Origin of the sequence: Hymenobacter terricola (assembly GCF_017921975.2) — a bacterium.
In the GTDB taxonomy this organism is placed as follows: domain Bacteria; phylum Bacteroidota; class Bacteroidia; order Cytophagales; family Hymenobacteraceae; genus Hymenobacter; species Hymenobacter terricola.
In genome coordinates, this window is record NZ_JAGEMO020000015.1 from 57,672 (window position 1) to 172,181 (window position 114,510).

The 114,510-nt window shown below is 60.7% G+C and carries 101 protein-coding genes, 1 tRNA gene and 1 pseudogene (2 of these 103 running past the window's edge); 70 read left to right on the forward strand and 33 right to left on the reverse strand.

The genetic code is table 11. From position 1 onward, the window contains the following. From J4G38_RS12050 to J4G38_RS12060, 3 genes are all read left to right on the forward strand, one after another. Positions 1-248 carry the end of an aldo/keto reductase gene (locus J4G38_RS12050; RefSeq protein ID WP_210521054.1) on the forward strand. The gene continues 736 nt to the left of window position 1, outside the view, so 248 of the gene's 984 nt are visible here — the last part of the coding sequence; its start codon lies beyond the left edge, outside the window; it ends in the stop codon at positions 246-248. A gap of 178 nt (positions 249-426) precedes the next feature. Then, a complete protein-coding gene (locus J4G38_RS12055; protein WP_210521055.1) occupies positions 427-1,359 on the forward strand; it encodes a helix-turn-helix domain-containing protein in 933 nt (310 codons plus the stop codon). Between the two features lie 34 nt (positions 1,360-1,393). Further along, a complete protein-coding gene (locus J4G38_RS12060) occupies positions 1,394-2,476 on the forward strand; it encodes an adenylate/guanylate cyclase domain-containing protein (protein ID WP_210521056.1) in 1,083 nt (360 codons plus the stop codon). An 81-nt stretch (positions 2,477-2,557) separates the two neighbouring features. On the opposite strand, the gene J4G38_RS12065 is transcribed toward J4G38_RS12060, so the two are convergent. After that, complete coding sequence (locus J4G38_RS12065) at positions 2,558-4,621, reverse strand: S9 family peptidase (protein ID WP_210521057.1); 2,064 nt, start codon at positions 4,619-4,621, stop codon at positions 2,558-2,560. A gap of 115 nt (positions 4,622-4,736) precedes the next feature. Between J4G38_RS12065 and J4G38_RS12070 the strand changes: the two genes are divergently transcribed. Next, positions 4,737-5,528 (forward strand): class I SAM-dependent methyltransferase, encoded by a 792-nt coding sequence (locus tag J4G38_RS12070; protein ID WP_210521058.1) that lies wholly within the window; start codon positions 4,737-4,739, stop codon positions 5,526-5,528. A 137-nt stretch (positions 5,529-5,665) separates the two neighbouring features. Here the strand turns inward: J4G38_RS12070 and J4G38_RS12075 are convergent, their stop codons facing one another. Further along, a complete protein-coding gene (locus J4G38_RS12075) occupies positions 5,666-5,854 on the reverse strand; it encodes a hypothetical protein (RefSeq protein WP_210521059.1) in 189 nt (62 codons plus the stop codon). A 137-nt stretch (positions 5,855-5,991) separates the two neighbouring features. On the opposite strand from J4G38_RS12075, the gene J4G38_RS12080 reads away from it, so the two are divergent. From J4G38_RS12080 to J4G38_RS12095, 4 genes are all read left to right on the forward strand, one after another. Continuing rightward, positions 5,992-6,246 carry a hypothetical protein gene (locus J4G38_RS12080; protein WP_168672096.1) on the forward strand — a complete coding sequence of 85 codons (255 nt, stop codon included), beginning with the start codon at positions 5,992-5,994 and terminating at the stop codon, positions 6,244-6,246. 35 nt (positions 6,247-6,281) lie between these two features. After that, positions 6,282-7,010: a hypothetical protein gene (locus J4G38_RS12085; protein WP_210521060.1), complete on the forward strand. Its 729-nt coding sequence runs from the start codon at positions 6,282-6,284 to the stop codon at positions 7,008-7,010. A gap of 25 nt (positions 7,011-7,035) precedes the next feature. Next, positions 7,036-7,764, forward strand: a complete 729-nt coding sequence (locus J4G38_RS12090; RefSeq protein WP_210521061.1) for an SHOCT domain-containing protein — start codon at positions 7,036-7,038, stop codon at positions 7,762-7,764. A gap of 130 nt (positions 7,765-7,894) precedes the next feature. Then, entirely contained in the window at positions 7,895-9,085 is a 1,191-nt protein-coding gene (locus tag J4G38_RS12095; protein WP_210521062.1) for an SMP-30/gluconolactonase/LRE family protein, read from the forward strand. 100 nt (positions 9,086-9,185) lie between these two features. Here the strand turns inward: J4G38_RS12095 and J4G38_RS12100 are convergent, their stop codons facing one another. Next, positions 9,186-9,698 (reverse strand): RlpA-like double-psi beta-barrel domain-containing protein, encoded by a 513-nt coding sequence (locus J4G38_RS12100; protein WP_210521063.1) that lies wholly within the window; start codon positions 9,696-9,698, stop codon positions 9,186-9,188. Positions 9,699-10,144: 446 nt separating this feature from the next. Here J4G38_RS12100 and J4G38_RS12105 point away from each other — a divergent pair, with 446 nt between their 5' ends. The 4 genes from J4G38_RS12105 (at position 10,145) to J4G38_RS12120 (ending at position 17,371) form a co-directional block, all read left to right on the forward strand. Next, positions 10,145-13,078 carry a 2-oxoglutarate dehydrogenase E1 component gene (locus J4G38_RS12105; protein WP_210521064.1) on the forward strand — a complete coding sequence of 978 codons (2,934 nt, stop codon included), beginning with the start codon at positions 10,145-10,147 and terminating at the stop codon, positions 13,076-13,078. A gap of 118 nt (positions 13,079-13,196) precedes the next feature. After that, on the forward strand, positions 13,197-14,858 hold the full coding sequence (gene odhB / locus J4G38_RS12110) for a 2-oxoglutarate dehydrogenase complex dihydrolipoyllysine-residue succinyltransferase (RefSeq protein WP_210521065.1): 1,662 nt from the start codon (positions 13,197-13,199) through the stop codon (positions 14,856-14,858). A gap of 185 nt (positions 14,859-15,043) precedes the next feature. Beyond that, complete coding sequence (locus J4G38_RS12115) at positions 15,044-15,571, forward strand: DUF4126 family protein (protein ID WP_210521066.1); 528 nt, start codon at positions 15,044-15,046, stop codon at positions 15,569-15,571. 90 nt (positions 15,572-15,661) lie between these two features. Further along, the gene (locus J4G38_RS12120; protein ID WP_210521067.1) at positions 15,662-17,371 is read left to right on the forward strand and encodes a carbamoyltransferase family protein; all 1,710 of its coding nucleotides are present in this window, start codon (positions 15,662-15,664) and stop codon (positions 17,369-17,371) included. Here J4G38_RS12120 and J4G38_RS12125 read toward each other — a convergent pair. Next, positions 17,320-18,321: an EamA family transporter gene (locus J4G38_RS12125; protein WP_210521068.1), complete on the reverse strand. Its 1,002-nt coding sequence runs from the start codon at positions 18,319-18,321 to the stop codon at positions 17,320-17,322. The genes J4G38_RS12120 and J4G38_RS12125 overlap by 52 nt on opposite strands. Before the next feature lie 547 nt (positions 18,322-18,868). Here J4G38_RS12125 and J4G38_RS12130 point away from each other — a divergent pair. The 10 genes from J4G38_RS12130 (at position 18,869) to J4G38_RS12175 (ending at position 28,966) form a co-directional block, all read left to right on the forward strand. After that, positions 18,869-20,074, forward strand: a complete 1,206-nt coding sequence (locus tag J4G38_RS12130; RefSeq protein ID WP_210521069.1) for an outer membrane beta-barrel protein — start codon at positions 18,869-18,871, stop codon at positions 20,072-20,074. A gap of 74 nt (positions 20,075-20,148) precedes the next feature. Further along, a complete protein-coding gene (locus tag J4G38_RS12135; protein ID WP_210521070.1) occupies positions 20,149-20,727 on the forward strand; it encodes a DUF4468 domain-containing protein in 579 nt (192 codons plus the stop codon). 54 nt (positions 20,728-20,781) lie between these two features. After that, positions 20,782-22,110, forward strand: a complete 1,329-nt coding sequence (locus J4G38_RS12140; protein ID WP_210521071.1) for an ammonium transporter — start codon at positions 20,782-20,784, stop codon at positions 22,108-22,110. Between the two features lie 120 nt (positions 22,111-22,230). After that, positions 22,231-23,904: a M1 family metallopeptidase gene (locus J4G38_RS12145; RefSeq protein ID WP_226163374.1), complete on the forward strand. Its 1,674-nt coding sequence runs from the start codon at positions 22,231-22,233 to the stop codon at positions 23,902-23,904. A gap of 19 nt (positions 23,905-23,923) precedes the next feature. After that, positions 23,924-24,793 carry an AraC family transcriptional regulator gene (locus tag J4G38_RS12150; RefSeq protein WP_210521072.1) on the forward strand — a complete coding sequence of 290 codons (870 nt, stop codon included), beginning with the start codon at positions 23,924-23,926 and terminating at the stop codon, positions 24,791-24,793. Positions 24,794-24,964: 171 nt separating this feature from the next. Beyond that, positions 24,965-25,825: an SDR family oxidoreductase gene (locus J4G38_RS12155; protein WP_210521073.1), complete on the forward strand. Its 861-nt coding sequence runs from the start codon at positions 24,965-24,967 to the stop codon at positions 25,823-25,825. Between the two features lie 431 nt (positions 25,826-26,256). Beyond that, a complete protein-coding gene (gene lpdA / locus J4G38_RS12160; RefSeq protein ID WP_210521262.1) occupies positions 26,257-27,663 on the forward strand; it encodes a dihydrolipoyl dehydrogenase in 1,407 nt (468 codons plus the stop codon). 74 nt (positions 27,664-27,737) lie between these two features. After that, positions 27,738-28,130 carry a HEPN domain-containing protein gene (locus J4G38_RS12165; protein WP_210521263.1) on the forward strand — a complete coding sequence of 131 codons (393 nt, stop codon included), beginning with the start codon at positions 27,738-27,740 and terminating at the stop codon, positions 28,128-28,130. Further along, positions 28,106-28,459 carry a nucleotidyltransferase domain-containing protein gene (locus J4G38_RS12170; protein ID WP_210521264.1) on the forward strand — a complete coding sequence of 118 codons (354 nt, stop codon included), beginning with the start codon at positions 28,106-28,108 and terminating at the stop codon, positions 28,457-28,459. The genes J4G38_RS12165 and J4G38_RS12170 overlap by 25 nt, the downstream gene beginning before the upstream one ends. Before the next feature lie 105 nt (positions 28,460-28,564). After that, positions 28,565-28,966, forward strand: coding sequence for a hypothetical protein (locus tag J4G38_RS12175; protein ID WP_210521265.1), 402 nt, complete (start codon positions 28,565-28,567; stop codon positions 28,964-28,966). Positions 28,967-29,274: 308 nt separating this feature from the next. Here J4G38_RS12175 and J4G38_RS12180 read toward each other — a convergent pair whose 3' ends face one another. Continuing rightward, positions 29,275-29,796 (reverse strand): nuclear transport factor 2 family protein, encoded by a 522-nt coding sequence (locus J4G38_RS12180; protein ID WP_210521266.1) that lies wholly within the window; start codon positions 29,794-29,796, stop codon positions 29,275-29,277. 158 nt (positions 29,797-29,954) lie between these two features. Here J4G38_RS12180 and J4G38_RS12185 point away from each other — a divergent pair, with 158 nt between their 5' ends. Further along, positions 29,955-30,542, forward strand: a complete 588-nt coding sequence (locus J4G38_RS12185; RefSeq protein WP_210521267.1) for a YdeI/OmpD-associated family protein — start codon at positions 29,955-29,957, stop codon at positions 30,540-30,542. Positions 30,543-30,605: 63 nt separating this feature from the next. On the opposite strand, the gene J4G38_RS12190 is transcribed toward J4G38_RS12185, so the two are convergent. Continuing rightward, positions 30,606-31,439: a hypothetical protein gene (locus tag J4G38_RS12190; protein ID WP_210521268.1), complete on the reverse strand. Its 834-nt coding sequence runs from the start codon at positions 31,437-31,439 to the stop codon at positions 30,606-30,608. Between the two features lie 377 nt (positions 31,440-31,816). On the opposite strand from J4G38_RS12190, the gene J4G38_RS12195 reads away from it, so the two are divergent. After that, positions 31,817-32,140, forward strand: a complete 324-nt coding sequence (locus J4G38_RS12195) for a hypothetical protein (RefSeq protein ID WP_210521269.1) — start codon at positions 31,817-31,819, stop codon at positions 32,138-32,140. Between the two features lie 65 nt (positions 32,141-32,205). After that, positions 32,206-32,484, forward strand: a complete 279-nt coding sequence (locus J4G38_RS12200) for a hypothetical protein (protein ID WP_210521270.1) — start codon at positions 32,206-32,208, stop codon at positions 32,482-32,484. A 123-nt stretch (positions 32,485-32,607) separates the two neighbouring features. On the opposite strand, the gene J4G38_RS12205 is transcribed toward J4G38_RS12200, so the two are convergent. From J4G38_RS12205 to rluF, 4 genes are all read right to left on the reverse strand, one after another. Then, positions 32,608-33,099 carry a cold-shock protein gene (locus J4G38_RS12205; RefSeq protein WP_210521271.1) on the reverse strand — a complete coding sequence of 164 codons (492 nt, stop codon included), beginning with the start codon at positions 33,097-33,099 and terminating at the stop codon, positions 32,608-32,610. 187 nt (positions 33,100-33,286) lie between these two features. After that, positions 33,287-34,120 carry an FkbM family methyltransferase gene (locus J4G38_RS12210; RefSeq protein WP_210521272.1) on the reverse strand — a complete coding sequence of 278 codons (834 nt, stop codon included), beginning with the start codon at positions 34,118-34,120 and terminating at the stop codon, positions 33,287-33,289. A gap of 158 nt (positions 34,121-34,278) precedes the next feature. After that, positions 34,279-35,250, reverse strand: a complete 972-nt coding sequence (gene rlmF / locus J4G38_RS12215; protein WP_210521273.1) for a 23S rRNA (adenine(1618)-N(6))-methyltransferase RlmF — start codon at positions 35,248-35,250, stop codon at positions 34,279-34,281. An 89-nt stretch (positions 35,251-35,339) separates the two neighbouring features. Then, entirely contained in the window at positions 35,340-36,371 is a 1,032-nt protein-coding gene (gene rluF / locus J4G38_RS12220; RefSeq protein ID WP_210521274.1) for a 23S rRNA pseudouridine(2604) synthase RluF, read from the reverse strand. Positions 36,372-36,549: 178 nt separating this feature from the next. Here rluF and J4G38_RS12225 point away from each other — a divergent pair, with 178 nt between their 5' ends. Both J4G38_RS12225 and J4G38_RS12230 read left to right on the forward strand, forming a co-directional pair. Continuing rightward, positions 36,550-37,419 carry an SDR family oxidoreductase gene (locus J4G38_RS12225; RefSeq protein ID WP_210521275.1) on the forward strand — a complete coding sequence of 290 codons (870 nt, stop codon included), beginning with the start codon at positions 36,550-36,552 and terminating at the stop codon, positions 37,417-37,419. 97 nt (positions 37,420-37,516) lie between these two features. After that, positions 37,517-38,167, forward strand: coding sequence for a hypothetical protein (locus J4G38_RS12230; RefSeq protein ID WP_210521276.1), 651 nt, complete (start codon positions 37,517-37,519; stop codon positions 38,165-38,167). Positions 38,168-38,243: 76 nt separating this feature from the next. Here J4G38_RS12230 and J4G38_RS12235 read toward each other — a convergent pair whose 3' ends face one another. Beyond that, entirely contained in the window at positions 38,244-38,675 is a 432-nt protein-coding gene (locus tag J4G38_RS12235; RefSeq protein ID WP_210521277.1) for a DinB family protein, read from the reverse strand. Positions 38,676-38,747: 72 nt separating this feature from the next. Next, entirely contained in the window at positions 38,748-39,812 is a 1,065-nt protein-coding gene (locus tag J4G38_RS12240; RefSeq protein ID WP_210521278.1) for a phosphatase PAP2 family protein, read from the reverse strand. 430 nt (positions 39,813-40,242) lie between these two features. On the opposite strand from J4G38_RS12240, the gene J4G38_RS12245 reads away from it, so the two are divergent. Together J4G38_RS12245 and J4G38_RS12250 are read left to right on the forward strand one after the other, a co-directional pair. Beyond that, complete coding sequence (locus J4G38_RS12245) at positions 40,243-41,709, forward strand: aldehyde dehydrogenase family protein (RefSeq protein ID WP_210521279.1); 1,467 nt, start codon at positions 40,243-40,245, stop codon at positions 41,707-41,709. 54 nt (positions 41,710-41,763) lie between these two features. Continuing rightward, positions 41,764-42,450: a hypothetical protein gene (locus tag J4G38_RS12250; protein ID WP_210521280.1), complete on the forward strand. Its 687-nt coding sequence runs from the start codon at positions 41,764-41,766 to the stop codon at positions 42,448-42,450. An 18-nt stretch (positions 42,451-42,468) separates the two neighbouring features. Here J4G38_RS12250 and J4G38_RS12255 read toward each other — a convergent pair whose 3' ends face one another. From J4G38_RS12255 to J4G38_RS12265, 3 genes are all read right to left on the reverse strand, one after another. After that, on the reverse strand, positions 42,469-42,879 hold the full coding sequence (locus J4G38_RS12255; protein WP_210521281.1) for a hypothetical protein: 411 nt from the start codon (positions 42,877-42,879) through the stop codon (positions 42,469-42,471). 81 nt (positions 42,880-42,960) lie between these two features. Continuing rightward, positions 42,961-43,320, reverse strand: a complete 360-nt coding sequence (locus J4G38_RS12260; protein ID WP_210521282.1) for a hypothetical protein — start codon at positions 43,318-43,320, stop codon at positions 42,961-42,963. Positions 43,321-43,388: 68 nt separating this feature from the next. Then, positions 43,389-45,407: an FAD-dependent oxidoreductase gene (locus J4G38_RS12265; RefSeq protein ID WP_210521283.1), complete on the reverse strand. Its 2,019-nt coding sequence runs from the start codon at positions 45,405-45,407 to the stop codon at positions 43,389-43,391. 192 nt (positions 45,408-45,599) lie between these two features. Here J4G38_RS12265 and J4G38_RS12270 point away from each other — a divergent pair, with 192 nt between their 5' ends. Further along, entirely contained in the window at positions 45,600-46,124 is a 525-nt protein-coding gene (locus tag J4G38_RS12270; RefSeq protein ID WP_210521284.1) for an acyl-CoA thioesterase, read from the forward strand. A gap of 54 nt (positions 46,125-46,178) precedes the next feature. On the opposite strand, the gene J4G38_RS12275 is transcribed toward J4G38_RS12270, so the two are convergent. Then, positions 46,179-48,041 carry a M1 family metallopeptidase gene (locus tag J4G38_RS12275; protein WP_210521285.1) on the reverse strand — a complete coding sequence of 621 codons (1,863 nt, stop codon included), beginning with the start codon at positions 48,039-48,041 and terminating at the stop codon, positions 46,179-46,181. A gap of 405 nt (positions 48,042-48,446) precedes the next feature. On the opposite strand from J4G38_RS12275, the gene J4G38_RS12280 reads away from it, so the two are divergent. The 5 genes from J4G38_RS12280 to J4G38_RS12300 all read left to right on the forward strand — a co-directional run bounded on the left by J4G38_RS12280 (position 48,447) and on the right by J4G38_RS12300 (position 54,308). Beyond that, the gene (locus tag J4G38_RS12280; RefSeq protein WP_210521286.1) at positions 48,447-50,798 is read left to right on the forward strand and encodes a mechanosensitive ion channel family protein; all 2,352 of its coding nucleotides are present in this window, start codon (positions 48,447-48,449) and stop codon (positions 50,796-50,798) included. A 508-nt stretch (positions 50,799-51,306) separates the two neighbouring features. Then, positions 51,307-52,248 carry a carboxypeptidase-like regulatory domain-containing protein gene (locus J4G38_RS12285; RefSeq protein WP_210521287.1) on the forward strand — a complete coding sequence of 314 codons (942 nt, stop codon included), beginning with the start codon at positions 51,307-51,309 and terminating at the stop codon, positions 52,246-52,248. A 26-nt stretch (positions 52,249-52,274) separates the two neighbouring features. After that, positions 52,275-52,964 (forward strand): hypothetical protein, encoded by a 690-nt coding sequence (locus J4G38_RS12290; protein WP_210521288.1) that lies wholly within the window; start codon positions 52,275-52,277, stop codon positions 52,962-52,964. Further along, a complete protein-coding gene (locus J4G38_RS12295; RefSeq protein WP_210521289.1) occupies positions 52,939-53,709 on the forward strand; it encodes a PIN domain-containing protein in 771 nt (256 codons plus the stop codon). Before J4G38_RS12290 ends, J4G38_RS12295 begins: the two co-directional genes overlap by 26 nt. Further along, positions 53,706-54,308 (forward strand): hypothetical protein, encoded by a 603-nt coding sequence (locus J4G38_RS12300; protein WP_210521290.1) that lies wholly within the window; start codon positions 53,706-53,708, stop codon positions 54,306-54,308. Before J4G38_RS12295 ends, J4G38_RS12300 begins: the two co-directional genes overlap by 4 nt. Positions 54,309-54,356: 48 nt before the next feature. On the opposite strand, the gene J4G38_RS12305 is transcribed toward J4G38_RS12300, so the two are convergent. Beyond that, on the reverse strand, positions 54,357-54,785 hold the full coding sequence (locus J4G38_RS12305) for a hypothetical protein (protein ID WP_210521291.1): 429 nt from the start codon (positions 54,783-54,785) through the stop codon (positions 54,357-54,359). 370 nt (positions 54,786-55,155) lie between these two features. On the opposite strand from J4G38_RS12305, the gene J4G38_RS12310 reads away from it, so the two are divergent. Then, positions 55,156-55,734, forward strand: a complete 579-nt coding sequence (locus tag J4G38_RS12310; RefSeq protein ID WP_210521292.1) for a type 1 glutamine amidotransferase domain-containing protein — start codon at positions 55,156-55,158, stop codon at positions 55,732-55,734. 78 nt (positions 55,735-55,812) lie between these two features. On the opposite strand, the gene J4G38_RS12315 is transcribed toward J4G38_RS12310, so the two are convergent. From J4G38_RS12315 to J4G38_RS12325, 3 genes are all read right to left on the reverse strand, one after another. Next, complete coding sequence (locus J4G38_RS12315) at positions 55,813-56,004, reverse strand: hypothetical protein (protein WP_210521293.1); 192 nt, start codon at positions 56,002-56,004, stop codon at positions 55,813-55,815. An 18-nt stretch (positions 56,005-56,022) separates the two neighbouring features. Next, complete coding sequence (locus tag J4G38_RS12320) at positions 56,023-56,532, reverse strand: DUF6992 family protein (protein WP_210521294.1); 510 nt, start codon at positions 56,530-56,532, stop codon at positions 56,023-56,025. Between the two features lie 84 nt (positions 56,533-56,616). Continuing rightward, entirely contained in the window at positions 56,617-57,297 is a 681-nt protein-coding gene (locus tag J4G38_RS12325) for an outer membrane beta-barrel protein (protein WP_210521295.1), read from the reverse strand. A gap of 192 nt (positions 57,298-57,489) precedes the next feature. Between J4G38_RS12325 and J4G38_RS12330 the strand changes: the two genes are divergently transcribed. From J4G38_RS12330 to J4G38_RS12340, 3 genes are all read left to right on the forward strand, one after another. Next, positions 57,490-57,564: transfer RNA gene (locus J4G38_RS12330), tRNA-Val, on the forward strand. Between the two features lie 569 nt (positions 57,565-58,133). Continuing rightward, complete coding sequence (locus tag J4G38_RS12335; RefSeq protein ID WP_210521296.1) at positions 58,134-58,973, forward strand: alpha/beta fold hydrolase; 840 nt, start codon at positions 58,134-58,136, stop codon at positions 58,971-58,973. A gap of 321 nt (positions 58,974-59,294) precedes the next feature. After that, positions 59,295-59,588 (forward strand): nuclear transport factor 2-like protein, encoded by a 294-nt coding sequence (locus tag J4G38_RS12340; RefSeq protein WP_210521297.1) that lies wholly within the window; start codon positions 59,295-59,297, stop codon positions 59,586-59,588. Between the two features lie 161 nt (positions 59,589-59,749). Here the strand turns inward: J4G38_RS12340 and J4G38_RS12345 are convergent, their stop codons facing one another. Together J4G38_RS12345 and J4G38_RS12350 are read right to left on the reverse strand one after the other, a co-directional pair. Beyond that, the gene (locus J4G38_RS12345) at positions 59,750-59,893 is read right to left on the reverse strand and encodes a hypothetical protein (RefSeq protein WP_210521298.1); all 144 of its coding nucleotides are present in this window, start codon (positions 59,891-59,893) and stop codon (positions 59,750-59,752) included. A 34-nt stretch (positions 59,894-59,927) separates the two neighbouring features. Beyond that, positions 59,928-62,225, reverse strand: a complete 2,298-nt coding sequence (locus J4G38_RS12350; RefSeq protein ID WP_210521299.1) for a tetratricopeptide repeat-containing sensor histidine kinase — start codon at positions 62,223-62,225, stop codon at positions 59,928-59,930. 171 nt (positions 62,226-62,396) lie between these two features. Here J4G38_RS12350 and J4G38_RS12355 point away from each other — a divergent pair, with 171 nt between their 5' ends. The 20 genes and pseudogenes from J4G38_RS12355 (at position 62,397) to J4G38_RS12455 (ending at position 90,750) form a co-directional block, all read left to right on the forward strand. Next, positions 62,397-62,993 carry a TetR/AcrR family transcriptional regulator gene (locus tag J4G38_RS12355; protein ID WP_210521300.1) on the forward strand — a complete coding sequence of 199 codons (597 nt, stop codon included), beginning with the start codon at positions 62,397-62,399 and terminating at the stop codon, positions 62,991-62,993. A 166-nt stretch (positions 62,994-63,159) separates the two neighbouring features. Then, positions 63,160-63,906 (forward strand): SDR family oxidoreductase, encoded by a 747-nt coding sequence (locus tag J4G38_RS12360; protein ID WP_210521301.1) that lies wholly within the window; start codon positions 63,160-63,162, stop codon positions 63,904-63,906. Positions 63,907-64,301: 395 nt separating this feature from the next. Next, on the forward strand, positions 64,302-65,471 hold the full coding sequence (locus tag J4G38_RS12365; protein ID WP_210521302.1) for an alkene reductase: 1,170 nt from the start codon (positions 64,302-64,304) through the stop codon (positions 65,469-65,471). A 115-nt stretch (positions 65,472-65,586) separates the two neighbouring features. Continuing rightward, positions 65,587-66,324, forward strand: coding sequence for an alpha/beta fold hydrolase (locus J4G38_RS12370; protein WP_210521303.1), 738 nt, complete (start codon positions 65,587-65,589; stop codon positions 66,322-66,324). Between the two features lie 203 nt (positions 66,325-66,527). Beyond that, on the forward strand, positions 66,528-70,001 hold the full coding sequence (locus J4G38_RS12375) for a BamA/TamA family outer membrane protein (protein ID WP_210521304.1): 3,474 nt from the start codon (positions 66,528-66,530) through the stop codon (positions 69,999-70,001). 239 nt (positions 70,002-70,240) lie between these two features. After that, the gene (locus tag J4G38_RS12380) at positions 70,241-72,754 is read left to right on the forward strand and encodes a sigma 54-interacting transcriptional regulator (protein WP_317198196.1); all 2,514 of its coding nucleotides are present in this window, start codon (positions 70,241-70,243) and stop codon (positions 72,752-72,754) included. Positions 72,755-73,357: 603 nt separating this feature from the next. Next, a complete protein-coding gene (locus J4G38_RS12385; RefSeq protein WP_210521306.1) occupies positions 73,358-74,206 on the forward strand; it encodes an SDR family NAD(P)-dependent oxidoreductase in 849 nt (282 codons plus the stop codon). A gap of 36 nt (positions 74,207-74,242) precedes the next feature. Continuing rightward, complete coding sequence (locus J4G38_RS12390; RefSeq protein ID WP_210521307.1) at positions 74,243-74,566, forward strand: nuclear transport factor 2 family protein; 324 nt, start codon at positions 74,243-74,245, stop codon at positions 74,564-74,566. Positions 74,567-74,660: 94 nt separating this feature from the next. Then, on the forward strand, positions 74,661-75,857 hold the full coding sequence (locus J4G38_RS12395) for a Gfo/Idh/MocA family protein (protein WP_210521308.1): 1,197 nt from the start codon (positions 74,661-74,663) through the stop codon (positions 75,855-75,857). 230 nt (positions 75,858-76,087) lie between these two features. Then, positions 76,088-77,263, forward strand: coding sequence for an alkene reductase (locus tag J4G38_RS12400; protein WP_210521309.1), 1,176 nt, complete (start codon positions 76,088-76,090; stop codon positions 77,261-77,263). Positions 77,264-77,479: 216 nt separating this feature from the next. Continuing rightward, a complete protein-coding gene (locus J4G38_RS12405) occupies positions 77,480-78,628 on the forward strand; it encodes an efflux RND transporter periplasmic adaptor subunit (protein WP_210521310.1) in 1,149 nt (382 codons plus the stop codon). 6 nt (positions 78,629-78,634) lie between these two features. Beyond that, positions 78,635-81,817: an efflux RND transporter permease subunit gene (locus J4G38_RS12410; protein ID WP_210521311.1), complete on the forward strand. Its 3,183-nt coding sequence runs from the start codon at positions 78,635-78,637 to the stop codon at positions 81,815-81,817. Beyond that, the gene (locus J4G38_RS12415) at positions 81,814-83,229 is read left to right on the forward strand and encodes an efflux transporter outer membrane subunit (RefSeq protein WP_210521312.1); all 1,416 of its coding nucleotides are present in this window, start codon (positions 81,814-81,816) and stop codon (positions 83,227-83,229) included. Before J4G38_RS12410 ends, J4G38_RS12415 begins: the two co-directional genes overlap by 4 nt. 161 nt (positions 83,230-83,390) lie before the next feature. Beyond that, positions 83,391-84,026 (forward strand): HlyD family efflux transporter periplasmic adaptor subunit, encoded by a 636-nt coding sequence (locus tag J4G38_RS12420; protein WP_210521313.1) that lies wholly within the window; start codon positions 83,391-83,393, stop codon positions 84,024-84,026. Between the two features lie 534 nt (positions 84,027-84,560). Continuing rightward, positions 84,561-85,364 (forward strand): alpha/beta fold hydrolase, encoded by an 804-nt coding sequence (locus tag J4G38_RS12425; protein WP_210521314.1) that lies wholly within the window; start codon positions 84,561-84,563, stop codon positions 85,362-85,364. A gap of 88 nt (positions 85,365-85,452) precedes the next feature. Beyond that, complete coding sequence (locus tag J4G38_RS12430) at positions 85,453-86,169, forward strand: hypothetical protein (protein WP_210521315.1); 717 nt, start codon at positions 85,453-85,455, stop codon at positions 86,167-86,169. Positions 86,170-86,231: 62 nt separating this feature from the next. Further along, complete coding sequence (locus J4G38_RS12435) at positions 86,232-86,657, forward strand: lipocalin-like domain-containing protein (RefSeq protein WP_210521316.1); 426 nt, start codon at positions 86,232-86,234, stop codon at positions 86,655-86,657. Positions 86,658-86,780: 123 nt separating this feature from the next. Then, positions 86,781-87,236 carry a hypothetical protein gene (locus J4G38_RS12440; protein WP_210521317.1) on the forward strand — a complete coding sequence of 152 codons (456 nt, stop codon included), beginning with the start codon at positions 86,781-86,783 and terminating at the stop codon, positions 87,234-87,236. Between the two features lie 48 nt (positions 87,237-87,284). Then, a complete protein-coding gene (locus J4G38_RS12445; RefSeq protein WP_210521318.1) occupies positions 87,285-89,792 on the forward strand; it encodes a tetratricopeptide repeat-containing sensor histidine kinase in 2,508 nt (835 codons plus the stop codon). A 125-nt stretch (positions 89,793-89,917) separates the two neighbouring features. Next, positions 89,918-90,750: pseudogene (locus tag J4G38_RS12455) on the forward strand (IS982 family transposase). Positions 90,751-91,219: 469 nt separating this feature from the next. Here J4G38_RS12455 and J4G38_RS12460 read toward each other — a convergent pair. Beyond that, positions 91,220-91,726, reverse strand: coding sequence for a Dps family protein (locus J4G38_RS12460; protein WP_210521321.1), 507 nt, complete (start codon positions 91,724-91,726; stop codon positions 91,220-91,222). Between the two features lie 355 nt (positions 91,727-92,081). On the opposite strand from J4G38_RS12460, the gene J4G38_RS12465 reads away from it, so the two are divergent. Further along, positions 92,082-92,705 (forward strand): alpha/beta hydrolase, encoded by a 624-nt coding sequence (locus J4G38_RS12465; RefSeq protein WP_226163375.1) that lies wholly within the window; start codon positions 92,082-92,084, stop codon positions 92,703-92,705. An 84-nt stretch (positions 92,706-92,789) separates the two neighbouring features. Beyond that, on the forward strand, positions 92,790-93,665 hold the full coding sequence (locus J4G38_RS12470; RefSeq protein WP_226163376.1) for a hypothetical protein: 876 nt from the start codon (positions 92,790-92,792) through the stop codon (positions 93,663-93,665). Positions 93,666-93,901: 236 nt separating this feature from the next. Here the strand turns inward: J4G38_RS12470 and J4G38_RS12475 are convergent, their stop codons facing one another. After that, complete coding sequence (locus J4G38_RS12475) at positions 93,902-94,147, reverse strand: transposase (protein WP_210520273.1); 246 nt, start codon at positions 94,145-94,147, stop codon at positions 93,902-93,904. A gap of 833 nt (positions 94,148-94,980) precedes the next feature. Here J4G38_RS12475 and J4G38_RS28650 point away from each other — a divergent pair. Continuing rightward, positions 94,981-95,103 (forward strand): hypothetical protein, encoded by a 123-nt coding sequence (locus J4G38_RS28650; protein WP_262906021.1) that lies wholly within the window; start codon positions 94,981-94,983, stop codon positions 95,101-95,103. A gap of 108 nt (positions 95,104-95,211) precedes the next feature. Here J4G38_RS28650 and J4G38_RS12480 read toward each other — a convergent pair whose 3' ends face one another. Further along, complete coding sequence (locus J4G38_RS12480) at positions 95,212-96,060, reverse strand: AraC family transcriptional regulator (protein ID WP_210520271.1); 849 nt, start codon at positions 96,058-96,060, stop codon at positions 95,212-95,214. A 135-nt stretch (positions 96,061-96,195) separates the two neighbouring features. Between J4G38_RS12480 and J4G38_RS12485 the strand changes: the two genes are divergently transcribed. Next, entirely contained in the window at positions 96,196-97,104 is a 909-nt protein-coding gene (locus tag J4G38_RS12485; RefSeq protein ID WP_210520270.1) for a histone deacetylase family protein, read from the forward strand. A 41-nt stretch (positions 97,105-97,145) separates the two neighbouring features. Here the strand turns inward: J4G38_RS12485 and J4G38_RS12490 are convergent, their stop codons facing one another. The 3 genes from J4G38_RS12490 to J4G38_RS12500 form a co-directional block, all read right to left on the reverse strand. Beyond that, a complete protein-coding gene (locus J4G38_RS12490) occupies positions 97,146-97,844 on the reverse strand; it encodes a methyltransferase domain-containing protein (RefSeq protein ID WP_210520268.1) in 699 nt (232 codons plus the stop codon). A 16-nt stretch (positions 97,845-97,860) separates the two neighbouring features. Beyond that, positions 97,861-99,051, reverse strand: a complete 1,191-nt coding sequence (locus J4G38_RS12495; RefSeq protein WP_210520266.1) for a type III polyketide synthase — start codon at positions 99,049-99,051, stop codon at positions 97,861-97,863. A 162-nt stretch (positions 99,052-99,213) separates the two neighbouring features. After that, positions 99,214-100,332, reverse strand: a complete 1,119-nt coding sequence (locus J4G38_RS12500) for an NAD(P)/FAD-dependent oxidoreductase (protein ID WP_210520265.1) — start codon at positions 100,330-100,332, stop codon at positions 99,214-99,216. Positions 100,333-100,568: 236 nt separating this feature from the next. On the opposite strand from J4G38_RS12500, the gene J4G38_RS12505 reads away from it, so the two are divergent. Next, entirely contained in the window at positions 100,569-100,892 is a 324-nt protein-coding gene (locus J4G38_RS12505) for a T9SS type A sorting domain-containing protein (RefSeq protein WP_210520263.1), read from the forward strand. A gap of 292 nt (positions 100,893-101,184) precedes the next feature. On the opposite strand, the gene J4G38_RS12510 is transcribed toward J4G38_RS12505, so the two are convergent. From J4G38_RS12510 to J4G38_RS12520, 3 genes are all read right to left on the reverse strand, one after another. Further along, positions 101,185-102,234: a flavin-containing monooxygenase gene (locus J4G38_RS12510; RefSeq protein ID WP_210520262.1), complete on the reverse strand. Its 1,050-nt coding sequence runs from the start codon at positions 102,232-102,234 to the stop codon at positions 101,185-101,187. A 47-nt stretch (positions 102,235-102,281) separates the two neighbouring features. Next, positions 102,282-105,179, reverse strand: coding sequence for a PAS domain-containing hybrid sensor histidine kinase/response regulator (locus J4G38_RS12515; protein WP_210520260.1), 2,898 nt, complete (start codon positions 105,177-105,179; stop codon positions 102,282-102,284). A gap of 71 nt (positions 105,180-105,250) precedes the next feature. Next, entirely contained in the window at positions 105,251-106,609 is a 1,359-nt protein-coding gene (locus J4G38_RS12520) for a sigma-54-dependent transcriptional regulator (RefSeq protein ID WP_210520257.1), read from the reverse strand. Between the two features lie 369 nt (positions 106,610-106,978). Here J4G38_RS12520 and J4G38_RS12525 point away from each other — a divergent pair, with 369 nt between their 5' ends. Next, positions 106,979-108,154, forward strand: a complete 1,176-nt coding sequence (locus J4G38_RS12525; protein WP_210520255.1) for a hypothetical protein — start codon at positions 106,979-106,981, stop codon at positions 108,152-108,154. Between the two features lie 10 nt (positions 108,155-108,164). After that, positions 108,165-109,253 (forward strand): T9SS type A sorting domain-containing protein, encoded by a 1,089-nt coding sequence (locus J4G38_RS12530; RefSeq protein WP_210520252.1) that lies wholly within the window; start codon positions 108,165-108,167, stop codon positions 109,251-109,253. 108 nt (positions 109,254-109,361) lie between these two features. On the opposite strand, the gene J4G38_RS12535 is transcribed toward J4G38_RS12530, so the two are convergent. Further along, positions 109,362-110,984, reverse strand: coding sequence for a T9SS type A sorting domain-containing protein (locus J4G38_RS12535; protein ID WP_210520249.1), 1,623 nt, complete (start codon positions 110,982-110,984; stop codon positions 109,362-109,364). Between the two features lie 316 nt (positions 110,985-111,300). Between J4G38_RS12535 and J4G38_RS12540 the strand changes: the two genes are divergently transcribed. Further along, on the forward strand, positions 111,301-112,185 hold the full coding sequence (locus J4G38_RS12540; RefSeq protein ID WP_210520247.1) for a DNA/RNA non-specific endonuclease: 885 nt from the start codon (positions 111,301-111,303) through the stop codon (positions 112,183-112,185). Positions 112,186-112,224: 39 nt separating this feature from the next. Here the strand turns inward: J4G38_RS12540 and J4G38_RS12545 are convergent, their stop codons facing one another. After that, a complete protein-coding gene (locus J4G38_RS12545; protein WP_210520245.1) occupies positions 112,225-112,374 on the reverse strand; it encodes a hypothetical protein in 150 nt (49 codons plus the stop codon). Positions 112,375-112,550: 176 nt separating this feature from the next. Here J4G38_RS12545 and J4G38_RS12550 point away from each other — a divergent pair, with 176 nt between their 5' ends. The 3 genes from J4G38_RS12550 to J4G38_RS12560 form a co-directional block, all read left to right on the forward strand. Then, entirely contained in the window at positions 112,551-112,751 is a 201-nt protein-coding gene (locus J4G38_RS12550; protein WP_210520243.1) for a hypothetical protein, read from the forward strand. Between the two features lie 26 nt (positions 112,752-112,777). Further along, entirely contained in the window at positions 112,778-113,815 is a 1,038-nt protein-coding gene (locus tag J4G38_RS12555; protein WP_210520241.1) for an amino acid--tRNA ligase-related protein, read from the forward strand. Positions 113,816-113,911: 96 nt separating this feature from the next. After that, positions 113,912-114,510, forward strand: the 5' portion of a protein-coding gene (locus J4G38_RS12560; protein ID WP_210520238.1) for a dihydroorotate dehydrogenase. Its footprint extends 250 nt past the window's final position; only the first 599 of its 849 coding nucleotides appear in the window; the start codon lies at positions 113,912-113,914; the stop codon falls past the right edge of the window.

The following is a 114,510-nucleotide window of genomic DNA, read 5'->3' on the forward strand; positions in this document are numbered from 1 at the left end:
ACTTCACCAAAAACCTGGCTTTGGTGGAGAAAGTAAAAGCCCTGGCCACGGCCAAAGGCGTCTCGGCCTCGCAGCTGGCGCTGGCCTGGGTGCTGGCGCAGGGCGTGGTGGCCATTCCCGGCACCAAGCGCCGCAAGTACCTGGAAGAAAACGTGGCCGCTGCCAGCTTCCAGCTAAGCCCGGCCGAGCTGGCCGAATTGGAAGCCATGATGCCCGTGGGCAGCACCGCCGGCGCGGCGTACGTGTAGGATTTTTGACTCCGAAAAGAATAACAGAACGTCAGTCTGCGTAAAAGAACGTCATGCTGAGCGCAGCCGAAGCATCTCTACCGCGCAAGTAATTCAATCGTTGCAACGAAGGCGGTAGAGATGCTTCGACTCCACTCTGCATGACGTTCCATATTATCCGTGTAATGTCACCATACTCATGAAAAACACCTCCAGGGATTTTCGCGTGCTGAATACCGTGACGGACTACACGCGGTTTTTCGGGCTGCCCGCGCCCGCGCATCCCCTGCTCACGATTATCGACCTGGCCGAGGCCTGCGGCTGGGCCCGCGACCAGAACCTGCCCCCGGTGACGACCCCCGTGGTGCAGCAATTCTACACCGTGGCCCTGAAACGGGGCCTGAAAGGGCCCCTCTACTATGGGCACCAGTCTTATGATTTCAGCGATGGGGTGCTGTTTTTTCTGGCGCCGGGCCAGGTCTTTGCCGTCGATGAAGCGCTGGATACTTCCGAGGTGAGCGGCTGGCTGCTGGTGTTTCACCCGGACCTGCTGCGCAAGTACCCGCTGGGCCAGAAAATCGCCACCTATGGATTCTTCTCCTACGAAGTGCACGAAGCCCTGCACCTGTCCGACCGCGAAGAAAGCGTGCTCAATGGCCTCATGCAGAGCATCCAGGGCGAGTACGAGCGGCCCATCGACGCCTTCAGCCAGGACGTGCTGATTTCGCAGCTCGAAGTGCTGCTCAACTACGCCAACCGCTTCTACCACCGCCAGTTCCTCACCCGCCGCACCGCCGAGCACGACCTGCTGAGCCGCTTCGAAACCCTGCTCACCGCCTACTTCACCCAAGAAGCAGAAAAGCCGCTGCCCACCGTGCAGTACTTCGCCGATGCCCTGCACGTTTCGCCCGCCTACCTCAGCGACATGCTGCGCACCCTCACCGGCCAAAACACGCAGCAGCACATCCACCACGCCCTCATCGAACGCGCCAAGGGCTTGCTGCTCAGTACCTCGCTCACCATCAACGAAACGGCGTTTCAGCTGGGGTTTGAGTATCCGCAGTATTTCACCCGGCTCTTCAAAAGCAAGACCGGCCTGACGCCGGCTGCCTTCCGGTTTTCGGCACACTAGCGCCCGGCCTTACCTTGCGGGTAAAAAAAACGCCATGCACGCCCTTCCCGCGCCGCGGCGGCAGCTCCAGTATCGCACGGTGTTTCGTTCGGCCATCACGGGCCTGACCACCGGCGTCGGCTACGCCGTCCTGCAAAACCTGCTTTCGGGCCACGATGCCCGCCAAAGGGTGCTCAACGGCCTGGTGGCGGGCTTTTGCATTGGCGCGTCGGTGGGCGTGGGGGAGGCTTTTTTCTTTCCTGCGCGGTTTCGCCGCCTGCCGTTTTTTCGGCTCTGGCTGGCCCGTAACCTGCTTTATACCAGCACAAGTGCCTTTTGGCTGCTGGCCGTGGTGGTGGCTTCGCGCATGTATTTTCAGGGCCTGGCGCCGGCGGCCGCCTTCCGCGGCTACCTCACGGCGGGCCATTTTCAGGTCGATTTTATTTTCGCCGTTTTCTTCAGCTTTCTCTTCGTGGCGGTGCAGCAAATCACCACCCTCCACGGCCCCGGCCAGCTTTTTAAGTTCGTGAATGGCACCTACCACCAGCCCCGCGAGGTAGACCGCATTTTCATGTTCGTCGACATGAAATCATCGACCACCATCGCCGAAACGCTCGGCAACCTCACCTACAGCCGCTTCATCCAGGACTTTTTCTACGACCTCACCGACGCCATTCTGGTCACCAAAGCCGAGGTATACCAGTACGTGGGCGATGAAATAGTGCTGGCCTGGCCCCTGGCCGTGGGCCTGGACAACGCCAATTGCGTGCGCTGCTTCTACCTGATGCAGGACGCCATTGCGGCCCGCCGCGATGCCTATTGCGAGCAGTACGGCTACTTTCCCACCTTCAAAGCCGGCCTGCACGGCGGCAACGTGGTGGTGACGTGGGTGGGCGAGGTGAAGAAGGAAATCGTGTACCACGGCGACGTGCTGAACACCACGGCCCGCATCCAGGCCCTCTGCAACGAGCTGCACCAGGACCTGCTCATCTCCGAAACCCTGCTCAACCAGCTCGGCCCCATTCCCTACGTGAGCGCCACCCGCCTCACCACCTTATTGCTACGCGGCAAGAAGCAGGAAGTGACCTTGTACGGGCTAAACCGGGTGGAACAGGAGGAAGTGGTAGAACAGGAGTAGCGCGGACAGAAAAAGCACGTCATGCTGAGCGGAGCCGAAGCATGACGTGCTTTTTCTGTCCGTCCGTTTACTACCCGTCAATTATTTCGCCGCCCTACTATCAGGCTTGAGCGTGCGGCCCAGCCACTCAAAAAACACCCGCTGCCAGAGCACGGCGTTTTGCGGCTTCAGTACCCAGTGCCCTTCGTTAGGCAAATACAGAAACCGGCTCGGAATGCCGCGCAGCTGTGCTGTGCCGAAAGCTTCAATCCCCTGCCCATCGGGCACCCGGAAATCTTTGCCGCCCTGGATGACGAGGATGGGCGTGTCCCAGTTTTTGGCAAACATCTGGGGGTTGAATTCCTGGTAGGATTTGTTCGGCGTGGCATCCCAGGGCGCGCCGCCCATGTCGTGCTTGGCGAAGAACATTTCCTCGGTGCTGGGGTACCAGCTGGTGAGGTTGTAGAGGCCGTCGTGGGCGATGAAGGTCTTGAAGCGGCCCTCGTGGTGGCCGGCCAGGTAGTACACCGAGTAGCCGCCGTAGCTGGCGCCCACGCAGCCGCGCCGGTCCTTGTCCACGAACGGCTCTTCGCTGATTTTGTCAATCGCCGAGAGGTAATCCCGAATCGGCTGGCCGCCCCAGTCGCCCGAAATGGCATCGTTCCACGCGCGGCCGAAGCCGGGCAGGCCGCGCCGGTTGGGCGCCACCACAATGTAGCCGTTGGCCGCCATCAGCTGGAAATTCCAGCGGTAGCTCTGGCTCTGGGTGATGGGCGATTGCGGGCCGCCCTGGCAGTAGAGCAGCGTGGGGTACTTCTTGGCGGGGTCGAAATCGGGCGGGTAAATCACGTACACCTGCATTTGCTTGCCGTCGGTGGTGGTCACGCGGCGGTCCTCCACCTTGCCCAGCCTGATGCCGGCCAGCTCCTGCTGGTTGATGGTGGTGAGCGGCGTTTCCTTGCCGGTTTTCAGGTCGAGGCGCACCACATCGGCGAAGGCCGAAAGGGTGGTACGGTTAGCCACGGCCTGGTCCTTGCCCACCAGCTCAAACGAGTTGTAATTCTGCGCTCCGGTCGTAATCTGGCGGATTTTGCCGCCCTTGCCCGGCACCGAAAACAGCTGCTCCGCGCCCATCACCACGGCCATGAAGTAGATGGTTTTGCCATCGGCGCTCCAGCGCACGTTGTTGGCGCTCAGCTCCGAGCCTTTGGTGATGTCCTGCCGTTTTTTGGTGGCGAAATCAACCACCACGATGCCGTTGCGGTCCGATTCGAAGCCGGGCGTGGCCATGCTCAGCCAGGCCACTTGCCGGCCGTCGGGCGCGAAGCTGGGCTCGGTGTCGTAGCCGCCCAGGCCCTCGCTCAGGTTCACGGTTTGGGCGTTGTGAATGTCGTAGAGGTAGATGTCGGCGTTGGTGCTTTCGGCCTCGGCGCGGCCCGTGAGCTTGCGGCTGGTGTAGGCAATTTTGTAGCCGTCGGGCGAGAAAGCCAGCTGCTCGGCGCCGCCATCCGGCAGCAGCGGCGAGTCGAATTTTTCGCCGGCCATCAGGTCCTTGCCGTAGCCTTCGGGCTTGCCGTCGGCGGCAATCGGCTGAAAGAAAACGTGGCTGGCGAGGTGGTCGTCCCACACGTTCCAGTGGCGGTAGTTCAGGTCGTCGATGATTTTGGCGTCGGCCTTGGGCAGGTCCGGGAACATATCCAGCGTGCTCGGACTCGATTTCACGTCCTGGGTGTATAGGATGAAATTGGCCTTCGGCGCGTATTTCAGGTTGCTCAAGCCTTGGTCGGGAAACTCGCTCAGCTTGGTTTTGCCGCTGCCGTCGGCGCTCATCACGTAAAGCTGGTCGGTGCCGCTCTCGCCCGAGACGAAGGTCAGCTTGCCATCGGGCCGCCAATTGAGAGTGGTTTCCGAGCCGGGCGTATCAGTGAGGCGTTTGGCCGTGCCACCGGCCACGGGCACGGTCCAGATGTCGGCGTTGCCTTTGTTTTCGGCCAGGTTGTACCGGGTCACGGTGTAGGCCACGGTCTTGCCATCGGGCGACACCTGCATTTCGCCCAGGCGGCCTAGCTGCCAGAGCTTTTCGGGCGTGAGGACGCTGGGGCTGGGATTTTGGGCGGCGGCCGCCAGCGGCAGCAGCGCCAGCGCCGTGAGGAGGAGCTTGTTCATGGGCGAAAATTACGCCTCAGCGCGAGATGCCTGGCCCGTTGGCTTTCTGTTGAGAACAAATTCAAATTATTAATTATTTATACATTTGGCCTTGTATCATTTTATTTCGCTCGTTATGAAGATGCTAGGTCGGATTGCCACGATTGCCGCATTGTGGAGCTTGCTTGGGCTGCTAGTAGCCGCACCGGTGCTGGCGCAAACGCCCGCCACCCCAAAAAGAAGCCTGCCGCCCATCCCCGGCCTGGGCCCCGACCCAGTGCTGCCCGTCAACGCCACGCCCGCCCAACAAGCCGAGTTCAAAAGCCTGATGGCCGAGCGCACCCGCCAGCGCTGGAACTATATCCTCACCGATTCCGTGGCCCGCGCCAGGGTGCTCAACGAAAAGCCAAACGCCCTGCTGGTCGAAACCGCGAAGGGCCGCAAACCCGGCACCGCCCTCGACGCCGACATGGGCGAGGGCCGCAACGCCATTTACCTGGCCCAGCAGGGCTGGCAGGTGACGGGCGTCGACGTGGCCGAAAAAGCGCTGGCCTACGCCCAGGCCCGGGCCAAAAAACTGGGCGTGAAAATCACCACCGAAGTGGCCGATATGGCCAAATACGACTGGGGAACCAACAAATGGGACCTGATTGTGCTGAGCTATGCCGGCGGCCGCGAATACGCCGACCGCGTGATGAAGGCCCTGAAACCCGGTGGTATTGTGGTGCTGGAAGCCTTTCACATGGATGCCACCAACCGGCTGCAAGTCGTGGGCGGCGACTACCGGGTGTTCTTCAAAACCGACGAATTGCCCAAGCTCTACACCGCCGCCGGCCTGAAAATTGTGCGCTACGAAGAGCCCATCGGCACGGCTGACTTTACCAAAGAAAACCTGCGCCTGGTGAAAATGGTGGCTCAAAAACCGTAGCCAACCGCAAGTGCGCGGGTCCCGGCAGGTAGACCAAGCCGCTCAAAAGAAAGCCCTGCCAACACAATTGGCGGGGCTTTCTCTTTGCGGGGGTGACAGCCACTGTTGGCGCTAGCGCGCAACAAGCAGCCAAAGTACTAAGAATTGGCCTTCTTCCGGCCCGAGCCACCGGTTTTTTTTCCGCCGCCGTCGTTTTTATTCACCGTGGCCCAGGCGCGGGCTTCGGCTTCGTCCTTCGGCACGCCCCGGTTCTCGTAGCCTTCTTCAATGTGCTCGGCCTGGCTTTTCTGCTTGTCGGTGTACTTTGATTTATCTCCCTGAGGCATGGCTGGGGGTGAGTTTAAAAAAGTGGAAGGAAAACGGCCCGTTGTACCGGACCACGGGCTTTTTACGCGGCCGGCAGGGCCGGAGTTAGGCCGGGCATCCTATCTTCGCCCCGGTTCTGGCCATTTCAACCTCCCTCATGCGCCACGTCGCCGACATCCCCCATCCCGCCGTCAAAATCACGCTCCTGGCCTGGAATGGCAAGTTTCTGCTGAAACTGGAGCAGGGCAACCTGGAACAGACCTATAAAGTGGCCGAGCTGGACTTGCTCACCGGCACCGACGCCGAGGCGCGCGAGCTGCTGGACGACGAATTTCTCGCCGCCGCCATTGCCCGTTTTCAAGCCATGCGTGCCGATTTGCAGGCCGCTTTCGACCGCCACGAGTTGCGCTGAAACAGTTCGCATTTCCGCTAAATACCCACGCTCCCATGTCTAAAATCTGCACCCTGCTGCTGGCCCTGCTGGGCGTGCTGGCTGCCAATTCGGTTTCGGCCCAGCTCTACGACGTGCGCCCCGGCGACGTGAACTACAACAAAGGCGCCCGCGCCGCCCTCAAAGTGCAGGTCGATGGCAAAGCCTCCGACGTGCGCGATTTCTTCCAAAGCTGGATGAAGAGCAGCTACAACGTCAAGTTTAAGAACGGCGGCGTGCTGGGCCTGGGCAAAAGCGACGTGCTCGCGGCTCGCCAAACGCCCGCCAGCACCATCTCCGGCAAGCTCGTCGACCTCTACGCCACCATCGTGGCCCCCTCCGATTCGGTGACCGAAGTGGCCGTGTTCGGTGGGTTCGACGACAACACGTTCTTCGACCCCGACAAGACGGCCACCGAATACAACGCCCTGCGCGGCATCGTCCAGAACTTCGCCGGGGCTGCCCGCCTCAAGGCCTACCGCGACATGATTGCCGAAGCCGAGAAGAAGCTGAAAGCCACGGAAAAGGAAAAAGAACGGCTCGAAAAAGAGCGGATTTCGCTGCAGAATAATACCGCATCGAACCTGGCCCGCATCGAGGAACTGAAGAAGAAGAATATCGAAAACCGGCGGCAAGTTACTGCCGATTCGGTTTCGCTCCTCAAAAATGCCCAGCTGCTGGACGAAAGCCGCCAGCGCCTGCAGCGTCGACGCGACCGTCTTTCCGCTCTCGACCGCAAAAACTAGCCCCCGCACGGGCCGTACTCAGGTCATGGACAACCCCAATTCGCCCCTCGATACCCTGCGCCAGCTCAAGGAAATGCTGGACGCCGGCGCCCTCACGCCCGCCGAGTTTGAGGCCCTGAAACAACAGCTGGTGTTCAGCCGCACCGGCACCGCCGGTCCTCCCGCCGGTGCCGGGCCGGTCCCTCCAGCGCCCGCGTCGCCCGCGGTTTCGTCACTTCCACCAGTGGCGGAATCATCTTCGCTTGCCGCTGAAACCGTTGGGGCCACTGAGCCGCCGGCCGATGCCGCGACCAGCAGCGACGAGCCCGACCTCGCAGCAATAATTCCGCCCGCGCCGTTTTTGTACTCGCCCACAATGGAGCCGATGCCGTTGGCGGAGCCGGTTCCAGGCTGGTCAGAAACGGCGGAATTGCCGGAGTCGGAATCATTGCCAGCCCGCAATCCGCTGGCCCTCATTTTGTCCATTGGCGGCGTGTTGGTGTTTTTGCTGGTGGTGCTGTACCTCTCGTTCAACCGGCCGCCGTCCGAGCATATTTCCAGCACCAGCCAGACTGCCGCCGATTCGCTGGCCGCGCCCATCGAAACCGGCCCGCAGGTAGAGCAACTGCCCCAGCCCGAAGCCGTGCCCGAGACTGTGCGCGTTGCCCCGGCCCACCCCGCGCCGCGCGTGCAGCCCCAGCCGGCGCCTGCCGCCCGCGACTCTGCCGCGGCTCCGTCGCCCGCCGCTACTTCCGATTCAGCTGCTAGCCAGTAATTGCCATTTTGCCACCGATGAGGTTGTTTCGATGTAGGTCAACGTATTGGATAATAAGGCCGTATGCAAGCTCCCTGCCCCGCCGGCTGGGAGCTTCTTTGTTTCCAGTACGTCCTTCTATTTTCCCTGCATGTCGTTTCCCCGCTTGTTCTCATCCGGCTTGCCGACCTTCGCGGCTGCTACGGGCCTGCTGCTAAGCGCCTGCTCGTCACCGTCTGGCAAGACCGAAAGCGCTACGGCCACGGCCATCGCGCCCGACTCTGCCACGGCCGGTACCAGCGTGGCTCCGGCCAATTCGCCGCTGCAAGTGGTGGCCGAATTCAACGACCCGCAGATGGTGGGCGTGGCCGTGGCCCCCGGCGGCCAGGTATTTGCCTGCTTTCCGCGCTGGGATTGGAATCCCTCGTTTCCGATTGCCAAAGTTGGCCCCAACAGCACCCTCACGCCCTATCCCAACGCGGGCTGGTGCACCTGGAACGACTCCGTAAAATCCGAACCCCTCAAGCATTGGATTTGCCCGCAAAGCGTATTTGCCGATAAATCGGGCATGGTTTGGATTCTCGACCCCGCCGCGCCCGGCCTGAAATTTACCGTGCCCGGTGGCCCCAAACTGGTCAAAACCGACCCCAAAACCGGCCAGGTCCTGCTCACCATTCCCTTCTCGGAAAGCGTAGCCCCGCGCAAATCCTACCTCAACGACGTGCGGATTGACCTCCAGAACAACTACGCCTACATGACCGAGTCCGGCATGGGCGCGCTAGTGGTCACCGACTTAAAAACCCTGAAATCCCGTCGCTTGCTTGCCAGTCATCCGTCCACTAAAGCCGTGAAAGGGCTGGTTATCAAAGCAGCTGGCCATGCCATGCTCGACCTGCAAGGCAAACCTGCCCAGTTCAACGCCGACGGTATCGCCCTGAGCGCCGACAACGCCTACCTCTACTACTGCCCACTCACCGGCCATACCCTCTACCGCATCAAAACCGCCGCCCTGCGCGACCCTGCCCTGAGCGAGGCCCAACTCGGCCAGCAGGTGGAAACTGTGGGCGAAATTCCCGCCAGCGATGGCCTCGAAATCGACGCCGCTAACAACGTCTACCTCACCTCCTTCGAGCAGAGTGCCTTACTGCGCCGCACGCCCGCCGGCAAAATCGAAACCGTAGTGCAGGATGACCGCCTGCAGTGGCCTGACACCTACAGCTTTACCGCCGATGGTAACCTGTACGTCACCAACTCCGCCATTCACAAAACGCCCAGCTGGAACAAGGGCGTCGGCCAGCCCCGTCCGCCGTTCCGCATCTTCAAAATGGCCCTACCGAAATAGCATCTGCCGATTCTGAATTGTCGTTTTACAAACGCAGAAAAGCCGCCTCCTTATCGGAGGCGGCTTTTTTAATGAGTCTCGGGCGTAATCGGGCCACGGCTTACCGCGCGGCTATCGGCTGAATTTTGACGCCCTTCTGAAAAATATCGAACTTCTCATTGCGGTGGGTTAGCACATCCATGCAATGGTGATGGCGGCGGTTCATGGTATCGTGCACCGTGTAAACGCCATCGAGCTTGGGCGAAAGGCCGCGTACGTGCACTTTTTCGCCAAATTTAAAGGGGCCGCCCCAGGGCTTCAGCAAGTCGCGCGACAGAGCCATCCAGCGCTTTTTGCTCCCGTAGTGCGGTTTGATGCGAGAATTATCGGCCGTGACAAACGGCTCGCTATCCGTTTGGCCCGGTATGGCTTGGTAACAGGTGGCAGTCACGGTGTACGTGAGGTTGCGCGCCACCAGCGCTTTGGTTTTGGATACGTGCCGCGTAATAGTTCGCCGGTGAGCTAGAAAGCCTTCCATTCCCAACGCATTAGCCGTGGGCGTGGCATGAAAAAACGGCGTTGTGAGGGCCGTGGCGGCAATGAGTAGGTCTGCTAGTAGCTTGGCATTATTCATTCATATAGGGTTCGTAAGGCCACCATGTTGCCCGGTGGAATAGGCCCGGCCCGGTATTGCGAAGCGAGCAGAAAGGGGTTAACGGTTTGATACATAGATAAGTTCTCGGAAAAATAAATATCCAATTCGGATGCTGCTTTACAGGTTATTAGGCAATAGCATGGTGAAAAGTTTATATAAATTCCGCCTCGGGAAATCGCTGTATGGAGCGCAGGCCGTTGTGGAGTAGCGGCCAGAAAGCAGTTCGCCGCCATGCGGGTCAGATAAGAGTAAATCGCGGTATCCCTGCAATTTTTGATAAATTGAACCTTCAAGCAACTCGCCGATACCGTCCTGTCGTTATAAAGGTATTGATTATCAGACGAATTTGTGCAATCGAATTTAGGTTTTTACCTGTCTGATAAGCTTATTACTTTTACGTCGCCTTAACATAAGCTGAATTCCCAATGGACGCCTATTCCTATATCGCCAACGCTGACGCGGCGGCTATCGAAACCTTGTACCAAGCCTACCAGCAGAATCCTGAATCGGTGGATTTCGGCTGGCGCAAGTTTTTTGAAGGCTTTGACTTCTCGCAGCAGTTTCCGGAAGGTGCGCCTGCCGTCCCCGCTACCAACGGCGCCGTGGCCAACGGCAGTACCAACGGTGCGCCCGCCGCTGCCAAAGCATCACCTGGCCCCGTGCCGCAGCCCGACGATTACGGCGTGCTCGAAACGGCTGCCTCTACCAATAACGCGCCCAGCCTGAGCAGCGGCGAAACGATGGCGAGCGACAAGGAAACGGCCGTTCGTAACCTCATTCACGCCTACCGCAGCCGGGGCCATCTGCGCGCCAAAACCAACCCCGTGCGCGAGCGCAAAGACCGAAAAGCCCGCCTTGATTTGCCCAATTTTGGGCTGAGCGAGGCCGATATGGACACGGTGTTTAAGAACGGCGAAGGCCTGGGGTTGGGCCCGCAGGCCACGCTGCGCGATATTGTGGTGGCGCTGGAAAAGATATATACCGGCCCCATCGGCTTCGAGTACATGTACATCCGCGACCCGCAGGTGCTGGACTGGTTCCGCGAGAAAGTGGAGCACGACTCGCTGGCCTTCAACCCTGGCGTGGAGTACAAAAAGCGCATTCTGAAGAAGCTGAACGAGGCCGTAGTGTTTGAGAACTTCCTGCACACCAAGTTTTTGGGGCAGAAGCGGTTTTCGCTCGAAGGCGGCGAAACGACCATTCCCGCGCTGGATGCCATCATTGGCAAAGGTGCGGAGCTGGGCGTGAAGGAGGTGATGATTGGCATGGCCCACCGCGGCCGGCTCAACGTGCTGGCCAACATCATGGGCAAGACCTACGAGCAGATTTTCTCGGAGTTTGAAGGCACCGCCGTGCCCGACCTTACCATGGGCGACGGCGACGTGAAGTACCACATGGGCTACAGCTCGGAAGTAGAGGCCAGCGGCGGCCAGAAAGTCAACCTGAAACTGGCCCCCAACCCCTCGCACCTGGAGGCGGTGAACCCGGTGGTGGAAGGCTTCGTGCGGGCCAAGATTGAGCACCAGTACGACGGCGACTACCACCAGATTCTGCCCATTCTGATTCACGGCGATGCCGCGTTGGCGGGCCAGGGCATCGGGTATGAGCTGACCCAGATGTCGCTGCTGGAAGGCTACAAGACGGGTGGGACGGTGCACTTCATCATCAACAACCAGGTTGGCTTTACCACCGATTTTGAGGATGCCCGCTCCTCGATTTATTGCACCGACATCGCTAAAATCATTGATGCGCCGGTGGTGCACGTGAACGGCGACGACCCCGAGGCCGTGGTATTTGCCGTGCAGCTGGCCACGGAATACCGCCAGCAGTTCCACGCCGATATCTTCATTGACATGGTGTGCTACCGCCGCCACGGCCACAACGAGTCGGACGAGCCCAAGTTCACGCAGCCCACGCTCTACAACCTCATCTCGAAGCACCAAAACCCGCGCGAGGTGTACAACACCATGCTGGTGAGCCGGGGGGATGTGGACGCCGAGCTGGCCGCTCAGATGGACAAGGAGTTCCGCGAAACCCTCCAGGCCCGCCTCGATTTGGTGAAGCAGAAACCCCTTCCATATAAGTATCAGGCCCTGGAAAACGAATGGCGCAGCCTGCGCCGCTCCAATTCCGAAGACTTCGACCAGTCGCCCGAAACGGGCATTTCGGCCGAAGTGGTGGAGAAAGTGGCCAAGGCCCTGACCACGATTCCGGATGGCTTCAAGCCCATCAAGCAGATTGATAACCTGCTGAAGGAGCGCCGCAAGATGTTCTACGAAACCCGGGTGCTGAACTGGGCGGCCGGCGAATTGCTGGCTTACGGCTCGCTGCTGACCGAGAAGCACATTGTGCGCGTGAGCGGCCAGGACTGCCAGCGCGGCACGTTCTCGCACCGCCACGCGGTGCTGCACGACGCCGAGACGTCGGCTCCCTACAACTCGCTGAACAACATTGAAGGCGAAAACGAGAAGCTGCGCATCTTCAACTCGCTGCTGAGCGAGTACGCGGTGCTGGGCTTCGAATTCGGCTACGGCATGGCCAATCCCACGGCCCTGGTGGTGTGGGAGGCGCAATTTGGCGACTTTGCCAACGGGGCCCAGACCATGATTGACCAGTTTGTGGTGAGCTCCGAAAGCAAGTGGCAGCGCATGAACGGCCTCGTGATGCTGCTGCCCCACGGCTACGAAGGCCAGGGCCCGGAGCACTCCAACGCCCGCCCCGAGCGGTTCCTGCAGCTGGCCGCCGAAAACAACATTGTGGTGGCCAACATGACCACGCCGGCCAACTTCTTCCACGCCCTGCGCCGGCAGCTCACCTGGAGCTTCCGCAAGCCGCTGGTGGTAATGTCGCCGAAGTCGATGCTGCGCCATCCGCTGTGCGTGTCACCGATTGAGGATTTCACCGGCGGCCGCTTCCGCGAGGTGCTGGGCGATGAATTTGCCGAAGCCAAAAAGGTGAAGCGCGTGCTGCTGTGCTCGGGCAAAGTGTACTTCGACCTGCTGGAAGAGCAGCGCAGTTCCGACCGCAAGGACGTGGCCATCGTACGGCTGGAGCAGCTGCACCCCTTCCCCAAAAAGCAGCTCGATGCCGAGCTGGCCAAGTACCCCAAAGCCAAGGTGTACTGGGTGCAGGAAGAGCCCGAAAACATGGGCTACTGGAACTATATGCTCCGCTTCATGCGCCGCGATTTGGAAGAAGTGATTTCGCGCAAGCCCTCGGCCTCGCCGGCCACGGGCTACAACAAAATCCACGTCAAGGAGCAGAAGGACCTGGTGGCCCGCGCCTTCGACAAGCCCAAAGAGGCCGTGGCCGATGGCAACATCAAGGCCACCGCAGAAGCGGCTAAAAAGCTGGACTAGCCCCGCCAGCAGTGGTTGCTCTGCCCGAGCGGCCTCGTTATTTCCGGTGCGGGGCCTGCCCATTGCGCACCTTTGCATCAACCTCAGACAAACACCTCAATTCCCGCCACCCTAGTTTATGGCCCTCGAAATCAAAATTCCCGCCGTTGGCGAATCCATCACCGAAGTCACCATTGCCAAGTGGCTCAAAAAGGACGGCGAGGCCGTGAAACGCGACGAAGTCATTGCCGAGCTGGAGTCGGACAAGGCCACGTTTGAGCTGCCCGCCGAGGCCGATGGCGTGCTGAAAATCCGCGTGGCCGAGGGTGAAACCATCGGCATCGGTACCATCATTGCTGATTTGGATGGTGCTGCCAATGGCACGGCGGCGCCGGCAGCGGCCCCAGCGGCACCAGCACCTGCCGCGGCTGCTTCGGCTGACCCGATTAATCAAGGTGAGGAAAACCCGAAGGCCAGCGCCCAGGCCGGCTACGGTGGCACGCCGGAAGGTGGGGCAGCAGCCCCGGTGGCCGCCGCTCCCGCCACGGGTGGCGGTTCAATCGAAATAAAAATCCCCACCGTGGGCGAATCCATCACGGAAGTGACGGTGGCCAAATGGCTGAAGCCCGACGGTGCCCAGGTAGCGCGCGACGAGGTGATTGCCGAGCTGGAGTCGGACAAGGCCACCTTTGAGCTGCCGGCCGAAGCCAGCGGCACGCTGCGCCACGCCGTGAAGGAAGGCGAAACCATTGCCATTGGCACCGTGATTGCGCGGATTGAAGGAGGGATATCGGGGGGTGATGCTCCGGCTCCAGCTGCCCCTGCTGCCGCGCAAGCGGCACCCGTTGCGGCGCTGGCCTCGTCGCCCGCCAGCAGTGGCGCGGCCACTTATGCTACGGGCGTGCCTTCGCCGGCCGCTGGTAAGATTTTGGATGAGAAAGGCATTGCGACCAGCGATGTGGCCGGCACCGGCCGCGATGGCCGCATCACCAAAGAAGACGCCCAGAACGCGCAGACCAGGCCCGCTGCGCCAGCGCTTCAGGCCGCCCCGGCGGCGGCCCCGGCCGCACCCGTTAGCAGTGCACCTGCGGCCAGCGGCAACCGCAACCAGCGCCGTGAGCGCATGAGCAACCTGCGCAAAACGGTGGCCCGCCGCCTGGTGTCGGTAAAGAATGAAACGGCCATGCTCACCACTTTCAACGAGGTGAACATGCAGCCCATCATGGACCTGCGCACCAAGTTCAAGGACCAGTTCAAGGCGAAAAACGGCGTGGGTTTGGGCTTCATGTCCTTCTTCACCAAGGCCGTGTGCGTGGCGCTCAAGGAGTGGCCCTCGGTGAACGCGCAGATTGACGGCACCGACATCGTGTTCAACGATTTCTGCGACATCAGCATCGCCGTGTCGGCGCCGAAAGGGCTGGTGGTGCCCGTGATTCGCAACGCGGAAGCGCTGTCGTTCGATGGCATTGAGAAGGAAGTGGTGCGCCTGGCCACGCTGGCCCGCGACAACAAGCTCACCATCGAGCAAATGACCGGCGGCACGTTCACCATCACCAACGGCGGCGTGTTTGGCTCGATGATGAGCACCCCGATTATCAACGCCCCGCAATCGGCCATTCTGGGCATGCACAACATCGTGCAGCGCCCCATCGCCGAAAACGGTCAGGTCGTGATTCGCCCCATGATGTACCTGGCGCTGAGCTACGACCACCGCATCATCGACGGCCGCGAGTCGGTGTCGTTCCTGGTGCGGGTGAAGGAGCTGCTCGAAGACCCCACGCGCCTGCTGCTGGGCGTGTAGCCCGGTTGCCTCCAGCCCGAATTCAGGCAAAGTAAAAAAGCCGGCCCAATTTGGGCCGGCTTTTTTACTTTGCCTGAATTCGGCTTCTGCTTGATGGCGGTACGCCTTATCGGCAGCATTTTTTGCGGCAATGCGCCAACGCGCCGCGCGCGCCGCCGTTAAACCAAGCTCACGTTCCTTCCCGTATGAAAACCTCCAAATCTTCTGCCCGGCCCGCCAAATTCTGGCCCGTCATGGGTTTCGCCACGCTGGCCGGCATGCGCAGCATGAGCGCCCCGGCTTTCCTGAGCCATTACCTCTCGCGGCAGCCCAGCAGCGGGCTGGCCGGCTCGAAGCTGCGCTTTCTGCAGAAGCCGGTTACGGCCAACGTGCTGAAGCTGCTGGCTGCCGGCGAGATGGTGGCCGACAAACTGCCCACCACGCCCGACCGCATTGCGCCGCCGGTGCTGCTGGGGCGGCTGTTGTCGGGTGCGCTGGTGGGGGCGGGCTGGTACAAGTCGCGCCACGGCAGTGCCATTGGCGGCGGGCTGCTGGGCGGGTTGGCCGCCGTGGCTGCTACTTTTATCAGCTATGCGCTGCGCACGGGCATCAGCAAGCAGTCGGGCACGCCCATTGCGCTGGTGGGCGTGGGCGAGGATGCCTTGGTGATGGCCGGTGGCGCGGCGCTGGTGCGCGGGCAGCAGCCGGCGCACGGCGAGTGGCGGCCCATGTAGGGTTGGGTTTGGCCGCCGCTTTGAGGGTGCCGCTGGCCTATGCCGGATGGCTGGCGAGTAATTTGGCGCTTCGATTACTAATGCGCGCCTATGCCACCGGTTATTCTGGGTATCAATTGTAGTGGGTTTCACTCCTCGGCCTGCCTGCTGGGGCCCGATGGGCAGGTGCTGGTGGCCATTACTGAGGAACGCCTGACCCGCGTGAAGCAGGACAAGTCGTTTCCGCGCCAGGCCATTCGCTACTGCTGCGAAACGACTGGCATTGCGCTGGAAGATATTACCGATGCCTTTATCGGCTGGAATCCGACCCCGTACCTCGCCAAGCCGACGCTGAGCCTGGCCACGGTTTTCCAGGACCGCGGCCAGCTCGCCCAGCTCACCCTCAATGAGCTGGCGGCGCTGCAAGGCGGCGTGGCTGGCATCGGCCAAATGCTGCACGGCTTGGGCGGCGGCCACACCCGGCTGCACTACGCCAACCACCACCACGCCCACCTGGCCAATGCGCTGCTGCCCTCCGGCTTCGCGGAGGCCGATTTCTTCATTGCCGATGGTTTTGGGGAAACCACTACCGGGCTAATTGGAACCGCTACGGCCGCTGGCCTGACAGAGCTGGCCGCCAACCGCACGCCGCATTCGCTGGGGTTATTCTATTCGGCCTTCACCGATTTTCTCGGCTTCCAGCCCAACGGCGACGAGTGGAAAATAATGGCGCTGGCGGCCCGTGGCAACTCGCAGGTTTACTACGAAATGCTCCGGCCGCTCGTCACCGTTTCGGGTCTGAGCTACGACGTGGACCTGCGCTATTTCGAGTTTTTCCTGCCCTTTACGCCGCATTACTATTCGCCGAAGCTGGTGGCGCTGCTGGGCCCGCCGCTGGCCCGCCACGCCGCACTCACTCCGCGCGAATACGACATTGTGGCCGCTGTGCAGCGCATTACCGAGGAAGTGGTGTTTGAGCTGCTGGCCAACCTGCACGCCCAAACCGGCCAGCGCCGCCTCGTGCTTGGCGGCGGTGTGCTCATGAATTCCGTGCTCAACGGCAAGCTGCGCCAGCACACGTCCTACGAGGAAATTTTCATCGGCGGCACGCCCGATGATACCGGCATCAGCGTGGGCAGCGCCTTGTATGGCCGGCGCTTCGTGCTGGGCGAAACCACGCCGCTTGCCGTCCCCAGCCGGCACAATTTCTTCGGCCGCGAATACTCGGAAGCCAGCATCGAAGCCGAGCTAAACCGGCGCAAGCTGCGCTACGAGCGCCCGGCCGATGTGGTGGCGGCCACGGCGGCACTGCTGCACCAGGCGCAGGTGGTGGCGTGGTTCCAGGGCGGCTCCGAGTTTGGCCAGCGGGCCCTGGGCCACCGCAGCATCCTGGCCGACCCCACGCGGGCCGACATGAAAGACCGGGTGAATGCCAGTGTGAAATACCGCGAAGGATTCCGGCCCTTCGCACCAGCCGTACCGGAGGAGCGCCAGGGCGAAATCTTCGATTTGCCGGCCGGCGAAACCGCGTATTTCATGGAGAAAGTATTTGCCCTGCGCCCCGAAATGCAGGCTAAACTCCCGGCCGTGACCCACGACGACGGCACCGGCCGCCTCCAGACCGTGCACGCCGCCGACAACCCGCTTTTTCATCGATTGCTGCTGGAATTCGGGCAGCTCAGCGGCCTGCCGGTGCTGCTCAATACTTCCTTCAATGTGAACGGGATGCCGCTGGTAGAGTCGCCGGCCGATGCCCTGGACTGCTACTTTCAGTCGGGGCTGGATGCGCTGGTGCTGGGGCCGTTTTTGCTGCGCAAGTAGCCGGGTTCGGCCGTGGTTGCTACTTCTTTTTTGCTGCGCCCGCCCAACACCACCAGCACCACGGCCGCCACAATCAGGGCCGCGCCGCCCAGCATCTGGGGGTTGAGGCTTTCGCCGGCGAAGGCCCAGCCGAGCAGCACCGCCACCACCGGGTTCACAAAAGCATAGGTGCCGGCCAGGGCCGGCTCCACGGCCCGCAACAGCCAGATATAGGCCGTGAAGGCCACAATGGAGCCGAAGCTAACCAAATACGCATACGCCAGCCAGGACTTGGCCGTGACCTGCGCCAGGGCAAAGCCCGACGCCTCGCCGCGCAGCAGGCCCACCACCAGCATGGCCGCGCCGCCGCACAGCATCTGCATGCCGCCGGAGGCGAAGGGGGAGGGGGCGGGCTGGTGGTTTTTGGCGTAGAGCGAGCCGATGGACCACACCAGTGAGGCCAGCAGCACCGCAAAAATGCCCAGGCCCGCGTGGCCCGGCTGTTTCACCGCCGTGGCCGTGGGGTGCGCGGCCAGCAGGTACATTCCCACCATACCGGCGGCCAGGCCCAGCGCCACCCATCTGGTGGGCCGGGGCGACACCCCGCTCAGCCACCCCAGCACCGCCAGAAACATGGGCACCGTGGCCACCAGCAGCGCCGTGATGCCGCTGGGCAGGTACAGTACCCCAAACGTGGTGCCGCCGTTGCCAAACCCCAGCAAACAAACCCCGATAGCGGCCGCAACCCCCCAGCCGCGCAGTGTGGGGGCCGGCTCGCCCCGCAGCCGCATGAAGCCGTAGAGCAGCCCGCCAGCCAGCCCGTAGCGCGTGCCCGCCATGAGCAGCGGCGGGATGCTGGCCACGGCAAACTTCATCACCAGATAAGTAGAGCCCCAGATGAGGTAGACCAGCGTAAAAGCCGTGAACAGCGCGGCCCGCGAAGGTGCGGCCGGGCCGGGATTAGAAGACATACAGAGTGGGTAGACGGTAATGGGAAAAGTCTTCGGCTGGTCCTGGCGCTGGTGGTTGGGAGTTAAGGGCCGGGCCATTTTTGGGTTGCGCGGGGCAACGGTGTGCCTGGCCGCCCAGCCCGGCTGATGCCGGCAGGCCTCGGACCAGCAAAAATAGCACATGGCTGCCAGCGGGTGGGCAATACCCCAGGCGGTGCTGGTTGAATTGACCCTGCTTCCATGTTGCCACTCAGATTAGAGCTGTATCAGCCTATGAGGGTACGGCCCGGGAATGCCAAATGCGTAAGCAGGTTGTGTCTAATTGGTGGGAGAATTCATGTTTTCACAAATTTTTATGATAGTGCCAGTTGAATTACACTGCTTTGCTAATTTATTATCAATATATTTGAAAAAATGGCTCATTATTTAGGGCAAAATTCGTAATTATGGGAGATTAAATTAGAAAAGGCCCTAAAATTTGTATGGTAGGATATGGAGTCTGGGCAAAGCATGGTTCTTGTTAAAGCATCATTTCGTTCTTTTTTCTATTCACATTTTTTCTACGCGTATGAACAAACTTTTACTAACCCTGCTGCTGGCAGCCACAAGCCTGCTGGCCTGCGCCCAGACCGATTCGACCGACGCAGGCAAGCTGTCCATTTCCGGCTACCTCGATTCGTATTACCTCACGGCGTTCAACCGGCCCAAGTCGGGTAACCTGCTGGGGGTGGACCAGCTGGCCGGGCGGGCTTTCGACCGGCTGACTGACCAGTTTGCCCTGGGGCTGGTGCAGGTGAAAGCGGGCTTCAGCAGCCGTAAAACCGATATGGTGGTCGACCTCACCTTCGGGCCGAATGCCGAGCTGGGCAACTTCGGCAACACGGCCGGGGTGCTGAACGGCTACCGGCCGCAGTCGCCCTACGGCGCGGCGCTGTACGGCACGTCGGCGGCCATCAAGCAGGCCTATTTCACGTATCGGGCCACGCCCAAGCTCAGTTTCACGGTGGGGCAGTTCGGCACGCACATTGGCTACGAGGTAATTGACGCGCCGTTGAACTACCACTACTCGCTGTCGAACCTGTTCAACAACGGGCCTTTTTACCACGTCGGCCTCAAAACGGCCTACGCCTTCAACGACCGTACTTCGCTGATGCTGGGCGTGGTAAACAACTGGGACAACCTCACCGACGACAATAAGCAGAAGTCGCTCGTTGGGCAGCTCACCCTGAAGCCCCTGCCCACCTGGACGGTGTACCTGAACTGGATTGGCGGCTCGGGCGACGACACTTACCTGAACTCGCTGGTGAGCAGCGGCGCGCTGCCCAACGGTTGCGGCAACTACACCCGCCAGCTGTATGACCTGACGACCAACTACCAGGTGACGCCCAGGTTTTACCTGGGGCTGAACGCCGCCTACGGCCGCTACAGCTTCAATACCGATTCGGATGCCGAAACCGAATTCTGCACGGGCAAGTATGGCAGCACCACGCCCGACTGGGGCGGCGTGGCCCTCTATACCAACTACGCTTTCTGCGACGTGGTGGGGCTGGGCCTGCGCTACGAATACTTCGAAGACCAGCACGCCGTGCGCTACCTGCAAACCCGCAACCAGTCGGTGACCCTGACGGCCCCCGTAACCCTGGGCGCCGGCAAGCTGCTGCTGAAACCCGAGCTGCGCTACGACCTGGCCGCGAGTGCTTACTACGAAAACGCGCTGGGCCAGGGCGTGCGCAGCCAGACCACGCTGGGCGTGGCGTTCATCTATAAGTATTGAGTGGGCTTGCGGGGCCGCCATGCTTAACCACCCAATTGCCACTCCTTTTCTCACCTCTATTTCTACTAGCGGCCATGTCGCCATTTGCCCTCTGCCCATTTGCCGGCCTGCTTGCCGGCCTGCTGCTGGCCGCCCCGGTGGCCGGCGCGCAGGCGTTGCCGCTCGATGAGGCGGGCCGCGTGGGCTTTGCCGAAGTGGTGCGGGCCGATTCGCTCCGGGCCGGCCTGCTCTACAGCCACGCCCGGGCCTGGCTGCGGCGGCGCGGCTACGACGTGGCCGAGGCCGACTCGGCCGCCGGGCGACTGGTGGCGAGCCACGCCTTTGGGGTCTACGACCACGGCTACGTGACCAAGCGCCTGCACGGCAAGGTGCGCTACCGCCTGGTGGTGGAGGTGAAAGAGGGCCGCTACCGCGCGCAGTTCACCGATTTCAGCTTTGCCTACTACCAGGACGACCGCAGCGCCCGCCCGCAGCCCACCGGCAAAACCAAGCCTTTGGAAGACGCCACCGCTCCCGGCTGGCAGAAGCTCTGGGAAACCCACCGCCACGACACGCTGCTGACCGTGACGGCGCTGGCCGGAGAGCTGAAAACTGCCATGCTGGCCGTGTCCCGGCCGCCGTTGCCCCCCGTTCCGCGCTCGGCCGACTGGTAGCCGAATTTCTGCAACAAGTACCCTAATCATTCACTTACCAACCCCCCCAACTCTATGCAAAAGCCCAATTACATTCCGCTGCTGCTGTTGCTGGCCTTGGGCCTGCTGGCCGCGATGCGGCCGGCGCTGCCCGCCACCATCGTCACCGAAGGCATCAACTCCGGCGATACGGCCTGGATGCTGTGCGCCACCGCCCTGGTGCTGCTGATGACGCCCGGCCTGGCCTTCTTCTACGGCGGCATGGTGAACTCGAAAAACGTGATTTCGACCATGCTGCAAAGCTTCGTGGCCATGGGCATCATTAGCCTGCTGTGGGTAGTGGTGGGCTTTTCGCTGGCTTTCGGCAATTCCATTGGCGGGTTTATTGGCGACCCGCGCACGTTCTTCCTGTTCCGCAACGTGCTCGATGGCAAGCCGTGGTCGCTGGCGCCCACCATCCCGCTGATGCTGTTCGCGTTTTTTCAGATGAAGTTTGCCATCATCACGCCGGCGCTCATCACGGGCTCCATTGCCGAGCGCATCAATTTCAAGTCCTACATCCTGTTCATCGTGCTGTTCAGCCTGGTGGTGTATGCCCCGCTGGCGCACTGGGTGTGGCACCCCGACGGCTTCCTGTTCAAGCTGGGCGTGCTGGATTTCGCGGGCGGCACCGTCGTGCACATGTCCGCGGGCTGGGCCGCGCTGGCCTCGGCCATGTACCTGAAGCCGCGCAAAACCCACGGCTCATCGGAGGTAGTGCCGCCGGCCAACATCCCGTTTGTGCTGCTGGGCACGGGGCTGCTGTGGTTTGGCTGGTTCGGCTTCAACGCGGGCTCGGCCACAGCCGCCAATGCCCTTGCCGTGAGCGCCTTCGCCACCACCAACGTGGCCGCTTCGGCCGCTGGCGTGGCCTGGGTGCTGTTTGATGTGGCGCGGGGCAAGAAGCTCTCGGCGCTGGGCTTCTGCATTGGCGCGGTGGTGGGCCTGGTGGCCGTGACGCCCGCCTCGGGCTACGTAACGGTGCCGGTGAGCCTTTTCATCGGCGTAATTGCCGGCATCACCAGCAACTTTTTCGCGCACCTGCGCTCGAAGTCACGCCTCGACGACACACTCGACGTGTTTCCCTGCCACGGCATCGGCGGGATGGTGGGCCTGATTATGACGGGCATTTTCGCCAGCAAGGCCGTGAACTCGGCCGCCACCAACGGCCTGGCCTACGGCGGCACCGAGCTGTTTCTGAAGCACCTGCTGTCGCTGGTGGTGGTGTCGGCCTTCGCGTTCGTGGCCTCGTTCGCACTCCTGAAAATCACCGATTTGATTACTCCGTTGCGCGTGTCGGAGGAAGAAGAGTTGCAGGGGCTCGACCTGAGCCAGCACGAGGAGCAGCTGCTGGCAGGGGCGTAAGCGAGCTTGTAGCACATGCTTTAGCTTATGCTGTACGCTATGTGGCAAAAATGAAGGGCCGGGGCAGTTGCTCCGGCCTTTCGGCGTTTGGTAGCACGCTATCCGCCCATCTTTGCGCCTGTGAAACTTCTGACTCTCGTCCTGCTGCCCGCCTTTTTCCTGGCCGCTACCGCCCGCCCCGTCGCCGCCCAGCTGCTCCAGCCCAGGCCCGCCGCCTTCACCCGTGCCGACTCGCTGCGCGGCAGCCTCACCACGCCGCTGCGTACCTGCTACGACATCAACTACTACCACCTCGACGTGCAGCTGGACCCGGCCAAGCGCTACCTCCGCGGCTCCAACCTCTTCCGCTTCACCGCCACGCGGGATTTTACCCGGCTGCAATTCGACCTCTTCGCCAACCTGCAAGTCGATAAGGTGCAGTATAAAGGCAAAGACGTGCCCTTCACCCGCGAGGCCAACGCCGTATTCGTCACCTTCCCGCAGCCCATCCAGCAGGGCAGCCGCGACGAGTTCACGGTGCAGTATTCCGGCAACCCCACCGTGGCCAAAAAAGCCCCCTGGGACGGCGGCCTGGTCTTCACCACCGATGCCGCCGGCCGGCCCTGGGTCGCCTCCGCCTGCCAGGGTGTGGGAGCCAGCATCTGGTGGCCCACCAAGGACCAGCAGGCCGATGAGGTGGACAGCATGCTCATCAGCATCAGCGTGCCGCAGGGTTTGAAGGACGTTTCCAACGGCCGCCTGCGCAAAACGACCAAGCTGAAGGACGGCTACACCCGTTTCGACTGGGCCGTGCGCAACCCCATCAACAACTACGACGTGGCCCTGAACGTGGGCGACTTCCAGCATTTTTCCGACTCGTACCAAGGCGAAAAAGGGCCTTTAACGCTTGATTACTGGGTATTGCCGGAGAATGTCACGAAAGCCAAAACCCAGTTTGCGGCCAACGTGAAACCCATGCTGAAATCCATGGAAAACTGGTTTGGCCCGTACCCATTTTACCAGGACGGCTACAAGCTGGTGGATGCCCCGCACCTGGGCATGGAGCACCAGAGCGCCGTGGCCTACGGCAACAAATACCAGAACGGCTACCTCGGCAAAGACCGCAGCAACACCGGCTGGGGCCTGAAGTGGGATTTCATCATCATCCACGAAAGCGGCCACGAGTGGTTCGGCAACAACATCACCAGCCAGGACATTGCCGACATGTGGGTGCACGAAAGCTTCACCACCTACTCCGAAGCCCTGTTCGTGGAAACGCAGTTCGGCAAAACGGCCGGCCAGGAATACATCCACGGCCAGCGCCGCAACATCCAGAACGACGCAGGTATCATCGGCCCCTACGGCGTGAACAAGGAAGGCTCCAGCGATATGTACGACAAGGGCAGCGCCATGCTCAACACGCTCCGCACCGTCCTCAACAACGATGAAAAGTGGCGACAACTGCTGCGCGGCTTGTCCGCCACCTTCTATCACCAGACCGTGACCGGCCAGCAAATCATCGACTACATCAACCGCGAAAGCGGCCGCGACTTCACCAAAATATTCGACCAGTACCTGCGCCACCGCAACCTGCCCACGCTGGAAATCCGCTTCGAGGACGGCAAAACCCTGGCCCGCTGGGTGGCCGACGTGGATAAGTTCGACATGCCGGTGCGCGTGCGGGTGAAAGGCGGCGAGTACCAGTTTATCAGGCCCTCCACCCGGTTTGCGGAAGTGAAGGAGCTGGCTGGCGCGACCAGGGAAAGTTTGGAGGTGGATACGTTCAACTATTACATTGGCGTGTTGGTAGACTGACCCGCGCGGCCCCTTCCAAATGAGCGAACGCATTCCCACTTACCAGTTGCAGGCGTTTTCCAGCCACAATGGGACATCTTCGGAGGTGTACTTCCCCGATTATGCTTCTCCGGCTACCCGGAATATTCCCCTGGACCGACCTTACCGCGGCGACTACTACAAAATCAGTCTCTGCCTGCGCGGCACGGCCCAGCTGAAAGCGAACCTGGAAACCTACGTCGTCGGCCCCAACTGCTTGATACTGGCCACGCCGGATGTTATCAAGCAGTGGCTGCACCTTGCTGATGATTACGAAACGTTGTCCATTTTTTTTACCAGGGATTTTATTACCACCACCAACGCGGCCACGGGAAAGCTCCGCTTTTTCGTCGCGCCGCCAACCTATGTGCTCCAGCTTGCGGCCTCCCAGGCAGAGAACCTGGCCGCCTCCTTCCGTTTTCTACAGCAGAAATACAACACTCCCAGCGCGGAGCGGGACAATATCCTCAAAAACATTCTCAATAGCCTGCTCTACGAGATTGGGGCCCTCTACGACCAGCAGGCCACGCCGCGCCCGGCCAGTCAAACCAGAAGTCAGCAGTTGTCCGCCGCCTTTCGGCAATTGGTGCAGGCGCATTGTGCCACCGCGCGCAGCGTCACGTTCTACGCGGCGGCCCTGTGCATCACGCCAAAGTACCTCACCGAGCTGGTGAAGGAAGCAACTGGCCGCACCGCCAGCGACTGGATAGCCGAAGCTGTAGTGCGCGAAGCCAAGGCCCTGCTGCAAACCCCCGGTATGCCCGTCCAGCAGGTGGCGGCGAGCCTGCATTTTGCTGACCAGTTTGCCTTCAGCCGGTTTTTCAAAAACAGCACCGGCCTGTCGCCCACCGCCTACCGGCAGGCGGGCTAGCGCGTTTGCCGCCTTTTGGCCACAGCTTGCCGCCATCTGGCCATTCCCCCGGCTGGCCCATTGGAGAATTTTGCAGTACCAACTTCCGGTCGCTTTCCAACGGAGCCAATCGGCCCAGCCGGTAGCGCCGGCAGTTGCCTGACGACTCTTCTCACGCAACCCCCCCCGTTTATGATTTTAGTAACTGGTGCCACCGGACACCTGGGCACGACCGTGCTGCAAACCCTTTTGCAAAAAACGCCGGCCACGCAAGTAGCGGCACTGGTGCGCGACGAGCGCAAGACCGCTGCCGTGCAAGCGCAGGGCGTGAGCATTCGCCCCGGCAGCTACGACGACCCGGCCGCCCTGCGCCGCGCCCTGTACGGCATCGAGCAGGTGCTGCTCATTTCGGGCGGCGGCGAAGACGATGCCCTGCAAGGGCACCAGAACGTGGTGGACGCGGCCCGGCAAGCCGGCGTGCAGTGCCTGGCCTACACCGGCCGCGCCCTGAAAGACCCCGGTAACCTGGCCAACCAGCTCATGGCGCGGCACTTTCAGACGGAAGACTACATCAAGGCCAGTGGGCTGCCCCACATTATTTTCCGCAATACTCTGTACATGGATGTGCTGCCCATTTTCACTGGCCCCAACGTGCTGGAAACGGGCATCAGCCTGCCCACGGGCCAGGGAAAAGTCGCCTTTGCCCTGCGCGCCGACATGGGCGAAGCCATTGCCAACGTGCTGCTGGAACGTAACTTCACTACCCGCACCTACCACTTCACCGGCCCCGATGCCTATTCCTTCGACGACGTGGCCGCCGCCCTGACGGAGGCATCAGGAAAAAAAGTGGCCTACACGCCCGTCGAAGCCGCCACGTTCGCGGCCGGCATGAAGCAGCGCGGAGTGCCGGAAATAGCCATTGAGCGGACCATCGGCTTCCTGACCGACATTAAGCACTGCCAGGAAGCCCAGGTAAGCACCGACCTGGCCACCGCATTGGGCCGCCCGCCCACCTCGCTTGTTGAAGGTATAAAGCAGTTGTATAATCTGTAGCAGCCCGTGGGCCGTTGCCAGAAAAGCCGGCCTTGCGGCCCGGCTTTTTTAAGTAGTCAGGCAAAAGTAACCGTCATGCAGAGCGTAGCGAAGCATCTCGCGTGTGGCAGTAAATCAATTGTTTAACTGTGTTAATTATTGCTGCCCGCGAGATGCTTCGCTACGCTCTGCATGACGGTTACTTTTGCCTGACTACTTAGTTTCGCTTGCATGTGGTTCGTCTCCCCGCCGGTTCCTCTGCGGTGAAGAGGGGTGCCAGATGGCAGCCTCGTTGAACGCACCTGCCCCACCGGAGAAGAACCAGCGGGGAGGCAACTGCCTCAACGAAGCAGTTCAGGTGCTTCGGCTGCGCGCACCATGACGGTTTTTTTCGTGCCCGCGCGCTTCGCGCCGTACCTTCGCAGCGCGAACAATCACCGAAAATCCGGCTCATGAATCAATACGACGTCACCGTCATCGGCTCCGGCCCGGGCGGCTATGTAGCGGCTATCCGCTGCGCCCAGCTCGGCCTCAAAACGGCCATTATCGAGAAATACCCCACCCTGGGCGGCACCTGCCTCAACGTGGGCTGCATCCCCAGCAAGGCCCTGCTCGACTCCTCTGAGCACTACCACAACGCCCATTCGGTGTTTGCCGAGCACGGCATCGGCCTCGATAACCTGACGGTGGACATGAACCGCATGATTGACCGCAAGGCCGGCGTGGTGAAGGCCAACGTGGACGGCATTTCCTACCTGATGAAGAAGAACAAAATCGACGTCCTCACCGGCGTCGGCTCGTTCATCGACAAAACCCACATCAGCATCGCGCCCACCGGCGGCGGCGAAGCCCAGCAGATTGAAACCAAAAACGTCATCATCGCCACCGGCTCCAAGCCCACGGTGCTGCCGTTCATCGCCCAGGACAAGGAGCGCATCATCACCAGCACCGAGGCCCTGAACATCCGCGAAGTGCCCCGGCACATGATTGTGATTGGCGGCGGCGTGATTGGCCTCGAAATGGCCTCCGTGTACGCCCGCCTCGGCGCGAAAGTCTCGGTGGTGGAGTTCATGGATTCGCTCATCCCGACCATGGACCGCGGGCTGGGCAAGGAGCTCAAGCGCGTGCTGGGCAAAATCGGCATCGAGTTTTTCCTGAGCCACAAAGTGACCGGGGCCACCCGCGAGGGCGACAGCGTGACCGTGACCGCCACCAACCCGAAAGGGGAGGAGGTGAAGTTTGAAGGCGACTACTGCCTGGTGGCCGTGGGCCGCGTGCCCTACACCGCCGGCCTCAACCTGGAAGCCGCCGGCGTGGAAATGGAAGAGCGCGGCCGCATTAAGGTCGATGCCCACCTGCAAACCAACGTGCCCGGCATCTACGCCATCGGCGACGTGATTCGGGGGGCTATGCTGGCCCACAAGGCCGAGGAAGAAGGCGTGTTCGTGGCCGAAACCATCGTGGGCCAGAAACCCCACATCAACTACCTGCTCATCCCCGGCGTGGTGTACACCTGGCCCGAAGTGGCCGGCGTGGGCTACACTGAGGAGCAGCTTAAGGAGCAGGGCAAGGCCTACAAAATCGGCAGCTTCCCCTTCAAAGCCAGCGGCCGGGCCCGCGCCAGCGGCGACACCGACGGCTTCGTGAAGGTGCTGGCCGACAAAACCACCGACGAAATCCTGGGCGTGCACATGATTGGCCCGCGCATCGCCGACCTCATCGCCGAAGCCGTGACGGCCATGGAATTCCGCGCCTCCGCCGAGGACGTGGCCCGCATGAGCCACTCGCACCCCACCTACGCCGAGGCCATGAAAGAAGCGTGTCTGGCAGCGACGGAGAACCGGGCGATTCACATGTAACCCCGCCCTCGCGGCCGAAACGGAAAGGGGCTGAAGCTACGGGAGCTTTAGCCTCTTTGGCGTTAATTTGCTCCATGACCAAGCACGACCATATTCTGTATTGGAAAGAAACGGCTGAAGAGGACTGGCTAGCGTCTCAGGATTTGTTTCAAACCAAGCACTATTTGCAGTCGCTGTTCCTGGCGCATCTCACCATCGAAAAGCTGAGCAAGGGGCATTGGGTGAAAGACAATTCGAGTGACTACCCGCCACGCATTCATAATATCCTACGGCTGTGGGGCGACACACAATTGGCCCCCACTGCTGACTACGAAAACACGGCGGCTGATTTGAATCGTTTTCAGCTTGAAGGTCGTTATCCTGATTATCAGCGCGCCGTTGCCCAACAAGCTACGGAGAGCTACACCCGCACTTTGTTACACGACACGGCTCAGTTACGCACATGGTTACTCAGCAAGCTGCCTTAGCTCGCGTAAGGCAATTTTTAAAAGAGCTACGCGACTGCGGCATTCCGTTGCGGAAGGCTATTCTATTCGGGTCATTTGCGCGCAATGAACAGCATGACTATTCGGATATTGACTTGGCCCTAGTGGCCGATACCTTCACCGGGGCAGCCTTTATCGACAGCAAACCGTTTATCCGCTCCATCGTGAAGCACGTCGATATCGAGCCACACACCTTCTCGCCCGAGCAGTTCACCGACTGGAACCCCTTCGTGCAGGAAATCAAGCGCACCGGCATCGTCATCGGCGAATGGGAACCTACCGCCACCGAGAACCGGGCCATTCATATGTAATTCCGCCCTCGCGGCCGAAACAAAAGAGAGGCGGAAGCTACGGGAGCTTCAGCCTCTCTTTTGCGTTTATTTGAAGTATCAAAACCCAATTAAAACTAAAATGCAATGGCGGCTCCGTTCATTAGTGAGGTGAGTTTTGAGAATTATCTGCCTCTGATTGATATAGTAGCCCGTAAGGTAACGCTAACCACCGGAATGGTTATCGAATATCAAAAAGCAGGGGTAGATGGCGGCTTGTGGCATTTAAGCAACCGAAAAGCGGCAATGGAGATTGACTTAATGCCTTATGTAGAAGCAGCGACTCAGGAGTACACGTATATAATTGCTTCAGACCCGTTCAATAAATGGAATCCCTACCTGCACGAAACATTGTTGTTTGTGCTGCTAAGACTTGGCGGGAAATCGAAGGACCAGTTGGCGTCGTGGGCCGGTCAGCCGTGGCTTTTTGTTCAAAAAGACTGGAATCCCAAGTATTTAAAGGGATTTGAAGATTGGTATAAACGCTAAAGCAACTGAATCTACAGGTGCTTCGGTCGTAGAGTAGGCTTTTGCCCCCGTCTAGAATTGTCGCCCACCGCTTCCCAAGCACCGCCGGCGGCTTCCGAAAGCCCACCAATCGGTTCCGGACCACAAACCTTGGCGTCCGGATGCTCGCCAACCGCTTCGCCACGCCCGCCAACGGTTCCGCAAGGCTCGCCAACCGCTCCGCACCACAAACCTTCGTTCCGCACCACAAACCTTGTTGAACTTCCCGGCCTGCGCCCATACCTCCCAGCCCCGCCCGCCGCGCCGGGTGGCGGCAGCGGTTGCCCCAATCAATGGTCGTAGCTCACGACGCGGGTGATGCGCCAGGTGCCGGCCTGCTGCTGCCACACCATCACGAACTTGGAATTGCCGCAGTCTTCGCGGCCGTTTTCGACGTGGCAGAACCGCTGGGTGGCAATGTGGATGGCCCCGTAGTCTTTCACGGGATACACTTCCAGGCTGCCCGGCACCAGCGTGCGGGTGATGTCGGGGCTCTGGGCAAACAGGCGCGCGAAGCCCTCTTTGGTTTGGACGAAGTTGCTCAGGCCGCCCTTGTCGTGGTAAAACTCCAGGTTATCGGCAAAGTAGGCCATGAGCTTATTCACGTCGTGGGCATTGAAGGCGGCAAACATTTCCGCGTCCAGCCGGGCCACCAGTTGGTATAGCTCATCCTTGGTAAGCGGCTGCGGAGCCGGAGTGGCCGCTGGCGGAGGCGGGCTGCCCGGCGCCGCCCGGCGCGGCGCGCTTTGGCCATGGGCGGTGGTGCCTGCAAGGGCAGCAATCAATAGAAGAGTTACGAAGGTGTTACGCATAATAAGGGTTGCTGGAAAGAGGTAAAGACGCATATTTGCGTCTCGTCGTTCGCGCCGAGCGGCCGGTATTGTTCAACGACGAGACGCAAATATGCGTCTCTACATCGGTCTGATGCTTTTTTGCTAACCGAATAGTCTCTGCTCAAACACCACCCGCTATGTCCCGCACCGATGCCTACTCCCAGGCCCAGCCCGCCAGCCGCGCCGAGTGGCGGCAGTGGCTGGCCGACCACCACGCCAGCGCCCCCGGCGTGTGGCTGGTGTACTTCAAAAAAGCCAGTGGTCAGCCCAGCGTGGCCTATGCCGAAGCCGTGGAGGAAGCCCTCTGCTTCGGCTGGATTGACTCGCACCCGCGCAAGCTCGACGCCGACCGGTCGCAGCTGATGTTCACGCCCCGCAAGCCCCGCAGCGGCTGGAGCAAGGTGAACAAGGAGCGGCTGCTGCGCCTCGAAGCCGCGGGGCAGCTCATGCCGGCCGGCCGGCTGGCCATTGCGCGGGCCAAACAAAACGGCACCTGGGAAAGCCTCGACGCCGCCGAAGCCGGCCACATCCCCGACGACTTGGCCACCGCCCTGGCGGCCGATGCGGCCGCGCAGGCCAATTTTGCCGCCTTCTCGCCCTCGGCTCGCAAGATGATTCTGACCTGGGTGCTGGGTGCCAGACAGCCCGAAACCCGCGCCCGCCGCGTAGCCGAAACCGTGCGGCTGGCGGCGTTGAACAAGCGGGCGAATTACGACCGGGCATGAATCCGGCAGCCACTGCCTCCCGAAGTAGAATCCGGCTGCGTGGCATTCTGTATTCCTCAGGAATTAGCTGGTTTTGTACAGATACCAGCCATCGCCCAGCGGCTTGATGGCAATAATGCGGCGCGGGTCCATGGCCGGCACGGCGGCCGCGTTGGGCTCGTAGAAGAGGCCCACGGTGCTGTTCATGCGGCCGCCAATCAGAAATTCGATGCAGGTGGCGCAGCCGGTATCGCGCTGCCCCACCCGGCTGATAAACAGCCGCTGCAGCAGCTTTTGGATAGTCGGGCTGGCGTTGGCTGCCCGTTCGCCCGCTCGGCTGGTATCGGCGGGCGCGGCAAAGTAGCCGCCGGCCCGCACCAGGCGCAGCGCCTCCTGGAAATCGGCCCGGTTGCGGGCAAAGTGGGCCGCGATGTCGGCATCGGCCGCCGCCCACAGCCGCAGGTTGCCCACGGTGAAGGCGTGGTCGGCCGCCGGGTGCTTGAGGTCGTATTGGGCCACTTCGGCCGGCGGCATGGCCGTGAGCAGCTCCAGCATGGGCGCGCTCAGCTTCGTCATGGCCAGGCTGCGCACGGCTTGTAGCTTCCACCCATCGGCTTCCTTGCTGAAGTGCAGGTAAAAATCGTTGCGGCTCACGGAGTCGCGCAGCTCCACGGCCACCACCGCCGTGGCCGGGCCCTGGTGCAGCAGCTGGCACACACGCCGCAGCCGGGCCGGAATCTGCTGGCCCAGAGACTGGCGCCTGGCCTGGCTGGCCACTTCGCAGCACAGGTAGCTTTTCATCTCGGGCCAGGCGGTGGGGGCCACAAATTGCCGGGCAATCTGCAGCGGTTCGAGGGGGGCCAGGGCCAGCACCGCTCGCGGCAACCAGAGCCAGAGCACCAGAAAAAAATACTTCATAAGCAGGGGAGATGAGCCGGCGGGGCGGCCAGAATAAGCACGGCACCAGGGCCAATAGTATCACGCAATACGTTGCTATAATGCACAGCGGCGCTTTTTCGTGCGAATCATGGCTTCGGTAGCCTCCGAAACCAGGACCAAAAAAGCGGGAGCGCACCGGTACTTTTTCCAGTACCGTATGCGGCTGCTTAAGCTTTGTTGCCAGGGCTCGGCAAGCGCTGCGGTAGCAATTAGCAGCAGAAAAAGAGAAACCTTCGGGGCCGGATTTGCGAATACCATAATCTGCCGGGCGCAAAGCCGCTGCTTTTCTGCCTTTGCCACCCAATATGGCCTTTCCGCTTCAATCGCTCCTGGAAAACATTTTACGCTATACACTTATGGCGAAAGACAAAAAGAAGCACTCAAAAAAAGACAAGGTATCGGATGGTATCCTTGATGCCGCGGCCCTCTCGCTCAAAAAATTTCGGAAGGTGACGAAGCAGATTTCCAAGCTGAGCACCGGCCAGAAGCTGGTGGGCGGGGCCGCATTGCTTGCGGCCGGCCTTACCTACCTGGCCCGAAATCAAAGTGACGACAACCCTGCCTCCCCCGACGATGCCCACCCGCCCAAGCTGCTGGGAGCCGGCCACGAACATTCCCCGGACGAGGAAGCCACGGCCGGTGCGTCACACAAGGGCCGAAAAGCCCCCAAAGCCAAGTGAATTAGCGCATTTGGGTTCTCCCAATACTTTTTCCCTCCCACAAATAGTCCCTTTCAAAAAACGCTATGAAAAAGACCAAGAACAAAAAGAAAACCGGAAATGCCGGCAACAAAACCCTGCTCGGCGGAGCTGCCAAGTCGCTCCGGAAGCTCGGCAAAGGCACGGCCAGCCGCATTGGTGGGTTGAGCACGGCGCAGAAAGTAGTGGGCGGAGCCGCCCTGGTGGCTCTGGGGCTGAACTACCTGTCCAAGCGCCGGCCCAAAGGAGCCTCCAACGGCGCCAATTCTGTGTCTAATGGCACTGCCGCCGACGAGAACCTGGCGGCAATGGACGGCAACGCCTAGCGCGCCGTCATGTTGCAAGGCCAGCAGCGGGAAATGCTCCGTTTTGGCGGGCCGATGAAACCTTCGCAAACAGCAAAGCGGCTGATGCTTCCCGAGCATCAGCCGCTTTGCTGTTTGCGTTCGCTACTCGGCCGGAGCGGCGGCGGGGGGCGGGGTGGCGCTGGCCAGTCGCACGCGCACGGCGTTCGGGCCTTTGGGGCCCATCTCCACTTCAAAAGTCACTTTGTCGTTTTCCCCAATAGTGCCGCCGGCCAGGCCGTTGGCGTGCACAAAAATGCTTTCCTGGGTCTGCTGGTCCTTAATGAAGCCGTAGCCCTTCGACGTGTTGAAGAAGCTCACGATGCCGTTGCGCAAGGTGTCTTCCGGCTCGCGGTCCTCCTGCTTGGCCACACTGATGCGAATGTCCTCATCCTTGATGACACGCTTCTTGGTGGGGTCGGGCGGCGTAGAGGTAATATTGCCGTTCTCGTCCACGTAGGCCAACATTTCTTCCAGCGGCTGACCAGCTTTGGCGTTGGCCTGGCGCTCGGCTTTGCGCTCTTCCTTTTCGGTTTTCTTCTTCGCGCGTTTCTTCTCGTTGTCCTTTTTACCAAATGTCTCTTGAGACCTACCCATAGTACTGTGCTGCTAAATCGTTGTATCTGCTCGGTCCCGTTGAGAGTGCAAAGGGCAAAAGTAGAGGAGTGGATTACTACGAAGATACGCAATAAATGAAGGTGATGGGCAGGGGGCGATTTGTGCGTTCGCCCGAAGGTGCGAACGAGGTTCCTAACCCCTTTTTTTGGCAAATAATCAGCCGGTTTTAGTTGCCGATGCTCCCCGCGTAGCCGTGCTGGGAGGCGCGCTTCTTGCCGTACACCCAATCATCAATATGGCGCTGGCCCGTTTGCTGCGACCACGTTTCGTAGCCGCTGGCATTCAGGAAATCAGTTACCAGTTGCTTGGTTTTAAAAAATTCGTTTCCTTCTTTTTCAAAGCGGAAATCATGGCAAGAAATGGCGACGTTATGAATAACCAACCCTGAATTGAGAAAAGTAGTATTGAAAAATCTTTCCGCTCCTTCGATATTGACCTTGAGCAAATCAATGGTGGCGAGGTTAGTGGCTGCGCAAAAATCCTCAAATGGCAGGCCATCTACTTCGTATACGGTTCCCTTAACAATGTTTTCAAGCGAAGAAGACAGGTAGCTCAGGGGGGCGTCATCAATGGCCACGGTGCCGGGGGCGCTGCTGATGGCAAGATTGAATGAGCGCACGTTGTCAAGCTTATTGAGCGCAATGACCTGCTGCAAAACGTTGTGCACAACCGGGTTGGCTTCTATGGAATATACGGTGCCCGTGGCCCCTACCATGCTGGCGTATATCGACGTTTCCTCGCCCAAACCCGCGCCCACATCCACCACGGTGTCGCCGGGGCCGGGAGTGTAGTAGCGGCAGCTTACCCGGTCTACTTCCTTTGCTAAGACTTCTTTGGTCAGATACCAATTGAACTCCTCGGACGCAACGTGCATGCCACCAACATGGTATATGTAAAAGCGGCCGTTGTTAATAACCTTTAAGCCTTTCAGGTTTTGCTTGTTGCGCAAATACCTCAATTTACAAATCAGGAAGAGCAGGTACTTGTTCTGAATGTTCATAGTTAATAAACGAGGTAGATTGGTACCAGGCACTCAAAAAGCACAACTGTGCATAGGAGGCTATTCTCGACTGTATTGTCAAGCAAAACCTTCAGCAAGAAAGCATCTTTTCTGGTAATGCGGATGGAATAACCGCGCAAGACCACCGAACCAACTGCTTATCGAGTCACCCACCGCGTTTGCCGCCAAGCAGTTTGTTGCACAGGCGTGAGAAAAGTCCAGGCGACCAGGCGGCTTTTTTTCTGGCCCTGGGCCATTTCGATGGTGCGCACCTCGGTAGCTTTGGCCGTTTGCAGGGCACGATACACGCCGGGCAGCGTGTCTTTTTTGGAAACGAGCGACGTAAACCAGTAGCAGGAGCGGGGCCGCCGGCCACTTTCCTGCACCATGCGGCGGATGAATGCCGCCTCGCCGCCCTCGCACCACAGCTCGGCGTTCTGGCCGCCAAAGTTTAGGGCCGGACGGGGGCCGCGGCCGGTTCCCAGGTTGGTGGTTTTGCGCTGGGTGCCCGCCGCCGCCGCCGCCGCAGAGGCATGAAACGGCGGGTTGCACATCGTGAGGTCGAACACTTCGCCGGATTGGATGAGGCCATCGAAAATGCGGGTGCGGGCTGGTTGCAGCCGGCACTCGATGGCCCCGGCCAGCGTGGGGTTGGCGGCCTCAATCTGCTGGGCGGCGCGCACGGCCACGCCATCAATGTCGGAGCCCACGAAGTGCCAGCCGTATTCGCGCCGGCCAATGATGGGGTAAATGCAGTTGGCACCCACGCCCACGTCGAGCACCGTGATTTCTTCGCCCGGCGGCAGGACGCCGCCGTTGCTTTCGGCCAGTAAATCGGCCAGGTAATGCACGTAATCGGCCCGGCCGGGGATGGGCGGACACAGGTAGCCCTTCGGAATATCCCAGTTTTCAATGCCGTAGAACTGCCACAGCAGGGCCCGGTTCAGGGCTTTCACGGCAACGGGGTTGGCAAAGTCAATCGACAGATTGCCGTACTGATTGGGCTGCACAAAGGCGGCCAGTTCCGGGCTGCGCTGGCTGAGCTGCGGGAAGTCGTAGGGCGCCCGGTGCGGGTTGCGCGGGTGCAGCTGGTCTTTCTCGGCTGGGATTTCGGAGGACTTGGGGGGCATCGGGCTAATGAAACGATTGTGTTGGAACGGTCATGCTTCGACTCCGCTCAGCATAACCGTTCTGGGGTTCTTTAACTAAAAGCTGACAACTACCGGCGCGGCGAGCCGCCGCTCTTGCGCTGGCCACCCGCCTTGGTGGGCCGGCTGCCACTTGGTTTGCTGGGGCGGATGGGGTCGGCTTTGCTGGGGCGGGAGCCGGTGGACTTTGGTTTCTGCCCAGGGCCCGCGGCTTTTTCGGGCCGGGGGCCCCACCAGCCGGTGCCCGATGGGTTGTGCATGGACGGCGGGCCTGATTTTTTATAAGGCCGGGCTGCTTTCGGAGCACCGGATTCAGTGGTTTCGGCGGCGCTTCTGGGAGCGGCTTTGGCACTGCGCCGGCCGCTGGAGGCTTCCTCAGTACCGCTCGATTTGGCCACCATGCGCATGATGCCGGCCAGCTCCTGCTCCGTCAGGTCGCGCCAGTCGCCCACGGCGAGGCCTTTCACGCTCACGTTCATGATGCGAACGCGTTCGAGCTTGGTTACCTCGTAGCCAAAATGCTCCACCATGCGGCGGATTTGGCGGTTCAGCCCTTGCACCAGCGTGATGCGGAAGATGTAGGGCGTCTCCTTTTCCACCAGGCATTTTTTGGTGACCACGCCCAGCATGGGAATGCCGTGGGCCATTTCGTCCAGCATGCGGTCGGTAAGAATGCGGTCCACCGTCACGAGGTATTCCTTTTCGTGCTGGTTGCCGGCCCGCAGGATTTTGTTCACGATGTCGCCGTCGCTGGTCAGGAAAATCAGGCCCGAGGAGTCCTTGTCGAGCCGGCCGATGGGGAAGACGCGGGCCGCGTGGTTCACGTAGTCCACGATGTTGCCGCGCACGCCCGGCTCGGAAGTGCTGGTCACGCCCAACGGCTTGTTAAATGCCAGGTAGACCGCGTCTTCGGCCTGCTTGGGCTCCAGCTTCTGGCCGTTCACGCTCACCTGGTCGCGCGGGCCCACCTGGTCGCCGATTTTGGCCGGCTTGCCGTTGAGCAGCACCTGGCCCTGCTCGATGAAGCGGTCGGCTTCGCGGCGCGAGCAAAGGCCGCTTTCGCTGATGAATTTGTTGAGGCGCGTGGAGGAAACGGGGGGCATCGGCGGCGGAAAAATTGGAAAACCGAACCACGACGGCAGAGGTGCATCGGGGGGCTGGCTGGCGCGAAGTTACGGCTTTCGGGGGCGGGGTGGCGGTTGCTGGTGCGTCTCAACTGCTGCAACCCGCAATAAATCCGCTCGTTAGGGAAACCTAATCTTTCCCAATTACTGCCTTTTTATGTCTGATAAACCCACTATTTTCCCGCCCCAAAGCCAGGACGCGGGCGCCGGCCACCCCGGCCTCGAATACAAGATGACCCCCGAGCCCGAGTTCATCCGCGAAGGCTATAAGGGGGCCGACAAGCTCAAGGGCAAAGTGGCCCTCATCACCGGGGGCGACTCGGGCATCGGGCGCGCCGTGGCCGTGCATTTTGCCGTGGAGGGGGCTGACGTGGCCATTTGCTACTTCCCCACCGAGCAGCAGGACGCCGAAAAAGTGCAGGACATCGTGCAGGCCCACGGCCGCCGCTGCCTGCTGCTGCCCGGTGACCTCAAGCAGCCGGCCTTCTGCCAGGAAATCGTGGCCCGCACCGTGGCCGAGCTGGGCGGGCTCAATATCCTGGTGAATAATGCTGCCGAACAAAACTGGCACGACTCGCTGGAAGATATCAAGGATGAGGAGCTCGACAGCATCTTCAATCTCAACATCATAGCCATGTTTCGCATCGCGCGGGCAGCCGTGAAACACCTCAAAGAAGGCGATGCCATCATCAACACCGCTTCGGTGAACGGCTTCAAGGGCAACGAGATGCTGCTGGATTACACGTCCACCAAAGGCGCCATCACGGCCTTCACGCGGGCGCTGTCGCTGCAGCTGATTAAGAAAGGCATTCGGGTGAATTCGGTGGCGCCGGGGCCCATCTGGACGCCGTTTATCACTGGCGTGGGGCTGTTGAAGCTGCCGTTGTTTGGGCACGATGTGCCGATGGGCCGCGCCGGCCAGCCCTCCGAAGTGGCCCCGGCCTATGTGTTTCTGGCCTCGGAGGATGCGTCGTATTTCTCGGGCCAGACGCTGCACCCCAACGGCGGCTCGGTGGTAAATGCTTAGCAACCGGCCGGTGCCCGGGCCATAACTTCTGAACAAGCCCCACCGTATCAGACCAAAAATAGCCAAATGGCTGTTTTTACTTTCTTAATCTTCGCTTATGAACACCAAATTGCTTGGCCTGCTGGCCGCCGCCACCCTGGCCACCGCCGCCTGCTCGCAGGAGAAAAAAACGGAAGAAACTACCACCGTATCCACTCCTGACGCGACGACCACGACGACGACCACCACGACGGTGGACACCACGGCCTACCGCAACGACGCGGACGCCTTGGCCGCCCGCGTGGCCCAGGACCTGAAACTGACCGACACCACGGTGGTGCGCCGCATCAAAACCGTGTACTACACCCGGGGCCGCAAGCTGAACACCTACACCACCGACACCACGGGCCGCTACGCCGCCACCCGAGCCGCCAACGACGAGGCCAACCGGGAAATCAAAACCATCCTGACCAACCCGGCCGAATATAATTCCTACTCCAGCAACCTGGGCACCTACTATGCCGGCCAGCCCTACACAACGGTCACCACGGAATCGACGGTGCATACCGCCTCGCGTGGCGTGGGCCAGGGCTCGGGCGTGAAAAAGATGGAAAATGAGAACGACGGCGACAAAAAAACCAAGTTCGAAAACGGCGCCAAAGTGAAGCGCAACGATGACGGCTCCGTGAAAATCAAACGCGCCGACGGCACGAAAGTGAAAATTGACGAAAACGGCCACCGCACCGTGAAAAAGGGCCTGTTTAAATAAGCTGACGCAACCGCACAAAAAAGCCCGTTCCCAATCAGGAACGGGCTTTTTTGTGCGCCGCAGCTTCGCCCTGGGGTTATTCGTGCTCGTGAATAATTTGCCGGACGTGGTGCTCCAGGTGCAGCACGTAGTCATCAATGAGCCAGCGGAAAGTGACCGGGTTGTTGTTGAGGGAAAAGCATTCGATGGCCAGCGTCGGCGCGGGAATTTGGGCCAGCAAGTGCAGAATGAGGCGGTTGGCGCTGGTCCAGAGCGTGAGCAGGTCGGCCGAAGGCACCTGCCGGTAATTGGCCGCACGCACCCAGGCATCCTGGTCGTAGGGTATTAGCTTGAGGGGCGGCGCCTCTATTTGCGCCAGCACGAAGCGGCGGTAATTATTGACGGCCGAATCGATGAGGTGGCCCAGCACTTCTTTTTTGCACCAGCGGCCGGGGCCGGAAAGCGCCAACAATTCTTCTTCCGTGAACCGTTCCCAGTGCTCGGCCAGCAACGCAAGCTGAGCTTCCAATTGAGTAAGGCTAGCGGATAGTTCCATCATGTTGGCTGACTGATAAATAGGATAGCGAGGCGTGGGCCGTCGCTACCAGCGCAGTGACCAGGAAGCACCGGTGAAAGGGCCGTAGTTGTAGGGCGAAAGCTTGCCCTGCCGGTACCAGGGGCGGGGCTTGCGCGGCGGCGCCAGGCCAGTGCCGTGGGCCGCGGCCGGGTCGTCGGGCGCGGCCTCGACGCGGGTGCGGCCGTTGCGCACGGCAATTTTGCCAAAGGCATAGCCCAACGCGATGCCGATGGGGTAGTCGGAGGCCCAGTGCACACCGTTGTTGAGCATGGAGTAGCCCAGCAGGCCCATCAGCGAGTAGCCCAGCGGGCGGATGAAGTGGTACTCGGGGTAGTTTTCGGCGATGACCGTGACCGTGGCCATGGCCGTGGCCAGGTGGCCGGTGGGGAAGGCGTCGTAGTTGGGGACGAAGTGCTGGTAAGTGCTGTAGGCCGGAAACGGGTTCCATTCGCCGCGGTCTTTGGTGGCCACGTAGGGGCTTTGGCGGCCGGTGAGGCGCTTCATGGCCTGCACCACCAGCCCGGTGCTGAAAATGGCTTCGCCGAGCTCGCCGGAGGTTTGCAGGGCCCGGTTGTCCTTCTTCAGGCCGCCGTATATCCAGAAGCTGGTGGCCACGGTGAGGTGCGTCCAGCCGTCGCCGAGGTAATAGAACGTGCTGTTGAGGTTATCGGGCACGTTGAGCTCCAGCGGCAGGTTGGCGCTGCCGACGTGAAACGGAATGGAAAACAGCGACTTCTGGGTGCTCTTGGCCGTGAGGCCCAGAAACTTGCCGAAATCCTGCGACCAGTCGACAATGGCCTGGTCGGCCACCCACAGCGCCACCGAGCTCACGGCCAGGCCCACAAACGTGTCGGTGTTTTCCTTGCGGAAGGCGTATTTGGGAAACTGGCCCAAATCGCGCGGGATGTGGAAAGCCCAGCGGAAGGCCTTGGGCTTGTCGTAGTGCCAGGTCACGCCGGGGGCCACGGTGTAGTCGGTGATGCGGCCGGCGGCGTCGCGCGGATGAATGTGGGGCAGCGAATCGGTGGGCGCGGCCGAAACGGCAGGGACGGGTGCCGGTTGGCGCCTGGTGGTGTCGGCTGCCAACACAAGCGTGTCGGCAACGGTAGCGCCAAGGCTTGGGCCGGAGGCGGCAATATGCGGCCCACTCGCGGTCAGTGAGGTTGCGCGAATAAAGCTGGTTGGGGCAAAACTCAGACCGAAAGAAAGCGCAACAAACAGCCGTGTGGTACGGCAATAGTAGTTAATGTTCACAAAAAGGAGGCTAATAATAACGGCGGCTAACCGCGCGGCTGGGGTGGGGCGCGGCCTAGCAAGTAGGGAATACAGGCGGGAGATGGCCCGGATAATGGGCCGCAAAGGTAATACCGCCGCCGCGTTGGGGGTAACGTGTGCGACACTATTTCCCGATGACGCAGTGGCGCGCCGAATGTTTTAGGCAAGCAGCGTATCTTTCTGCAAGTGCCGGGCCGTGCGGGCCGGACGCACTTCTGATTCTGCTTCCAAACCCACCCTGTCGATGCCCGAAACTGCTATTGCGCCCCTTGAGGGCATTGTTTCCCCCGCCGGGGCCATTGCGGTCAATCAGTTCGGGGCCGGGTTTACGGCCCTGCGCCAGCGCACGGCCGCCCTGCGCCAGGCGGACGTGGCCGCCCGCCGCGCCCGCCTAAAAAAGCTCGAAAACTGGCTGCACGCGCACCGCACCGATATCCAGAATGCCCTCTTTGCCGACTTCCGCAAGCCCGCCGCCGAAACGGACCTCACCGAAATCTGGACCTCGCTGGTCGAAATCAAGCACACCAGCAGCCACCTCAAAAAGTGGATGGCCCCGCGCCGGGTGGGTGTGAGCATGGCGCTGCTGGGCACCCGCTCCTGGGTGCAGGTCGAACCCAAGGGCGTAGTCCTGATTATCGCGCCCTGGAACTATCCGTTTTACCTGGCCGTGGGGCCGCTGATTTCGGCCATCGCGGCCGGCAACGCCGTGGTCATCAAGCCGGCCGAGCAGACGCCCGCTACTTCGGCCCTGCTGCGCCGGCTGTGCGAAGACCTATTCCGGCCCGACGAAGTGCTGCTGCTGGAAGGCGGCAAGGAAACGGCCACCGAACTGCTCAAGCTGCCCTGGGACCATATTTTCTTCACCGGCAGCCCCGAAGTGGGCAAAATCGTGATGCGGGCCGCCGCCGAGCACCTCAGCGGGCTCACCCTGGAGCTGGGCGGCAAAAACCCCGCCGTGGTGGACGAAACCGCCAACCTGCGCGACGCCGCCGAGAAAATCGTGTGGGGCAAGTTCCTGAACAACGGCCAGACCTGCGTGGCCCCGGACTACCTGCTGGTGCAGGAAAGCGTGCAGCCGGCGCTGCTCACCGAGCTCACGGCCGCCATTCAGCGGGCCTACAACCCCAGCGGCGCGGGCATCGAGCAGTCCGATTCGTTGGCTCGGGTGGTGAACAAGCAGCATTTTGCCCGCCTCGTCGGCCTGCTGGAAGATGCCCAGACCAAGGGCGCCACCTTGGCCACCGGCGGCACCGTCGACGAGGCCCAGAACTACATCGAGCCCACCATTCTGACCAACGTACCGGCCACGGCCCGGGTATTGGAAGAAGAAATTTTCGGCCCGCTGCTGCCCGTGCTCACCTTCAAAAACCTGCCGGAAACGACGGATTATATCAACGCCCGGCTCAAGCCGCTGGCCCAGTACGTGTTCAGCACCAACGCTGAAAACCGGCGCTACCTGCTGGATAACATCTCGGCCGGCGGCGCGGGCGTGAACGAAACGGTGCTGCACTTCGCCCACCCGGAGCTGCCCACCGGCGGCGTGGGCAACTCCGGCCTCGGCAAGGCGCACGGCCACTCGGGCTTCCTGGCGTTCAGCAACGAGAAGGGCGTGATGCGGCAGCGCGTGGGCCTCACGGGCATCAAGGCCATGTACCCGCCCTACACCGGCAAGGTGCAGAAGCTAATTGAGCTGCTGGTGAAGTACCTGTAGCGGCGTTTGGGCAGGCTGATAGGTTACCTTCGGCTGGCGGTGGAATGAAGTGCCATGACGGCTTCATTCTTTTTGCGCGGCGGTTTGGTAATGGGGTTTGGCTGGGTGCTGACGGCTTGCGATGGCGGCCTGGAGGTGCGCTTTGCCCAGCCATTTCCGGCCCAGGCAGCCGATATGGCCGTTTTCCCGGCCCGGCACCGCGCCGTGTACACAGCCGCCGATTCGAATAAGTCGCTCTGCATCGGCCACACGGCGGTATGGCGGCAGGAGCTGCTGCAAGTAACGCTCGGCCGGAATCAACTCGATTCGATGCACCGCCGGCTCCGGGCCGATACGACCTATGCGGAGAAGGATGGCACCCTGCACTACCTGAAGTGGGTGGGCCGCGACTCGGTGCGCGACAGCCGGCTCTGGACCGATACCATTTTCACCCTCACGGGCCCCTCACCCGGCGTATTGCGCCGCTTCCAGGGCCGCTATTACCTCAACACGCCCACCGACGACGGCGACAAATGGCAGGTGCAGCGCCTGGAAATCGACGGCCCACGCCTCAGCTGGCAAGCCTTCGGCACCGACACGCTGCGCCTGCTGGCCCTGGACCCCGCCACCGTGCGCTACCACCGCGAGCACGGCGCCCTTACTTCCTTCCAGCTCATGCCCGCGCCGGGCCCGCAAACCCGCCGCGTGGGCCGCTACGCCGGACTGTGGGACACGCAGGACCACTACCGGCGCCGACGGTGAGAGCCGATAAACCACCTGTTACTTCTGCCGCTGCTGCATCTCGGCGGCCATCTTGCGCTGGCTGGCCAGGAATTTCTTGAACTTTACGGGTCCCAGTACCTGCTGCAATTCCCGTTGGGACGTGGCGTTGATGCGCTTCTGCTCGGCCAGCAGCTGGGGCGACTGGGCCGGAAACTTCTCCCTGGCCGCGTTGGCCTGGGTTACGGTGCTACTGAGGATGCTGCGGACGCGGACCGTTTGGTCGGGAGTGAGCTGCAGGTCGGTGGCCATTACGTCGGCGAGGTCGCGGGCGGCGGTGGGTGGCGTGGGCGAGTCGGGAGTGCGCACGGTTTCGACTACGGGAGCCGGCTTTTCGCGGTGATGGAAAATGGAACAGCTGGCCGCGGTCAGGCTCAGCAACAGCAGTGCGGAAAGGCGAGTTGAACGCATAGGTGCAGGAATAACGATATTCCAACCAGTACGCAGGAAATGGCGTGGAGGTCCATTCAGTGGCAAAAAAGGCCGCGGCTCTTACTCCTTGGGCATGGGCAGCAGCGGCGGGAGGCGTACCAGCTGGCGCTCTACCTTGTTGCGGCGGTTACGGAATTTTTTCTGCTCGAAATGACCGTAGAGCAGGCTGTCGGCCCGGGCCTGCGTGGCCTGCTCGATGCGCCGATGCGCTTCCTCGCGCGCCGCGCCGTGCAGGTTGTGCCGGGCGGCGGCGCGCTCGGCCCGTTCCCGCAGCACAATTTCCTGAAGCCGGTCGCGCCGCCGGTTGCCCATCGTGTTGAGCCAGCCCCGCACGCCGCCCCGGCTCAGGCCGCAATTGCCAAACAGCAGCACCACCAGCAGCGGCAGTAGCAACAGGTACGGCAGCGGCGGGCGTTTCATGATACAGTTAGCAGTGAACAGTGAACAGTGAACAGTTAGCAGCGAACAGTTGAAAGGTACACGACTTTCTAACTGTTCACTGCTAACTGTTCACTGTTAATAGCTTCCACTGCCCGGCTGGCCTTTATGCCCTGCGCCGTGAAATGTGCCAGCGCCATGATGGTGAGCATGGGATTGACGCCGCTGCACGCCGGGAAGGCCGAGCCATCGGCCACGAAAAGGTTCTGCACCTCCACGGTTTCGCCGTTGAGCTTGAGCGGGTGGGTGGTCGCGTCGCCGCCCATGCGGCAGGTACTCATCTGGTGGGCGCTGTAGAGGCCGAACTGGTTGGGTTTCCAGCTCAGGTGCGGCAGCTTGTCGAGGACTTCGGGGTTTTGGAGCACGCCGTCCTTCGTGTGCAGCGTGGGCAGGGTGCCGTGGGGCAGATACACCAGCTCGGCCCCGGCCGCGACGTGAATTTGCGCGGCGGCGCGCACGCCTTCCAGCATGTTGGCGCGGTCGAAATCCGACAGGGCGTAGTCAATCAGCGGCGCGCCGTTTTTGTCGATGCTGACGCGGCCGCCGTCGCGGTCGCGGGTGAGCACGATGAACGAGCCAAGGTGGTCGGCATCGCGCAGCAGCTCGTGGTGCTGGCGGCCCGAGAGCCAGGGTAGCACCATGCTCAGCAGGCCGGGGTGGGTGGGCGGCGTCTCCAGCTTCGCGCCGAAGTTGGTGCCGTGCAGCATGGTATAGGTGTCGTTCACCACGCTCATGCTGGGGCCGTGCCAGGAGTTCATGGCGTGCGGGTAGCGGGCGCCCACCACCACCGTGGGGTGCAGGTGGAGGTGGCGGCCCAGGTGCGGGTGCTTCAGGCCGGAGCGCAGCAGCAGCGCGGGCGTCTGGACGGCCCCGCCGGCCACCACCACGCGCCGCGCCTTCACGCTGATGCGCACGGTTTGGCCGTTTTCGGTGGTGTGTACGGCCTCGGCACCGGTGGCGCGGCCTTGGGTAATGGTCACGCGGTCCACTTTGGTATCGGCCAGAATGCGGGCCCCGTGCTCGAACGCGGTGAGCAGGTACGTGTTCAGCGTGCCCTGCTTGATGCCGTGGGCGTCGCCCAGCGTGGTGTAGCCGAGGCTGCGAAAATGGCTTTCCGAATCAGTCAGGCCCTTTTCGTTGCGCGGAATCAGCTTCACTTCCTGGCCCAGCTTGGTTGAGCCGTCCCAGAGGGCCTGGTTCTGGCCGTTGTGGCGGGTGTAGTTGGTGTTCACCCCAATGGTGCGGGCCACGGCGTTGAGGCTTTCCTTGAATTCGAGGGTGGTGAAGTGGGGCGCATTATGCTCGCGGGCCCATTCCTGCAACACGTAATCGGGGGTGCGGAAGGCCCCGGCCCAGTTCACGGTGGTGCCCCCGCCCAGGCAGGAGCCGGCCAGGATGCCGATGCTGCCGTCCTGGGTGCTGAGCGTGCCTTTGGCGTCGTAGAGCGTGCCCAGCATGTCCACTTCGCGCTGGGTGAAGTCGCAGCCGTGGCAGTAGGGGCCTTTTTCGATAACCAAAACATCGTAGCCGGCCTGAGCCAATTCGCCGGCCACCACGCCGCCGCCCGCGCCGGAGCCAATCACCAGCACGTCGCATTCGTAGGTGGTGTCGGTTTCGGGCTTCAGCGTGCGGATGGGCTTGGGCGAATCCACCGGCTTCTCATCGGGGCCGGGGTAGCCGAGGCGGCCCCAGGCGGCTGGCGTCTCGGCCGTGCTGCCGCCGTAGTACAGCAGCGTGCACAGCTTGCGCAGCGCGTTAAAGCCTTTGCGCAGCTGCGGCACGTTGCTGGCGGCCCAGCTTTGCAGCAGCTGTTCGCGCTGGGCCGCATCGAGCTTGCGGAACGGCTTGAGCGGCCCGAACCAGGTGAGGCCCAGCAGCGGCTTTTCCAGCAGGTCGAGCAGCTTGCTGAACTCGGCCTGCGCGCCCTCCGGCTGCTCCCGAATGGCTTCCTGCAACTTATCCAGGTTCAGGCCGGCGGAGCCAGCGGGGCTGCCATCGGGCAGGGCGGGAATGAAGGTGTCGGCCAGAGCCTGCAGGACGGCGGAACGGTCGGGAGTAAGCGAGAACATGGGGCGGGAGTTTTGGAAGGGAAAAGGTAGGGATTTTTCCGCAAAGTGTTAGGCGTGCCGAGTAGTTTTTGGGATGGGTGAGGGCGTGGATGATAGAAAACAGCACGTCATGCTTCGGCAAGCTCAGCATGACGTGCTGTTGTATTGTTTCCCCCGTCCGACCTTTGCCTCAAAGTCACCCTCTCGCCACCTATGGCTCATCTCATCCAAACGCCCGAAACCACCCACCGCGTTTACTTCCAGGACTGCGACATGCTGGGCCACCTCAACAACGCCCGCTACCTCGACTACTTCCTCAACGCCCGCGAAGACCACACCACCGCGCATTATGCCCTGAACATGGGCGAGCTGGCCCGCGAGCAGAAGGCGGCCTGGGTCATCACCAAGCACCACATCAGCTACCTCAAGCCGGCCAAACAGGGCGTGCTGGTGCGAATTCTCAGCCAGCTCATTCACTACGATAACTCCAGCCTGGTGCTCGAAATGCAGATGCGCAACGAGGACGGAACCCGCCTGCTGGCCCTGCTGTGGTCGGAAATGGCCTTCGTGACCACGCCCGCTGGCACCCGCACCGACCACGCCAACGCCATGATGGACCTGCTCGACCAGCTCGACGTCGAAGACGTGAGCTACGACCCTGATGGGTTTGACGAGCGCGTGAAAGAGGTGCGCCAGCAACTGAAGAAGCTGCGGAAAAGCGCCGGCTCAGAGGAATAGAGTAACGCCTGCCATTGCCGCGTTGCGCTGCGCCCCACTCGCAATGATAGGCGACTATTTCTGTGCCCAGACGTTGTCCTTCTCGTTGGCATCCATGAAAATACCGCCTTGCAAGGCCACCGTTTTCGCGGCTTTTGGCAAGGTGATGGTGGCTTGCTGCTGGTTGGCCTGCCACACGGCGGGCGACTGGTGCAGGGTGGCTTTGCTGCCATCGGCGTATTCCACTACCACATCAAACGGCACGGCGAAACCGCCGATGTTCTGCACGGTGATGGTGCTGCCGCTGGCCGTTACGGCCAGGTCGATGTAGTTGTTGGTGAAAAACCAGTTGTTGAAAAACCAGCTCAAATCCTGGCCGCTGGCGCTACTCATCGAGTTGAAATAGTCCCACGGAATGGGGTGCTTGCCGTGCCAGCGGGTCATGTATTCGTGCAGGCTTTTCTTGAACAGGGCATCGCCGAGCAGGTCTTTCAGGGCCAGGTAGCTGAGGGAGGGCTTGCCGTAGGCGTTGTTGCCGTAGCCGGCGCGCAGCTCGCTGCTGGGCGTGATGATGGGCAGGTCCTCGGCCGTGGCGGCGTCGTGAATCCAGCGGTTGACGCGGAACTTCTTGTAGAACTCGTCGGCTTTTTCCACGCCGTTTTCCTGGCGGCCGATGAGCAGCTCGAACGTGGTGGCCCAGCCTTCGTCCATGAAAGCGTAGCGGCTTTCGTTGATGCCCATGTAGAAGGGGAACCAGGTGTGGGCGATTTCGTGGTCCTGCACCAGCTGCGCGAACTGCGGGTCTTTCTGCGGGCTGTCGTTCACCATCATCGGGTATTCCATGTCGGCAAAGCCCTGGAAAGCCGTCATTTTAGGAAATGGGTAGGCCACGCCGGGCCAGTTGCTGGCGTTGGAAAACCAGCCGAGGGCGAACTGGCCGTTTTTCACCGAAGAGTGGAAATCCAAGGTGGAATCGGCGAAGGCGGCTTGCACGCTGGTGCGGCGCTTGGCGGGGGCGTCCACGATGACGCTGGCGGCATCCCAGACATAGTGGTTGCTCAGGCCGAGGGTCACGTCGGAGATGTCGCGGGCGGTCCAGACCCAGGTGTTGGTGGGCTGCTGGTTGGTGATGCTGTTCCTGGCCAGGTCGGCGGCGGTGGCGACGTGGATAACGGCGTCGCTGGTCATCGACTGCCTGAGGCGCTTGGCGGCGGCGGGCTGGAGCACCTGCTGCGGGTTTTGCAGCGTGCCGGTGGCCCACACGATGTAGTTGGCCGGCACCCGCACGCGCAGGGTGTAGTCGTTGAAATCGTTGTAAAACTCCTTGCTATCCACGAAAGGCAGGCGGTCCCAGCCGTTGTAGTCGTCGTACACCGCGATGCGGGGATAGAAGTAGGCCAGGAAGTAAGTGGTGGGGTCAATCATGCCTTCCCGGCCGCTTTCAATGGAAATGGGGAAGTGCCAGGCCACGGTGAATTTCACCGAATCGTGCGGGGCCAGGGGGCGCGGCAGGCGCACGGTCTGGAAGGTGGCGGGGCCGGCTTTGCCGGTGTAGGGCCGCACCTGGCCGGCCACGGTGAAGGTGTCGACCTGCAGGCCGGTGGTGAGGTAGTCGGCCGAGGCGTCGCCGTCGCGGCTCGCGCCGGGCTGGTGGATGTTCTGGATAATGCGCAGGACTACTTGCTTGAGCGTGTCGGGGCTGTTGTTGAAGTAGGTGATGCGCTCGCGGCCGCGAATGTCGCGGGCGGGCGGCGCAGCGGCCACCGTGATGTCGTAGCGGGCGCGGTTTTGCCAGTAGTTGGGGCCGGGGCGGCCGTCGGGGGCGCGGGTGCCTTTGGCGAAAGCCTGCTTGATATCGCGCGGCATGTAGAGGGATTGGGCGGCGGCGGCTTGCGTGAGGCCGGCGAGCAGGAGCAGGGTAAGCAGGGTTCGAATCATAGAAGGGGACAGACGGGGCGAGGTGGTAAGCGTTGCACCAGCGCCGGGCAAAAATAGGCGACGCGGCCGGGTCACCTCACCCCCTGACCCCCTCTCCCGCGGAGAGGGGGCACCGGCTCTGCGTCAGTGAAAAGGTAAAAGGGAAGAGTTAAAAAGGAGAAGAGAGGTTTTTACTCTCAACTTTGAACTCAATCGTCCGGCTCCCCTCTCCGCGGGACTCTGCGCATAACGCAGATGCGGGCCGGGGATGAGGTGCCCCACGCCTTGGTCGATGCAATCGCATCGTTTGGCGATGAGAGGCCACGCTGCGTCTTTCGGGCCAATTAATGCCCGGCTCTTTCAGTGGGTGGGGCGTACTTTTCCTGCTAAAGCTTACTTATGCACGTTCTGAATACTTCACCAGCCTTGGCAAAGCCGGAAAAAAGCCTCCTTCGAATTTCCCGGTTTGGCATTCTCTGGCTGCTGCTGAGTTTGCCGGGCACCTTCGCCGCAGCGGCCCAGCCCGTGGCCATCCGCCCCAGGCCAGTGGTAAGGGATACTGTGACGCACGACGACTCGCACCGCCTCGAAGTGGCCTACACTACGCTGAGCGGCATTTCGGGGCAGGTGCGCAACGTGTTCGACTCGCGGGAAGTGACCGAGGAGCTGCCGGATATCGACGAGAACCTGCATGCCATCCGGCACAGCGTGGAAGAAACCGGGCAGGTGGTCGACATCAAGCAGCTGCAGATGTGCCAGCTCATGCTGGGCAACATTCAGGAGCAGCTGGCGGAGTGGCGCACGGCGCTGGGCGAGGCCCACGAGCAGCTGGAGGGCATGCAGGGCCGGCTGGCCGGCCTGGCTCGCCCGCCCGCCCGCATTGTTAATCCCGATGCGGCGGAGATGGCCCTGGAGCGGGCCGACTCGGCCCTGCAGGTGCGGCAGAAGCGCATTGGCGGGCTGCTCACCAAGCGCTTTGAGCGCGCCCGGCAGCTGCAAACCCAGGTGGCGGCCAGCTACATTCAGACCCTGGAATTGCAGGACGAGGTGAGCGACCAGATGCGCCGCTTCGGGCGCACCACCATTAAGGCCGCGTTTCCGCCGCTGTGGGCGGCGCGGGCGGCCCCGGTGCGCCGGTCGGCCGACGCGGCCCACGCGGCGGCCGACCGGCGCGAAATCATCAACTTCTACTTTGCCAACAACTGGGACAACTGGGCCTTTATGGGGCTCATCGGGCTGGTGTTCTACGGTTGGGTGGCCTTCAACTACCGGCGCGTGAAAGCGCGCACGCTGCAGCTGGAGGAGGATTTTCGCTACCTGCGGCCGGGGCCGGTGGCGGCTACTGCCGTGGTGGTGTTCAGCCTGGCGCCGGCCCTGGAGCTGCACCCGCCGCCCGTGTACCTGGCACTGCTCCAGGCCTTGCTGCTGGTGGCGCTCACGGCGGTATTTGCCCGGAGCTGGTCGCGCCAGCTGTTTCGGTACTGGCTGGGGCTGGTGGTTTTCGTGGTGGTCCTCACCGTCACCAACGCCAACGCGGCCACGGGATTGGGGGCGCGCTGGGGCCTGCTGGTGCTGAACGTGCTGGCGGCCGGGCTGGGCGCGCTGCTGCTGCTGCGCCTGCGCGAAACGATGGCGCTGCTGCGCTTCCTCATCCCCGTGACGTGGCTGTTTATCGGGCTGAACCTGCTGGCGGTGGTCTGTAACGTGTTTGGGCGGCTGAGCCTGGCGAAGATGTTTGGGACGGCGGCCATTTTTGGGCTCACGCAGGGCATTGGGCTGGCCGTGTTCGTGGAGCTGTTCACCGAGGCTTTCCACCTCCAGATTCTGGGTACCCGCTCGGGCGAGGGCAGCTCGGCCACGTTCGATTTCGACAAGATTGAGAAGCACTTGCTGCGGCTGCTCACGGTGGTGGCCGGGGCCTTGTGGCTGCTGGTGTTCACCTCCAACCTGAACCTGTACTCGACCCTCTACGCCGGCCTGGAGCGCCTGCTGACCACCCCGCACACGCTGGGCAGCACCGAATTCACGCTCGGCAACATCCTGCTGTTCTTCTTTATCCTGTTCGCTTCGGCGCAATTGCAGCAGTACATCGGCTACTTTTTTGGTGATGTGGGCGAGGACGACAGCGCCGAGGCGCGGCACCGGGGCTCGTGGCTGGTGGCGCTGCGGCTGCTGCTGGTGGTGGTGGGTTTCGCGCTGGCCACGGCGGCCACGGGCCTGCCGCTGAGCAAGATTGCCATTGTGTTTGGGGCGCTCAGCGTGGGCATTGGCCTGGGCTTGCAGAGCATTGTGAACAACCTGGTGTCGGGCATTATCCTGATTTTTGAGCGGCCGTTTCATGTGGGCGACTTCATTGAGGTGGCCGGCAAGGCGGGGCGGGTGCAGGACATCGGCATCCGCTCCAGCAAGCTCACGTCGGTGACGGGGTCCGAAATCATCGTGCCCAACGGCGACTTGCTCTCGAACCACGTCATCAACTGGACGCGCACGAACGACCACATCCGGGTGGACCTGGTGCTGAAGCTGGCCCCCGGCACCGAGGACCTGCAAACCGACTTGCAGAAGGCCCGGGAGCTGATTCAGGAGGAAATCAAAACCAGCCCCTACACCATGCACAACCTGCCGCCCGAAATCCTGCTCAGCAGCATCAACGGGCAGGTGTACGAGCTGAAGGTGCTGTTCTGGATTACCAACATCCGCCAGGAGCAGCTCACGAAAAGCGAGATTCTGGCGGGGATTTACCGGCGGTTCACGGCGCAGGGGCTGATGCTGAGCTAGGGAGTAGCGCAAAATTGGTGGTGCGCCCCCCCGCGCCGTTAAGATTGTTCGGGTTTCTGCCGGGCCGTGGACTCCAGCGCCCGCGCTACAGCAAATAGCATCTTCCGGGTACCGGAAGGCAACAAAAATGGGGCCGGCGGCAACGGATATGGGCGCTGCCGCAACGGATTTTGGGCCGGCTGCCACCGATGCGGGGCCGACCGCAACGGTGGTGGGCCCGTCGGCAACGGCTGCAGGACCGGCCGAAACCGATACGGGGCCGGCAAAAACGGTTGTGGGACCGCCCGCAACCACTGCCTGGCCGCCCGCCGCCGCCCCAGGGCCGGGCGCGGGCGGCCAGGCCCCGCACGAAGCCGGAAAGGGGGTGAAAACCGGTAGAAACCGGGTGGCAAAACCGGCGATATTGCATTTTTCTCCTATAGTCGGCGGGCGGGTTGGAAGCCCGGATAAGCTCACTACATTTGGCCGGAGCAAAAGGCTCACTTCCCATCATTTACCCTGAATGGCCATGAATAAGTCCGGACTTCCCGTGTCGCAAGGCGACCTGTACCTGCTGTTGCCCCTGGCGTGGCAGGCCTACACCGACCACCTCAGCGCGTTTGCTGAGTACAAAAGCGGCTACACCGAGCAGCTGGCCACCACCCAGCGCCAGGCGCTGGCCGATGCGCAGGCGCTACCCGACGATAGCGCCCGCTCGGGCCAGGCCGAAGCGGTGCGTCAGCAGCTGGTGCCCCAGCTGGCGGAGTACCTCGCCGCCTGGCAGCGCCTCGATGGCTACATCGAGGAAGCCTTTCCCGATAGCTACGACACCATGCGCAACGCGGCCGGCCACGGCAGCTACGAGGCAGCCAGCCAAAACGACTGGGCCAGCGTGACCACCCTGCTGGCGGCGGCCCGCACCTTTGGCGAGGACCACGAGGCGGAGCTGCTGGCCAAGGGCCAGATGCCGGCCACCTTCCTCACCAAAATCCTGGCCGCCGAAGCCGCCGACGTCACCCGGCTGCTGGGAGAATATCAGCAGCTAAAAGGCACGGCCCAGCAAGGCACCACCACCCAGCAAACCGCCAACCGCGCCCTCTACGACGACTACCAGAAGATGAACCGCGACGCCCAGCGCATCTTCCGACGCCAGCCCGACATCGCCCGCCTCTTCCAGACCGAGTACCTGCTGGGCCTGGTGCGCGGCCCCGGCCAGGCCGGCCTGCGCGGCACCCTCACCCTGGCCGATGGCACCCTGGCTTCGGGCATCACCGTGGCCGTGCAAGGCCCCAAAGGCCCCGTCGAAACCGTGAGCGACGCGGAGGGCCGCTACGCCCTGCCTATCCCGGCGGGCGACTACACGCTGGTCTTCAGCGGGGCCGGCGTGGCCCGGCAGGAAGTGCCGGTGACGGTGGCAGCGGGCGTGAAGAAGCGGGTGGATGGGGTGCTGGGGCAAGAAGCTGTAAATTAGTGGCCGCATTAAAACGCGTTGTTATTATGGCAGAGAAACCAGTAGTAGGCTACCGGAAAACGTATTTGCGGGGCAACGCGGAAGAAGTTGTGCGGTTGATGGATGCGCTACCTCTCTATTTTGGGACGGCCTGGGAAAGGGACACCCAGAGCGAAGACCGCAGCTTGGGGATGCCTTTTGCTGATACCAGCTACCGGTGCTATCATTTTAAAGGCAGCGGGGAGTTGCCAGCGGCCCGGCTGTGGCTGATGATACAGCAGACTGTTTCGGAAGTCATCAACATTGTGCCCGAAACCCGGCGGTATTGGATGCCTGGAGGGCTTTCGATGTCGGAATACGAGGGCATTCTGGATGCTTTTCTGGGGCTGGTATACCAAGCACGGGAGACGCTAACTGTCGAAGTTCAGCTTGAGCATACGCCGCCCGAGCGCAACCTGAACGATGTGATGCCAACCGAAACAGCGGTTTTGTTCAGGGAATTCGCCACCGATGCTAACCCAACTACTGGCAACCTGTATTCAGAGGATGCAAAGAGATGGTATGCTTTTATCATTAGTGCCCACCGCCATGCTGCGCAAATTGATTCAGACTTTCTACGGAAGTGGTTGGGGGCGAATACGGACTGGTATGAAGAGGTAATTGAGCGGGTAGTCACGGAAACGGAGTCAGCTTTGGAGCTGCTGAACGTGTATGATGGTCACCGCCGCGCCGCTTAAAATAGCGGAGGCGGTAGCGGCATGTAATGCGGCGCCGGCTCCGATTGTGTTTATCGATACATGTGCCTTGCTGGACCTGATTCGGTATATCGGGCGGGAGCCTGCACAAGCAAAAACAAGCGTCCTGCAAACAACAGCAAAAGGGAGTCAGCCAGCGACGGCCCAAGGCATCCAAACTGCATTACGGCTTTTGCAAGCTAGCCGTCAGGCAACTGGCGCAACGCATCTTATTATTCACGAACTGGTCCCCGTAGAATGGCGGGATAATGTAGGCAAAACCAAAAGTATCGTTGATGGAGAAATTCAAAACGCTAATATGCTGGTGGCACGACTGAATGATATTGGAAAACTTAACCCTGCCTATGAATCCACTTCATTTCATTTGTCTGATGGGTTGAGTGTAATAGCTCAACTAGAAGGCCTGGGTGAAGAGCTGCAGCGAGGCAGTAAGCTAGTAGCTGGTGATAGAGACTGCGAATACCGGGCGTACCAGCGCAGTCTGCGCAGCGAGGCACCTGCTTCTAAGGACAAGTCGGAATTAAAGGATTGTACGATTATTGAGCATTACCTGGAAGTAGCTACTCATCTATCAGATGCATGCAGACCTCGGTACTTTGTGTCTTCCAATAAGAATGATTATGGTGACAACGAAATGAAACTCCGGGCACCTTTGGCTGCTGAATTCGCTGAAGTTGGCTTAAAGTGGATTCGGGATTTTTCGGCCCTGCATGATTTAGTGCAATGAGAAAATCCCGCTTGCTGGGCCTGATAGTGCTCGGCACGGCCCTGTGGACGGGTTGCGAGCACGCCACCAAAAGCCCCAAATCCCTCGAAACCCCCAGCCCCGCCCAGGCGGCCAAGCCGAAACCCCAGGCCCCGCCGGCCCACCTGCCGAAAGACGCCGTGCAAGGCGACTTCGACGGCGACGGCACCGCCGAATACGTGTGGCTGGTGCCGCCCGAAGTAACCGGCGAGATGGAGTGCCAGGGCGGCTGCACCAGCTACCTGCGGTTCTCGAAGGCGCAGTTTCCGGCCATTGCGAAGGAGGACTGCATCGGCGGGACGCCCACCAACCTGGGCGATTTGAACGGGGACGGCGGCGACGAAATCGGCTTGCTGCCGGAGTGGTTCGTGAGCTGCTGGATGGATTACTTCGTGTTCACCTACCGGGCCGGCCAGTGGGCGCCGCTGGTGCCGCACTTCCCCACGCACTGCGACCAATGGGAAAACGACGTGAAACCCATCGAAAAGGACCCCACTAAAAAAGGCTATGTGCTGGTTCGGTACAGTGTGCTTGCAGACAGCAGCATTGTGGTGAAAACGAAGTCGGTGGCGGTGCGGTAGGCCGGGGGCGGCCCGCCGGTGCCCTGGGTCCGGGCTGTCCGGCCTGGCTCAGGGGCTGCTGCGGGCGGCTACGGGCTTGGCGGCGGGCAGGGTGCGCAGCCAGGAGGCGGCGGCCTCCACGTCGCTGAAGGTGTCAATCAAAGGGTGAGAGACGGCGCGCAGCATCTGGTCCGTTACCGTGCGCGTGGGCCAATCCCGGGCGTTCACCCAGGCCACGGCCAGCAAGCCGTTTTCGGCCAGCCGCGGAAAGAAATCCAGGCTCAGCCAGCCCGAGATTTCGTGCCAGCCGTCCAGCGACTGGGTGCTGTCGTTGAGAATGCAGGTAGCGTGGGTGCTTTGCAGGTAGTGGAGCAGCAGGTCGCAGTTGGCCACGGTCTGTTCGGGGTCGTGGCGGCCGCTCCAGGTCACATACAGGCAGTGCATGGCCGGGTCGTGCGCCACAACCAGGGAGGGCGTGTTGAGCAGCGGTACAATCATCGGGGAAGCTGTGAAGGAATACGATAATACGAAATAACTGACGTTACGCAGTTCCTTCGTTCAAGCGCCGCTGGGGGAGTAGCGCGGACTTTGTAGTCCGCGTTCGGGCGGCTTTGCCGGCGCGGGGACGCGGACTACAGAGTCCGCGCTACTTACCATCCAGGGGCAGCAAATCGGCCGTTGAGCGGTGCAATGCCCCAACCTGTTGATGGAAGTGGGCCCCGGCCGTTTTCGGGCGTGTGCTAAGGGGGAAGGCGCTTGCGCCACGGCGGGGATTTTTACCTGGACGCTGGGAACCCCCGGCCAATCCGGGCGTACAGCAATCGCGCCGGGCATCTTCCCGGCGTCAGCCTTCCATCCTTTCCAACCAATGAGCATCTTCAGCAGCGACAAACTCAAGGGCAAGAAAATTGCCATTATTGCCACCGACGGCTTCGAGCAGGCCGAACTCGACGAGCCCAAAAAATACCTCGAAGGCGAGGGCGCCGAAACCCACGTCATTTCCATCAAAAGTGGCTCCATCAAGGGCTGGGACGGCCCCAACAAGGACTGGGGCGACAAAGTAGCCGTCGACAAAGTCATCACCGACGCGAAGCCCGCCGACTACGACGCCCTGGTGCTGCCCGGCGGCCAGATGAACCCCGACGTGCTGCGCACGAACAAGGACGTGGTGGCTTTCGTGAAAGAATTCGCCGGCTCGGGCAAGGTGGTGGCCGCCATCTGCCACGGCCCTTGGACACTGATTGAGGCCGGCGTGGTGCGCGGCAAGCGCATGACCAGCTGGCCCAGTCTGCAAACCGACCTGCGCAACGCCGGCGCTCACTGGGAAGACTCCGAAGTGGTAACCGACCACGGCCTCATCACCAGCCGCAAGCCGGAGGACATTCCGGCCTTCAACAAGAAAATTGTGGAAGAAATGCTGGAGCCCCAGCACGGCGGCCACAACTAAGAATTGGTGAGCATCAAACAAAAGCCCCGAATCTGTGCAGATTCGGGGCTTTTTGCGTTTTCTTTTAATGAGGAACTGCTACTTCCGGCCAATAATCCACTTGTAGATATCGGTGGGCGTATCGGGGTTGAAGGGAGAAGAAGCTGCCTTTGCCGGGGTTTCGCTGGCGAATTGCAGGGCGTGGTTGAGGCCGGGGTAGCGCAGCTCGGCCACGCGGGCATTGCTGCGGAGGCCCTTTTTGAGCGAAGCCAGGTTGAGGGCGGCGTTCACGTGCCCGCCGGGCAGCGGCTATAGTAAGAACACCAGCCACTGCCGGCCTTGCCAGTGCAGCAAGCTCCACATCACGGCATCGAACACCAGCAGGAAACCGCCCTGCACCCACAAGGCTTGCCCAAACCCCAGCAGCCGGGCAGGGGTGGTTGCGCCCGGCACGGCGGCCAGCGTCCGCAGGTAAAACCCCGTCATGATGTAGGCCACATCCAGCCCGGCGTTGAGCAGGAACAGGTTTTCGTTGAAAAGCTGGGCCTGGAATAAATCGGCCAGCGCCAGACCCGCCGGGGCTTTCGGGTGCCACTGCCAGATGCCCCAAAAGGCCAGCACCGCATTGACCACGCCCCAGCACACGTTCATGCCGTGGAAATAATACGGCCGGTGGCGGCGGTCGGCCCGGCGCAGCAGGTAGCCGCTCACCACCAGGTTGAGCAGCGCCCAGGAGGCCAACACGGCCAGGCCCCGGCCCAAAAGCAGCTCGCGGGCCTGGTGAAAAGTGGCAAGTTCGGCGGCGGGCAAAGCAGTCATGGCGAGGAGGAGCAGGACGGTGAAGCAACAAAAAAAGGAAGCCCGACGGCTTCCTTTTTGTTGCAGTTGCTAATCGGGGTCGTTCTATTGGGTCAGGCCGATGCCCACGTAAACCTGGAAGGTCTGGTTGTGGAATTTGGTGTCGTTTCCGGTGGCGCCAATAAGCGGCGAGAAGGAGCGGCCTTCTTTGATAACGCGGGCCAGGCCCAAGTCGTAGCGGGCCCCGACGCGGGCCGGGCCGATGCGGGCTTCGAGGCCGGCCACGCCGGCAATATCAAAGTTGTTGAAGCCGTTGTCGTTCAGGTCCAGGTCTTTGCCGTAGGCACTGACTTTGGTGAGCAGCGACACCTCCGGGCCAATGTGGAAGCTGATGTTGTCGGTGATGTTGCCTACGTAGAGGATGGGCAGCGACAAATAGTCGAGGCGCAGGTCCGACAAGCCCGCGTTGTTGTAGTTGGACCGAATGCCTTTGCGGGAATAGAGCAGCTCAACCTGAACGGAGGAAAAGTCGTTGAACCCAAACTGGCCGTAAACCCCGGCGTGAAACGTGTTGAGGCTGCTGCGACCATTGAAGGCATCCTGGCCGCCGCCGTAGAAATTAGACAAGCTGTAGCCGCCCTTGACGCCGAAGCCGGTGTTGCGCGAATCGGTGGTTTTGCCGCCGGTGTAGTCTTTGGAGGAAAGCGAGCCACCCGGGCGGGCCTGGGCAAAAGCAGCGGGAGCAGTGGCAACGGCCAGCAGTAAAAATAGAAGAGTCTTTTTCATGGGTGAAAAATGGTGGGGAATAAGGCCAATAGCAAGGAAGGTTACTATTTCCGTTTGTCCCTATACTTTTCCGGGACTATAAGGTTGCCCGACGCCACGGACGGGGTTGAAAAAATAATGCGCCGCCGGCCTGTCGTAAGCAGTTGGGCGCTACCTTTGGGGCCGTTGCACTGCCCGGCGGTGCGGCAATCCGGGGTGTTAGCTCAGTTGGTTCAGAGCGCCACCCTGACACGGTGGAGGTCGTTGGTTCGAGCCCAATACGCCTCACAAAAGCCCTCACTGCACTGCGCGGTGGGGGTTTTTTATTAATTGCCCCCCGGTTTTATATGATTTAAGACTCAATGAAACCGAGCAGACAATCTTCACAGAGGACATTGGGCCGTTCGTGTGAATGAGGCAGTCTAGCAAAAGAGCCTTACCCGGCCAAGTGCGTTACGGTCATCTTCTTCAGGCTAATCCGTATGGGCTGGTATAGCTCAATACATTCCACGCTATCAAGGGCTGTGCTAATAAGGGCTCTCTAATATGTTGGAGTACCTCCAAAAGTTAAGCGTTCAAAGTTGGAGGTTATTTTCAATACGGCAACGAGCTAATGCCTGATTTTTTGCTAATAAATTGGGGTTAGAGCATATCAAGGATGTTTTTGCTGTCTACAGCCAACCCAGAAGCGTCCAATGGTACGGCACTTGCAAGTTGGTTGAAAGCCCGTGAGCACTTTGCCTAAGAGTTCAAATAGGGAAGATTGGGTCTCAAGGTGCTGTATGTCGTGACGACTTAAGCCTTGAGCCCGCCAAAACGGTAGAAACGCAGATTAGCATCCTGCAAAAAGAAATCCTATGGACTTACAATTTGAAGAAATAGATGGGTTACAAATTCGGTTTGCTCACCACTCTGTGGGTGCTCAGGAAAACGTGCTCTTGCTTGGACCTTTGCCAGAAAGCATCTTAGCATTTACCCCCGTCTGGGATAGGCTGGCCGCGGATTTCGATTTGCTGGCGATTGACTTGCCGGGCTTTGGTCATTCTGCCGGCCGGAGCGACCTAAGTGGTTGCGAGACGATGGCAGCCTTCGTAAACAAAGTGCTGGACCATTTTTCCTTTGCTACGCCGCACATCATCGGTCCGGACATTGGCACTCCAATCGCCCTGTTCATGGCGGCCCAGTTTCCAGAACGGGTAAAAAGCCTTATTGTAAGCGGTGGAGCCTGCGTCTACCCCTTGGAAGTAGGGCCTTTTATCGGTGGCTTAATAGCGGCGCCCGATTTATCCGGGTTCAAAGGAGTAGCAGCCAAGGATGCCGTTACCAGTTCATTGAGCACGCTCAAGAACTATCAGGTGCCCGAGGCTATTCTGGCAGACTATACCGCTTCCTATGAAGGAGAGGGCCGGTTGTTATCCGCTTTTCAGTTTTTAAAAAATTACGTCCTTGACCTACCGGTATTGGACCGCCTGTTGGATGGTATTCGGTCGCCGGTAAAGATTATCTGGGGCCGTAACGATGCAGTAGCACCGGTTCGAAATGCCGAAATACTGCATAAGCGACTGCCTAACAGCGAGCTATCTATCATTGATGGTGGGGTGCACTATGTCTGGGAAGACAACTCGGCAGAATACTTAGCCCTGCTGCTAGACTGGTTGAACGGCGGCTACTTAAAGTTCTCTCCGGTGGCTGGCTAATGAAGTCGCCAGATACGCGGCGTAGGCTGAAAAACTTACAGCCGCAGGAGTTCAACTTACTTAGTGGGCAAGGATTTGGTGCGTTGGCAAGCTTTCAACTCGGGCAAGTTGGTATGCCAGGGGATGCGCGCTTGTGAATCAATTCAAATCACCCTAAATCATAAAATGTTATGAAAAAAACGCTAAATACAGGCGTTTTAATGCGCAATAAGTGCATTGCCCGCACCTTTTATGAGGGCGCGGTGCGGGGTGATATCACGGGGTTCGGGGCGTTCCTCCACCGTGGTTTCACCGTCCAGGCTCCCAACTACCTGCCTTGGGGTGGCTTGCACCGTGGGGCCTTACCTGCAGGAGGTGTTGCCGCAGGTTGCGCAAGCCTTGGATTTCAGCCGTTTCAGCTTCGAAAGCCTGACAGCCGAAGACGACCGGGTTGTCGCCGTCATCAACGTCGGCGTCCTGCACAGCAAAGCCATGCTGATGGTTTCTGAGCACTGGGTTATTCAGGGAGAAAAAGCCATTTCTCTCTGGGTGGCCTATTACGAACCCAAAGCCCTGCTGGAACAGCTTGAGAGCAGCAGTACCTCATTCTCAATGCTCACCCATACTCAACTTTAACGCCATGGATGCGACAGCACTTGCCATAAATTACGGGGCTCGCGACGAGCAGATACATTGCCATCCTTGAAATAGGGTTCGAGAGCCCGTTGAGCGCGCGTATTTTCTTTGAGAGCAGTGCCTACAAAGCCACGCAGAAAGAGCAGTCCAGGCAGGTTACCTCACTGGCTGTTTTCCTGGTAACCGGGGTTTACACCTTCGTTCGGGATGGCATCATCACCACCGCAGGTCTGCGGGGCAGCCGACAGGCCGAACTTATCGAACAAGTAGGAGCAGCCAACCAAACGAAAGAAGAGGTGACCCATCTTTTCAGAGCGAGCTGAATAGAATATGAATGGGTTAGACACTGGCGGGCTGGAAAGCGGCCAAGTGTATGGCAGCAAAGCGCAGGTTGAGGCGCACGCCGCCGCCGCCGGTGAGGGAGAGGGTGCCGTGAAGCTGCTTGCTCAGGCCCTGGATGATGCTCAGCCCAAGGCTGCGGCTCGCTGCCACGTCGAAGCCAGCCGGCAGCCCCACCCCGTCGTCCTCGATGGTCAACTCGTAGCCTTCCTCCACCAGCCGGCGCAGCCCTACGGAAATGGTGCCCGTGCGCTGGTGGGGGAAGGCGTGCTTGAGGGCATTGGTCACGGCCTCGTTGATTATCAGGCCCACTGGCGTGGCCAAGGCCACTTCCAAATCTACGCCCGAGACGTTGACCTGCTGCTGAATCGAGGGGCTGCAATCGAAGGAATTGACCAGCCGGGCGACAATTTCGCGGGTGTAGTCCTGCATGTTGACGCGGGCCAGCGAGTCGGACTGGTAGAGCTTCTGGTGAATCAGGGCCATGGCCTGCACCCGGTTCTGGCTCTCGCGGATGGCGGCCAGGGCCGGGGCGTCGCGCAGGTAGTGGGACTGGCGGCTGAGCAGCGAGCTGATGATTTGCAGGTTGTTCTTCACCCGGTGGTGAATCTCCTTCAGCATCCACTCCTTTTCTTCCAACAGCCCGTCCTTTTCCCCCAGCAACTCGTCCTTTTCGCCCAGCACTTGTTCCAGCGCCTGGTTCTGCTGGTTGATTTCCCGCTGCTGGATTTCCAGCAACGCCGTGCTGCGCTGTTTGACCCGGTAGCGGCTGTAGCTCACCCCCAGCAGCAGACTCAATAGCACCGCGCTTCCTAGCAACGAGTTGCGCAGCAATTTCCCTTGCTTTAGGCTAACCTGTTGGAGTTGATTTTGCTTCGTTAATAACGTAATGTTCTGCTCTTTCTTTTTGGTATCGTATTGAATTTGCAGGCGGGCAATCTGCCTTGTTTTATTGGCACTGAACACCGAATCGATTATCGCTTTGTAGCGCTGGTAGTGTGTAATAGCTGCTGGAAATTGAGCTTGTGCAGAATCAACCTTGAAGAGTAGCAGTTGCACATTGGCCATGCGTTCCAACGGACCAAGCTTAGCTGTTAGGGCAAGAGCCTTATTTAAATAAAAGCGGGCGCGAGAGTATTGTTTGGTATGTAAACAAAAGATGCTTATGCTGTAATATCCCTCATTTTTATCTGCATCATCTACTGTTTTAACAAACGCGAGCATCTTAGTCCAGTTTTGCTCGGCTAATTCATAGGAACCCAGAGCCGTATAGCACTCTCCCAAACGGAGTCCTATTTCGAAATGCATCGCGTCTGGCTTATCGCAGACTGATGTGTGACTGCTTGCTGCCAGGAAAAAAGTAAGGGCCTGCCGTGTTTTTTTTTGGGTTAGGAGTACGCGGGTGATATGACTGGCAGGAAAGAATGCATCACAATTCCCTCCGTGCTGCTGCTGTATACGTTTCGCTTTTCCGTAGTAGACCAGCGCTTTATCATACTGCTTTAGTTCTTCGTAGACCCTGGCTAGCCGGCCATAAAATCCCCCAATGGATACTGTGTCGCGTGTCGCTTGAGCGCTTTCAATGGCGGCTAGCCCATCGTGAAGGGCCTCTTGATAGTTACCCATTTGCCGGTTCACGGCGAGCATCAGGTCGTAGGTATAGTGCAGCCGGTGCGAGCCAGCAGCACGGTAAAGGACAAGAACCTGCTGCAACTCGCGCAAGGCTTGGGCTGACTGGCCTTGCCAGAGGTGCATGTCCGCAATTTGCTTGAGCAGGTAGGCTTCATTCGGCTTGTCGCCCAACTTCAAATAGAGTTGCCGGGCCTTTTGGTAGCACACAATTTTTATGGGCAAATTCTCAGCCTCCGAACTATACGTTTGGCCTAAGTAGTAGTAGCCCAAAGCTTCCAACGGCTTATTCGCTTCCTGTTTGCTAAGTCGGATGCCCTCTTTGATTAAGGCCAATCTATTTGCCTCAGAACCTGTGCCAACGAGCTGGCCAAGCATGTATAGGCTTTTGATTTTGCCGCTGGTAAAGTGCAGCTTATTACTCAACTGCTCAGCCTGCTTGCTGTACTCGTACGCGTTAGCTAAAGGTTCTTTTAGTTCCTCGTGCCGGTCAATTAGTTCTCGGCTGAGCATTAGCAGCAAGTCGACCCGGTTGGTATCGGGTTGGCTACTGCGCAACCGCGTTTGTAAACTATCCACTGCTGTTTGGCTCAACAGTGGATGCATGGGCTCCCCTTTAACAGAAGCAGATGCGCTTAAAACCAGCAGAATCAGTACGATGAACTTCATGATGTACAACTGGCAAGGGCCAAAGTAGTCAAATATAGCATGTTGCAAGAAAGCAATTGAGGTTTAAAGCACGCAGCAGGCCTCTGGCAGCAACAATTATTGGGACATGGTGAACTTATTTATTCATTTTAGACTTTTTGGTCTATATTTGCAGCATCAACCGCAACCGCCATGACCAAGGCCGAAAGAACTAAGCAATTCATCATCGAACAGGCGGCCCCTATTTTCAACGAAAAGGGCATTGCCGGCACTTCCATTGATGATGTCCTCAAGGCCGCGAAAGTGGCCAAGGGTTGCTTGTATGGCCATTTTGAAAGCAAAGCCGAACTTTCGTATGCCACGGTTGACTACCTGCTCCAGACCCTGGTTGACAAGCGCGATTCCCTGCTGCAGGCGCAGCAAACCGCGCGGGGAAAGCTCTACGCGTTTATGGACATGAACCGGTATCCGTTGGCTACCTTCATCGAGGGTGGCTGCCCAATTGCCAACCTGGCAACGGAAGCTGATGATAACAACCCGGTAGTGAAGCAGAAGGTCAAAGTCGTTTTGCAAGCGGCCATCGAACTACTCACTGGCATTGTGCAGGAAGGCATTCGGACGGGAGAAATTTCGGCCGAGCTGAACCCGGAAGAGTATGCACTCAAGATGTTTACGGCGGTAGAGGGTGGCATCATGGTTTGCCGCACGCTGAACACCAACCTGCCCATGCAGACCATTCTGAAAAGTCTGAAAAAAGAGCTGGACGCCTTTTGTGTGGTGGCTGCTTAGCGGCGGCCTTAGTTAATTTGAACTGACCAGGAAGAATAGGTATTGCAGCTGCCTGATAAGCAGCATCAACCTTTTCTTTCTTTGATATTAGACCGTTTGGTCTAATCCTGGAGTAGGCCAGGGTTATTTTTTTCTTTTATAATAGACCAAATGGTCTAAACCAATCATGGACATTCAAAAAGTCGCTCTCATCACGGGAGCAAATCGCGGCATCGGATTCGAAACCGCTAAGCAACTGGCCCAGCAAGGCGTTACCGTTGTGCTGGCCGCCCGTCAACTAGCCGCCGCAGAGCAAGCGGCCGCCCTGCTCACGGGCGAAGGCTTTAAAGCGCACGCGCTGCAGCTGGACGTTACCAGTGCGCAGGACCGGACGGCTGCGGCGGCCTACTTGTCCGAACGCTTCGGCAAACTTGACATTCTGGTCAACAATGCGGGGGTGGCCCCGGCCGATTCGCAGTCGCTTTCCATCGGGAAGACTATTGACACGTCGGCGGAAGAGTTCGAGCTCATCTTCAATACCAACTTTTTCAGCATCGTCTACCTGACGCGCGAGCTGCTGCCCTTGCTGAAGAAAAGCGGGGCCGGGCGCGTAGTCAACGTGTCGAGCATCCTGGGTTCGCTGACCATTCACGCCCAGGAAAACAGCCCCATTGCCGGCTTCCAGGTGCTTTCGTATGATGCGGCTAAGGCGGCGTTGAACATGTTCACCATTCACCTGGCCAGGGAACTGGAAGGCACGGGCATCAAGGTCAATTCGGCGCACCCCGGTTGGGTAAAAACCGAGCTGGGCGGACTCGATGCTGCTCCCATGGAGATAATCGACGGCGCTAAAACCAGCGTGGCGCTGGCGCTGCTTGGCGAGGAGGGCTCCACCGGCCGCTTCGTCCACCTCGACCAGGAACTGCCCTGGTAATTTGCCCAAAGCAGCCTTTGCCTGGCAGGCAAAATCGTGGCCTCGATGCGCTCCAAAATGTTGGAGCGCATCCAAAAATATGTCTTCCATTTTGGAGAAAACAGGCTGCCGACATAGCTCATAAGTTTACCCCATTGGCTTAAAAACTGCTTTTTTGCCGCTTCAACGAGCCTTTTGTGTCGCTTGTCAGGTATGGCGCGGCCCTATGGTATAGTCCTTGGATGAGCAAGTTCCTGCTACGGGCAGCATCCCCTATTTCTCAACAATTCATTACTGGCTCCAGGCAGACACGCTCGAAATAGCTATTGAAGCCGGACCTCGATTATGACCTTTTGGTCGCAAGCATTGCCCTTCTGATAGTCAGGAACACTCACCAATTCTAAACAATCATTAACATGGAAACCCAATCAACCGCCACCGTCGACTCGTCCGTGGCCAAACTTTTCTCCCCGGTACAGCTGGGGCCTTACACCTTGGGCCACCGCGTGGTGATGGCCCCGCTCACCCGAATGCGGACGGTGCATAACAACGTGCCCACCGACCTGATGGTGGAATATTATTCCCAACGCGCCACTAAAGGGGGCTATATCATCTCCGAAGCCACCGTGGTTTCGCCCAACGGCGACGGCTACTTGGGAGCCCCCGCTATCTACACCGATGAACAAGTTGAGGGCTGGAAGAAAGTAACCAGCGCCGTTCATGCCAAGGGTGCACTTATGTTCCTGCAGCTTTGGCATGTAGGTCGGCAGTCACACTCCAGCCTGCAGCCCGATGGCGGACTACCTGTGGGCCCTTCGGCCATTGTGCACGATGACGTGGCCTTCACCGCTAACGGCTGGGTACCGGTCACTCAAAACCGGGCGCTGGAAATCGAAGAAATTCATGCCTTGGTGGAGGATTTTCGGCAGGGAGCCATCCGGGCCAAGGCCGCCGGCTTCGATGGCGTAGAGCTGCACGGGGCCAATGGGTACTTGGTCGACCAGTTTTTGCAAGACGGCTCGAACCAGCGGACCGACGAGTACGGCGGCTCGATTGAAAACCGCGTCCGCTTCATGATGGAAGTCGTGGACGCCATGGTATCTGTGTGGGGCGAGCACCGGGTAGGCGTGCGCCTCGGGCCCAGTGGCACATTCGGGTCGATGAGCGACAGCAATCCGGAAGCCCTCTTTGCCTATGCGGCCGAGCAGCTGAACCGCTACGACCTGGCGTACCTGCACATCATTGAGCCCCGCATCGACGGCAGCATCCTGAAAGAGGAAGGCCTGCAGCCAGTAGCGGCGGCTCAGCTGCGCAAAATATTCAAGGGGACCATCATTGTGGCCGGAGGTTTCGACCGCGCCAGTGCCGAGGCCATTCTGGAAAAAGGCGATGCTGACCTGGTCGCTTTTGGTCGCTACTTCCTGGCGAATCCCGACTTGGTGAAACGGCTCAAACTCGACCTGCCCCTGAATGAGTATGACCGCGAAACGTTCTACGGCGGTGATGCGCGCGGCTACTCCGACTACCCCTTCTACAGCCATGAAGAAGCTGCTGAAGCGAATGCAGCCCTTCCAGCGGCGGTTTAATAAACAGCGCCAGCATGCCCACCGAGCTCAAACAGGTGGGCATGCCTTGCTGCGAAATGCCCATTCCCTGAAATGCTTTCACCGCTCCTGACCCGGGGCCCTTACTTCCTTTTTTATGCAACCCAACATCCTCTCTGATGGAACGGCCCAACAGCCGGCCACTGCAATCAAAAACATTGTGCTGGTGCATGGCGCGTGGGCCGATGCCTCCTGCTGGGCGAAAGTCATTCCGCTGCTCCAGGCCAAGGGCTACTACGTTTCGGCAGTGCAGAACCCGCTGACTTCGCTGGCCGATGACGTGGCGGCCACCAAACGGGCGCTGGCCTTGCTGGATGGCCCGGCCTTGCTGGTGGGCCATTCGTGGGGTGGCGCGGTCATCACCGAAGCAGGCAACGACCCCCGGGTGGCGGGCCTGGTATACGTGGCCGCGATGGCTCCTGAAGCGGGGCATTCGTTTCTGGAAACTGCTGAAACAGCTGCCCTGATGCCCGCCAATGACGAGGTGCGCCCCGACGCATTTGGCTACCTGAGCATGACGCCCAAGGGCTTCAAAGAGGATTTTGCCCAGGACCTGTCCGCTGCCGAACTGGAATTGATGATTGCCACGCAAGCGCCCTTGCCCTTTACGACGCTGCAAGGCAAAATCTCGCAGGCGGCCTGGGAAACCAAGCCTTCGTGGTACATCGTGGCCAGCAACGACCGCACGATTAACCCCGATTTGCAGCGCACCATGGCCGCCCGCATGCACGCCAGCACGACGACTGTGGCATCCAGCCATGTACCCATGCTGTCGCAGCACGAGCACGTTGCGGCGGTTATTGTAGAAGCAGCCGGCAAGCTGGTCGTTGCATAGGCAAGCAGCTATTGCGTCAAAGAAAACAGGGAGAGGAAGGAAGGTGCCCATGGTCAATCCCTGTTAGTAGCAGGGGTTGACCATAACGGCATGTCTGTGGGGTAACGCCAAAAGCATCGGGAAGAGCAGGTTGGCCGATGTTCTTATTCACGGGGTTTAAACAGCTGGTAATCATGAATCTTTACTGCTCATTCGTCGGTCTGATGCTAGCCCTTGGCGGGGTGTCAGGGCAGGTAGCGCGCGCCCAGTCGGGGCGGCCCTGCACCGTGTTTGTCGTGGGTGGCACCGGGCGTAGCGACGCCGCGCGGCTGGTCCGGACGCTGCAGGCAGTGCGCACGCAAGCCGATTCGCTGGATTATGCAAGCACGCTGGTGCTTCTGGATGACCGTCTCGGCCCGTCGCTGTCATCGGTTTCGGAGGCAGCTGCTGCCACCCCGGCTCTGACCACATTGCTGGCGCAGCTGCACGACTTTCCGGGGCGGCTGGTGGTGGTACCCGGCGGCACCAACGATGCCGGTGACGAGCGCCTGGCGCGGCGGCTGGCATCGCCGGCCGGCCGGCCCGGTGCCCTGGTGCCAGACCTGCGCTGCCCGGACCCGGTGGAGCTTGCGTTGGATGCCGGGCACACGCTGGTGGTGCTCAATACGGCCTGGTGGTTGCAGCCCCCGGCCTCGGAAACCCACCCTACTACTTGCGAGGCCCAGGACCAGGCCGGCGTATTGGCGTTGCTGAACGATATTCTGCGCCGTAACCAGGGGCGTCAGGTGTTGCTGGTAGGCCAGCAGGCCTTGGCCCGGGCCGGAATCGCGGCGATGCTGCCGAACCCCGGCTCCCAGCAGTTGGGCCGCTCGCTGCGCGGTACGCTGGAAAACTACCCCGGCCTGACGTACATCGCGGGCCACGGCCGCCGCGCCCGCTACGACGAGCAAAACGCGCTGCACTACTTCACCAGTGGGGCGGAGGCCCCGGCCCGGGTGAAGCATACGGCCAGTGCGGCCGACAACGGGTTTGTGCGCCTGGATTATCTCGCCGGCGGACAGGTGCGCGTCACGTACTGGCAACCCGACAGAGGGCAGGCCGTGGCTGAGCGGCACTGGACCATTCCCGGTGTGGCCCCGACAAAACCGCTGGATTCCCTGGCCGCTGCGCCAGGGCCGTCAACTGCGCAGGTGCAAGCCAGTGCCCAATACCGGGCGGGCCGTTTCAAACAGTGGCTGCAGGGCGCAAATTACCGCCGTGAGTGGCAGCAGGGGGTGCGCGTGCCGGTGCTGGACATGGGCACTGCCCACGGCGGACTTGTGCCACTTAAGCGCGGCGGCGGTTTCCAAACGAAGTCACTGCGCCTGCGGGCCGTCGACGGGCAGGAATTTGTGCTGCGGTCAATAGATAAGAATACCGACGCCTCGGTGCCCGCTTTTTTGCACGAAACCTTCGCGGCCGCCATTGTGCAGGACCAGATTTCTGCCGCCCACCCGTATGCTGCCCTGGCGGTGCCGCCACTAGCGGAAGCCGCCGGCGTGGGGCATACCACCCCGGAGGTAGTGCTGGTGCCCGACGACCCACGGCTGGGCATTTACCGGCGCGAGTTCGCCGGCACCTTAGCGCTAATGGAGGCCCGCGACCCGGTGCCCCCACGGGGCTTCTCGGGCCAGCCCGAAAAGAAGGGGTACAGCACCCCCGACGTGCTGGCCGCCCTGGCCGCTGACCCGCGCAGCCGGGTAGACCAACGCGCCTTGCTGCGGGCCCGACTGCTGGACATAGTGCTGGCCGACTGGGACCGCCACGACGACCAGTGGCGCTGGCTGGCCTACGCGCTGCCCGGTGGGGGCAAGCTGTTTCGGGCGCTGCCGCGTGACCGGGACCAGGCGTTTTTTGTTAACGAAGGCTTCCTGCCTCGTCAGGCCAGCAAAGACTATATTCTGCCTAAAATTCAGGGGTTTGCCGCCGGGTTTCGCAACGTCAACACCTTCAATTACCAGGCCCGCTACTTCGACCATTCCTTTCTCACCGGGCTGGGCCGGGCCGACTGGCTGGCCCTGGCCGACTCGGTGCAGGCGAGCCTGAGCGACGACGTACTGCAAGCGGGGCTGCACCAGTGGCCCGATTCCATTTACCAGCTTTCGGGCCCGGCTATTTTAGCCAAACTACAAGCACACCGGGCGCACCTGCGGGAGTGGGCCGACCAGTATTACCATTTTCTGGCGCAAGCAGTGGAGGTGGTGGGCAGCAACGAAGCGGAAGAATTTGAGGTGCTGCGCCAGGACGACACGCATACCCAGGTAACGGTGTATGTGCACTCGCCGACGGGCCTGCTTCGTGGCCCCGTATGCTACCAACGCACGTTTTTAACGGCCGAAACCGGGGAAATCCGTCTCTATGGGCAAGGCGGAGCCGACGTATTTCACCTCAGCGGGCAGGTAGGGCAGGGGCCGGCGGTGCGGGTGGTGGGGGGCGAGGGCCTGGATACCCTGCGCGACGAGTCGTCGGTGGCCGCGGGCCGTCGTAAAATCACCGTCTACGACCAACCCAAGGGCTTGGTCGTGGCGGCTCGTGGCCCGGATGCCAAGCTTCGTCTGACTAATGACCTGGAAACCAATCAATACAACCGCACCGCCTTTCAGTACCCGTATGCGGGGCCACTCTACCCGTGGAGCTATAATATTGACGACGGCCTGTTCGTGGGCACCGGGCTACTGCTGAAGCGGCCGGGCTTTCGCAAAGCGCCCTGGGCGGCCACTCATGCCTTCACCGCCAACGTGGCCTTGCGTACCGGCGCCTTCAATTTTGGCTACGAAGGGCTCTTTACGCACGTTTTGGGGCCGTTTGATTTGCAGCTGCGCGCAGCCTTGCAGGCTCCCAACTACGTGCGCAATTTCTACGGCCTGGGCAACGCCACCCAACTGGCCCTTGACGAGTCGACGGGCGCGGCCTACTACCGGGTACGCTTTCGCAACCTGACGGCGGCGGCCCTGCTGCGGCACCCGCTGGGGAAAAACGGAGTTGGATACGGCGGCCCGGTTTACCAGGGAGTCGACGTCGAGGAGAGCCCCGGCCGCCTGCTGGCCCAAACGGCCGATACCCGCCTACACCCCGCGACGCTCTTCGCGCCCAAGCAGTACCTGGGGGCCCGCCTGGGCTACGAGCTAACCAGCGCCCATGCCCGGGCCGAACTGCCGCAGGGCGTGCATGCCCAGGCGGAGCTGCTTTCCCTGCGCCCGCTCACGGCTTCGGCCCGGCCCCTCACCCAGCTTGTGGCGGAGGTAGCGCTGTGCCGCAGCTTCCATTTTCCGCTGCGCCTGACGCTGGCCACCCGCTTGGGGAGCACCGTGAATTTTGGCGAGTACGAGTTTTTTCAGGCGGCTACCCTGGGTGGACTGGCCAACCTGCGTGGCTACGGCCGCACGCGCTTTGCCGGCCGCCAGAGCGCCTACAACAACACCGAGGTGCGCCTGCAAGTGGCCCGGTTTCGCAGCTACTTGCTGCCCGTCACCTTTGGCGTGCTGGCATTTCACGACGTAGGCCGCGTGTGGGTGCCCGGCGAAACATCCAGCACCTGGCACCGGGGCTACGGCCCTGGCCTGTGGCTGGCTCCCACGCCGGAAGTGGTGGTGGCGGCCATGTACGGGCTTTCCTCCGAAGACCAATTGCTTCTTATCCGCCTGGGCTTCTTTTTTTAGTTATCTTAGAATATACTGCAAGTAAAATATAAGGTAGGCCCTGACCCTTCTTCTTTTGCAATAAATTAACCGCAGCTTTACGCACCTTCCTTCATTGGCAGACTGGTGGATAATCACCCTGCCCCAGCCGTTTCCATCAACCCACCGGTTCCGCAAAACGCGCTGCTTCAAGAACTTGGGTACGCCAAAGAGCTGCGCTTTTAATCCTGATTACAACGATGGCGACTTCCAACAACCTTGTGCCTCTTCCGACATTGCTTATCGTGGAGGATGAGTTCTTAATTGCCGACGACCTGCGGGCCATCCTGGAGCAGGCGGGCTACCAGGTTATTGGCGTGGCTGAATCGGTGGCCGAAGCAAAAGCGCTGATTGCGCAGCAGACGCCGATGATTGTGTTGCTGGATGTATTTCTGGTGGGCGAACAGACGGGAATCGACCTGGCCCAGTGGCTGAGTGAGCGGGATATTCCCTTTGTTTTCCTGTCGGCAAACCTGACGGATAACCTTTTGGAAGCGGCCAAAGTCACCCAGCCGTACGGTTTTCTGAATAAACCGTTCCGGGACAATGATGTGCTCACCACCCTGGAAATTGCCCGCTATCGCCACGCCCACAGCGCTGAGGCCAAACTCCGCCAGCAACAGAGCATCCAGATTGGGGTAAACGAAGCCATCATCTCGATTCACGACCGTTACCAGCTCTGCCTAGCCATTGCTGCCCAAATTGATAAGCTGGTGCCGTTTTCGCTCTTGAACCTGCGCATCGGCTTTCCCGGCGACGCGTCGTTTTACTGGGTGATGCTGCGCAAAACCAGCGAAGGGGATTTTGAGCGCGTACAGTTCCCCGCCCTGCTGCGCCAACAGGTGCTGGAAGAGCTGCTGGAGGCTTCAAACGACGAAACCTCTCCGTCTCCCCGCAATGAGTCCGGCTTGTTTTCGGGGGAGGGCTTTGAAGAGCTATGCGCCCACTACCAGCTGGCCCGCGCCAGCCGGGACAGTTTTGGCATTCAGTCGCTCGCGCTGTTTCCCGTGGTGCTCAAGCAGCGCTCATTTACCAGCATTCAGTTGGGCTGCAACGAGCCAGAGGGATTTGCGCCGAAAGATTACGCGGCCGTAAACCTGATTATTCCGCAGATTGCCCTGGCCCTGGATAACCTCCTGGCCACGGAAGAGATAGAAGCTCGCCGCCGCCTAAAAACGGCCGAATTAGCGGTTGTAGGTGCTTTTCAGTCCGGTAAAAATATTGCCTCCACCGCCGCTCAGGTCGCGGCCGCCATCAACGAGCTGATGCCCATCGACCAGATGTTTATTCACTGGGTCGGACAGCCCGCCAGTAGGTCGTTGGTAGATGCCTTCGTGCAGAAGGAAGGGGACCTGTTTGCGCCCTTGGCGAAAGGCCAGGCAAAGCGGCCGGAGGAAATTACGCCACTGGAGTGGCAGCAGGAGGTGGCGGCTTTGGAGCCTTGGCTGATTGAGCCCACGCTGAATGTGGGGGAGCAGCAAACGGAGTTCTGGGAACGCAACGTGGTGACCCGCAACTACGGCAAACTGTTGGAAATCAAATCCTCCATGCACGTGCCCATCGTCATCAAAGGCGAGGCACAAGCATCGCTAATCGTGGCCAGCAAAGTCGCTTTCGCCTTTAGCGCAAAAGACTTAAGCACCCTGCAGGAACTCGCAAGCCATGTGGCGCTGGTGCTGGAAAACATGCTCGCCTTCAAACGCATCGAGCGGCTGAGCGAGCAGCTGGAGCGGGAAAATATTTACCTGACCGAGGAAATCAAAACCACGCATAATTTCGAGCAAATCGTGGGCACCAGTCCGGTGCTGCTCACTGTTTTTCACAGCATCGAGCTAGTCGCCGCCACCGATTACACGGTGTTGGTGCTGGGCGAAACGGGCACGGGCAAAGAGCTCATCGCAAGGGCAGTGCATAACCTGTCGAAGCGCAAAAACCGGGTGATGGTCAAGGTCAATTGTGCCGCGCTGCCCGCCCAGCTCATCGAGTCGGAATTGTTTGGCCACGAGCGGGGCAGCTATACCGGGGCCACAGACCAGCGCATCGGCAAGTTTGAGCTGGCCCACGGCAGCACTATTTTTCTGGACGAAATCGGCGAGCTGCCCTTGGAGCTCCAGGCCAAATTGCTGCGCGTGCTGCAGGAAGGGGAAATTGAGCGCCTGGGCGGCAAAGGCACCATCGCGGTGGATGTGCGCATCATCGCGGCCACCAACCGCAATTTGCAGGAGGAAGTGGCCGCTGGCCGTTTCCGGGCCGACCTGTACTACCGGCTCAACGTCTTTCCCATTCTGGTGCCACCCCTGCGGGAGCGCCGCGAAGATATTTTGCCCTTGTCGTTGCATTTCCTGCAAAAAATCGGTAAAAAGCTCGGCAAGCCCCTCACGAGTCTAGCGCAGTCGGCGGTGCAGCAAATGCACCTCTATGACTGGCCGGGCAACATTCGGGAGCTTGAGCATGTGCTGGAGCGCGCCGCCATTCTCTCCCGCACAGCCAGCCTGGAACTGGCCGAACCCTTATTGCCCACCAATGCGCCGGCGGCGTCCAGCACTACTACCGCTGCTGACACGACGCAACCGCTGCATGATACGGTGCGGGAGGCCATTTTAGCGGCCTTGCAACAGGCCAATTATCGCATTCGCGGGCAGGGTGGTGCCGCCGAATTGCTTGACATTAAGGCCACCACGTTGGAGGCCCGGATGAAAAAGATGAAAATTGAGCCGCCCAAGCAGCTTGTCTAGGGGAGTTGGATAGCGCCATTGGATGGAGTCATCAGCAATTACCAAATTTTCTCGGCTTACCTATTGCAATCACCCTAATTGGGTGAGCTTGTAAATCACTGCGCCATTAGCTGAGATAATAGTAGAGCTAGCGCCGCCCGCCTTTCTTCATCCAACCCGTTGGAGCACATCCAAAAAACAGGTGCTCAAATTTGGAGAAAGCAAATCACTCCTGCTTGGTCAAGACTGTTCAAACAATTTGAAAAGAGGGTTTTAAACATCTGGGTGGCGTTTTGGCAAGCCTTGCGGGTTAGTCGGTGCGCTATGGTACAGTCCTTGGATTGAGGAGCACAGGTGGACGCATCGTTCCGCCAGCATCGGCTTTCTCTTCTTCAGCGCCTTTCACGGCAGTATTGTCAACCGGCATGGATGGGCAAAAAAATTGCTCGCCGTCATCGGCCGCAAGCGCAGTATTCCGGAAATAAAATGGGCATTGCGCCCCCGCTGCGGAAGTGGCTTGACGCCAAGAGGATTGGCCAGGCGTGCCAGCAAGTCCGGACCCCGATTGTCCGCACTCTCCGGTTCCATCGCCCCATCATTTTCAACCCTTCACACCAACCTATTATGTATACGCAAAAAGTATGGCTTGTAACCGGAGCCGGCAAAGGCTTCGGATTTGAAATCACCAAAGCGGCGCTGGCTGCCGGCGATAAGGTTATTGCCAGCGTGCGCAGCAAGCCCGGGCAGCTCGCTGCTGCTCTGGAGCACCATCCGGCCCTGTTCATCGTGCAGATGGACGTTACCAACGAAGCCCAGGTGCAGGCAGCGGTGGCTAGCGGAGTAGCGCACTTTGGCCACCTCGCTGTGGTGGTCAACAATGCGGGCTACGGCATGGTGGCGGCCATCGAAGAAGCGACCGACGCGGAGGCCCGCCGCCAATACGACACCAACGTATTCGGCGTGCTTAATGTGATTCGGGCCGTTTTGCCGGTCTTGCGCCAGCAGCAATCCGGCCACATTATCAATATCTCGTCGCTTTACGCTTACGGTGTGCTTCCGGGCTGGGCGTTGTATGGCTCCACAAAATTCGCCATTGAAGGCATTTCCCAAGGCTTGTCGGCCGAGCTGGAACCGTTTGGCATCCACGTTACGGCCGTTGCCCCCGGCCTGTTTAGCACCGATTTTCTGAGCGCCGAGTCGTTTGTCACCACCAGCCACCCCATTGCTGAGTATGACGCGACGACCGTGGGGCAAATGCGGGCCGGGTCGGCGCAGTTCCACGGCCAGCAACCGGGCGACCCGAAGAAGCTGGCGCAGGTAATCGTGCAGCTGGCTCATACGGAGCAGCCGCCCGTGCACCTGCCCATCGGGCGGGATGCCGTGGACATGTACCAGAAAAACGCCGCGAGCACGGCCCAGGAAATCGCGGCCTGGCTGCCCGTTTCCACGCGCACCGACCGGGCTAAAGTATAAGTGCTTACCACCCCAAACAGCCCAATACGTTATAAAATGGAGCAGTCCCTCGAAGAAAAGAACAGGGCGTTGGTCCTGGAGGCTTTCGACAATGCGTTTAATAAAAAGGACGCCGGGGCCTATAAGCGCTACTGGGCTCCCAACTATATCCAGCACAGCAAAGTAGCCACTCCGGGGCGCGAGGGCCTGCGTGAGCCGCTCAGTTCACTGCCGGGGGCCATGCGGTACGAGCCGGGACTGGCTGTTGCGTCCGGCGACTACGTCATGGTTCATGGGCGTCTTACCAATATGGGTCAGCCCAAGGCGCTGATTGTGGTCGATGTTCTGCGCATTGCCAACGGCCTGCAGGCCGAACACTGACGTTATTCAGGATGAAGCCACGCAAGCCGAGTCCAAAGCCGACCATCCGATGTTCGGTGACACTTTCAGTAAAATTTAATATTAAGGTATTACTATGAAAACACCACCCATTGATAAACCCGCCACCCCTTTCGAGGCCGTGGCGGAGGCACTTCCCAAGCCAGGTGCCGGCCGGATTCGCGTCGGAATTATCGGCGTGGGCAACTGGGCTAATCACGGCCACATCCCGTCTCTGAACCTGTTGCCGGGCTACGAAGTAGTGGCCGTCCAGAGCCGCCGCCCCGAAGCCGCGCAAGCTTCCGCAGCGCGCTTTGGCATCAAAACCGTAGTTGCTACGGTGGCCGAGCTCGTTGCGCTTCCCGAGGTCGATTTGGTGGCGGTACTCACCACCGCTCCCCAGCACGAAGAGGGCATCCGGGCCGCCATCGCGGCCGGAAAAGACGTGTACTCCGAGTGGCCGTTCACCCTCAGCACGGAAAAAGCGGAGGAGCTGGTGGCGTTGGCGCAGCAAGCCGGCGTGCGCCACATTATGGGGCTGCAACGGCGCTTCGCGCCAACCAATCGGTACCTGCACGACCTGCTCCGGCAAGGGTACGTGGGCCGCGTGCGCTCCGTCCGCCTGCATGTGAGCATGAACTACTTCCAGGCCCTACGCGGCAATTCCCTGCGCTGGACCATTCCCGCCGAAAACTTTTCCAGTGTCGTAGCTATCTACGCCGGACACTTTCTGGATGCCTTGTTTTCGGTGGTGGGCAAGCCCAAAAGCTTCTCCAGTACGCTGATAAACCAGTTTGCAGCAGTCACCATTAAAGAAACCGGGGAAGTTTTTCAGACCACCACGCCCGACCAGCTGGTCATGAGCGGTAGGTTAAATGACCACGCCGTTTTCATCGTGCAGGTGGAAGGGGGCAAGCGCAACGGCTCCGGCGTTCAGCTCGACATCACCGGCGACGAAGGCGACTTGCGGGTCACCAACGTGTCCGCCTTTGGCGCGGTCGGCGAAGACTACGTCATCGAAGGTGCCCACGGCGACAATATTCCGCTGGCAGTGTTGCCGGTGCCCGATGCGTATCACCTGTTGCCGGAATCGAATCTGCCTTCCAGCGTGCTCGAGCTGGCGCATCTCTATGCCGCGTACGCGGCGGATGTTCAGCAGGGCACCCACACGCCTACCACCTTTGAGGACGGTTTGTGGATGCACCGATTCTTTGATTTGATGCACCAGTCATCGGAAACTGGCCAGCGGGTCACCGTGCCGGAATATGCCCTGGCGAAGGCAACAGCGGTCTAACCTATTCAGCCGTAGCCACCGCTGCAACTCTGGACAGGCAGTGATTTCCCGGTAAGCCAGCCCATTAAACAAGGGGCATTTGCGGCGAAGTGAAAACAATTTTATCATTTTAGACTTTTTAGTCTAAAATAACCACCCTGCGCTTTTGCCTTGGTAGCAACTAGCCCAATATCTGGGGAAGCAAGAGGCGCGGCCCGATGATGCAGCCGTGATTTCAGCAATTATCTCACATGGAAACTAACCAGAAAACAGAGTCGGCGGTCCAAGACTCGCTCCTCAATTCCAAGCTTTTCTCGCCGATGCACCTGGGCCGGCTTACCCTGGCCCACCGGGTGGTGCATGCCCCCGTAACCCGCCTGCGCGCCAATGCCGACGACTCGCCCAGCGACATGATGGTCGAATATTACCGCCAACGGGCCTCGCCCGATGGGTTAATCATTACGGAGTCGGCGCATGTGTCGCGCAACGGGCGGGGTTACCTGGGCGGCCCCGGTATCTACAACGATTTTCAGCTGGAAGGCTGGCGCCGCATTGCGACGGCCGTCCACGCCCGGGGCGGGCACGTTTTCATGCAGCTTGCCCACGACGGCCGGCAGTCGCATGTTGACCTGACGGATGGTACGGGGCCCGTGGCCCCCTCCGAAGTTCCCTTTGAGGGCCAGGCCCTCACCCACAACGGCTGGGTGCCCGTATCGCCGCATCGGGCCCTGACCGTGGACGAAATTCACGTCATCATCGAGGAGTTTCGCCGAAGTGCGGAGCGGGCGCTGGCGGCAGGATTTGACGGGGTCGAGTTCCACAGCGCCAATGGCTACCTGGGCGACACCTTCCTGCAGGATGGCACCAACAAGCGGACCGATGCCTACGGCGGCTCGCTGGAAAACCGGGCCCGCTTCGTGCTGGAAGCTGTCGCCGCGTTGGTTTCGGTGTGGGGAGGCGACCGGGTGGGGGTCCGAATTTCGCCCAGCGGGCAGTGGGGAGCCATTTCCGATTCTAACCCCCCGGCCACGTTCAGTTACCTGACTGAGCAGCTGAATCAATTTGGCCTGGCTTACCTGCACATCATTGAGCCCCGCGTGAAGGGCACTGAGACGCTGGTAGAAGGCCAGGAGCCCGTCGCCGCCGCCCAGCTGCGGCCCATATTCCACGGGCCCATCATCGTAGCGGGCGGCTTCGACCGCGACGGGGCCGAGGCCATCCTGCAACGCGGAGATTCCGACCTCGTGGCCTTTGGCCGCTGGTTTACTTCTAATCCAGACTTGCCGAAGCGGCTGCGGCTCGGCCTGCCTTTGGCACCCTACGTCCGCGAAGCTTTCTGGGGTGGTAATGAACAAGATTACACTGACTTTCCCGCTTACAGCGAGCCGGCGGCAGTGGCAGCTTCCGTGGAAAGCGCAAGCCGGTAGCGACTTGCTTTACCAAGCAATAAGAAACGCTTAGCCTCAGTGGGTACTCTGAACAAGAAACGGCACCCCGCTATTCTAATAATAGACCAAACAGTCTATTTAATTTAGTCAGGCTAAGTAGATTTTTATGTCCCTGACAAAGCTCTGGGCAGCCGGCCCAAGTCCAGGCAAGCCGCGCCGAGTGCAGCGCCTTACATCCTTTAAACTTTTAGACCCATGAAAATTCACCTCAACCTTCTACTGCTGCTGGCGGGATTGTATGGCTGCTCGGGAGCAGCCTCGTCGCTGCCCGCAGCGGCACCGGCGGCGCTGCAGGCGCTGCCCGTATTGGAGCTGCGGGCGGGTAGCGCTACTACTTACCAAGACTATCCGGCCGCTATTGAAGGGGTGGTCAATGTGGAAATTCGGCCGCAGGTGAGCGGCACGCTTGACCGCGTTTTTGTCGAGGAGGGCGCTTTCGTACACACCGGCGACCCGCTGTTTAAAATCAATGACGCACCCTATCGGGAACGGCTTAATAATGCCCGGGCCGCGCTGCACGCGGCGCAGGCGGCCTTCACCAACGCCGGCCTGGAGGTGACGAAGCTGACGCCGCTGGTGCAGAACAAAGTCATCGCGCCGTTTCAGCTGCAAACGGCCCAGGCCGCCCGGCAGGGAGCCGCCGCTACCATTGAGCAGGCCCGGGCGGAAGTAGCCTCGGCGCAGATTAATGTGGGCTACACCCTGTTGAGGGCCCCGGTGAGCGGCTACCTTGGTCGCCTGATGCGCAAGCAGGGCAGTCTGGTGACGCCCGGTGACGCTGAGTCCCTTACCCAGCTCTCGGATGTGCACGAGGTGCACGTCTACTTCGCCCTGGGCGAGACGGATTTCATTCGGTTCAAGGCTGAAAACGCGGGCACCACCCTGGCCGACAAAATCAAGCGGCTGCCGCCCGTGGAGCTGATTCTGCCCAACGACAGCACCTATGCGCTCAAAGGTCGGATTGACTTACTCGACGGGCAATTCGACAAAAACACGGGGGCCATCACCGTACGCGCCTCGTTCCGCAACCCAGATGGGCTGCTGCGGGCCGGCAGCACCGGCAAAGTTCGGTTGGGCCTGGCCATCGCTTCGGCCGTGACGGTGCCGCAGGCGGCCACGCTCGAAATGCAGGACAAACTCTTTGTTTTTCTGGTGGGCGACAGCAACAAGGTCAGCAAGCAGCCCATCGTGGTGGCGGGTGGGAGCGGGGCCAACTACCTCGTGCAGGAAGGCTTGAAAGCCGGTAATCGCATCGTGTACAGCGGGTTCGACCGCTTGCATGAAGGCGAGGCCATTCAGCCGGAGAAGATGAAGGATGCCCCGACTCAACTGGTTAAAAACTAACGCGTCATGCTTAAGCAATTCATTGACCGGCCGGTCTTAGCGACGGTCATTTCCTCCCTGCTCGTCATCCTGGGGGTGATTGGCGTGGTGAACCTGCCCCTGGAGCGGTTCCCCGACATTGCCCCGCCGGCCGTGCAGGTGACGGCCATTTACCCCGGTGCCAACGCCGAAACGATTCTGCGCTCGGTGGCGCCCTCGCTGGAGGAAGCCATCAACGGCGTGGAGGGCATGATGTACATGAGCTCGACGGCCAGCAACGACGGCTCGCTGGTTATTTCCGTCTTCTTTAAGTCGGGCACCGACCCCGACCTGGCGGCCGTGAACGTGCAAAACCGGGTGTCGCAGGCCACCAGCCAGCTCCCGCCCGAAGTGGTGCAGCGCGGCATCACCACTTCCAAGCAGCAAAACAGCCTGATGATGGTGCCCGCCATCTACAGCGAGGACGGGGCCTACAACGAGACGTTCCTGAGCAACTACCTGAACATTAACATTATCCCGGACATCAAGCGCATTCCGGGCGTGGGGCAGGTCCGCATTATCGGGGGCAGCAAGGATTATTCGATGCGCATCTGGCTGAAGCCCAGCCAAATGGCGGCCTATAAAATCGGCACCCAGGAAGTGCTCGATGCCATTGCCGACCAGAACCTGGAGGCGGCCCCCGGCAAATTCGGGGAGTCGGCCAACGAAGCGTTCGAGTACGTCATCAAGTACGACGGCAAGCTCAACCGGCCCGCCGATTACGAGAATTTTGTCATCCGGGCCAACGCCGACGGCTCGGTGCTGCGCCTGCGCGACGTGGCCCGGGTGGAGCTCGGGGCCTACACCTACGTGAGCCAGACCCGCATCAACGGCAAGCCAGCCATCGCCATGATTATCGCCCAGCTCTCGGGCTCGAACGCCAACGACATTCAGATTGAGGTGGGCAAGATGCTGGCCAAAGACAGCAAAAGCTACCCCAAGGGCGTCCACAACCTGATGCTCTACAGCACCAAAAAGGCGCTGGATGCCTCCATTGAACAGGTTTTGCACACGCTGGTCGAAGCCTTCATCCTGGTGTTCCTCGTCGTGTTTTTGTTTTTGCAGGACTTCCGCTCGACGCTGATTCCGGCCATTGCCGTGCCGGTGGCCATTATCGGCACGTTCTTTTTCATGCAGATTTTTGGCTTTACCATCAATCTGCTCACGCTCTTTGCCCTGGTGCTGGCCATCGGCATCGTGGTCGACGACGCCATTGTGGTCGTCGAGGCCGTGCACGCCAAAATGGAGCACCAGCACCTGGCCCCCAAGCCGGCCACGCTGGCCGCGATGCACGAAATCACCGGGGCCATCATTTCCATTACCCTGGTGATGTCGGCGGTATTTCTGCCCATCGGGCTGATAAAGGGCTCCACCGGGCTCTTTTACCGGCAATTTGCCTTTACGCTGGCCATTGCCATCGTCATTTCGGCCGTGAATGCGCTCACGCTCAGCCCGGCCCTGTGCGCGCTGCTGCTCAAAGACCTGCACCCGCAAACCGGGGCGGACGACGCGGCTCCCCGCACATTCAAGCAGCGGTTTTTCCGGGCCTTCAACACCGGCTTTGCCCACCTGACCCAGAAGTACGTGGGCGGCCTGGGCGGGCTGGTGCGCCGCAAGTGGTGGAGCCTGGGGGCCCTGGCGCTGCTTGTGGCCGTCACCGTGTTCATGGTCAGGCGCACCCCAACCGGGTTTATTCCGACCGAAGACGTGGGCTTCCTGGCCATTGCCTCGACTATGCCCGCAGGCTCCTCGCTGCAGCGCATGGAGAAAGTGTCCGAAGAATCGCGGCAGGTGCTCAAGGCTCTGCCCCAGGTCAGCGACGTGAACGTCATCGCCGGTTTCAACCTGCTCACTAGCTCGACCAGCCCTTCGTCCTCCATCATTTTCATCATCCTGCGACCCGTTGATGAGCGCGGCCCGGTAAAAACCATTCCCGAAATCATGGGGCTGGTGCAGGCCAAGCTGGGGGCCGTGAAGGGCGGCAGCTCGTTCGTGTTTGAATTGCCCTCCATTCCGGGCTTCAGCAACATCGAAGGCCTGGACATTGTGCTGCAGGACCGCACCGGCAACGGGCAGTTCGGCAAGTTCAGCGACGTGGCGGGCGGCTTCATGGGCGCGCTGATGAAGCGCAAGGAGATTGCCGTGGCCTTCACCACGTTCAAATCCGACTACCCGCAGTTCAACCTTGAGATTGATAAGCTGAAAGCCAAGCAGCTGGGTGTGAGCGTGCGCGATATTTTGCAAACCATGCAAACGTACTTCGGCAGCGTGCAGGCTTCCGACTTCAACCGGTTTGGCAAGTACTACCGGGTGGTAGCCCAGGCCGACATTGCCGACCGCAACGACCCAGCTTCGCTCAACGCGGTCTACGTGAAAAACAGCCGCGGCGACATGCTGCCCCTCAACACGCTGGTGCATCTGAAGCGGGTATATGGCCCCGAAACGGCCTCCCGCTACAACCTGTTCAACTCGATTGCCGTGACGGCCATGCCCAAGCCCGGCTTCAGCTCGGGCGACGCCATCAAGGCCGTGGAGGAAGTGTCGAAAACGGCCTTGCCCGGGGGTTACACCTACGAATTCTCGGGCCTGACCAAGGAGCAAATCAGCTCGGGTGGGCAGTCGGTTATCGTCTTCGGCCTGTGCCTGGTGTTCGTGTACTTCCTGCTCGCGGCCCAGTACGAGAGCTACATCCTGCCGTTTGCAGTGATTCTTTCCATTCCCACGGGCATCTTTGGGGTCTTTGCCGCCATCGGCCTGGTGGGCATCGAGGACAACATCTACGTGCAGGTGGCCCTCATCATGCTCATCGGCCTGCTGGCCAAAAACGCCATTCTCATCGTGGAGTTCGCCGTGCAGCGCCGCGAAGCCGGCCTCTCGCTGGTCGACGCCGCCCTGGAGGCCGCGCGCCTGCGCCTGCGGCCCATCATCATGACTTCGTTTGCCTTCGTGGTGGGTATTACGCCCATGATGCGCGCCACGGGGCCCTCGGCCAACGGCAACCATTCCATCAGCATCAGTGCGGCGGGCGGCATGCTCTCCGGGGTGCTGCTGGGCCTGTTTATTATTCCGGTTCTCTTCGTGGTCTTTCAGGCCCTGCAGGAGAAAATCAGCGGCCCGCCGGCCGTGGCCAATCCCGTGAAGGATGAGGCCTTACAACTGGCGCAACTATGAAAAATCCTCTGAACCGCCGGCTCTTTGCCGGCCTGCTGCTGGGCCTGCTGGTCGCCGGCTGCAAAGTATCCAAAGACGTGCCGCCGCCCGACCTGGGCCTGCCCGCCAGTTACCGCACCGCGCCCGCCGACACGGCCTCCGTGGCCACCATCGCCTGGCAGAACTTCTTCCTGGACCCTCAGTTGAAGAGCTTAATTGGCGAGGCGCTAACCCACAACAACGACCTGCTCATTGCCGTCCAGAACATTGAGGCCGCGCAGTTGACCCTGCGGCAGGCTCGGCTGGGTCAGTTGCCGGCGCTCAGCCTGCAAGCAGCCGTCGTTGTGAACCGCCCTTCAGACAACAGCCTCAATGGCCTTACCCTGAGTCAGTTCTTGGGACGGCGTCACGTCGAGGACTACGTGGCCGGGGCCGGCGTGTCCTGGGAAGCCGACATCTGGGGGCGCATCCGCAGCCAAAAAGCGGCGGCCCTGGCGGACTATCTGCGCACCGAGGCTGCCCGCAGCGCCGTGCAAACGCAGCTGGTCAGCCAGGTGGCCCAGGGGTACTACAACCTGCTGATGCTGGATGCGCAGCTCGCCATTGCCCGCCGCAACATTCAGCTGAACGACAGCACACTTCGCATCATTCAGCTGCAATTTCAGGCCGGGCAAGTGACGGCCGTGGCCGTGCAGCAGGCCCAGGCCCAGCAGCTCACGGCCTCCCGCCTGGTGCCGCAGTTCGAGCAGGAACAGGCCGTGCAGGAAAATGCGCTCAGCGTATTGAGCGGCCGGCTGCCGGCCGGCATCACGCGGGGCACCCCGCTGGAAGCCGTGGCGGTGGCCCGGCAGCTGGCCGCCGGGGTCCCGGCCGACCTGCTGCGCCGGCGGCCGGATATCCGCAGCGCGGACCTGGCGCTGGTGCGCGCCAATGCCCTCGTGGGCGTGGCCAAAGCCAGCCTTTACCCGGCGCTCACTATCACGGCGCAGGGCGGCCTGGATGCGTTCAAGGCCAGCAATTGGTTCAACATCCCGGCCTCCCTGTTTGGCACGGCCACCGGTGGGCTGGTCGCGCCGGTCTTCCAGCGCCGGGTGCTGCGCACCCAGTACGACCTGGCCAAAGTCGCCCGCGAGCAAACGGTGCTGCAGTTCCGGCAAGCCGTGCTGGTGGGGGTGGAAGAAGTCTCCGACGCGCTGATTCAACTGGACAAGCTGGACCAGCAGCAACGCTTCGCGGCCGCGCGCGTGGCCACGCTGCGGCAAGCCACGCACAACGCTCAGCAGCTCTTCCAGAATGGCCTGGCTAATTACCTGGAAGTCATCACCGCCCAAAGCAATGCCCTGCAAAGCGAGCTGGAGCTGGCCACCCTGAAGCGGGCGCAGCTGGACGCCACCGTCAGCCTCTACCGCTCCGTGGGGGGCGGCGCACAGTAGGCAAAGGGCCGTTCTGGCAAACTAGCCCTCAAAAATGAGAAGTGTATTGGTAATGTGATGAGTAACGCCCTGCTACTGTCGCCAAGTAAGAAGTAAAATTGGGCTCCCCACGTCTTAAGCGAACGGCCCGAACACTGTCAAATCACCAACAGGCAAATGCTATGAAAAAAAGTCTATTCGCTGGGGCCGGTTTGGCGGTATTGGGCAGCTTCTGGTGGATGAAACCGGCCGCTCATGTATCAGCCCTGGCCGAAACCAACGTTCAACTTACTGCTGCGCGGGTCGACCCTGCTGTCGACTCCACGCTACTGGTTACAACTGGTTTAGTGGGGGCCGGAGGCACCGATACCCTACTCGCCCGCACGGCGGGACGGGTGCAGGGCATTTTCTTTGCGGGCTGGCAATACGCCCGCCGCGGGCAGACACTGGTCAAACTAACCAACCATACCTATGTGACGGCGCCGCGCGCAGGGTTTCTGGGGGACTGCCAGGTACTGATTGGTCAGTACATCACGGCCAAAACGCCGGTGGCTACGCTTTCCAGGCGCAGCTATCTGCGGGTGTCCGTGGTGCTGCCCAGCGGATGGAGCGACGGAATTCGGGCCGGCGACTCTGCGCGGGTATGGGCGGCTTCCCGCCGCCAGCAAGCCGTAATGGGGGCCGTGGAGGAGGTAGGGGAGCCAAGCCTCGGCGAAACACCCGTGGAAATCCGGCTGAGTTCCCGCGCCCCTTTCCGCCTGAGAGAGCTGGTAAACGTTCGGCTGCAAGACCAGCGCCACCCGCTAGCCAGCCGGTAAGTCCCGGCAGAAAACAGGAGTAAGTAAGGTCGGTTCCAAAACAGCCCACCAGCTACCGCACGCACACACGCCGGCCCCGGCACTTATCCTCACTGATGAGAATAGGTGCCGGGGCCGGCGTGTGTGCGTGCGGTAGCTGGTGGGCAGGGTATTCGATAGGGCAGGCTCCAATTTTTCTCGCGAAGAATTGGAGCCTCCAACAGTTTGGAGGAAGAATTAGCTGGATACGGGGAAGCGTTATTTGATATAATTATCTGATTAAAAGATAGATGAATAAATATTTGGCGTACTAAAGCCCAATTAGGCTTGGCTGGCACTGGCTTCGCAAGTGTCAATTCAAGTGGCATCAAATATCCTCTCGGTTGAAAACAGAACCCGGTTCTTAGTCGACTACTCTGGCGTTATGACTAGGCCAGCAAAACGAAGAGTACCGGCCTGAAAATCCACCTGGAAAAGCTGTTGAATGCCCGAGTAGGCTTGCCTTAGCACCCTGTATCATCTCCATTTTTTTCTGTTCACCCTAAATCAAAGACCATGAAAACCAAAACCTTCTGGACCACGCCGCTCCTGGTAGCCGCCTTGCTACTGGCTTCATTCACCATCCTCAAACCAAAAAATAAAATGAAGAAGACCTTTGTGTTAGTGCACGGCGCGTATGCCGGCAAATTTGCCTGGAGCAAAGTCACGCCCCTGCTGGAGAAGGACGGCAACAAGGTCATTGCGATGGACCTGCCGGCCCACGGCGACGACCAGACGCCCATCGGCCAGGCGACGATGGACAGCTACGTGGCCCAGGTGGTGGGCCTGCTGAATCAAGAGCCGGGCAAAGTGGTGCTGGTCGGACATAGCATGGGGGGCATGGTCATCTCGCAGGTGGCGGAGGCCATTCCCGACAAGATTGATAAGCTGGTCTACTTGTCGGCTTTTTTGCCGGTGAACGGGCAGTCCATCTTCACCACCCCCGACCCGCAAAGCCTGCTCATCGGCCCCAATCTTATTTTCTCGGAGGACAAGGCGAGCGCAACCCTGAAACCGGAATTCATCGTGCCCATTTTTGGCGCGGGCTGCCCGCCCGACATCCAGAAGCTGGTGGTTGACCGGCACCGGCCGGAGCCTTTGCAGCCTTTTGGTGCGAAGGCCGTGGTGACCGATGCCAACTTCGGCCGGGTGCCCAAATACTACATCGAAACGCTGCAAGACCAGGGCATCGGCCCCCTCACCCAGGAAAAGATGATTAAGGCCAATGGCCAGGTCATCAAAACCTTCAAGCTGGACTGTGGCCACAGCCCCTACTTCGCCAAGCCCACGGAGCTGGCGGCCATCCTCAACGGACTGTAGGCCGGCCCGGTGCTGATACGTAGTGGAATCCGCTGTCTGGGTGGATTCCACCACTTTCGCCCATTTTCTCATCTAAAACTTTACTACAATGAATGACTTATTGGGGTTGACCCTCCAGGCGCACGGGGGATTGGAACGGTGGAACCAACTGGTAATGCTGTCCGTCCGCGCCGCGTTTGGTGGTGTCCTGTGGACCATTAAGGGCAAGGCCGGTATGCTCGACGATATCGGCGTAACGATTGAGCTGCACCGCGAGTGGACTTCGCACTCCCCCTTTGGCGCGTCCGACCATTTCACCGTGGTGACGGCCGACCGGGTGCTCATCGAAAATACCGATGGTGACGTGGTGGATGAGTTGATGCAGCCGCGTGCCTCCTTTCAGGGCCACACGCTGCAAACGCAGTGGACGGACCCACAACTGGCCTATTTCATTGGTTACGGCCTGTGGAATTACCTCACGTTCCCCTTCAGCTTCGCCATGCCCGGCTTCGAAGTTGCGGAGCTTGGGCCGTGGGAAGAAAACGGCGAAACCTGGCGGCGGCTGCAAGTCACCTTTCCCGACGACATCGCTACGCACTGCAAGGTGCAGACCTACTACGTGGCCAAAGATGGCCTAATCCGCCGCCACGACTACGATGTGGACATCAACGGCGGCACGCCGGGCGCGCATTACTTCTCCGCGCACACCACCGTGGCGGGCATTACCCTGCCCACGCAGCATCGGATTTATCTCCGCAACCCCGACCTGAGCCACGAAATGGAGCCGCTGATTGTATCCATCGACATCCGCGACATCCGCTTCTAATAGGCCCGTTGCCCTCGCGCTTGAAAGAGCCGTGTGCCGAACCCGCAAAAAGCATAAACTCTATGGCGTCCTCCCTCAAAGAGCAGTTGATTGGTGCGTGGACGCTGGTTTCGCTGGAATCCGAAGATTCAACAGGCACGGTAACGCAGCCAATGGGCGAAAATCCTACGGGCCTGCTACTATATACCCCAACCAATTACATGTCGGTGCACATCATGCAGAAGGGCCTCACCGAGCTGGTTGCCCCGGCGCTATACGAAGCGCGCATGTTGAAGTACGCTGACCTTGGGTATTTGGCTTATTGCGGCCATTACCACGCCGATGAGGCCGCGCAGCTGGTGACGCATCAGGTAGAAATAAGCCTGTATCTGGAATGGCTGGGGCAGCCCCAGGTTCGCGCAGTCCGGTTTGAAGGCGAACTACTGCACCTGACAACGGTAGGGCCACATCCCATAACCCGGCTGGTCTGGCGGCGGAATCAGGGCTAATACTCCTGCTTGCGATGTGCGCCTGCTGAGCGCTGGCCGGCACTTCCCCATTCTCTCGTTCCCGGCATTCCTGCAAAAAAGTCCGGCATGTCTTTCATCAGCTACAACAATGAATAATTAGCTATGGAAAATTTACTTATTCGCACACTTTCAGCGTTTCTGGACGTCTCTTACCGAAGCCTGGACCAAACCATTGTTTTTCGCTGGGTGTGCCCCTTTCTGAGCGAAGCCGAATTCCGCGTGAGCTATCAGGCCTTGCTTGATACCGCCGTGCAACATAATTGCGCGCACTGGTTGCTCGACTTGCGGCGGCGCTTTGTGAATTCGCGGGAACAGGACCATTGGGTACTTCACGAATTCTACCCCCAGGTCGAAGCCGCTTTTCCAACTGCCGGTCTGGTGTACGCCGCCTACTTGGTATCGCCTGCGGCATTGGCACAGTACGCCAACGTGTTGCTGCCCGCCCTCAACAACAACTCCGATGCCTGCTGCCGCGCCGCCGCTTTCATCGACGAGGGCCCCGCCAACTCCTGGCTCACCAAGCAGCGCTTCACCAAAGGGGCGCTGGTTGAAAACTAACCATTCGGAGCCTGCCCGACCAATCCATCACCATTACCACTCCACTCCATGCGCCTACTACGGTTACTATTCACAGTTGTGGGCATTGCACTGTGTGTAGTGCCGGTGGCAGTTGCCCAAACACCCTTAGACAACGGTTCCGTTAATACCTTGCGTGCCCGCGTGCTACAGTCGGAACCGGATGCCAACCAAGTAGACCTACTGCTAAAACTGGGCACGGCTTATTTGAATAAAGTAGAAAACCGCCCCAAAAACCAGGACAGCGCCCTGGTTTTTGCCAGACAAGCCGAGGAATTGAGCCGACGATTACAATTCAAGCAAGGCGTAGAGGGAGCCCTCTTCCTGACGGGCACCGTGTATGCCCGGCAACAAGCCACCAGCCGGGTCCGGGCGGTCATGCAAAGCGTGAGCGACAGCAGCCGCATCAAGCTGGTGCTGGCGCTGGGCAATAATAAGCTGAACGCCGGCCCAACCCAACCCACGAACCGCGACAGCGCATTATATTTTTTCCGGCAGGCCAGGCAGCTAAGCGCCCGCACCGGTTTGCGCAAATGGCAGGAGGAATGCTTATTCCAGCTGGGAATCTATTATTTAATAACCAATAATTTACCGCGTGGAAAAGCGTATTTCATGCAAGTAATTGCGGCTGACCAGCAAGCCGACGACAAAGCCGCCGAAAGCCGGGCATGGTACCGGTTTGGCAATAGTTTTCCAGATACCGCTCGTTTTAAATCAGTTCCTGAAAAGCTAAGCGCTTATGCGCAGGCGCAGTCGCTGGCCCATCAGGCTAATGACCGGACTTTAGCGGCACTGAGCCTGATGAAAATTGCGTTTATTCATATCGACCAAAACAAGAACGACCAAGCCGAAAGTGAGCTGCTGAATGTGGTGAAAATCCAGGAAGCTATTGGTGACAAAGAGGTTTATACCACTTACGATGCTATTTCTACTATTGCGGTCAAAAAAGGTGATTATAGTAAGGCCCTTAGTTATTGTTTGAAGACGATTAATAGCGTTAAAATCTCCGGAAGAGATAAAGATTTAGATGCTATTTACAGTAACCTGGCAAGAATTTATCTTTTCCTGGGCGAGTACGATAAAAGTGTGGCGGCCTGTCGTCAATCACTGGCCATTAGCCAGCGCAAAGGGCTTGTAATAGGAAGTGGGAGAGTGGTGCGAAATTTAGTCAAGGCCTTACTTAAACAAGATAAGACGCAAGAAGCCCTGGATTTTTTGCAAGGTTTACTGCGTAAGAACGTGCCCTATAGCATTGCGGAGAAAGAAAATATTACCAAAAGCCTGGCCGAGTGCTATGACCGAACTAAGCAATACAAATTAGCGGAGGAGTACTGGTTTAAAAGCCTTGCGCTAAGCAAAGAGGATGGCGAATACGCTACTCAATTAGATGTTACAGGAGATATAGCGACTTTTTATGTTAGAAATAAGCAATACAGCAAGGCTCGTCCATATCTAACACAATTGTTGGCTGCTCCCAAAGGGGATATACAAGCTGGCAGTTTGGCAACCCTGGAATTAAATTGCTTTAAAGCAGACTCAGCAGCGGGCAATTACTTATCCGCTATAGCGCACTTCCGCCAACATAAGGCCCTACAAGACTCGATGTTTAACGCAGCTAAGAGCCGCCAGATACAGGAGCTACAGGTAAAGTATGAAACCAGTCAAAAAGAGCAGCGCATTGAACTGTTGACAGCCAACGGAAAGCAGCAGCAGAGTGAGCTAAAACGAACACAAACCGCTCGCAACGGCATTCTAGGCGGGGCTGTCATGCTGACTTTGCTGCTGGGGGTGAGCTACAGCCGCTACCGGGTCAAACAGCGCAGCACGGCGTTGCTGGAAATCCAGCAGCGGGAAATCAACCAGCAGAACCAGGCGCTGGAACAAGTGCTGGGCGAAAAGGACGAGTTGCTGGGGGAAAAGGACGGGCTGTTGGAAGAAAAGGAGTGGATGCTGAAGGAGATTCACCACCGGGTGAAGAACAACCTGCAAATCATCAGCTCGCTGCTCAGCCGCCAGTCCCACTACCTGCGCGACGCCCCGGCCCTGGCCGCCATCCGCGAGAGCCAGAACCGGGTGCAGGCCATGGCCCTGATTCACCAGAAGCTCTACCAGTCCGACTCGCTGGCCCGCGTCAACATGCAGGACTACACCCGCGAAATTGTCGCCCGACTCATTGACTCTTTTGACTGCCAAGCCACTGTGCGCCCGCAGGTCGACGCGACCAAGGTGAATTTGGAAGTGGCACTGGCCACGCCAGTGGGCCTGATTATCAACGAGGCCGTGACCAACGCTCTCAAGTACGCCTTTCCCCAAGGACGTACTGGCACGATTGCCGTTAGACTGTGCCCGCTCGAAGCCGGCCGTTACGAACTGCGCGTGGAAGACAACGGGGTGGGCCTGCCGGCCGGCTTCGACGTGGCAGCGAGCCGCAGCCTTGGGCTAACCATCATCCAGGGCCTAAGCAAACAGCTCCACGGCACCTTATCCCTCACCGGGAACGGCGGCGTGCATCTCAACCTGCAGTTTGCCGCCTCCTAACCGCCCCAGCTACCCTCCATGTAGGTAGTTAACCCAAGTTGCGGAGTATTGAGGGCATAAAAAAAGTCTGTTCGGCAGGAACAGACTAGGTTTGAAGTATTCGACCCCTTCAATTCCTGCCTCCCATGCGCGGACAGACCGTTGCCATGTACTGCTTTCTCGATGATTTGCTTACCCTCACCCGCCCTGCCTGGGCCCGCCCGGCTGACCCGCGTCGCCGCTTGAGCGACGCGCAGGTGCTAACCACGGCGCTGGTCGCGGCCCGCTTTTTCGGCGGTAACCTCGTACTGGGCCAGCGCTACCTGGAGCAGCACCGGGGCAGAACAAGCTGGATAAGAACGGCTTTAGCCGACAGCTGCACGCACTGACGAAAACGCTGCCGGGCCTGTTTGCTTCCTGCGCTCAGGGATTGAAAGAATTGCGCACCGGGGCCCGCTACATCATCGATTCGTTTCCGGTTGCCGGATGCCACAACACCCGTATTCCGCGCGGTAAGCGCTTGACCGGCAAGGTCTATCACGGCCGGTGCGCCAGCAAGCGCAGCTGGGTTTACGGCTTCAAAGTGCAGGTCATCACCACCCGTGACGGCCTACCGGTCGGGTTCTATGTACACGCCGGCAGCGAGGCCGACATCACCGGCCTGCGGGCCATGGCCGTGGATTTGCCCGCAGGCAACGTCCTCGACACCGATGCTGGTTGTACGGACGACGTCTTGGAGGACGTGTTTGCCGAAGCCACCGGGGGCCAGCAGCAGTCCGCCCGCAAAGCGAACAGCAAGCGCCCCAACTCACCCAACCAACGCTTTCTGATTCAGTGTTTTAGCAAGGTCATCGAAACGGCCTTTAGCCAACTCACCGCCCGCTTTCCCAAGCAGATTCATGCCGTGACGGCAGCTGGCTACGTGCTCAAACTCGCCCTCTTCATTTTGGTCCACCCCTTGGACCAAGGCGGTTACTAGTCCGCAACTTGGGTTTGCTACTGCTGTAGGTAGCGTGTTTCTGGAAGTAGAATCCGCTGGCCGGGCCGAAGCTGACGTAACGCAAGACGAACTGGAAGCCGCCATAAACGCCGCTGGTACCGGCAACCGGCGCCGGTCCAAGCAGGTGCAAGCCGAAGTCCAGTCCGCTGTCGAAAAACAATTAACGGCTACCACGTCATGGGCTAAATTTGAGGAGCGCTAGCGAGTCGAAAATGCTCATAATTAGATGATTGAACAGTAGGTTGGTGTTGTATTGGCCCGAATTCAGCTTCTCACCCAAGCTTGAAGCTTCCTTAAAAACCGCCATCATGAAAATTTTCACGGGGCCCTGTTGGGCACACTAACGTGGTACCTCGTGCCCAGCGAAGACCGCATGATTAATCCCGACCTGGAACGGACCCTGGCCAAGAAGATGAAAGCCACCACACAGAGGCCCGACAATCTATGCTTACTCGACCGGCCGCGAAGCCTCGTAGAGGAACCAGGTGCGGCCTTCTGCTTGGTCGATATAGTTTTCCAGGATGCTGGCGGTGGCCACGTCGTTGATGTCGTCGCACTGCGCATGCAGTTCGCGCATGGCCTGGGCCAGGAGTTGGTTGTCGGCGGTGAGGATGGTGAGCATGTCGAGCGGGTTGACGTGGAAGGCGTTGTCGTCGGCAATCTGCTGCAGCTGGCCGATTTCGCCGATGGAGCGCAGCGTGGCAAAGCCCAGCTTGCGGCCCCGCTCGGCCACGGGGTCGATGGCGGCAAAAATCTGCTGGCTCTGCTCGTCCAGCAGCAGGTGGTAGTCGCGAAAGTGCCGGCCGCTCATGTGCCAGTGGTAGTTCTTGGTTTTCACGTAGAGGGCGAACAGGTTGGCCACGAGGCGGCGCAGGCCATCGGCTACTTTTTCGCGGCCGGTTTCGTCCAGGTAGGACGGTGTGGCCAGGAGGTCGCGTTGAGTGGTTGTTTTCATGAGAAGAGAGAATTATGGGTGATTCGGAATTAATCAGCGAATGAAAAATGGAGCGTGAGCCTGGCTTACCTGCGGCGCAGCTATAGGCCTATGCTTCCGATTGGCAAGCATAACACGGCCAGCCAACCCGACAAAGGACGCGCCGGGCCGCGTCGGTTTACAGGGTTAAATCCTGCAATCGGAGGTATATATCGCGGTTGCGCCAGCGGCTGCTCATTTGCCGCATCCCGCAAATACACCTCCGATTACAGGGTTTAGCCATCGCGCGGAGCCCGCGCAGCTCTGTTCTTTGCATTCTCGCCTGGCGGGGTTCATTTGGCCGGCTTCATCAGCCGGGTATTACTGTTCAGAACACATGCACCAGCCTTCCATTCACGCCGCCGGGCAGCCCCTGGCCACGGCCACCAGGGCCCTCATTCTGCTGCACGGGCGCGGTGGCAGCGCCGCCGATATCCTCTCGCTGGCCAACCAGCTGCACGTGGCCGATTTTGCGCTGCTGGCCCCGCAGGCCCCGCAAAACAGCTGGTACCCCAACTCGTTTCTGGCCCCGCCCGTGCAAAACGAGCCCTGGCTCTCCGTGGCGCTGGCCACCGTGTTCGACCTGGTGGGGAGCCTGGAAAAGCAGGGCATTCCCAAGGAAAACCTGTACTTCCTGGGCTTCTCGCAGGGGGCGTGCCTCACGCTGGAATTTGTGGCCCGCAACGCGGCCCGCTACGGCGGCGTGGTGGCCTTCACGGGCGGGCTGATTGGCGACCGGCTTTACCCCGAAAACTACGCGGGCGCGTTCGCGGGTACCCCGGTTTTTATTGGCACCGGCGACCCCGATTTTCATGTGCCCGTGGAGCGGGTGCGGGCCTCGACGGTGCTGCTGACCAGCATGGGCGCCCGCGTGACCGAGAAGGTGTACCCCAACATGGGCCACACCATTTCACAAGACGAAATCAGGCTGGCCAATGCCCTGGTTTTCCCCGCCCGGTAAATCCTTCGCTACTGCATTATGGCTTGCTTGGCGCGATACACGGCTCTTTGCCTGCTGCTGGCTAGCTGCGCCGGGCGTGTGCCCGTGCGTCCCAGCGTACTAACGGCTTACTGCGACCCGGTTGCGCCGTATCGGGCCGACCCGGCGTTGGCCCCGCAAGCCACCGGCGCCGCGCTGGCGCCCGAGCTGCTGGCCCGGTTTCCGCACCGCAGCTTGCTGGTGGCCAATGCGGCCGGCCTGCTGCCCCATTTGCAGGAGCTGTTGCGGCTCGAAGCACAGGCCCGCCAGCAACCGGGCCTCGCGGCCGAGGTGGCCGTGCTCCGGCAGCGGCAGCGGGTGCAGACGCGGCTGCTCCTGCTGCGCACCACGATTAGCAGTGTGGCGGCCGAGCTGGATTGCCAGGGCGAGGCGGCCAGCCAGGTAGCGAACTACCTGGCCCAGCAGGACAGCCGCCGCACCCAGCGCCTCACGGTGTGGTCGTTGGGGATGGGAGCAGCCAGTGGCATTGGCACCACGGTGCTTACCAACCAGCCGCTGCAATACACTGCCGGTATCGGCGGGGGCCTGGTGGTGGTGGCCCTGGGAATTCAGACGTTGCACGTGGGGAGTACCATCGAATTTCCGCACGCCCGCAACCTGCTGGCCGATGTGTGGGCGGAAAAGCCGGTTTCGACGGTTTTTCCGCCCAGCGTGTGGTACTTGCTCACTGACTCTACCTTCAGTTACAACGGGCACACTTCCATTGTCCACAACACGCGCCTGCGCTGGCAGCGCTACGGCCAGCTCGCCCAACCCGATTCTAAACAGGGCCAGCAATTGGCGGCGCTGCTGTTTGGGCCCGGCGGCACGTATTCGGCCAGCCAGCTCATGGTGCGCGCCGATATGCTCAATGAGTTGCAAGCCGCCGTGCACCTGCTCGACCAGCAGCTGCTGGAGCTGTTGCAGCAGCTGGTCGAGTAGCCGCTGCTAGAGTCTGTTAGGCACCGTTAGCGTGTTTGGGGAGCATGAGACTGGCTGGCCCAGCGTATCCACCGCGACAGGGGCCTTGCTGCCCTTGCGCCGCTTGGCCCCGTGGTAGCCCGCCCGGTGCCCGCTCTCGGGCGTGCTTTGCAAGGTGCGCCCGTCGAGCACCACGGCCGTGGGGAGCCGGCCGACCCAGTCGCCGCCGCAAGACGTTCAAATCGTGCACGATGGCTTCAAACACCCGGGTATTCCGCCCGCCAGCGCGTCCATTGCTGATAAATAGCTTGCCAGGGCGGTAAATCATGGGGCAGGTAGCGCCACTGACAACCGGTGTGGCCCAGGTAGCGCAGGGCACTGAACAAGGCGCGCAACGGGTGGCGCCGTTGCGGCGCCTCTTCGCGCAACAAGGCCAGGCAGCGGGCCACGAACACCCATTCGTCGTCCTTCACGTCACTCGGGTAATTATGGGAAGGGGGCATATCCCTGATTTACGCACCAGTGCATAACAGGTTCTAGGTAAGGGGTTTTTGTTTGCGGCGGCCGGCATCAGCCTGCCGGGCGAACCGGAAAATTGACCCGTGGCCTTCGCAACACCCGCTGCCACCCGCCGATTGGTGGGACCATGCCACCGGCCGGCTGCTGGGGGTAGCTGACGAACGAGCCCCGACCGCTGGGCCGAGGCTCGTTCGTCATGTCTCTGGGGTTTCCTCAGCTTTGCCAGCAGCTGGTGGCCATACTCTCAGCGGCAAGAAGCAAACCAACGCCCACAATTACAAGTGCGGCCGTGCGCGGCGCATGCCCACCCGTTGCGGGTAGAAGGGGCATTTTAGAGAGGAGAGCGAAATTGAGTCGTTGAGAAAAGCGGTATTTTCAATGTAGCGCTTTGTAAAACAGATTGTTGAACTGGAAGTGGCTGACGGCAGCGGCCGGGCGCCCGCGAAAAAATAGCGGCTGAAAACAAGGCGATTTATGATAATCAGCAGCCCGTTAATCATAAGTTAACCTTCGGATAATTCCAAAAAAAAGGGTTTGTTTCTATCATTTGAACAGCCAGTCGCAGCCGGCCCAAAGCGCCTGAACTCGCACAACTGGCCGGCGCGGGTACTGGTCAATCCAGTATTAGTAGTGGTCAATGCAGTGTAAGCAGGGCCTTTAGGGGGGTGCTACCTTTGTTCTTTCTTAGCAGGAGCCAATGCGCCCTGCCACTTGCGCCGTGTCCTTCCCACCAGCGGCTGCAGCAACTTCTTCTTCTGGGTAGCACTGTGGTGGGCCTGTCCGGGCTGCCCTGGTTTCACATTAAATCTAACTGATTATGCATATTCCCTATGTCTGGCAATTAACGGCGGAGGACACCGACCGCCTCCTCCGGTACCTGAAAGTGTACGTTCTGCGACGCATCCCCCGCATTCACTTTTACTCGAAAGCCTGGTCCTGAAACCAGGCTTTTTCGTTGCCTCCGAGCAGCTTGCTCCGGCTGAAAAACGGCGGGCCAGCGGCATTGTCCTCTACCTGAAGCTGATGAGCAAGCCGGAGCCGGCCGGGATTAGGCCACGGGCAGCTTGCGGTATTCCGACGGACTCTGGCCCGTGAGCCGGCGGAAAGTCCGGTTGAAGTGCGAGAGGTTGTTGAAGCCCGTGGCCAGGCTGACTTCCGTAACGGGCCGGCCCTGCAACAGCAGCAGCCGGGCCTGGCTGATGCGGTACTCCTGCAGCAGGCCGGTGAGGGTTTGCCCGGTCATGCGCTTGAAGTAGCGGCAGAAGGCGGGCACGGTCAAAAACGTCAAATCGGCCATTTGCTGCACGGTAATGGGCTCGGTGTAGTGCTGTTCGATGTGCCCGTACGCCTGCTGCAGGCGCTGCTGGTCCCGGGCTTGCAGCGCCGAAAGGCCCAGGTCGGCGTGCAGCTCCGTCACGTCGGGGGCCTCGGCCAGCTGGTACAGCACCTGGAGCAGCGTAAGCAGCCGCGTGGGGGCCGGCTGCGTCAGCATCCGGACCAGGGCGGCGCCCGCCGCCGTGCGCGTGCGGCGGCCAAAAGTCAGCCCTTGCCGGGAGCGGAGAAACAGCTGCTGCACGGCCGCCAGCTCGGGCTTTTGCAGGAACTGCGCGCCCAGAAAGTCTTCCCGCATCTGGAGCACAATCTGCTCGAAGTCGCCTTCCTGCTCGTAGCTGAAGCTGAGGTGGGGCAGGTTGGGCCCGATAAACACCAGCTCGCCGCCCGAATAAGGCGAAACGTGCTGGCCGATGTGCCGCCGCCCGCTGCCCCGCGGAATGTACACCAACTCGTATTCCGGGTGGTAGTGCCACACAATGTCCCGGTCGCGCGCCTGGGTATAGTGCCGCAGGGTGAACGAGTGGCCCGGCGTGGGCTGAATGGGCTCAAATTCCAGTTTCATGTCTGGTAAACGGCTGGGGTTCGGCAACGGTGGGGCGGCGGTGGGGCGGCGGGCAGTAGCCTCGGTTAAGGTAGCGCAATAACCGGAATGTTGGCGCGGGCGCAACCGCTGCAGGGGCATTCCAGTTATGGCCGCATGACGTTGCCCATTGCCTTCGCGCCCAGTTATGCCCACGCCCTGCCCACCGGCCACCGCTTCCCAATGCTGAAATACGAGCTGCTGCCCGAGCAACTGCTCCACGAAGGCACGGCCACGGCGGCCGACTTTTTCGTGGCCACGCCCGCGCCGGTGGAGGACGTTTTGCGGGTGCACGACGCGGGCTATTACGAGCGGCTGCGGCTCGGCCAGCTCACGCGGCAGGAAGAGCGGGTCACGGGCTTCCCGTGGTCGGAAGCGCTGTTTGCGCGCGAAATCACCATTTTGGGCGGCACCATTGAGGCGGCCCGGCGGGCTTTGGTGCACGGCGTGGCCTTCAACATTGCGGGCGGCACGCACCACGCGTTTCGGGCGCGGGGCGAAGGGTTTTGCCTGCTGAACGACCAGGCCGCCGCTGCCCTGTGGCTGCTGGCCAACGTGCCGGCCGTTCGCCAAATCCTCATCGTGGACCTCGACGTGCACCAGGGCAACGGCACAGCCGCCATTTTTGAGCACGAGCCGCGGGTATTCACGTTTTCCATGCACGGCGCCCGCAACTACCCCGCCCGCAAAGAACAGTCCGACCTCGACCTCGCCCTGCCCGATGGCACCGACGACGCTCCCTACCTCAAGCTGCTGGCCGAAACCCTGCCCCGCCTGCTCGACGAAGTGCAGCCCGATTTCGTGTTCTATTTGGCCGGCGTCGATGTGCTGGCCACCGACAAACTGGGCCACCTCAGCCTCTCCCGCGCCGGTTGCCGCCAGCGCGACCAGCTGGTGCTCAGCAGTTGCCACCGCCACAGTCTGCCAGTGGTGGTGTGCATGGGCGGCGGCTACTCCGAGCGCATCGCCGACATCGTGGAAGCCCACGCCAACACGTTTCGGGTAGCGGCCGGGATATTCACTTAACAATGAACAATTAGCGGTGAACGACTGTCAACTGTTCATTGCTAACTGATAATCACCTGCCACCGAAAGGCCCAACGCCAGCGCAGCTCGTAGTTTTTGATGCCGGCCCGCGCCAGTAGGGCCACCCAATCGGCGCGCCGGAAGGCCCGCGCCACTGACAGCGGCGCGTCGTGCTTCACCAGATACGAGCCACCCAACAGCCGTGTGAGCCACTTGATGCTGTGGTAGGCCAGCCAGTGCCGGTGCAAATCGTTGATGACAACAGCCACCCGGGCCTGCTGCTGCCATTGCCGCAGCAGCGCCACCAGCTCATCATCGCTGAAATGGTGGCAAAACAGGCTGCACGTCAACACATCAAAGGGCTGCGCCTGAAATTCCGCCGAAAAAATATCAAATTGGCGGTAGTCGATTTCGGGGTAATCCAGGCTCCTGGCCGCGGCATACTCCAGCATGAATGGATTGGCGTCAATGCCCGTCAGCTCCATCGAAACGGCTTTTTTGCGCCCCCAGCGCGCTACGTGGCGCAGGGTGTCGCCGCCGCCGCTGCCCAGGTCGGCCAGACGCAGGGGCTGGCCGGCCGGGAAGCGGGGCCGCAGCCGGTGCAGGGCGTTCAGCACCGGCTGGTAGCCCCCCAGCCAGGTATTGATGGTTTCCAGCTCGTCGAGGTTCCGGCGCAGGGCGTCGGTGGCCAGCGTCAGGTCATCCATCAGCTCCGGGCCGGCCGCTCTTTCAGTTAACATTTTCAGTGAGCAGTTATCAGTGAACGGTGAGCAGTTGGGCTGCCTGCTCTACTGCCACTTCCTGAGGATTAGCGATAACTGCAAACTGCTCATTGTTCACTGTGAGCTGCAGCAGCATGGCTTCCATGGTCAGGCCCGGCCCGAAGGCGAAGCTGAGCACCGGCGCGCCGTGGTCGGCGGGGGAGGCGTGGGCCAGCACGTCGCGCAGCACAAACAGCACCGTGGCCGACGACATGTTGCCGTAGTCGCGCAGCACGCGGTAGGCGTGGCGGTTGTCCTGGCGGGTCAGGCCCAGCTCGGTTTCAATGGTTTCCAGAATCTTGCGCCCGCCGGGATGAATGGCGAAGTGCCGGATATCGGCCAGCTGTACCGGCAGGCTGGCCAGCAGCCCATCCGTGAGCTGGCGAATGCCGCGCTGAATGAGCTTGGGCACGTAGCTCGACAAGGTCATCTCAAACCCAAAGTCGTTGATGTGCCACGCCATATCGTCGTGCCCATCAGGCTCCAGGCCGCAGTGGAAGGCTTGCAGGGCCAGGCTGGGCGCGCCGTTGGGCAGGGGTTCGGCCAGCACCAGGGCGGCGGCCGCGCCGTCGCCAAATAAGGCGTTGCTGATGAGGTGGTCCTCCTCCGGGCTTTTCTGGAAGTGCAGGGTGCACAGCTCCACGCTCACGATGAGCACGCGGGCCCGGGCATCGGCCCGGCAAAAGGCATCGGCCAGCTTCACGGCGTTCACAGCGGCGTAGCAGCCCATGAAATTCACGCAGGTGCGGCGCACGTCGGGCCGCAGCCCCAGGGCCTGCACCAGCTCAATGTCGAGGCCCGGCGCGTACATGCCCGTGCAGCTCACCGTGACGAGGTGCGTGATGCTGGCCGGGGCCACGTCGGGCACCTGGCCCAGGCAGCTGCGCACGGCCTCGGTGGCCAGGGGTAATGCGTCACGCCGATAAACGGCCATGCGCTGGCCCACGCTCGGAAACGGCTCCAGGGTGGGCGTATTCGGGAAAAACGTGTAGTCGCCGTTGGCCCGGCCATAATCCGGCAATACCGAATACCGGTGCTCAATGCCCGACACCCGGTACAGCGCCCGCAATTTGCGTGTGTCGCGTTCGCCAAATTCCAGCGCCTGGGCCATGAAATCAGCAATTTGCGGCTGGGCAATGCGATGAACAGGGTTGGCAGTGCCGATGGCACCTAAATAGCTCGGCATTCGGGGAAGTGGATTTAGGGACTTAGTAGAAGCAATGAGGCGGCCAAAAAACGCCACTGGCCCTATTTACGGGATAATGAAAGGTTTTGGGCCTCAATCGCCTAAAATAGGCCAACAACATTCTGGCGTTTGTAGCCCAATACCCCTTTTGGCCTCATTAGGTTAGAATTCCTGGCCGTGGGTGCGGCGCATCAGGGCCTGCACGGCCCCCGGCCAGTGGCGCAGGCCGCCCACCACCACCTCGCTCAGCACCGGCCCGCCAAACAGCCGCTGCACGGCCCGGCCCACCCGCAGCCGCGCCCCAAACTGCGCGTGCCAGGCGCGGGAATACGCGGTTTCCATGGCCAGCCGCGTGGTTTTCGCGCTCAGAAAATCGTGGGCCGCCGCTGCTGCCAGGGCTGCGCCGTGCAGCGCCATGGCCATGCCGTTGCCGCACAGCGGGGTAATGAGGCCGGCCGCGTCGCCGCACATCAGAATGTGCTGCTCCACCGGCTGCTTGGGCGCAAACGAAATTTCATTGATGACTTCGGGCTGCGGATACAGCACCTCGGCCGCCTCCAGAATCTCGCGCAGGCGCGGGTTTTTGGCCAGCACGGCCTGCTCCATGGCCGGAATGGTGCCGTGCTCCTTCAGGTTTTGGCGGGTGGTGAGGTAGCAGAAGCACAGCTTATCCTCCTCAATGGCCGAAATGCCGGCGTAGCCATCGGCGAAGTTGTGCAGCGCAATCACATCGCGCGGGAAGCCCGGCAGGCGCAAGTGGTATTTCACGCCGAGGTAGGGCGAGCGCTGCCTAAAAAAGCCCCGTTGCAGCTGCCGGTCGAGGTTGGCGCGCTTGCCGTAGGTGCCCAGCACCACCCGGGCGGTTAGCTCGCGGCCGTCGGCCAGGGTCGCGCGGTGCTGGTCCGCAGCCGGGTCGAAGGTTACGTCCGTCACCGTGCTTTTCAAATAGAACGTGACGCCCCGGGCGGCGGCCAGCTGGTACAGAAAATCATCCAGCGCGTAGCGGCTCACCCCAAAGCCGCCCAGGTCCAGCGTAGCCGTCAGAACGCGCCCGCCCGGCGACGACAGCAGGAACTTGCTGATGGCCGCCGGGGCCAGTGCGGCGGGGTCGGCGTGCAGGCGGCGCAGGTAGGGCAGCACCTCATTGCTCACGTATTCGCCGCACACTTTATGGAAAGGGTACTGCTTGCGTTCTACTACTGCCACGCGGTGGCCGCGCCCGGCCAGGTCCAGGGCGGCGGCCAGGCCGGCCAGTCCGCCGCCAATCAAGAGAATGTCCACTTAGTTGGTCGGCAAAATAGGAACCATGGAAGCGAAATTACCGTAATTCATCGAGTTTTCTGTATATACTAGTAGGCCTGCTGGTTTCACTGCCGTACCTTTGTCAACTAAAATCACCATTTCGCGTTAAGCCACTACTGCCCGCCCTTGTTTTCCCACCCGCTAATTATACTATGATGCAACGCCTACTTTTACCACTGGTTTTATTTGTCTGTATTAGCCTCGGCTTTGGCCCGTTGCTGCATACGTTGCCGGCTGCTGCGGCCGCCACTATTTCCCGCCCCGGCCAGCAAGCCAAGCCCGGCGATGAGAAAACCCTGTTGGTGTACCCCAATCCCAGCACCGGTATCGTGCACCTGACCATCAATAACCTGCAAGGTAAAAAGGTGGAGCTAAGCGTGCTCAACGTCATCGGCTCGGTGATGTACCACGAAACCCTCACCGAAATGAACGACCGCTACACGAAGATGCTTGACCTCAGCAAATTCGCCAACGGCCTTTACTACGTGCGCCTGGAGGCCGATAACACCAGCCAGATTTGCAAACTGGTGATTCGCTAAGTAGTTAATTACCCGGTTAACTACCGGAAAAATATAAATAAAAAAGCAGCCCGAGAGCTGCTTTTTTTGTGCGTAAACCAAGGGGAATTATTTCACCCGGATGGGCTCCGGTGCGAGCATTTCCCGAACGTTCGAAACCGTTTTGAGCGCGAGGATGGCGGTGACCACTAACAGGCCGAGCATGAAAATAAACATAGTTTAAGAAAAACACGGGTGAATAAACAGCAGCTCCTGACGGGGAATTGCCTCTTGTCTGTTCAACCCCAAAATGGTGGGTCGGGTTTCAATAACATTAGGGCATTGCGAGCAGTTCGGCCACCACGCGCCGGGCATCGGGCCCGGCTCCGTTCAGCAGGGCCGAGCGGCGACTGTCGAGCCAGGGGAGGCCCAGAAAGGCGACGCCGGGCGCGGCCGTCAGCCCCCGGTGGTGTTGAAGCTGGCCATCGGCCGCAAAAATGGGCAAGTCAATCCACGAATAATCGGGACGGAAGCCGGTGGCCCACACCACGGCATCGAGGGGTGCCGAGGCAGCGCGTTGCCCTTGAATAGCTCCTGTGGGCAGCGCCGCCGTGGCCCGGCCAATAAACGTGGCATTCGCAAACCGGCGCAGCCTGGCCAAATCGCCGCTGACCACCGGCTCGGGCCGGCCGAACAGCCGGCGCCCCAGCGCCGTGTGGCGCGACAAGCCAATTACCCCCGTGAGTGTCATCGCAGCCCATACCAGCTGGTTGTTGGGCAAAGCCTCCGTTTTTTCATCGAACGCCACAAATACGGGCCGGCCGGTGGCCGCCACGTCGGCGGCGATTTGCAGGGCTGAGTTGCCGCTGCCCACCACGGCCACCGGGCCGGTACCGGGCAGCTGGGCCGGGCGTTGGTAATCGCGGCTGTGCAGCTGGGCCACGGTGGCGGGCAGCTGCACGGCCCACGCCGGCACGCGGGGCGCGGTGTAGGGCCCGGTGGCCACAATGACGCGTTGGGCAATGTAGGCGCGCCCGGTGGTTTCCACCAGGTAGCCCGCTCCCGTATTTGGAGCGGCGGCCAGGCGGGTTACCCGTTGGTTGGGTTCGAAGGGGAAATGAAAATGGGCGGCGTAGTCGCGCAGGTAAGCCGTGGTTTCGTCGCGGGTGGGGTAGTGGTGCGGGCTGCCGGGCCACGGCCGGCCCGGTAACCCACTGGCCCAGGCCGGTGAAAACAGGCGCAGCGAATCGTAGCGGCCCGCCCAGGCGGCCCCGGCGGCCGGGGCCGCGTCCAGCAGCCGGAAGCCAACGGCGGCCTGCTGGAGGTAATAGGCGGCCGCCAACCCGGCTTGCCCCGCTCCGATGACCACCGCATCAGTACGCAAAGGTGGGGGCGGTGCGGGGCCAGCGGGGGCGTTCAGGTGGCCGGGCACTAGCTCTGCTCTGGAAATTCGGCGCGTAGGCTGGCCATCACCTGTTCGGTGATAGCGCGCACCCTGGCTACCTGTTGGGCCGCGTGCGCCGCCGTGGGCCGGGCGTTGCTATAGGCTTCAATTTCGCGGATAATGTGGCGGAGCTGCTCCACCCCCAAGCCGTCGAGGGAGCTTTTGAGGTGATGGGCGGCATCGCCCACGGCTTCCCAGTCGGTGTGCGTCAGGGCTTCGTCGAGAGCTGTGAGGATGGCGGGCGTGGTTTCAATAAAAGCCCAGGCGAGGCGCCGGACAACGGCTTCGTCGTTGCGCACCAGCTGACGCACGTTGCTTAGGTCGTAGAGGGGAGTGGCTGAAGACATGGCAGGAGCGGGGGTGAAGTGGAGAGCGGGCTCGGCGGCAGCGTGTTGGCTGGCCAGCACGGCTTGCATGGTTTCAAGGAGTTGTTCTTCGCGATAAGGCTTGGCCAGGTAGCCAGCAAATCCGCTGGCTGTCAGGCGTTCGGCCTCGCCGGCCTGGGCTCGGGCCGTGAGCGCGATGATGGGAGTAGCGGCCCGCAGGGGGTCGGGGTGTTGGCGGAGGGCGCGGGCTGCGGTTTCACCGTCCATGCCGGGCATTTGGATGTCCATCAGCACCAAGTCGAACGGGCGGTGCTCGAACAGCTGAATGGCGGCCGGGCCGCTGGCGGCCGTGGTCACCTGCCAGCCCCAGTTGCGCAGCACGGTTTCGGCCAGCAGGCTGTTCACCAGGTTGTCTTCGACCACTAAAATGCGGCCGGTGATGGCAGCTTCCGGCGCATTGGCTGCGGCCTCAGGTGGCGTCGGCGCGGCCGTGGGTACTGGTGGAAAGGCCAGCGTAAAAGCAAAGGTGCTGCCCAGGCCCACTTCGCTGCTCACGCGCAGCACACCGCCCATCAGCCCCACCAGGCCTTCCGAAATGCTCAGGCCCAGCCCCGAGCCGCCGTACTCACGGTCGGTGCTGGCAGTGGCCTGCGCAAACGGCTCAAAGACCTTATCCAGCGTCTCGGCCGCGATTCCAACGCCCGTGTCGCTCACAGTGAACTGCAGCCACACCGTGCCCGCGGGCTCCGCGTGGCCGTGTGGGGGCGCTACGAGCCGGGCGCGCAACAGCACCTGGCCGGTTTCGGTGAATTTGATGGCGTTGCTGACCAGATTCAGGAGCACCTGCCGCAGCCGGTGGGCATCGCCCAAGACGAGGGAAAGGCCCTGGCCAGTCGGTTTTTCGAGGCGCATGCGCAGGCCTTTTTCGCGGGCGCGGGGCCGTAGCAGGGCCGCGCAGCCCGCGAGCAATTCCTCGGGGCTAAACGGGGTGGCTTCGGGCTGCAGCTTGCCGGCTCCGAGGCGGGCGGTGGTCAGCACGTCGTTCAGCACCGTGAGCAGGTGGTCGGCCGACTCGCCCAGCAGCCGCAGGTAGTCGTGCTGGCTGCGGCTGAGCGTGGTTTTGGCCAGCACGCCCGTCAGGCCCAGGATGCCGTGCAGCGGCGTCCGAATCTCGTGGCTCATGTTGGCCAAGAAGTCCTGCTTGGCACGGGCGTCCACTTCGGCCGCGGCAATGGCGGCTTCCAGGGCCTGCTGGGTCACTTTCAGCTCGGTGATGTTGCTGTCCACGCCCAGCACCTGGGCCGTGCCATCGGCGCGCACAAAAAGCCGTTTCGTGCTGCTGAACCACGACACGCTCCCGTCGGGGTAAGTGTATGATTCTTCAAGGGTCAGGTCTTCGCCCGTCTTCAGCACGTGCTGGTCCTGGCTGAGGTAGCGGGCCAGGTCGCCAGTAGTGGCTTGGGGAATGCTGGCCGTGCCGGCCAGCACCAGCTCCTCGGGGGTCATGTTGAAGAGGGCGGCCATGGAGCGGTTGGCCAGCAAGTAGTTGCCGAGCCCGTCCTTGAGGTAGATGGGGTGCGGCAGGGCATCGATAACCTGCCGGAACAGGCGGTGCTGCTCCGCTAAGTCGGCGGTGGCGGCCTGCGTGTGCTCGTCGTGGGCGCGTCGTTCGCTGGTGTCTTCGGCCACCCCAATCACGCTGGTGACCTGGCCTACGGCATCGCGCGCAAAGGGCGTGTGAGTGCTGCGCAGCCAGCGCAACGACCCGTTCCGGTGCTGCACAACGAACTCCAGGGTCAGGGTTTCGCCATCGGGCAGCCGCGCCACTTCGGCCAGGTGCAGCTGAAACCGCGCCGATGCATTGGGGGGCATGAGGTGCGCCAGGGCCGCGCCGCTGGGAAAAGCCATCAGTTCCTCTTCGGTGTAGCCCAATAATGATTCAAGGCGCTGGTTGGCGAACACACTGCGGGCCTCGCGCAGGTCGTAGATGTAAATGAGGTTTGGCACCAGGTCCACTACCTGCCGCAGCAAATGCCGGTTTTGGCGCAGCTCCTCCACCACGGCGCGGTGGCGGGTTACGTCTTCGGCGCTGCCCATGATTTCCCGCACCTTGCCACCGGGACCAAATGCGCTGGGCCGCGCCCGGATGCGCAGCCACCGCCACCCGCCGTCGCGGTGGCGCAGGCGGCAGTCCCAGCTCAGGGGCCGGTCTTCGTGCAAGTGCGCGTGAATATCATGGCTGCGAAGCTGCGCCAGGGAGGCAACGTGCAGCATCTTCTCCGTAAAGGCCGTTCCCAGCTTAATCAACTCCTGGTTGCTGTAGCCCAGCACGGTCTGGCAGTGCCGGTTGCAGTGCAGCAGCTGCCGGTGTTCCAGGTCGTAGCTGAACAGAATAAGGGGCACCTTGTCGACCACGCCGGGCCCAAACACTCCCGGTTCATTGGCATCGGGTTGCGAATCGGCGCGGGATACCGCCGGGAAAAGGGCCGGATTTGCTACCCGCTGCGCCGCCGGAACAGCCGCCCGGCGGGCCAGACGGGAAGGACGGGGTCGACGCATGATTGGGGAATGAATGAGGATGGCTATCCCAAATCTACTGACTAAAACACGGTGCCGCCGGAACGGTCCGCTCACGCTAGGTGCAACTCCTGCTGCTGTATCATCCGGTAAATGGTCGACTTGCCGATGCGTAGCTTCGCCGCCACTGCCAGCACGTCACCGGCCATCTCGTCGAGGCAGTTTTGCACGATGGCCGTGGTCTGTTCGCGCAACGACAGCGCGCTGCCGGGCCCCACCGCGGCGCGGCCGGCGCGCAGGGGCAGGTCGTCGGCATCAATCAGCTCGCCATCGGCCAGCACGGTGGCCAGCTCCATCACGGCCTTCAGCTCGCGCACGTTGCCCGGAAAGGAATGTTCGCGCAGCCGCTCCCGGGCGCAGTCGGTGAGCTGGCGCAGGGGCAAGTTGTTGAGGCTGCAAAAGTCGCGCACAAATACCTCGGCCAGCAGCAGCACGTCCGTGCCGCGCTGGCGCAGCGGTGGCAGCGCAATGGGCAGGCCCAGCAGGCGATAGTACAAGTCTTCGCGGAAGCGGCCGGCCTGCACCTCGGCCAGCAGGTCGCGGTGCGTGGCCACCACCAGGCGCACATCGAAGGGCACGTGCTGGCTGCCGCCCACCCGCGTCACCTCGCGCTCTTGCAGCACCCGCAGCAGTTTGGCTTGCAGGCTCAGGTCGAGGTCCGCTATTTCGTCCAGAAACAGCGTGCCGCCGTTGGCTTCTTCCAGCCGGCCCATGCGCCGCGCCACCGCCCCGGTAAAGGCGCCTTTCTCATGCCCAAACAATTCGCTTTCCACCAGTTCGTGGGGAATCGCGGCCATGTTCACGGCCACAAACGGCTGGCCGGCCCGGCTCGATTGGAAGTGAATGGCTTTGGCCACCAGCTCTTTGCCGGTGCCCGTTTCGCCGCTCACGCTCACGGTGATGGCCGTGCGGGCCGCTTTGGCAATGAGCGTGTGCACCAGCTGAATGGACGAGTGCTCGCCGAGAATGGCTTGGCCAGGACCGTAGCGCACCCCAATTTGCTGGCGCAGCTGGTTGTTTTCGCGGCGCAGGCGGGCTTGCTGCTCCACTTTTCCCACAATGTTCCAGAGGCGGTCCAGCGTGTTTTCGTCCTTCACCAGGTAGTCGTAGGCGCCCTGGCGCAGCATGCTAACGGCCGTGCTGACGTCTTCCTGGCCCGAGATGACGAGGACTTCCGTGCCGGGCAGCCGCTCCCGAATCTGACGCAGCACCATTTCGCCTTTGGCGTCGGGCAGCGAATAATCGAGGGTGATAAAGTCGGGTTGCTCCCCTAATTGGTCGAGGCAGGCACGAGCCGTCGCGAACCTGTGCACGCTGTGGTTCGGGTTTTGGCCCAATCGGTGCAAAAGCAGTTCGCCGTACCACTCGTTGTCCTCAACCACAAAAATTTTGAAGGGAATAATTGGCGTCATAGCAAAAAAGTCAATGTAGAAACCTCGCCGGGGCTGAAACAAAATGCCGAAGCAGGAAAGCACAAGCGTATTTCAACGATAATATAAAAAAAATTATATTACAAAAATACGTCTTAATTTGCTTGTCTCGACAAAAAAAATGCTAAAATAAAGGCGTATACGTAGTTGGGATGCGAATGGATTGACGTGAGTAAACTGGTGGATTCTCGTTTTAGGAACAAAATCCCATTATGGGATAAAAAGTTTCTCAGAGAAAATTGTATCTAGCTGATTTATAGTTTAAAGGTAACAGTAAAACGTCATGGACGCGGAATTGCACGGAAGGAGCTGGCACAGTGCCAACGACTTAAAAATATTTTCTAGCGCATCATGTACACACTCAATTCACCCGCTGTTCAGCTTGCCCGGTTTCGGGCTTGGCTGGTTGCCCTCGTCATTTCCTTGCTGGTTGGCAGTGCGGCTGCGGTTTCAGCCCAAACCACGCTGCCGGCTTATTATTCAACGGGTAGCAACGCAAGTCAAATTACCCAGCCCTCACCCCAGATATCGGGTAGTGGCAACGTAACGGCGGGGGCTAGCGCCGCTGATGGGGATTTCAGCACGTTTGCCACCCTGACCACCGATGTATCGGCAACGGTGGGGCCACCCGTGGCCCTGCGCCTGCAGCTCACGGGCGTGGCTCCGGCCGGCTACCGGGCCGGGGTGCTGCTGGCCAACGCCACCGGCCTGCTCAGCCTGAATGCGCTGGGCACCGTCAGGCTCCGCACTTATCTGACCGGGGCCACGCCGGAGCTGTGCGAAGAAAAGATAGTGCGGGCCGATATCGTCAGAACGGCGTTGCTGGCCACTGACCGCCCCACGCAATTGGAATTCACGTCGTCGCTGTCATTTGATGCCGTGGAGATTGAGATATCCGGGCTGGTTGGGGTGCTTTATACCACCAGTATCTACTATGCCTACGGGGTGCGGCCGGGCATCCAGACCGTGGCTGCCGGTTACCTGACCCGGTTTGCTGCGCCCACCAGTGCCCAGTACAACACCAAAGACTACACGGGCCTGGCCTGCCTCGTCACCGATGTGGACGACGCCCAAAATGTTGCCGATTACGACCTGACCAACTATGCCACGTTCAAAAGCGTGCTCACAGTGGCTTGCCCGCCCTCGTTGCGTGCGAAGCTGGCCGGTGTGCCCGCAGGTGGCGCTCCGGCGGGCTACTACGCCGGGTTTGTGGTGGGGCAGGCGGGCCTGCTGGATGCGGGCGTGCTGAGCGGACTGCGAATCAGCACGTATCTGGCCGGCACGTTACAGGAAAAGTTTACCGGAACCAATCTGCTTGAGCTAACGGCGTTGCCCGGTGGCAAAGCCCAACTGACGGCCCCCACCACCATGCCGTTCGACGAGGTGTGCATTTCGCGGACGGGCCTCATCACGGCGGTTGATAACCTGAACATCTATTACGGTTTTGGGCTGGCCCCGCAAGCGTTTCAGGGCATCAACCCGGTGCTTTCCAACTTTGGTACACCTAACTACGCCGGGAGATTATAGCAATAGCCCGGTGCAATTTGCTACCGTAAACGTGGTGGTGGGCGGTACCGTCACGGGCACCGTTTCCGTGAAGGTTTTGGAAGTGGTGAACCCCGGGAATGCGGCCGACAACGACAATAACAACTACGCCCAGATTAATACCACCGGCCTTGGGCTGGTTACTGGCACTACGAGAGCCAGCCTGCGGCTTCGCATCAACGGCAACGGCAACGGCCACGCCGGCAACCGCGTGGGCATGGTGGTGGGGCAAGGGGCCGGCCTGCTCGACCTGACGGCTCTGCAGCAGTTCACGGTGCTGACGTATGATGCCAGCGGCAACCTCATCGAAACCAAAACCGGGGCCAGCCTGCTGGGCGTGAGTTTGCTGCCGGACTTCACCGACCGCAGCAAAGTGTCTTTTCTGGCCACGCGCGATTTCGCCTACGTCGAGCTGGAGGTGAACAGCGCCGCATCCGTGCTTTCCAATACCCGGGTTTACTACGCTTTTGCCGAAGACGTGCCGCTGCTGTCGGTGCCATACCCGCTTCCCGTGGAACTGGCTGCCTTTACCGGCCGCTGGGCCAGCGACGCCGCCGAGCTGAGCTGGACCACGGCTTCTGAAACGAACAGCCGCTATTTTGTGGTGGAGCGCTCGACTGGCAACGACGATGCTTTCCGCGCGGTGGGGCAGGTAGCCGCCGCCGGCACCAGCACCCGCGCCCGCGCCTACAAGTTCCGCGATGCGGAAGCCAAGGCCCAGGGTGTCGCCGCGCTTTACTACCGCTTGCGGCAGGTGGACTTGGATGGCAAAGAAGCCTTTTCGCCACTTGTGGCCATAACGGTGGGCAAGTCGGCCCTGGCCACGCCGCAGCTGGCAGTGTACCCCAACCCCACTGCCGATGCGCAGGCGGTGCAGGTGAGCTGCCTCAACCTGCCCGCCGCCGGTGGCCTGGTGCAGACGTACTCGCAACTGGGCCAGCTGGTGAGCCAGCTACCCGTAGCCGAAACCACGACGCGGCTGGCGCTGCCCACGCTGGCACCGGGCCTCTACTATGTAGTGCTGCGCACGGTGAGCGGGCAGCAGCTGGCCGGGCAAAAGCTGGTGATTAGAGGGAACTAGATTGCGGCCAGGCGGCGAGTTTACCGTGCACTAAAAAGCCCCGCCGGCATTGCCGGTGGGGCTTTTTAGTGCACGGGTTGGGTTTCGGCACAAGCCGTTTGGTGTAGTTTATTGAGCGGCGTTGTGCAACAGGCGCACGGTTTGGGTGCTGCCAGCGGTGCGGGCCAGGTAGAGGCCGGCCGGCAAACCGGGAGCGGGCTGCCAGCGCACAGTGCCATCGGCCTGGCTGCGCACGGTGGCCACGGTGCGCCCCAGGTAATCGCAAATAGTGAGGGCTTGCACGCCGGGCGTGGCCAGCTGGAACTGCACCTGGTCGGTGAAAGGATTGGGGAAGGCGGCCACTGCCAGCGCCGTGCTCGTGCGGGTGGCCAGGGCCGTGCCGGTTACGCGGAAGGTGAGCACCTGGGAGTCGAGGCCTTTGAGGGGACAGGCGTTGTCTTCGGCCGTCACGGCCACGCGGTACAGGCCAGTGGGCAAGCTAAGCGGCGGCGTGAAGGTGAGGCGGGCCTGGCCACCGCCCAGGTTCTGTAGCGTGGTGCCGGGCGCCGCGTTGTAGTCCAGGCTCAGGGTCAGGGTTTGGGCGGCGTTGGCGTCGCTGGCCGTCACCAGCACCGAAACCGGCTCGCCGGCCAGCACCGGAATTATCCGGCCGAAAGGTTGCACCACGTTTTGCGAACCCGAACCGGTGCCGGTTTGGATGGTGACGGCCGGGCCGAGGCGGGGCAAGGTATTGGTGCCGCAGTCGTACACCACGAAATACAGCTCGCGGCGCGTAGTACCCACCTGCACGTAGCTGCCGTTGATGCGGCGGAACTCGGTGATTTTTACCACCGCCGCGTATTTGTTATCGCCCACGGCCGACGCGCTGGGGATGTAGCGGGCCGGCTGTAGCTGAATGCTGCCATTGCTGGCATTGAAATGAAACAGCGGCGTACCCGTTTTGAGCGGGCAGGTGCCCGTGGTGTCGTAGGCCACATAAACGGGCACTGCGGCGGAGTAGTTACTTATTGTTGGGGTCTGGAAAATGCACAATGGACTGGTGGAGATAACAACTAGCCCGCCTGGCTGAGGGTAAGGCGCATAAGCCGCCGCGGTGCCACAGGCCTCCAGCGGGCTTTCCTGGGTGTACACCAGCGAATCGCCGTCTGCGTCGAACGCGTTGTTGCTCACGTTGCTCAGGCGATTCCAGGGAATGTAAGACACCGGCAATGCGCTGGCCACCGATGAGTTATTCGCAATGGCCACGCCCGTGGTGCCGCCCACGGGCACCAGGCTATTGAGCGTGGCTTCCAGGTAAAAATCACCAGGCGCAGCAAGATTGGTGGTGCTGGGCCGGGCACTCTGGGAGGTGCTCAGCACCCAGTGCGCCGCCGGCGGCAGGGTAACGTCGACGCTGTACGTGTAGGCCTCCGAATTGGTAACGGTGCCGCCGCAAATGCCCGTTAGGGTAGCGCAGTACTGCCGGCCCGCGATGGCCGCGCCCACCTGCACGAATGGGGCCGTGACCGTAGCAGCGGTGTTGCAGCCCCCGTTGCGGCATTCCAGCGTGAATGGTGAAGGAAGAATGCCCGAGCAGTCGCGGTAAATGTGCAGCGTGACGCGGTAGCGGTTGTTGCCAAGCGCGGCGTAAGTGAGGTCACCGCCTTGAAGGTGGCTGGCGGCGGCCGGCTGCGCGGCCCACAGGCTCAGCCCGGTCAGAAGCAGCAGGAAGAAGCGTAAGGATTTTAGCATGTGACAGGGGAAAAGTGAAAAAGTGAAAAAGGGTACTGGTGGATGTGAGAATTGAAGGCACGAATCCTCGCGCAACAGGCAGTACTGGCTTGGCAATATTGGCCACGCATTAGCCGTGGTATGCTGTTACTGTTGGGATTGCGCTGATTTACAGGTCAAATACCGTTCCAAAAAAAGAATAAATACGATGCAGGAATTTGTAAATGCATTGCCGGACCAACTGTTAATGTAGCCGTAACATGTTGGTATGATGGAGGCAACTCTATTGCTGGACTTTTGCGGCTACAAACCACCAACCTCCCATTCTTACATTTTTATGAAGCGAACGATTACCCGATTAAGCAGCATGGCGCTGCTCATGGCGCTGGCCGCCTCTTGCTCGCGCGACGAGCAGGTGACTCCCAATACCCCCACTGCCGCCGTGGCAAACCAGGACGCTACCCGCGACAGCAACCTGGCCATGGGCAACCCCAGCGGAGCCGTGACCGACGCCACCAACTACCCCAATAACTACCTGATGACCAAAACCCAGTACACCCTGTCGTATAGCCGCGACAAGGGCAAGCCGAACTGGGTGAGCTGGCACCTGAGCAGCGCCTGGCTGGGCAGCACCGCCCGCCAGGACAATTTCGCTTCCGATGCCTCGCTGCCCAGCTCCTGGTACCACGTGGGCAGCACCAGCTACAGCGGCTCGGGCTTCGACCGCGGCCACAACTGCCCTTCGGCCGACCGCACCGGCTCGGTGGCTGATAACACAGCCACCTTCCTCATGACCAACATGATGCCCCAGGCCCCCACCAACAACCAGCAAACCTGGGCCGGCCTCGAGAACTACGCCCGCACCCTGGTGGGCCAGGGCTATGAGTGCTACATCATCGCGGGCAGCTACGGCAGCGGCGGCACGGGCACCAATGGCTATGCCACCACCATCAACAGCGGCCACATTGCCGTGCCCAGCAACTGCTGGAAAGTGCTGGTGGTGCTGCCCGAAGGCAGCTCCGACGCCAGCCGCGTAACCACCAGCACCCGCGTCATCGCCGTGGACATGCCCAACACCAACTCCATCGGCACGGCCTGGGGCGCTTACCGCACCAGTGTGAATGCCATTGAGGCCGCCACGGGCTACGACATCCTGTCGGCCGTCTCGACGACGGTGCAAACCACCATCGAGTCGAAAGTAGACACCGGCCCGACGAGCTGAGAAAATGGATTTTGCTGATTTACCCAGCTTTTCGGGCATTTATTTGCGCCGGTAGTAAGTAAAATCAGCAGGCATTAAAAAGCCCATGAAATACGACTGTATTTCATGGGCTTTTTGCTGACCGAAAATACCGGTGGCACCTTGGGTAGAGGAATAAAGAGTCAAAGTTACGGCGGCTTCTGCTTGCAAAGCAACAGGTTAGAAAATGCCGAATTTTTTTTGGCCCCGAGAGCTGGTCTTGAAAAGTGCGCTGTTTAACGAGTTAAGCCGAAAACGAAAGCTGAAAAAAGTGCGGAAAAAGTGCGCAATAAAAACTTAACATGACCAAAGATTTGCCCGGCGTAAACATTCCGTAATTTTGCATCGTGCTTCACCCCAATAACCAATTGATGAAGTGCGGAACGCTCGGCCACGACGTTCCGCAGCGAGACCGGAAGGTCTTGTCCCCCGTCGGTTTCGCCGATTTTTCGTTTGATTTTCCTGGTTTTTGCCCCGCTACCGTTTCGGCTTTCGAAACGGTTTTTTTGTGCGCGGTCGGTTTGGATTTCTTTTCCTCAACTTTTTAGGTTTCCCCCTTCTTAAGCTAAACAATATGGACACCAACACCCTCTCCCCCAAAGTAGCTGCGGCTACCATCGCCTCGGCCCATGCCGGCAACCGCAACCTGAGCACCGACCCCAAGCGCATGGCGGTAATCAAAGTATGGGACGCCATGTTCCGCGGTGCCCGCAAATATGTGGAGTCGGAGAAATTCCTGGCCGTGCACAACATGCCCCACATTGTGGGTGTGACCGGTGCCTGCGAGAACACCGACACGCTGTTCACCATCGACTGGTACGACGGCAAGAAAATGTTCCTGCCCCAGTCGAACCAGCTCTACATCGAGATGCTGACCCAGAAAGTGGAAAGCGGCCGCGTGTACGGCGAAATCCAGAGCTTCCGCAAGGAGCTGAAGGCTGACAACCGCCGCCTGGCGCAGTTCTCGCTGTTCGAAATCGAGCACCTCGGCGGCCTCGACGAGCTGATTGGTCACCTGAGCGCCATTGTGGCCAGCGCCGCCAAGCAAGTTTCGCAGGATTGCGCCAAGGAACTGGCCCTGTTCGACCGCAAGGCTGAGGACCTGGCGGCCCTCACCTTCAAGCGCATGACCTACGCCGATGCCGTGGAATTGCTGAAAACCGAAGGCTTCCCCGAGCTGGTGTGGGGCGATGACCTGGAGGCTCCGCACGAAGGCCGCCTGACCGAATTGATGGGCCCGATGTTCGTGACGCACTACCCCGCCGACATCAAGTTCTTCAACATGCGCAACAACGACGACGACCCCCGCGTGGTGAACTCGACCGACTTGCTGCTTCCCCTGGCCGGCGAAAGCGCCGGTGCTGCCGAGCGCGAGTTCGATGGTGCCAAGCTGCGCCACAAGCTGGAAACCAGCTCGATGCTGGCCGGCCTCATCCGTCAGGGCATGAAACTCGAAGACTTCGAGTGGTACCTGAGCTTCCACGAAGAGAACGAAGTGGCGCTGCACTCGGGGGCTGGCGTGGGCATGGCCCGCGTAGCCCAGTTCATCCTCGGCCAGACGGACATCCGCGACTGCGTGCCCTTCCTGATTAACCGCGAAAACGTAATTTAAGGAATGCCTTAGCCGGTTCGCCGGCCGAACGTCACCCTCACTTAGCACCCACTGAGTGGGGGTGACTGTTCGTTTTTATTTACTTACCTTATAGTTATGAAACTCGGCGCCATTACGTTACAGAATTCCGTTTGCCTGGCCACCGCTCCGTGGGACCTCGCTGGCGAAGGCTACGAGCAGCTCGGCGCGATTTTCACCAAAACCGTGACCATGGAGCCCCGCGCCGGCCTGCCCGGTGACGAAGGCATCCTGCAAGTGGCCGACCAAACCCTGCTCAACCGCACCGACCTGCGCACCGAGGGCGCGGAGCTGCTGGTGCAGGAGCATCTGCCGCGCCTGCGCCGCTTCGGCGTGCCGGTATTCGTGAGCATCACGGCCCCCGGCGTACCGGGTTTCCGCAAGATTGCACGGTACCTGCAACGGGAAGCCGGCGAGCAGTTGGCCGGCGTGGAAGTCTACATCACGGTGCCGCACGGCGGTTCCGGCTCCGATGTGACGGCCCGATACGTGCGCGAAGCCACTGAGGCTGTGCGTAATGAGCTGCGCGACGATGCAGCCGTGATTGTGAAGCTGCCGCCATGGCCCGACCACATTCGCGGGCTGGCTTTGGGGGCGCAGGAAGGCGGTGCTACGGCGCTGGCCGCCACGAATACCTTAAAAGTATTGCACCTGCCGGCCGATCCGAACGCGGCACC

What these genes read in the sequence shown, in the direction of transcription:
- J4G38_RS12335 (WP_210521296.1), top strand. Translation starts at nt 58,134, where the DNA reads ATGGACTTACAATTTGAAGAAATAGATGGGTTACAAATTCGGTTTGCT.
- rluF (WP_210521274.1), bottom strand. Translation starts at nt 36,371, where the DNA reads ATGCCCCCCGTTTCCTCCACGCGCCTCAACAAATTCATCAGCGAAAGC.
- J4G38_RS12405 (WP_210521310.1), top strand. Translation starts at nt 77,480, where the DNA reads ATGAAAATTCACCTCAACCTTCTACTGCTGCTGGCGGGATTGTATGGC.
- J4G38_RS12295 (WP_210521289.1), top strand. Translation starts at nt 52,939, where the DNA reads ATGATGGTCACCGCCGCGCCGCTTAAAATAGCGGAGGCGGTAGCGGCA.
- J4G38_RS12070 (WP_210521058.1), top strand. Translation starts at nt 4,737, where the DNA reads ATGAAGATGCTAGGTCGGATTGCCACGATTGCCGCATTGTGGAGCTTG.
- J4G38_RS12480 (WP_210520271.1), bottom strand. Translation starts at nt 96,060, where the DNA reads ATGAAACTGGAATTTGAGCCCATTCAGCCCACGCCGGGCCACTCGTTC.
- J4G38_RS12425 (WP_210521314.1), top strand. Translation starts at nt 84,561, where the DNA reads ATGAAAACCAAAACCTTCTGGACCACGCCGCTCCTGGTAGCCGCCTTG.
- J4G38_RS12390 (WP_210521307.1), top strand. Translation starts at nt 74,243, where the DNA reads ATGGAGCAGTCCCTCGAAGAAAAGAACAGGGCGTTGGTCCTGGAGGCT.
- J4G38_RS12210 (WP_210521272.1), bottom strand. Translation starts at nt 34,120, where the DNA reads ATGAACATTCAGAACAAGTACCTGCTCTTCCTGATTTGTAAATTGAGG.
- J4G38_RS12460 (WP_210521321.1), bottom strand. Translation starts at nt 91,726, where the DNA reads ATGAAAACAACCACTCAACGCGACCTCCTGGCCACACCGTCCTACCTG.
- J4G38_RS12285 (WP_210521287.1), top strand. Translation starts at nt 51,307, where the DNA reads ATGAATAAGTCCGGACTTCCCGTGTCGCAAGGCGACCTGTACCTGCTG.
- J4G38_RS12475 (WP_210520273.1), bottom strand. Translation starts at nt 94,147, where the DNA reads ATGCCCCCTTCCCATAATTACCCGAGTGACGTGAAGGACGACGAATGG.
- J4G38_RS12355 (WP_210521300.1), top strand. Translation starts at nt 62,397, where the DNA reads ATGACCAAGGCCGAAAGAACTAAGCAATTCATCATCGAACAGGCGGCC.
- J4G38_RS12370 (WP_210521303.1), top strand. Translation starts at nt 65,587, where the DNA reads ATGCAACCCAACATCCTCTCTGATGGAACGGCCCAACAGCCGGCCACT.
- J4G38_RS12465 (WP_226163375.1), top strand. Translation starts at nt 92,082, where the DNA reads ATGCACCAGCCTTCCATTCACGCCGCCGGGCAGCCCCTGGCCACGGCC.
- rlmF (WP_210521273.1), bottom strand. Translation starts at nt 35,250, where the DNA reads ATGCCCCCCAAGTCCTCCGAAATCCCAGCCGAGAAAGACCAGCTGCAC.
- J4G38_RS12415 (WP_210521312.1), top strand. Translation starts at nt 81,814, where the DNA reads ATGAAAAATCCTCTGAACCGCCGGCTCTTTGCCGGCCTGCTGCTGGGC.
- J4G38_RS12490 (WP_210520268.1), bottom strand. Translation starts at nt 97,844, where the DNA reads ATGTTAACTGAAAGAGCGGCCGGCCCGGAGCTGATGGATGACCTGACG.
- J4G38_RS12060 (WP_210521056.1), top strand. Translation starts at nt 1,394, where the DNA reads ATGCACGCCCTTCCCGCGCCGCGGCGGCAGCTCCAGTATCGCACGGTG.
- J4G38_RS12540 (WP_210520247.1), top strand. Translation starts at nt 111,301, where the DNA reads ATGAAGCGAACGATTACCCGATTAAGCAGCATGGCGCTGCTCATGGCG.
- lpdA (WP_210521262.1), top strand. Translation starts at nt 26,257, where the DNA reads ATGAATCAATACGACGTCACCGTCATCGGCTCCGGCCCGGGCGGCTAT.
- J4G38_RS12305 (WP_210521291.1), bottom strand. Translation starts at nt 54,785, where the DNA reads ATGATTGTACCGCTGCTCAACACGCCCTCCCTGGTTGTGGCGCACGAC.
- J4G38_RS12395 (WP_210521308.1), top strand. Translation starts at nt 74,661, where the DNA reads ATGAAAACACCACCCATTGATAAACCCGCCACCCCTTTCGAGGCCGTG.
- odhB (WP_210521065.1), top strand. Translation starts at nt 13,197, where the DNA reads ATGGCCCTCGAAATCAAAATTCCCGCCGTTGGCGAATCCATCACCGAA.
- J4G38_RS12325 (WP_210521295.1), bottom strand. Translation starts at nt 57,297, where the DNA reads ATGAAAAAGACTCTTCTATTTTTACTGCTGGCCGTTGCCACTGCTCCC.
- J4G38_RS12435 (WP_210521316.1), top strand. Translation starts at nt 86,232, where the DNA reads ATGGCGTCCTCCCTCAAAGAGCAGTTGATTGGTGCGTGGACGCTGGTT.
- J4G38_RS12100 (WP_210521063.1), bottom strand. Translation starts at nt 9,698, where the DNA reads ATGAATAATGCCAAGCTACTAGCAGACCTACTCATTGCCGCCACGGCC.
- J4G38_RS12095 (WP_210521062.1), top strand. Translation starts at nt 7,895, where the DNA reads ATGTCGTTTCCCCGCTTGTTCTCATCCGGCTTGCCGACCTTCGCGGCT.
- J4G38_RS12535 (WP_210520249.1), bottom strand. Translation starts at nt 110,984, where the DNA reads ATGCTAAAATCCTTACGCTTCTTCCTGCTGCTTCTGACCGGGCTGAGC.
- J4G38_RS12250 (WP_210521280.1), top strand. Translation starts at nt 41,764, where the DNA reads ATGACGGCTTCATTCTTTTTGCGCGGCGGTTTGGTAATGGGGTTTGGC.
- J4G38_RS12485 (WP_210520270.1), top strand. Translation starts at nt 96,196, where the DNA reads ATGACGTTGCCCATTGCCTTCGCGCCCAGTTATGCCCACGCCCTGCCC.
- J4G38_RS12520 (WP_210520257.1), bottom strand. Translation starts at nt 106,609, where the DNA reads ATGACGCCAATTATTCCCTTCAAAATTTTTGTGGTTGAGGACAACGAG.
- J4G38_RS12150 (WP_210521072.1), top strand. Translation starts at nt 23,924, where the DNA reads ATGAGCGAACGCATTCCCACTTACCAGTTGCAGGCGTTTTCCAGCCAC.
- J4G38_RS12175 (WP_210521265.1), top strand. Translation starts at nt 28,565, where the DNA reads ATGGCGGCTCCGTTCATTAGTGAGGTGAGTTTTGAGAATTATCTGCCT.
- J4G38_RS12495 (WP_210520266.1), bottom strand. Translation starts at nt 99,051, where the DNA reads ATGCCGAGCTATTTAGGTGCCATCGGCACTGCCAACCCTGTTCATCGC.
- J4G38_RS12055 (WP_210521055.1), top strand. Translation starts at nt 427, where the DNA reads ATGAAAAACACCTCCAGGGATTTTCGCGTGCTGAATACCGTGACGGAC.
- J4G38_RS12385 (WP_210521306.1), top strand. Translation starts at nt 73,358, where the DNA reads ATGTATACGCAAAAAGTATGGCTTGTAACCGGAGCCGGCAAAGGCTTC.
- J4G38_RS12515 (WP_210520260.1), bottom strand. Translation starts at nt 105,179, where the DNA reads ATGCGTCGACCCCGTCCTTCCCGTCTGGCCCGCCGGGCGGCTGTTCCG.
- J4G38_RS12300 (WP_210521290.1), top strand. Translation starts at nt 53,706, where the DNA reads ATGAGAAAATCCCGCTTGCTGGGCCTGATAGTGCTCGGCACGGCCCTG.
- J4G38_RS12120 (WP_210521067.1), top strand. Translation starts at nt 15,662, where the DNA reads ATGCCACCGGTTATTCTGGGTATCAATTGTAGTGGGTTTCACTCCTCG.
- J4G38_RS12130 (WP_210521069.1), top strand. Translation starts at nt 18,869, where the DNA reads ATGAACAAACTTTTACTAACCCTGCTGCTGGCAGCCACAAGCCTGCTG.
- J4G38_RS12350 (WP_210521299.1), bottom strand. Translation starts at nt 62,225, where the DNA reads ATGAAGTTCATCGTACTGATTCTGCTGGTTTTAAGCGCATCTGCTTCT.
- J4G38_RS12225 (WP_210521275.1), top strand. Translation starts at nt 36,550, where the DNA reads ATGTCTGATAAACCCACTATTTTCCCGCCCCAAAGCCAGGACGCGGGC.
- J4G38_RS12185 (WP_210521267.1), top strand. Translation starts at nt 29,955, where the DNA reads ATGTCCCGCACCGATGCCTACTCCCAGGCCCAGCCCGCCAGCCGCGCC.
- J4G38_RS12180 (WP_210521266.1), bottom strand. Translation starts at nt 29,796, where the DNA reads ATGCGTAACACCTTCGTAACTCTTCTATTGATTGCTGCCCTTGCAGGC.
- J4G38_RS12360 (WP_210521301.1), top strand. Translation starts at nt 63,160, where the DNA reads ATGGACATTCAAAAAGTCGCTCTCATCACGGGAGCAAATCGCGGCATC.
- J4G38_RS12135 (WP_210521070.1), top strand. Translation starts at nt 20,149, where the DNA reads ATGTCGCCATTTGCCCTCTGCCCATTTGCCGGCCTGCTTGCCGGCCTG.
- J4G38_RS12290 (WP_210521288.1), top strand. Translation starts at nt 52,275, where the DNA reads ATGGCAGAGAAACCAGTAGTAGGCTACCGGAAAACGTATTTGCGGGGC.
- J4G38_RS12065 (WP_210521057.1), bottom strand. Translation starts at nt 4,621, where the DNA reads ATGAACAAGCTCCTCCTCACGGCGCTGGCGCTGCTGCCGCTGGCGGCC.
- J4G38_RS12165 (WP_210521263.1), top strand. Translation starts at nt 27,738, where the DNA reads ATGACCAAGCACGACCATATTCTGTATTGGAAAGAAACGGCTGAAGAG.
- J4G38_RS28650 (WP_262906021.1), top strand. Translation starts at nt 94,981, where the DNA reads ATGCATATTCCCTATGTCTGGCAATTAACGGCGGAGGACACCGACCGC.
- J4G38_RS12365 (WP_210521302.1), top strand. Translation starts at nt 64,302, where the DNA reads ATGGAAACCCAATCAACCGCCACCGTCGACTCGTCCGTGGCCAAACTT.
- J4G38_RS12245 (WP_210521279.1), top strand. Translation starts at nt 40,243, where the DNA reads ATGCCCGAAACTGCTATTGCGCCCCTTGAGGGCATTGTTTCCCCCGCC.
- J4G38_RS12345 (WP_210521298.1), bottom strand. Translation starts at nt 59,893, where the DNA reads ATGGGTCACCTCTTCTTTCGTTTGGTTGGCTGCTCCTACTTGTTCGAT.
- J4G38_RS12200 (WP_210521270.1), top strand. Translation starts at nt 32,206, where the DNA reads ATGAAAAAGACCAAGAACAAAAAGAAAACCGGAAATGCCGGCAACAAA.
- J4G38_RS12105 (WP_210521064.1), top strand. Translation starts at nt 10,145, where the DNA reads ATGGACGCCTATTCCTATATCGCCAACGCTGACGCGGCGGCTATCGAA.
- J4G38_RS12270 (WP_210521284.1), top strand. Translation starts at nt 45,600, where the DNA reads ATGGCTCATCTCATCCAAACGCCCGAAACCACCCACCGCGTTTACTTC.
- J4G38_RS12440 (WP_210521317.1), top strand. Translation starts at nt 86,781, where the DNA reads ATGGAAAATTTACTTATTCGCACACTTTCAGCGTTTCTGGACGTCTCT.
- J4G38_RS12115 (WP_210521066.1), top strand. Translation starts at nt 15,044, where the DNA reads ATGAAAACCTCCAAATCTTCTGCCCGGCCCGCCAAATTCTGGCCCGTC.
- J4G38_RS12080 (WP_168672096.1), top strand. Translation starts at nt 5,992, where the DNA reads ATGCGCCACGTCGCCGACATCCCCCATCCCGCCGTCAAAATCACGCTC.
- J4G38_RS12430 (WP_210521315.1), top strand. Translation starts at nt 85,453, where the DNA reads ATGAATGACTTATTGGGGTTGACCCTCCAGGCGCACGGGGGATTGGAA.
- J4G38_RS12155 (WP_210521073.1), top strand. Translation starts at nt 24,965, where the DNA reads ATGATTTTAGTAACTGGTGCCACCGGACACCTGGGCACGACCGTGCTG.
- J4G38_RS12310 (WP_210521292.1), top strand. Translation starts at nt 55,156, where the DNA reads ATGAGCATCTTCAGCAGCGACAAACTCAAGGGCAAGAAAATTGCCATT.
- J4G38_RS12255 (WP_210521281.1), bottom strand. Translation starts at nt 42,879, where the DNA reads ATGCGTTCAACTCGCCTTTCCGCACTGCTGTTGCTGAGCCTGACCGCG.
- J4G38_RS12090 (WP_210521061.1), top strand. Translation starts at nt 7,036, where the DNA reads ATGGACAACCCCAATTCGCCCCTCGATACCCTGCGCCAGCTCAAGGAA.
- J4G38_RS12260 (WP_210521282.1), bottom strand. Translation starts at nt 43,320, where the DNA reads ATGAAACGCCCGCCGCTGCCGTACCTGTTGCTACTGCCGCTGCTGGTG.
- J4G38_RS12525 (WP_210520255.1), top strand. Translation starts at nt 106,979, where the DNA reads ATGTACACACTCAATTCACCCGCTGTTCAGCTTGCCCGGTTTCGGGCT.
- J4G38_RS12085 (WP_210521060.1), top strand. Translation starts at nt 6,282, where the DNA reads ATGTCTAAAATCTGCACCCTGCTGCTGGCCCTGCTGGGCGTGCTGGCT.
- J4G38_RS12445 (WP_210521318.1), top strand. Translation starts at nt 87,285, where the DNA reads ATGCGCCTACTACGGTTACTATTCACAGTTGTGGGCATTGCACTGTGT.
- J4G38_RS12195 (WP_210521269.1), top strand. Translation starts at nt 31,817, where the DNA reads ATGGCGAAAGACAAAAAGAAGCACTCAAAAAAAGACAAGGTATCGGAT.
- J4G38_RS12420 (WP_210521313.1), top strand. Translation starts at nt 83,391, where the DNA reads ATGAAAAAAAGTCTATTCGCTGGGGCCGGTTTGGCGGTATTGGGCAGC.
- J4G38_RS12410 (WP_210521311.1), top strand. Translation starts at nt 78,635, where the DNA reads ATGCTTAAGCAATTCATTGACCGGCCGGTCTTAGCGACGGTCATTTCC.
- J4G38_RS12170 (WP_210521264.1), top strand. Translation starts at nt 28,106, where the DNA reads ATGGTTACTCAGCAAGCTGCCTTAGCTCGCGTAAGGCAATTTTTAAAA.
- J4G38_RS12320 (WP_210521294.1), bottom strand. Translation starts at nt 56,532, where the DNA reads ATGACTGCTTTGCCCGCCGCCGAACTTGCCACTTTTCACCAGGCCCGC.
- J4G38_RS12400 (WP_210521309.1), top strand. Translation starts at nt 76,088, where the DNA reads ATGGAAACTAACCAGAAAACAGAGTCGGCGGTCCAAGACTCGCTCCTC.
- J4G38_RS12205 (WP_210521271.1), bottom strand. Translation starts at nt 33,099, where the DNA reads ATGGGTAGGTCTCAAGAGACATTTGGTAAAAAGGACAACGAGAAGAAA.
- J4G38_RS12375 (WP_210521304.1), top strand. Translation starts at nt 66,528, where the DNA reads ATGCTAGCCCTTGGCGGGGTGTCAGGGCAGGTAGCGCGCGCCCAGTCG.
- J4G38_RS12190 (WP_210521268.1), bottom strand. Translation starts at nt 31,439, where the DNA reads ATGAAGTATTTTTTTCTGGTGCTCTGGCTCTGGTTGCCGCGAGCGGTG.
- J4G38_RS12555 (WP_210520241.1), top strand. Translation starts at nt 112,778, where the DNA reads ATGGACACCAACACCCTCTCCCCCAAAGTAGCTGCGGCTACCATCGCC.
- J4G38_RS12265 (WP_210521283.1), bottom strand. Translation starts at nt 45,407, where the DNA reads ATGTTCTCGCTTACTCCCGACCGTTCCGCCGTCCTGCAGGCTCTGGCC.
- J4G38_RS12275 (WP_210521285.1), bottom strand. Translation starts at nt 48,041, where the DNA reads ATGATTCGAACCCTGCTTACCCTGCTCCTGCTCGCCGGCCTCACGCAA.
- J4G38_RS12140 (WP_210521071.1), top strand. Translation starts at nt 20,782, where the DNA reads ATGCAAAAGCCCAATTACATTCCGCTGCTGCTGTTGCTGGCCTTGGGC.
- J4G38_RS12230 (WP_210521276.1), top strand. Translation starts at nt 37,517, where the DNA reads ATGAACACCAAATTGCTTGGCCTGCTGGCCGCCGCCACCCTGGCCACC.
- J4G38_RS12125 (WP_210521068.1), bottom strand. Translation starts at nt 18,321, where the DNA reads ATGTCTTCTAATCCCGGCCCGGCCGCACCTTCGCGGGCCGCGCTGTTC.
- J4G38_RS12075 (WP_210521059.1), bottom strand. Translation starts at nt 5,854, where the DNA reads ATGCCTCAGGGAGATAAATCAAAGTACACCGACAAGCAGAAAAGCCAG.